This is a genomic window from Streptomyces sp. NPDC058308 (assembly GCF_042880275.1).
Taxonomy (GTDB): Bacteria; Actinomycetota; Actinomycetes; order Streptomycetales; family Streptomycetaceae; genus Streptomyces.
The window spans coordinates 1-106,659 of the sequence record NZ_JBHVZA010000026.1 but is presented as its reverse complement, the minus strand read 5'-3'; the positions used below and the strand labels follow the sequence as shown (position 1 = coordinate 106,659).

Sequence of the window (106,659 nt, the reverse complement as noted above, 5' to 3'; positions counted from 1 at the left end):
CCCGGCCCGGCCCCGGCCCCCGGCCCGGCCCCGGCCCCCGGCCCGGCCCCGGCCCTGGACCCGCCCCGTCCACATCCCGGACCATCCACCAAACCGACTCGCGTCCCCACCCCCCTCCTCCCATACGCTGGTGCCGTGACCCCCGTCGAGCTCTCCCGCACCGTGCTGCGCGCCATGCGCCATGCCGTCGATGCCGGGGAGCTCCGGGGGGATGTCGCGGCCGTCGGTGAGGGGCGCGTGCGGGTCGAGCGGCCGCGGCCCGGGGGGTGTGGGGATTACGCCACGAACCTCGCCCTGCAGATCGCCGGTGCCGCCGGGCGGTCGCCGCGGCAGGTTGCCGAGGTGTTGTCCGCGCGGCTCGTCGTCGAGCCCGGTATCGCCGGGGTGGACATCACCGGGGGCGGGTTCCTCAACATCACGCTCGCGGGGGCGCCCGGCGAAGCGGCCGAGGCGCTCGTGCGCGACGTGCTGGAGCGGGGGCGCTGCTACGGGCACGTCCACCCCGACACCGGGCAGCTCGCCCAGATCCACGTGCCGCACGAGGTCCGGGCCGTCGTCGTCGCCGACAGCGTCCGCCGGATTCTGCGCTCGCAGGGCGTCCTCGTCCGCGTGACCTGCGACACCGCGCCGGATCCTGCCTGGACCAGAGCGGCGGGGGAGGATGGTCTCGGTGTGCGCGTCGACGGGCACGGGCGGCCGCCCGAGCCGCTTCCCACTCTGCGCCCCGTCCCCGCCCCGGCGGACGCCACCCTCCGGCTGGGCCGTGACGCCGCCCGGTGGGCGCTGTTGCATCCCGCCGCCCACGACCACCCCCGCGTCACCCCCGAGCAGGGCGGCGACGCGCACCTCGTGCAGCGGGAGGGCAACCCCCTCTTCCGCGTCCGGTACGCGCACGCCCGCTGCCGGAGCCTCCTGCGCAACGCCGCCGACCTCGGCTTCGACGCCGTCCCCGGCGACGGCGACATCGAAGCGACCGAGCTGCTGCGGCGGATCGAGGCCTATCCCGCAGTCCTCGCCGCCGCGGCGCGCCACCGCGCCCCGGACCGCCTCGCCCGGCACCTCGTGGCCACCGCCGACGAGGTCCTCGCCCTGCAAGGGGCCGTCCTGCCGCTCGGTGACGAGAAACCCTCGGCCGCCCACCGCGCCCGGCTCGCGCTCGCCGAAGCCGCCGGGACGGTGCTTGCCGGTGGCCTGACCCTGCTCGGCATCAGCGCACCCGAACATCTGTGACATCCGTGAGCGAGAAGCGGCGTCCGACGCGACGCGACGAGCGACGTGGGAAGCATGTGCCATTGCGGAAGCATGTGATGCATGTGATGCATGTGGCAGACGCGAATAATGCTACGGATGTGACATACGTGAGAGACGAGACGACAGAGCCATGAGCCGTTCCGCACACCCCGCCGGCCCCCGCCACGCCGACGTGTACCCCGAGGGTCACTACAGCCCGCCGCCCGCCGACCTCAACGCGCTGGACCCCAAGGTGTGGTCCCGCACCGTCACCCGCGCCGCCGACGGCGTCGTCAGCACGGGCGGCATCGCGGTGACCCGGCTCGCCGAGGAGTTCGGCACCCCGGCGTACTTCGTCGACGAGGCCGACTTCCGCGCCCGCTGCCAGGCCTGGCGCGCCGCCTTCGGCGACGACGCCGACGTCTTCTACGCCGGCAAGGCGTTCCTGTCGCGGGCCGTCGTGCGGTGGCTGCACGAGGAGGGGCTCAACCTGGACGTGTGCAGCGCCGGTGAGCTCGCCACCGCCCTCGACGCGGGCATGCCCGCCGAGCGCATCGCCTTCCACGGGAACAACAAGACCCCGGACGAGATCGAGCGGGCCGTGGTGGCCGGTGTCGGGCGCATCGTGCTCGACTCCTTCCAGGAGATCGTGCGCGTCTCGCACATCGCGGAGCGGCACGGCAAGCGCCAGCCCGTGCAGATCCGGGTGACGGTCGGCGTCGAGGCGCACACCCACGAGTTCATCGCCACCGCGCACGAGGACCAGAAGTTCGGGATCGCGCTGGCCGACGGGCAGGCCGCGGAGGCCGTGCGGCGGGCCCTCAAGCTCGACGGGCTCGAACTCATCGGCATCCACAGTCACATCGGATCGCAGATCTTCGACATGGCGGGCTTCGAGGTGTCCGCGCGGCGCGTGGTGCAGCTGCTCGCCGAGGTGCGGGACGAGCACGGCGTGGAGCTGCCCGAGATCGACCTCGGCGGCGGGCTCGGCATCGCGTACACCTCCGACGACGACCCCAGCGAGCCGCACGAGATCGCGAAGGCGCTGAACGAGATCGTCTCGCGCGAGTGCGCGGCCGCGAACCTCCGTACGCCCCGCATCTCCGTCGAGCCGGGGCGCGCCATCGTCGGCCCGACCGCCTTCACCCTCTACGAGGTCGGCACGATCAAGCCCCTCGAAGGGCTGCGGACGTACGTGTCCGTGGACGGCGGCATGTCCGACAACATCCGCACCGCGCTGTACGACGCCGAGTACACCGTCGCCCTCGTCTCCCGCTCCTCCGATGCCGAGCCCGTCCTGGTGCGCGTCGTCGGCAAGCACTGCGAGAGTGGGGACATCGTCGTACGCGATGCTTTCCTTCCGGCCGACCTGGCGCCCGGTGACCTGATCGCCGTGCCCGCGACCGGCGCGTACTGCCGCTCGATGGCGAGCAACTACAACCACGCTCTTCGCCCGCCCGTCGTCGCCGTCAAGGACGGTGCGGCGCGGGTGATCGTCCGGCGCGAGACGGAGGACGATCTCCTGCGTCTCGACGTCGGATAATCAATCGCATAATGAAATAGGCGTCTCATGATCCGGACGATGGACAGAAAGTCCGTTCCGGTGGGTGAGACTGGTCCCACCGTAGATGTAGGAGAAGTGAGGTCGGATGATGCGTACGCGTCCACTGAAGGTGGCGCTGCTGGGCTGTGGGGTCGTCGGCTCAGAGGTGGCGCGCATCATGACGACGCACGCCGACGACCTCACAGCCAGGATCGGCGCCCCGGTGGAGCTCGCCGGGGTCGCCGTCCGCCGCCCCTCGAAGGTGCGTGAGGGAATCGACCCCTCGCTCATCACCACCGACGCGACCGCGCTGGTCAAGCGGGGTGACATTGACGTCATCGTCGAGGTGATCGGCGGCATCGAGCCCGCCAGGACCCTCATCACCACGGCCTTCGAGCACGGTGCGTCGGTCGTCTCCGCGAACAAGGCGCTCATCGCGCGGGACGGCGCCGCGCTGCACGCCGCCGCCGTCGAGCACGGGCGGGATCTGTATTACGAGGCCGCCGTCGCCGGTGCGATCCCGCTGATCCGGCCGCTGCGCGAGTCCCTCGCCGGAGACAAGGTCAACCGCGTCCTCGGCATCGTGAACGGGACGACGAACTTCATCCTCGACGCGATGGACACGACGGGGGCGGGTTATCAGGAGGCCCTCGACGAGGCCACCGCGCTCGGGTATGCCGAGGCCGATCCGACCGCCGATGTGGAAGGGTTCGACGCTGCCGCCAAGGCCGCCATCCTCGCCGGGATCGCGTTCCACACGCGCGTGCGCCTCGACGACGTGTACCGCGAGGGCATGACCGAGGTCACCGCCGCCGACTTCGCGTCCGCCAAACGCATGGGCTGCACCATCAAGCTCCTCGCCATCTGCGAGCGCGCCGCCGACGGCGGGTCCGTCACCGCGCGCGTGCACCCCGCGATGATCCCGCTCAGCCACCCGCTCGCGTCGGTGCGGGAGGCGTACAACGCCGTCTTCGTCGAGGCGGAGGCCGCCGGGCAGCTCATGTTCTACGGGCCCGGCGCGGGCGGCTCGCCCACCGCGTCCGCGGTCCTCGGCGACCTCGTCGCCGTCTGCCGCAACAAGCTCGCCGAGGCCACCGGGCCCGGCGACTCCGCGTACACCCAGCTGCCCGTGGGCTCCATGGGCGAGGTCGTCACGCGCTACCACATCAGCCTCGACGTGGCCGACAAGCCGGGCGTGCTCGCCCAGGTCGCGACGGTCTTCGCCGAGCACGGCGTATCGATCGATACGGTCCGTCAGACGGGCAAGGACGGCGAGGCCTCCCTCGTCGTCGTCACCCACCGCGCGCCCGACGCCGCCCTCACCGGCACCGTCGAGGCGCTGCGCAATCTCGACACCGTGCGTGGTGTCGCCAGCATCATGCGGGTTGAAGGGGAGTAAGCAGCAATGACCCACCAGTGGCGCGGAATCATCGAGGAGTACCGGGACCGTCTTCCGGTCTCCGACACCACGCCGGTCGTGACGCTCCGCGAGGGCGGTACGCCGCTCGTGCCCGCACAGGTGCTCTCCGAGCGCACCGGCTGCGAGGTCCACCTCAAGGTCGAGGGTGCCAACCCCACGGGGTCCTTCAAGGACCGCGGCATGACCATGGCGATCACCAAGGCCAAGGAGGAAGGCGCGAAGGCTGTCATCTGCGCCTCCACCGGCAACACGTCGGCGTCCGCCGCCGCCTACGCCGTACGCGCCGGGATGGTCTGCGCCGTCCTCGTGCCGCAGGGCAAGATCGCGCTCGGCAAGATGGGCCAGGCGCTCGTCTACGGCTCGAAGATCCTCCAGGTCGACGGCAACTTCGACGACTGCTTGAACCTGGCTCGAGCGCTGTCGGAGAACTACCCGGTGGCGCTGGTCAATTCGGTGAACCCGTTCCGCATCGAGGGCCAGAAGACCGCCTCGTTCGAGATCGTCGACGCGCTCGGCGACGCTCCCGACCTCCATGTCCTTCCCGTCGGCAACGCCGGCAACATCACCGCCTACTGGAAGGGCTACAAGGAGTACGCGGCCGACGCGGTGTCGACCCGTACGCCCAGGATGTGGGGCTTCCAGGCCTCCGGCTCCGCGCCCATCGTGCGCGGCGAGGTCGTCAAGGACCCCTCGACGATCGCCACCGCGATTCGCATCGGCAACCCCGCGTCCTGGCAGCACGCGCTCGCCGCGCGCGACGAGTCCGGCGGCCTCATCGACGAGGTGACGGACCGTGAGATCCTGCGCGCCTACAAGCTGTTGGCGTCCCAGGAGGGTGTCTTCGTCGAGCCGGCGTCGGCCGCGTCCGTCGCCGGTCTGCTGAAGGCCGCCGAGCAGGGCAAGGTCGACAAGGGCCAGAGAATCGTCTGCACCGTGACCGGCAACGGCCTCAAGGACCCCGACTGGGCCGTGGCGGGCGCTCCGCAGCCGGTCACCGTCCCGGTTGACGCCGCCGCGGCGGCCGAGCGTCTCGGCCTCGCGTAACCGCGGGCGGAACCCGCAACTCCGTACAGGGGGTGGCACAGGGGGCTTACGACACGCATCGTGCGCCTCCTGTGCGCCCTATGTCGCCACAGAACCTTCCTTCGATAGGCTGTACCGAACCCACCCCGCCGCATATGCCGCGGTGCCGCCGTGGTCAACGGCCTTCGGGTGTTCCGTACATGTGGCACGTACTGAAAAATACGGAGCCTCAAAAAACACGCAGCTCAAGGAGAGTCATCGAGCGATGGCCGGTCCCGCTTTCCGCGCCGCCGCCGTCCGGGTGCGCACCCCCGCCACCAGCGCCAACCTCGGCCCGGGCTTCGACGCCCTGGGCCTGTCGCTGGGGCTGTACGACGACGTGGTCGTCCGGGTGGCCGACTCCGGCCTGAACATCGACATCGCGGGGGAGGGCAGCGACAACCTCCCGCGCGACGAGTCCCACCTGCTCGTACGCTCCCTGCGCACCGCCTTCGATCTGCTCGGCGGACAACCGCGCGGCCTCGAGATCGTCTGCGCCAACCGCATCCCGCACGGGCGCGGCCTCGGCTCGTCCTCCGCCGCCATCTGCGCCGGCATCGTCGCCGCGCGCGCCGTGACGATAGGCGGCGAGGCCAGGCTGGACGACGCCGCGCTGCTCGAACTCGCCACCGAGATCGAGGGCCACCCGGACAACGTCGCCGCCTGTCTGCTCGGCGGTTTCACGCTCTCCTGGATGGACGGGGGGACGGCGCGGGCGATCCGGATGGACCCCGCCGATTCCGTCGTTCCAGTGGTTTTCGTACCGGGAAAGCCCGTGCTCACCGAGACGGCGCGGGGCCTGCTCCCGCGCACCGTCCCGCACGTCGACGCGGCCGCCAACGCGGGCCGCGCCGCCCTGCTCGTCGAGGCCCTGACCAGGCGTCCCGAGCTGCTGCTCGCCGCCACGGAGGACCGTCTGCACCAGGAGTACCGTGCCCCGGCCATGCCGGAGAGCACGGCCCTGGTGGAGCGGCTGCGTGCCGACGGCGTGCCCGCGGTGATCTCCGGCGCGGGCCCCACGGTCCTCGCGCTGGTCGAAGACAGTGCGGCCGACAAGGTCGCACGCCTGGCGGGGGAGGGCTGGGCGGCCAACCGCCTGGCGCTCGACGCCACGGGAGCGAGCGTGCTGCCGCTTGCGCCCTGACGCAGTGAACACAGGGATTTCGGGGTGTCCCGATCCCGAGAGGGGGAATGTTTGTTGGATCCGGTAGTGTTAATCTCAAGTCTGCACCCGACCTCACCATGGCGAGGTGCTTTGTGTCCCCGTCCGGGACAACCATTCTTCCGGGAGCCCCCCAAACTGCTTCGTGCCCCGCACTAAGCGGTCCTGAGCACGCTCCGGAACCGGCGTGACCGAGCCGAGTGGCACCGCACCTCAGTGGCACCGCACCGGGAATCGCCATCACCAATGAATTCTTCCGCCGCGTTGGCGGACCACCGCCCCGGCACGGTCCACAGGAAAGCAAGGACCGACCGCCGGACAGCACAACCGGTCGCCGAGCCAGACAGGCCGACGCCCGCTCCAGGGAAGGACCCTTCGTGAGCGACACCACCGATCTGATGGGCGTGACTGCCGACACGCCCGCCACGGACGCCTCTGCGGCGCCTGCCACCGGTGCTTCGGCCGGGTCCCGGCGGCGCCGCGGCACCGGCCTCGAGGGCATGGTGCTGGCGGAACTGCAGCAGGTCGCATCGGGCCTTGGGATCAAGGGCACCGGGCGCATGCGCAAGAGCCAGCTGATCGAGGTCATCAAGGAGGCGCAGGCAGGGGGCGGGGCCCCGGCGAAGAACGCCGCGGCTTCCGGGGACACCACCGAGACCAAGCCCAAGCGCCGGGCCACCTCGAAGGCCCGCACGGGCGAGGACGCCGCCGAGCCCGCGGGCAAGGCGAGCGCCGACAAGACCGAGGGCGCCAAGGCCGACAAGGCCGCCCAGCAGCAGATCGACATCCCCGGCCAGCCGGCCGGTGGCCCCGCCCGCTCGGGCGAGGCCGACCGCGGCGGCGACGAGCAGCCGGCCGGCGAGCGCCGCCGGCGCCGCGCCATCGCCGAGGCGGGCAGCCCGGAGACGGTCACCGCCGAGGCGAAGGGCGAGTCGAAGGCCGACGCCAAGGGCGACGCGTCCGAGGCCAAGGGCGACAAGGGCGGCGACACCTCCGGCGACAACAGCGCCGAGGGCCGCCGCGAGCGCCGTGACCGGCAGGGCCGCGGCCGTGACCGTGACCGTGACCGCCGCGGCAACAAGGGCGACGACCAGCAGGGCGGCGGTCGTCAGGACAACCGCCAGGAGCGTCAGGACCGCCAGCAGCAGGGCGGCGGCCGGCAGGACCGCCAGGACCGCCAGCGTGACAACGGCCCGCGGGCCGACGAGGACGGGGACGACTTCGAGGGCGGCCGTCGCGGCCGTCGCGGGCGCTACCGCGACCGCCGTGGCCGTCGTGGCCGCGACGAGGGCGGCTTCGGCAACGAGCCGCAGGTCTCCGAGGACGACGTCCTGATCCCCGTCGCGGGAATCCTGGACATCCTCGACAACTACGCGTTCATCCGTACGTCGGGCTACCTCCCCGGTCCCAACGACGTGTACGTCTCCCTCGCCCAGGTCCGCAAGAACGGCCTGCGCAAGGGCGACCACGTCACCGGTGCGGTGCGCCAGCCCAAGGACGGCGAGCGCCGCGAGAAGTTCAACGCGCTCGTCCGCCTGGACTCGCAGAACGGCATGGCGCCCGAATCCGGGCGCGGGCGACCGGAGTTCAGCAAGCTGACGCCCCTTTACCCGCAGGACCGGCTCCGCCTGGAGACCGACCCGGGCGTGCTCACCACCCGCATCATCGACCTCGTCGCGCCCATCGGTAAGGGGCAGCGCGGTCTGATCGTGGCCCCGCCGAAGACCGGCAAGACCATGATCATGCAGGCGATCGCCAACGCGATCACGGTGAACAACCCCGAGTGCCACCTGATGGTCGTCCTCGTCGACGAGCGTCCGGAAGAGGTCACCGACATGCAGCGGTCGGTGAAGGGCGAGGTCATCTCCTCGACCTTCGACCGTCCCGCCGAGGACCACACCACGGTCGCCGAGCTCGCCATCGAGCGCGCCAAGCGTCTGGTGGAGCTGGGCCACGACGTCGTCGTGCTGCTCGACTCGATCACGCGTCTGGGCCGTGCGTACAACCTCGCCGCCCCGGCCTCCGGCCGCATCCTGTCCGGTGGTGTCGACTCGACGGCGCTGTACCCGCCCAAGCGCTTCTTCGGCGCCGCGCGCAACATCGAGGACGGCGGCTCGCTGACCATCCTCGCGACCGCGCTCGTCGACACCGGTTCGCGCATGGACGAGGTCATCTTCGAGGAGTTCAAGGGCACGGGCAACGCCGAGCTCAAGCTCGACCGCAAGCTCGCCGACAAGCGCATCTTCCCGGCGGTGGACGTGGACGCGTCCGGCACCCGTAAGGAAGAGATCCTGCTCGGCAGCGACGAGCTCGCCATCACCTGGAAGCTGCGTCGCGTGCTGCACGCGCTCGACCAGCAGCAGGCGATCGAGCTGCTCCTGGACAAGATGAAGCAGACGAAGTCGAACGCCGAGTTCCTGCTGCAGATCCAGAAGACGACCCCGGCGCCGGGCAACGGCAACGACTAGTCGTCCGCAGCGTCCAAAAGGGCCGCCCCGTCACAGCTGTGACGGGGCGGCCCTTTTGGTGTGCCTGTGGCAGGGCGAGACCTTGGCCACACGGATAAGAGATTCTCACGGTCACGGGCCGTAGCCCGGTGACGGAAAAAGCCGCAGGTGAGGGCTGAATTCGAGGGGCAGGGGTACACGGTGCGTGACCGGTGGTACCCGGGGCGCGCACAGGGCGTTGTGCAACCCTTCAAGCGGATTCGCCGTCTGACAAGTGACGACAGACCGCGCCTGGCCCTGAAAGCAGGGGGTACGACCGACGAGGACTTGAGGAGCGCATGACCGACGAGAGCATGTCCGCGGGCACGGCCGAGGGGAAGCCGCAGCGCTCCCGCGGCGGCGGCGGCCGACGCCGCAAGCCCCGCAAGCGCAGCAAGGCGCTCGTCGTCACGGCATGGACCGCCACCTCGGTGGTCGTCCTCGGGGGAGTGGGCGCGGGCTTCCTGTACTTCAAGCTCAACGGCAACATCAACGGCGTCGACATCAACGCCGCGCTCGGCGACGACCGCCCCCTGGACGTCGACAACGGCTCCCAGGACATCCTCGTCCTCGGCTCCGACTCGCGCTCCGGCGACAACGCCAAGTACGGCAAGGACGAGGGCGCGGCCCGCTCGGACACCGCGATGATCGTGCACGTCTACAAGGGCCACAAGACGGCCAGCGTCGTCTCCATACCCCGCGACACCCTGATATCCCGGCCCTCGTGCAAGACCGACGACGACAGGACCGACCCGGGCGGTCAGCGGCAGATGTTCAACACGGCGTACGAGGTCGGCGGCCCCGCCTGCGCCGTCAAGACCGTCGAGAAGATGTCCGGCATCCGGATGGACCACTACCTCGAGGTCGACTTCACGGGCTTCAAGAAGCTCATCAACACCCTCGGTGGCGTCGACATCACCACGAAGAAGGCCATCCACGACAAGGACAGCCACCTCGACCTGGAAGCCGGCAAGCACTCCCTCACCGGCGAGCAGGCCCTCGGCCTGGTCCGCACCCGGCACGGCGTCGGCGACGGCAGCGACCTCGGCCGCATCCAGCTCCAGCAGGCCTTCATCAAGGCCCTGCTCGACAAGGTCAAGGACGTCGGCGTCTTCAGCAACTGGAAGAAGTCGTACGACCTCGCGAACGACGCGACCAGCGCCATCACCACCGACTCCGACCTGAACGACGTCAAGAGCCTCGCGAGCTTCGCGAGCGGCCTCAAGGGCATCGGCGCGGGCGACATGAAGATGGTCACGCTGCCCGTCCAGTACGACCCCAACGACCTCAACCGCGTGCTTCCCCTGGAGAAGGCCGACCAGGAGGTCTGGGACGCCCTCAGGGCCGACAAGCGGATACCCAAGTCCGCCACCGAGCAGTCGGCGGGCGACAAGGGCGACGCGGGCGACGTGGTCTCCAGCCACTGAGCGGCGGCGCGGGGCCCGTGCGGGCCCGCGGGGAATAGATCGGCAGCTACCCCGGTTTTGGGAGATACGGCCGGTCCTGGCAGACTGGTACGTCGGCCCCGGTTCACGTACGAGCAATCCGCGCGTACGACCCGGCGCCCTCCCGAAACTAGGAGACACCTTGAAGCGCGACATCCACCCCGAGTACGTCGAGACCCAGGTCAGCTGCACCTGTGGCGCCGAGTTCACCACCCACAGCACGATCTCCAGCGGCCGCGTCCGCGCCGAGGTCTGCTCCGAGTGCCACCCGTTCTACACGGGCAAGCAGAAGATCCTCGACACCGGTGGCCGTGTGGCCCGCTTCGAGGCCCGCTTCGGCAAGGCTGCGGCTGCCAAGAAGTAGCGAGCCACTGCGCCGGTCATCGGCCGCCCTCGCGAGGGGGCGGCCGGGACCGGCGCTTTTGCCGTCCCGCAGCCAATTCGCCTAGAACCACCGCGTAGATAACCAGGAGCCCCCGAATGTTCGAGGCGGTCGAGGAACTGATCGGCGAACACGCCGATCTCGAGAAGAAGCTCGCTGACCCGTCGGTCCACGCCGACCAGGCCAACGCGCGCAAGCTGAACAAGCGCTACGCCGAGCTGACCCCGATCGTCACGACGTACCGCTCCTGGAAGCAGACCGGGGACGACATCGAGACCGCGCGCGAGTTCGCGGCCGACGACCCCGACTTCATCGCCGAGGTCAAGGACCTGGAGCGGCAGCGCGAGGAGATCACCGAGAAGCTGCGGCTGCTGCTCGTGCCCCGGGACCCGTCCGACGACAAGGACGTCATCCTGGAGATCAAGGCGGGCGCGGGCGGCGACGAGTCGGCCCTGTTCGCGGGCGACCTCCTGCGCATGTACCTGCGGTACGCGGAGCGCGTCGGCTGGAAGACCGAGATCATCGACGCCACCGAGTCCGAGCTCGGCGGCTACAAGGACGTCCAGGTCGCCGTGAAGACCAAGGGCGGCCAGGGGGCCACGGAGCCCGGCCAGGGCGTCTGGGCGCGGCTGAAGTACGAGGGCGGCGTGCACCGCGTGCAGCGCGTGCCCTCCACCGAGTCCCAGGGCCGCATCCACACCTCCGCCGCCGGTGTCCTGGTGACGCCCGAGGCCGAGGAGATCGACGTCGAGATCCACGCGAACGACCTGCGGATCGACGTCTACCGTTCCTCAGGGCCCGGCGGCCAGTCCGTCAACACCACCGACTCCGCGGTGCGCATCACGCACGTGCCCACCGGAGTGGTCGCTTCCTGCCAGAACGAGAAGAGCCAGCTGCAGAACAAGGAGCAGGCGATGCGTATTCTGCGCTCCAGGCTCCTCGCCGCGGCCCAGGAAGAGGCGGAGAGCAAGGCCGCGGACGCCCGCCGCAGCCAGGTCCGCACCGTCGACCGCTCCGAGAAGATCCGCACGTACAACTTCCCGGAAAACCGGATCTCGGACCACCGCGTCGGCTTCAAGGCGTACAACTTGGACCAGGTGCTCGACGGCGAACTCGACCCGGTCATCCAGGCCTGCGTCGACGCCGACTCCGCAGCCAAGCTCGCCGCCGCGTAAGCCACCCCCCGTACGACCCTTCACGACCCGTCCCGGAGGACCAGCGTGCAGCAACATATTGGGGGGCGACCCCCGAACCCCCGCAGCGTGCTGCTCGCGGAAGTTGCCCAGGCCACCCAGCGCCTCGCCGACGCCGGCGTGCCCTCGCCGCGCAACGACGCGGAGGAGCTCGCCGCCTTCGTGCACGGCGTGAAGCGCGGCGAGCTGCACTCGGTCAAGGACGCCGACTTCGACGCCCGCTACTGGGAGACGGTCGCCCGGCGCGAGGCCCGCGAGCCGCTCCAGCACATCACCGGACACGCCTACTTCCGGTATCTGGAGCTGCAGGTCGGCCCCGGTGTCTTCGTGCCGCGACCGGAGACCGAGTCGGTCGTCGGGTGGGCCATAGACGCCGTCCGCGCCATGGACGTGGTCGAGCCGCTGATCGTCGATCTGTGCACCGGTTCGGGCGCCATCGCCCTCGCGCTCGCCCAGGAGGTCCCGCGCTCGCGGGTGCACGCCGTGGAGCTCTCCGAGGACGCCCTGAAGTGGACGCGCAAGAACGTCGAGGGGTCCAGGGTCAAGCTCTCCCGGGGCGACGCACGTGACGCGCTCCCCGAGCTCGACGGCCAGGTCGACCTCGTCATCTCCAACCCGCCGTACATCCCGCTGACCGAGTGGGAGTATGTCGCCCCGGAAGCCCGCGACTACGACCCGGAACTCGCGCTCTTCTCCGGGGAGGACGGCCTGGAGCTGATCCGCGGCATCGAGCGCACCGCCCACCGGCTCCTGCGCCCCGGCGGGGTCGTCGTCATCGAGCACGCCGACACCCAGGGCGGCCAGGTCCCGTGGATCTTCACGGAGGAGCGGGGCTGGGCCGACGCGGCCGACCATCCCGACCTGAACAACCGCCCGCGCTTCGCGACCGCCCGCAAGGCGATGCCGTGACCCAGACTTCAACTGAGCAGTACGTGTACGAGGAGGCCCGCTAAATGGCACGGCGATACGACACCAACGACGCGACCGACCGTACGACCGGTCTGCGCGAGGCCGCGTCCGCCGTCCGCCGTGGCGAGCTGGTCGTGCTGCCCACCGACACCGTCTACGGCATCGGTGCCGACGCCTTCACCCCGGAGGCGTGCGCCGACCTCCTCGACGCCAAGGGCCGCGGCCGCAACATGCCCACGCCCGTGCTGATCGGCTCGCCGAACACGCTGCACGGCCTGGTCACCGACTTCTCCGAGATGGCCTGGGAGCTCGTCGACGCCTTCTGGCCGGGCGCCCTGACCCTCGTCGCCAAGCAGCAGCCGTCCCTGCAGTGGGACCTCGGCGACACCCGCGGCACGGTCGCCATCCGCATGCCGCTGCACCCCGTCGCCATCGAGCTGCTCACCGAGGTCGGCCCGATGGCCGTCTCCTCCGCCAACCTCACCGGGCACCCCGCCCCCGAGGACTGCGACGCCGCCCAGGAGATGCTCGGCGACTCCGTCTCCGTCTACCTGGACGGCGGCCCGACCCCCGGCATCGTCCCGTCGTCGATCGTCGACGTCACGGGCAAGGTGCCGGTGCTGCTCCGCGCGGGCGCGCTGACCGCGGACGAGCTGCGCAAGGTGGTACCCGACCTCGAGGTGGCGAATTGACAGCCCCTGAGACGGGGCGTGGCATAGCGGGCTTCCCGGGATCCGCGGGCTCCTTCCGCATCCTCCACGTCAGCACCGGCAACGTCTGCCGCTCGCCGATCACCGAGCGGCTGACCCGGCATGCCCTGGCCGACCGCCTCGGCGATCCCCTCACCGGCGGCCTGATCGTGGAGAGCGCGGGCACCTGGGGCCACGAGGGCGCCCCGATGGAGACCAACGCCGAGACGGTCCTCGCCGACTTCGGCGCGGACCCCACCGGCTTCATGGGCCGCGAGCTCCTCGACGACCACGTGATCCGCGCCGACCTGGTCCTGACCGCGACCCGCGACCACCGGGCGCAGGTCATCTCCATGGGGCACTCGGCGGGACTGCGCACGTTCACGCTCAAGGAGTTCACGCGGCTGGTGCGGGCCATAGACCCGACGACGCTGCCGGACCCCGTCGGGAGCGACGTGGTGGAGCGCGCCCGCGCACTGGTACGGGCCGCCGCCGCGCTGCGCGGCTGGCTGCTCGCGCCGAGCGTGGAGGCCGACGAGGTGTACGACCCGTACGGGGCGCCCCTGCCGTTCTTCCGGTCGGTGGGCGACGAGATCAACCAGGCGCTCGACCCCGTGGTGACGGCGCTGACCGGGGTGCCCGCGCACATGTAGCGGCGGGCCCGCGCGGAGCGGCCCGCACGGGCCTACATTGGATCTGAGGTCATCCCCCCCCCCCGCACGGCCCCGGAGCCCACGATGTCGCTCAGCACGGTCAGCACGGTCGGCACCGCACCTACCGCACCCACCACACCCACCGCTTCCGCCGCGTACACGGATCTCGACGGGTTGCGGAGGCAGGACCCCGAGCTCGCCGACGTCCTCATGGGCGAGGTCGCCCGGCAGTCCGACGCGCTCCAGCTGATCGCCGCCGAGAACTTCACCTCGCCCGCCGTGCTGACCGCGCTCGGTTCGCCGCTGGCCAACAAGTACGCCGAGGGCTACCCCGGCGCCCGCCACCACGGCGGCTGCGAACTGGTCGACATCGCCGAGCGGATCGCCGTCGACCGCGCCAAGGCCCTGTTCGGCGCCGAGCACGCCAACGTACAGGCGCACTCCGGGTCCTCCGCCGTCCTCGCCGCGTACGCCGCGCTGCTGCGGCCCGGCGACACGGTCCTGGCGATGGGGCTGCCGGACGGCGGCCACCTCACGCACGGCTCACCCGCGAACTTCTCCGGCCGGTGGTTCGACTTCGTCGGCTACGGAGTGGACCCCGAGAGCGGCCTGATCGACTACGACCAGGTGCACGCCCTCGCCCGCGCGCACCACCCCAAGGCCATCGTGTGCGGCTCGATCTCCTACCCGCGGCACATCGACTACGCGGCCTTCCGCGAGATCGCCGACGACGTGGGCGCCTACCTCATCGCCGACGCGGCGCACCCCATGGGCCTGATCGCCGGGGGAGCGGCGCCCAGCCCGGTGCCGTACGCCGACGTCGTCTGCGCGACCACCCACAAGGTCCTGCGCGGCCCGCGAGGCGGCCTCCTGCTGTGCGGGGCGGACCTCGCGGAACGGATCGACAGAGCCGTGTTCCCGTTCACCCAGGGCGGCGCCCAGATGCACACGATCGCGGCGAAGGCCGTGGCGTTCGGCGAGGCGGCGACACCCGCCTTCACGGCGTACGCCCATCAGGTGGTGGCGAACGCGCGCGTCCTGGCCGAGGAGCTGGCCACCGAGGGCTTCGCGATCGCCACCGGCGGCACCGACACCCATCTGGTTCTGGTGGACCCGACCCCCCTGGGAGTGGACGCACAGACCGCCCGCGGCCGCCTCGCCGCAGCAGGAATCATCCTCGACACCTGCGCCCTGCCACACGCCGGAACCCGCGGCCTACGCCTGGGAACGGCCGCCGTCACCACCCAGGGCATGGCCGGCGTGGAGCTGGCCCGCGTCGCGGCACTGCTCTCCGGCGCGGTGCGCGGGGACGCGAACGTACGGGAAGAGGTGCGTGAACTGGTGGGAAGATTTCCGCCGTACCCGGGCTAGCACGGGGTGGCCGGGTCAGGGACGGACCGGTACTCGTGCAACCATCGTCGCTACCCGGAAGTCCCCAACCGTATGCGCGCAAAGCTAGGGTGTGGGGCTGAGATGGCCAGCGATACCTGTGGGGAAGCCCGTGCGTGAATACCTGCTGACGCTCTGCATCACGGCCGCGGTGACCTACCTGCTGACCGGCCCGGTGCGGAAGTTCGCGATCGTGGCCGGTGCCATGCCGGAGATCCGCGCCCGCGACGTGCACCGGGAGCCCACGCCCCGGCTCGGCGGGATCGCGATGTTCTTCGGTCTCTGCGCGGGTCTGCTGGTCGCCGACCACCTGCCGAACCTGAACACGGTCTTCGAGAACTCCAACGAGCCGCGCGCCCTGCTCTCCGGGGCGGCGCTGATCTGGCTCATCGGTGTCCTGGACGACAAGTTCGAGATCGACGCGCTGATCAAGCTCGGCGGCCAGATGATCGCCGCGGGCGTCATGGTCATGCAGGGCCTGACGATCCTGTGGATCCCGGTGCCTGGCGTCGGCACGGTCTCGCTCACCTCGGGCCAGGGCACCCTGCTGACGGTCGCGCTCGTCGTCATCACCATCAACGCCGTCAACTTCGTCGACGGTCTCGACGGCCTTGCGGCGGGCATGGTCTGCATCGCCTCGGCGGCGTCCTTCATGTACGCCTACCGCATCTGGTACGGCTACGGCATCGAGGCCGCGGCCCCCGCCACGCTCTTCGCCGCCATCCTCATGGGCATGTGCCTGGGCTTCCTGCCGCACAACATGCACCCCGCCCGGATCTTCATGGGCGACTCCGGCTCGATGCTCATCGGTCTCGTCCTCGCGGCGGGCGCGATCTCCGTCACCGGCCAGGTCGACCCGGCCGCGATGAAGCTGAACTTCGGCGGCGGCCGCGATGCCACCCACGCGATGCTGCCGGTCTTCATCCCGCTCCTGATGCCGCTGACGATCATCGCGATCCCCTTCGCCGACCTCGTCCTCGCGATCGTCCGGCGCACCTGGAACGGCAAGTCGCCGTTCGCCGCGGACCGCGGTCACCTCCACCACCGGCTCCTGGAGATCGGGCACTCGCACAGCCGCGCGGTGCTGATCATGTACTTCTGGTCGGGCCTCATCGCCTTCGGCACCGTCGCCTACTCGGTGCACTCGACGAGCATGTGGATCCTGCTGCTCCTCGTGGCGCTGAGCGCGGTGGGCCTCGTCCTGCTCCTGCTCCCGCGCTTCACGCCGCGCACGCCGCGGTGGGCGGAGGCCTTCGTGCCGCCGCGCTACCGCCGTCGCCGTGCGGAGCGCAATGCCGCGGCTGTGACGCACGAGGCGGAACAGGATGCGAGGGAAGCGGAGTCGAAGGATCCCGTCGGTGCCGGTGTCAACGGAGCGACCGCGATCGGCGACCGTTCGCACCTCCCCGAGAGGCGTGAAGCCGGTACGTCACGTTGACGCGCGAGTCGAAAACGCCCCATTACCAGACAAGTTGCCGCCCCACGCGCACAGACGCGCGGATTACCTCTCATGTGTGACAGCGAGCACACTCAGCAGGTAAAGACCTCATCAAATAGTTTGTGATACCGTTCACGAAACCCCGGGATAGAGCCGAAGGACCGTAGTGCGACGGTCCATTGGCCCGAGGGACCCTCTCGACCCGGGTCTACGCTCGTCCATGACGACACCCTGCCCCCATCAGTAAGCGGAGCGCCGCCATGCCGTCTCAAGACACCCGAACTCTCCTTCAATCCGCTGTACCCACAGCTGCCGTCGGCGCGATCGTCGCCGTCGTCAGTGGTGTGGTCGCGGGCGGCAAGGGGGCCGTCGGGGCCGTCGTCGGCACCCTGGTCGTCATCGTCTTCATGGGGCTCGGGATGTTCGTCCTTCAGCGGACGGCCAAATCGCTTCCGCAGTTGTTCCAGGCAATGGGGCTGATGCTCTATGTCGCCCAACTCCTGCTGCTTCTCATCTTTGTGGGCCTGTTCAAGGACACGGATCTGTTCAACCCCAAGGCGTTCGCCCTCGCGCTCGTGATCGCGACCGTCGTGTGGATGATCGGCCAGGCTCGCTCCCATATGAAGGCCAAGATCCTTTACGTCGAGCCCGACTCCGACAACAGCGACAAGCCGGAGAAGTCGGGGTCGTCGCAGTGAAGGGTAGGGGCGGGATAAATGGCCGTTCGAGATCCTGCTATCGTCCGGTGCCAACTGCGGCACTGCGGGCGCGGGCATCTGAGCTGACGCCTGCACGATCGCGAGGCTCGATGCCTGGATGCCGCTCACACTTCCGAAACACCAGTCCGGTGCCGCCCCGCGGCTGCGCGCCGCGCCGACACGACAACGAGGTTGCCGTACCTATGCGTCACGCCGAAGGAGCCCGCGGTGAGTGCTGACCAAACTGAGCTCGCCTTCAACTGGAGCTGTCGGATCATGTCCGACGACGGCTGTGGCTTCCCGGCTCCGGGCCTGCACTCGTTCCTCTTCAAGCCGATCGCCACTGTTGGCGGCATCGAGCTGAACAAGGTGATGCTGCTCGCCCTGCTGACCACGATCGTCGTCGTCACCTTCTTCTACGCGGCCTTCGGCAAGGCCAAGGTGGTTCCGGGCAAGCTCCAGATGATGGGTGAGGCCGGCTACGACTTCGTACGCCGCGGCATCGTCTACGAGACCCTCGGCAAGAAGGAGGGCGAGAAGTACGTCCCCCTGATGGTCTCGCTGTTCTTCTTCATCTGGATCATGAACATCTGGTCCGTGGTTCCGCTTTCGCAGTTCCCGGTCTCGTCGGTCATCGCCTACCCGGCCGTGCTGGCCCTGATCGTCTACCTGATCTGGCTGCCGCTGACCTTCAAGCGCCATGGCTTCGTGGGCGGTTGGAAGAACGTCACCGGTTACGACAACTCGCTCGGTCCGATCAAGTGGCTCGTCTCGTTCATTGAGCTCTTCTCGAACCTGCTCGTGCGTCCCTTCACGCACGCGGTGCGACTGTTCGCCAACATGTTCGCCGGTCACCTGATGCTGGTGATGTTCACCGTCGCCTCCTGGTACCTGCTGAACAGCTACATGATCCCGGCCGCCGGTGTCTCCTTCGTGATGACCGTGGTCATGATCCTCTTCGAGCTTTTCGTGCAGGCCGTCCAGGCGTACGTGTTCGTGCTCCTCGCCTGCTCGTACATTCAGGGCGCTCTCGCCGAACACCACTGAGCAAGCCCTTTTCCAAGCCCCCAGATCGTCCGGTGGCCAACCCCCACCGGCCAGTGAAAGAGAAGGAAGTAACGGCATGTCCGCTGCTCTCGACATGGTCAACCTCGCCGCCGAGAAGGGCCTGCACGGCTCCACCGGTTCGATCGGCTACGGCCTCGCTGCGATCGGCCCCGGCATCGGCGTCGGCATCGTCTTCGGTAACGGCACGCAGGCTCTCGCTCGTCAGCCCGAGGCTGCCGGCCTGATCCGCGCCAACCAGATCCTCGGCTTCGCCTTCTGTGAGGCGCTCGCCCTCATCGGCATCGTTATGCCGTTCGTGTTCGGTAAGTAAGCACTTCTTACTGACACTTTTCGACGAAAGGCACTGATGTGATCGCCAACCTGGTTCAGCTGGCGGCCGAGGAGGAGCAGAACCCGCTCGTCCCGCCGGGTCCTGAGCTGCTCGTCGGCGCCATCGCCTTCGCCATCGTCTTCTTCTTCTTCTGGAAGAAGCTCCTCCCGAACATCAACAAGGTTCTGGAAGAGCGCCGGGAGGCGATCGAAGGCGGTATCGAGAAGGCCGAGGCCGCTCAGACCGAGGCCCAGAGCGTGCTCGAGCAGTACAAGGCTCAGCTCGCCGAGGCCCGGCACGAGGCCGCGCGTCTGCGCCAGGAGGCGCAGGAGCAGGGCGCCCAGCTCATCGCCGAGATGCGGGCCGAGGGCCAGCGTCAGCGCGAGGAGATCGTCGCCGCCGGTCACGCCCAGATCGAGGCAGACCGCAAGGCCGCCGCGCAGTCGCTGCGCCAGGACGTGGGCCAGCTGGCCACCGACCTGGCCGGCAAGCTCGTCGGCGAGTCCCTCGAGGACCACGCCCGGCAGAGCCGCACGATCGACCGCTTCCTCGACGAGCTCGAGGAGAAGGCCGAGGCTGCTCGATGACAGCGCACGGAGCTAGCCGCGAGGCCCTGGCCGCCGCGCGCGAGCGCCTCGACGCGCTGACGGACAGCACCTCGGTCGACGCCGGGCGGCTCGCGGACGAGCTGGCCGCCGTCACGGCGCTGTTCGGCCGCGAGGTCTCGCTGCGTCGGGTCCTGACCGACCCGGCGCAGTCCGGTGAGGCCAAGGCCGAGCTTGCGGGACGCCTGCTGTCCGGCCAGGTGGGCGGCGAGGCCGCCGACCTGGTGGCCGGCATGGTCCGCTCGCGCTGGTCGTCGTCGCGCGACCTGGTGGACGCCCTCGAGGTGCTCGCCAACCTCGCCGACCTGACCGGCGCGCAGAAGACCGGCGCCCTGGACAACGTCGAGGACGAGCTCTTCCGGTTCGGCCGGATCGTCTCGTCCAGCACCGAGCTTCGGTCCGCCCTCACGGACCGCGCCGCGACCGGTACGGCCAAGAGCGAGCTGCTGCGCAGCCTGCTCGGAGGCCGCGCCGAGAACGTCACGGAGCGGCTGATCGAGCGTCTTGTGACCGCGCCGCGTGGACGTAGCCTGGAGGAGGGACTCGAGTCCCTCTCCAAGCTGGCCGCGGACCGTCGCAACCGCATGGTCGCCGTCGTCACTTCCGCTGTTCCGCTCTCGGACCGGCAGAAGGAGCGTCTCGGCGCCGTCCTGGCGAAGGTGTACGGACGCCCGATGCACCTCAACCTCGACGTGGACCCCGGGGTCCTCGGCGGGATCACGGTTCAGGTGGGCGACGAGGTCATCAACGGCAGTGTCGCGGACCGCATCGCGGATGCCGGCCGCCGCGTGGCCGGGCAGTAATCAAACAAGCATGGTCTACGGCCCTAGTTGGGTCGTGCAGAGGATTCACCTCTTTCTTGGGGGGAGTCCCCATCCCCCCAAAGAAACTTCGGGCCCAACAAGGAGAGCAGGGAACCCAGATGGCGGAGCTCACGATCCGGCCGGAGGAGATCCGGGACGCGCTGGAGAACTTTGTCCAGGCGTACAAGCCGGACGCGGCCTCGCGCGAGGAGGTCGGTACGGTCACCGTCGCCGGCGACGGTATTGCCAAGGTCGAGGGTCTTCCCTCGGCGATGGCGAACGAGCTGCTGAAGTTCGAGGACGGGACCCTCGGTCTCGCGCTGAACCTGGAAGAGCGCGAGATCGGTGCCGTCGTCCTCGGCGAGTTCAGCGGTATCGAGGAGGGCCAGCCGGTGCAGCGCACCGGTGAGGTGCTCTCCGTCGCCGTGGGCGAGGGCTACCTCGGCCGCGTCGTCGACCCGCTCGGCACCCCGATCGACGGCCTCGGCGAGATCGAGACCAGCGGACGTCGCGCCCTTGAGCTGCAGGCCCCCACGGTCATGCAGCGCAAGTCGGTGCACGAGCCGATGGAGACCGGCTACAAGGCCGTCGACGCGATGACCCCGATCGGCCGCGGCCAGCGTCAGCTGATCATCGGTGACCGCCAGACGGGCAAGACCGCCCTGGCCGTCGACACGATCATCAACCAGCGCGACAACTGGCGCACGGGCGACGTGAACAAGCAGGTGCGCTGCATCTACGTCGCCATCGGTCAGAAGGGCTCCACCATCGCCTCCGTGCGCGGTGCCCTCGAAGAGGCCGGCGCGCTGGAGTACACGACCATCGTCGCCGCCCCGGCGTCCGACCCGGCGGGCTTCAAGTACCTGGCGCCCTACACCGGTTCGGCCATCGGCCAGCAGTGGATGTACGAGGGCAAGCACGTCCTCATCATCTTCGACGACCTCTCGAAGCAGGCCGACGCCTACCGCGCCGTGTCCCTGCTGCTCCGTCGCCCGCCGGGGCGCGAGGCCTACCCGGGTGACGTCTTCTACCTGCACTCGCGTCTGCTCGAGCGCTGCGCGAAGCTCTCGGACGAGCTGGGCAAGGGCTCGATGACCGGTCTGCCGATCGTCGAGACCAAGGCGAACGACGTGTCGGCGTTCATCCCGACCAACGTCATCTCCATCACCGACGGCCAGTGCTTCCTGGAGTCGGACCTCTTCAACGCCGGTCAGCGCCCCGCGCTGAACGTCGGTATCTCCGTCTCGCGAGTCGGTGGTTCCGCGCAGCACAAGGCGATGAAGCAGGTCTCCGGACGACTCCGCGTGGACCTCGCCCAGTTCCGTGAGCTGGAGGCGTTCGCCGCCTTCGGTTCCGACCTGGACGCCGCGTCGAAGGCGCAGCTCGAGCGCGGTCAGCGCATGGTCGAGCTGCTCAAGCAGCCCCAGTACGAGCCGATGGCCACCGAGGACCAGGTCGTCTCCGTGTGGGCCGGTACCACCGGTCGCATGGACGAGGTGCCGGTGGGCGACATCCGCCGCTTCGAGCGCGAGCTCCTGGAGTACCTGCACCGCAAGGAGCAGGGCCTCATGACCTCCATCAAGGAGGGCGGCAAGATGTCGGACGACACCCTGCAGGCCGTCGGCGACGCCATCGCGGAGTTCAAGAAGCAGTTCGAGACCTCGGACGGGAAGCTTCTCGGCGAGGACGCTCCGGCCGCCGCCGGCAAGTGACGACGGAAGGGACCTGACTCATGGGAGCCCAGCTCCGGGTCTATAAGCGTCGCATCAAATCCGTCACCGCGACCAAGAAGATCACCAAGGCGATGGAGATGATCGCCGCCTCGCGCGTGGTCAAGGCCCAGCGCAAGGTGACGGCGTCCACGCCGTACGCGACCGAGCTCACCCGCGCGGTCACGGCGGTCGGCACGGGCTCGAACACAAAGCACCCGCTGACGACCGAGGCGGAGACGGCGACCCGTTCCGCGGTGCTGCTCCTCACGAGCGACCGCGGACTGGCCGGCGCCTTCAACTCCAACGCCATCAAGGCCGCGGAGCAGCTCACCGAGCGTCTCGAGGCGGAGGGCAAGGAGGTCGACACGTACATCGTCGGCCGCCGCGGTCTGGCCCACTACAACTTCCGCGAGCGCAAGGTCGTGGAGTCGTGGTCGGGCTTCACCGACGAGCCTTCGTACGCGGATGCCAAGAAGGTCGCGGTGCCGCTGATCGAGGCCATCGAGAAGGAGACGGCTGAGGGCGGCGTGGACGAGATCCACATCGTCTACACCGAGTTCATCTCGATGATGACGCAGACGGCCATCGACGGCCGCCTGCTGCCGCTCCGCCTCGACGAGGTCGCGGAGGAGTCGCCCACCAAGGGTGAGATCCTTCCGCTGTACGACTTCGAGCCGTCGGCGGAGGACGTCCTCGACGCCCTGCTGCCGCGGTACGTCGAGAGCCGTATCTACAACGCGATGCTCCAGTCGGCTGCCTCCAAGCACGCCGCCACGCGCCGCGCGATGAAGTCGGCGACCGACAACGCCGGGGATCTGATCAACAGCCTCTCCCGGCTTGCCAACGCGGCCCGCCAGGCCGAAATCACCCAGGAAATCAGCGAGATCGTCGGCGGCACAGCAGCGCTGGCCGACGCGACCGCGGGGAGTGACAAGTAATGACGACCACTGTTGAGACGGCCGTTGCCACGGGCCGCGTCGCCCGGGTGATCGGCCCGGTCGTCGACGTGGAGTTCCCCGTCGACGCGATGCCGGAGATCTACAACGCCCTGCACGTCCAGGTCGACGACCCGGCGACCGAGGGCGCGAAGAAGACGCTGACCCTCGAGGTCGCCCAGCACCTGGGTGACGGCGTGGTCCGCGCGATCTCGATGCAGCCCACCGACGGCCTTGTCCGCCAGGCGCCCGTCACCGACACCGGCAAGGGCATCTCGGTGCCGGTCGGCGACGTGACCAAGGGCCGGGTGTTCAACACCCTCGGTGAGGTCCTGAACGACGACCCGTCCACGGTCGCCGAGGCCGAGCGCTGGACGATCCACCGCAAGGCCCCGGCCTTCGACCAGCTCGAGTCCAAGACCGAGATGTTCGAGACCGGCCTGAAGGTCGTCGACCTTCTCACCCCGTACGTCAAGGGTGGAAAGATCGGTCTGTTCGGTGGTGCCGGTGTCGGCAAGACCGTGCTGATCCAGGAAATGATCGTCCGTGTGGCCAAGCTGCACGACGGTGTCTCCGTCTTCGCCGGTGTCGGCGAGCGCACCCGTGAGGGCAACGACCTCATGGTCGAGATGGAGGAGGCCGGCGTTCTCGACAAGACCGCGCTGGTCTTCGGCCAGATGGACGAGCCGCCGGGCACGCGTCTGCGCGTCGCCCTGGCCGGTCTGACCATGGCGGAGTACTTCCGCGATGTGCAGAAGCAGGACGTGCTGTTCTTCATCGACAACATCTTCCGCTTCACGCAGGCCGGTTCCGAGGTCTCGACCCTGCTCGGCCGCATGCCCTCCGCGGTGGGTTACCAGCCGAACCTGGCCGACGAGATGGGTCTCCTCCAGGAGCGCATCACGTCGACCCGTGGTCACTCGATCACCTCGATGCAGGCGATCTACGTCCCCGCGGACGACCTGACCGACCCGGCTCCGGCCACCACGTTCGCCCACCTCGACGCGACGACGGTGCTCTCCCGTCCGATCTCCGAGAAGGGCATCTACCCGGCCGTGGACCCGCTGGACTCCACGTCCCGCATCCTGGACCCGCGCTACATCGCGCAGGACCACTACAACTGCGCCATGCGTGTCAAGGGGATCCTCCAGAAGTACAAGGACCTCCAGGACATCATCGCGATCCTCGGCATCGACGAGCTCAGCGAGGAAGACAAGCTCGTCGTCGCCCGTGCCCGTCGCGTGGAGCGCTTCCTGTCGCAGAACACGCACGCCGCCAAGCAGTTCACCGGCGTGGACGGCTCGGACGTGTCCCTCGAGGAGTCGATCGCGGCCTTCAACGCGATCTGCGACGGCGAGTACGACCACTTCCCCGAGCAGGCCTTCTTCATGTGCGGTGGTCTCGAGGACCTCAAGAAGAACGCCAAGGAGCTCGGCGTCTCCTGAGCTCAGTAGCTCTTGACGGAGAGGGGCGGGCGCGTCCCGCGGGGGCCGTGTCCCGTCCTTCTCCCTACGCCCACTAGAATTTGACCCAACACCCGGCGAAGCCGCCGGGTGGTGACCCGAGGAGCCACCCTTGGCTGCTGAGCTGCATGTCGAGCTGGTCGCAGCGGACCGCAGTGTCTGGTCCGGTGAGGCCACCCTGGTCGTCGCGCGCACCACGTCCGGCGACATCGGCGTCATGCCCGGTCACCAGCCGCTGCTCGGTGTGCTGGAGTCGGGCCCGGTGACCATTCGTACGAGCGACGGCGGCACTGTCGTCGCCGCTGTCCACGGAGGATTCATCTCCTTCGCGGACGACAAGCTGTCGTTGCTGGCCGAGATCGCGGAGCTGTCCGACGAGATCGACGTCCAGCGTGCGGAGCGGGCGCTGGAGCGCGCGAAGTCGGAGGCCGACGCCTCCGCCGAGCGACGCGCCGACGTCCGACTGCGTGCGGTGGCACCGCGCTGACCCCAGCGCGCGGCGTAACGTGACTCAGCCGCGGCCAGGTCCGGGAAGGTTCCGGACCGGGTCGCGGCTGAGGCAATGCGGGTGCAATGTATTGGTCCGTTGCCGGTCCTTCGACCGGCGGTAGAGGCGAGGAGGTCGGTGCCGATGATCCTCACTCTGCTCGTGTGCGGACTTGCTTTGATCGTGCTGGTGTTGGTGGGGCTCTTCGTCTTCGGACTGCGGCGCCGGCTGATCCAGCGCTCCGGTGGCACCTTCGACTGCAGTCTGCGCTGGGACGCCCCGGAGAAGGGTGACGTTTCCGGCAAGGGCTGGGGGTACGGGGTCGCCCGCTACAACGGTGACCGGGTCGAGTGGTTCCGCGTCTTCTCGTACGCTCCCCGCCCCCGGCGGATCCTGGAGCGCTCGGCCATCGAGGTCGTCGACCGCCGCGCACCGGACGGCGAGGAGGAGCTCGCCCTGCTCTCCGACGCGATCGTCCTTGGCTGCCTGCACCGCGGCGCCCGCCTGGAGCTGGCGATGAGCGAGGACGCGCTGACGGGTTTCCTGGCCTGGCTGGAGGCGGCGCCGCCGGGCCAGCGCGTGAACGTGGCCTAGCCGCAGTCTCCCCAGGGGCGCGGGGAACTGCGCGACCAGCCACGAACAACCCGCAGTCGCGAAACATGAGAAGCCGGGAAGACAGGGGGCGATCCCGTCTTCCCGGCTTCGTTCGTGGAACGGCCCCGAGGACTACTTCAGGCCGTCGTTGATGGCGCTGACCAACTCCCCGTTGGCAGTATCCCCGCTGAACTCCCAGAAGAACGCACCGCCGAGCCCCTGCTGCTTGGCCCAGCCCATCTTCGCGCGGACCGTGGCCGGCGTGTCGTACGACCACCAGTTGCTGCCGCAGTGGGCATACGCGGTCCCGGCCACCGTGCCATTGGACGGGCAGGAGTTCTTGAGGACCTTGTAGTCCTCGATGCCTGCCTCGTACGTCCCGGGCGCCGCGCCGGTAGCCGTGCCGCCCGGCTCCTTCTGGGTGACGCCGGTCCAGCCGCGGCCGTAGAAGCCGATGCCGAGCAGGAGCTTGGCCGAGGGCACGCCCTTGGCCTTCAGCTTGGCGATGGCGGCGGCCGAGTTGAAGCCGTCCTTCGGTATGCCCTGGTAGGACGTGAGCGGGGAGTGCGGGGCCGTCGGGCCCTTGGCGTCCCAGGCGCCGAAGAAGTCGTACGTCATCACGTTGTACCAGTCGGCGTACTGCGAGGCGCCGCCGTAGTCGGCCAGGTCGAGCTTGCCGCCCTCCGAACCGTCGGCCGAGATGGCGGCGGTGACCAGGTTCTTCGAGCCGAACTCGGTGCGGAAGGCCTGCATCATGTTCTTGAAGACGGCCGGGCCGCTGGTGTCGCAGGACAGACCGCAGGCGTTGGGGTACTCCCAGTCCAGGTCGATGCCGTCGAAGACGTCGGCCCAGCGCGGGTCCTCGACCAGGTCGTGACAGGACTTGGCGAAGGCGGCCGGGTTCTTCATGGCGTCGGTGAAGCCGCCGGACCAGGTCCAGCCGCCGAAGGACCAGAGGACCTTGACGTTGGGGTACTTGGCCTTGAGCTTGCGGAGCTGGTTGAAGTTGCCGCGCAGGGGCTGGTCCCAGGTGTCGGCGACGCCGTCGACGCTCTGGTCGGCGGTGTAGGCCTTGTCGATCGCCGCGTAGGAGTCGCCCATGGTGCACTTGCCGCCCTGGACGTTGCCGAAGCTGTAGTTGATGTGCGTGATCTTGTCGGCCGAGCCGGAGGTCGCGATGTTCTTCGCGTGGTAGTTGCGCTGGTAGACGCCCCACTCGGTGAAGTAGCCGAGCTTGACCTTGTCGCCGGGGCCGGGGCCCGGGTCGCCGCCGCCGGTCGTGTGGACCTTGACGGCGGCGCTGGCCGGTCCCGTCTGGTCGGCGGTGTCGCGGGCCTGGACGGTGTACGAGTAGTCGGTGCCCGCGGTCAGGCCGGTGTCGCCGTACGAGGTGCCGGTGACCGTGGCGACCTTGGCGCCGTCGCGCAGGACGTCGTAGTTCTTGACGCCCTTGTCGTCGGTGGCGGCCTTCCAGTCGAGCTTCACCGAGGTGTCGGTGATGCCGGAGGCGGTCGGCGTGCCGGGGGCGCTCGGCGGGTTGTCGCCGGGGACGCTGCCGCCGTCACAGCTCGCGCCGTTCAGCTCGCACTTGGTGGGGGAGCCGGAGCCGGTGCCGTTGAAGCCGAAGGAGACCGAGGCGCCGGGGGCGAGCGTCCCGTTCCAGCCGAGGTTCTTGGCGGTCCAGCGGTTGCCGGAGTTGGTGACGGTGGCGTCCCAGGCGGAGGTCACCTTGGTGCCGGAGGGGAAGTCCCAGGCGACGTTCCAGGAGCTGATGCTGGTGGTGCCGGTGTTCCGAATCGTCCACTTGCCCTCGAAGCCGCTGCCCCAGTCCTGGGTCTTGGCGTAGGTGGCGGTGGCCTCGGGCGCGGCGTCGGGGGCCGCCTCGGCGGAACCGCCGAGGGCGACCAGGGTGGCGAGCGGCAGCAGCAGGGTGGTGAGTCCCGCCACGGCTTTGTGTCTGACTCTGAGCCTTGAGCGTGCGTTGCTGTCTGTGAAGCGCACGAGGTGCTCCTCGGGTTCCGGGGGTCTACGGGGTTGGGACCCTGCGCCGCCCGTGAGCACGTGGACACGTGGGGGTGTGCTCACCGCAGTGCGGTGAGAATAGAAAGGTCTGGACCATCGGTCAAGAGGTCTGAACCATTGGCCGGATCGCGACGGTCTGTCGCCCGGTCTCCGGATCAGACCCCCAACTCCTGCGCCAGTACGGCGGCTTGCACCCGGCTGCGCAGTTCCAGCTTGCCGAGCATCCGGCTGACGTGCGTCTTCACCGTCGCCTCCGCCATGGAGAGGCGGCCGGCGATCTCCGCGTTCGACAGCCCCTCGCCGAGGCACGAGAGGACCTCACGCTCGCGGCGGGTGAGGCAGTCGAGGACGGCGGGATCCGGCGCGTTCTCGTCGTGTACGGCCCTCGTCGGGGCGGCGAACTCGGCGATCAGCCGACGGGTGACCGCCGGTGCGATCATGCCCTCACCGCGCGCGACCGTGCGGACGGCTTCGATGAGGTCCCGCGCCTCGGTGTTCTTCAGGAGGAATCCGCTGGCGCCCGCCCGCAGCGCTCCGAAGACGTACTCGTCGAGGTCGAACGTGGTCAGGACCAGCACGTCCGCGAGGCCCTCGGCGACGACCTGACGCGTCGCCGACACTCCGTCGAGGCGCGGCATCTGCACGTCCATCAGGACCAGGTCGGGGCGGAGTCCGCGGGCGAGCGCGACGGCCGCCTCGCCGTCCGCCGCCTCGCCGACGACCTCGATGTCGGGCGCGCTGCGCAGGATGAGCACGAGTCCCGCGCGCACGGCTGACTGGTCTTCGGCGACTAGCACCCGGATCATTCCTTGGCTCCTTCGTCGGCGGGGTCGACGGGCAGGGTCACGAAGACGTTCCAGACCTTGCCGTCGGGGCTGCTCTCGGGGCCCGACTCGAAGGCGCCGCCGAGCAGTTCGGTGCGTTCGCGCATGCCGACGAGGCCGGCTCCGGAGCCGGGGGCACGGGGCCCGGACGGATCACCGTACGGGCTTGTCACGCGGACCGTCAGGGCGCGGGGTGGCTGGGCGAGGGAGACCGTGACGCGGCCGGCCGAGGCGTGCTTGAGGGCGTTCGTCAGGGACTCCTGCACGATCCGGTACGCCGCGAGCTCCACCGGAGTGGGCAGTTTCGGGCCGTCCTTCGGCCTGGCGTCGTCGAGCGCGACGTCCAGGCCGTCTCTGCGGGCGCCCGCGATCAGGGCGCCGAGGCCGTCGAGGGTGGGCGCGGCGGCGGGTTCGAGGTCGCCGCTCTGGTCGCGCAGGATGCCGATCAGGCGGCGCATCTCGGCGAGCCCCCCGACGCTGTTCTCGCGGATGACGGCGAGCGCGTCCCTGCTGGTCTGCGCGTCGTCCAGGGAGAGCGCGGCCGTGGAGTGGATGGCGATCGCCGAGAGGTGGTTGGCGACCATGTCGTGCAGCTCGCGGGCCATCCTGGCGCGCTCGGCGGAGACGGCCTGGGCGCGGTCCATCTCGGCGAGCAGCGCGGTCTGTTCGGCCCGCAGCTTCGCCGCGGCGGCCGCCTCGCGGTGATTGCGCACGAGCACGCCGGTGGCGGCGGGGGTGAAGGCGACGATGCCGCTGGCCACGCCGATGAGCACGGCCTGCGGGTCCTGCCACCAGGCGAGGAACACGACGGTCAGGGCCACGGTGACGAGGCCCGAGGTGATCGGGATGCGCCGGGCGGCGGCCGGCGTTCCGTAGACGACGGCCGCGTACATGATGTCCGTGAACATCAGGACCGACGCGAGGTTGCCCGCCGTGAACTGGTCGGCGACCAGCGCGAGGACCGCTGTGACCAGGGCGAACTGCGGTCTGGTGCTCCGCAGCAGTTCGAGTCCGGCCAGCACGAAGAGGGGCGGTAGCGCCCAGTGACCGCCCAGCGGCCGGTCGGCCTGCGCGTGCAGTCCCAGCGCCCACAGCGCAAGCCCGCACAGCAGGCTGCCCACGGCGATCTGCACGTCGACGCGTTGCGGGCGGGGGAGGGTCAGGACCATGTGTCCATCCAACACGGCGGGCCGGACCCGCGCCTGATCCTGCGGGAGGAACCGCACGCTACATCGAAGGATGCAGTCCCACTTCGTCACTGGTGACGACGATCATCGGCTGTACGGGCGGGAGCCTTGAGGGGTGAGCGGGACAGCGACCTGGAGGAACGAGCCGTGATCGTCACACTGGTCATCATCTGCGAGGCCGGCTTCTGGGTGCTGCTGGCCGCGGGGCTCGCCCTGCGCTACTGGGCGAAGATGCCGAGGGCGAGCATCGGCGTGCTGCTGTGCGAGCCGCTCCTGGAAGCCGTCCTCTTCGTCGTCACCGCGATCGACCTGAGGAACGGCGCGGAGCCGGACTGGAAGCACGGCCTCGCCGCCGTCTACATCGGCTACTCCGCCGCGCTCGGCCACTACACGGTCAAGTGGGTGGACGTCCGCGTCGCCCACCGTTTCGCGGGCGGCCCGCCCCCGTCGACCCCCAAGTACGGCATGCCCCGCGCCGTCCACGAGTGGCAGCTCGCCGCCCGCTGGATCCTGGCGGCACTGATCGCCATGGCGCTGCTGCAGGGAGCGGTCTGGTACGTCGGCGGCGAAGGCGACGTGGACTCCCTGCGGATGTGGCAGCAGAGGATGCTGTGGGTGATCGGCATCAACGTGATCATCGCGGCGACGTACACGGTCTTCCCGAAGAAGGCGCCGGCGGTACGGGACGACGAGGCGAAGCCGAGCTTCCTGAGCAGGCTCTAGCTCTGGGCCCGGCCGTATTGATCACGAGCGTTGTCAACGCTCGCCGCCCGGCACCCACAGCACATCGCCGACGGCCTTGTTCGCCGTACGGGCGAGGATGAACAGCAGGTCGGACAGCCGGTTGAGATAGGTGGCCGTCAAGGGGTTCATGACCTCCCCGTGCACCTCGAACGCCGCCCACGTGGAGCGCTCGGCCCGCCGCACCACCGTGCACGCCTGGTGCAGCAGCGCCGCGCCCGGTGTGCCGCCCGGCAGGATGAAGCTGCGCAGCTTCTCCAGCTCCTCCAGGAAGCGGTCGCAGTCCGCCTCCAGCTTGTCGATGTAGGACTGCTCGACGCGCAGCGGCGGGTACTTCGGGTCCTCGACGACGGGCGTGGAGAGGTCGGCGCCCACGTCGAAGAGGTCGTTCTGGACCCGGACCAGGACCTTCACCACCTCCGCGTCGAGCTGCCCGAGCGCGATGGCGGTGCCGATGGCCGCGTTGGCCTCGTTGGCGTCGGCGTACGCCGCGATCCGCAGATCGGTCTTGGCGGTGCGGCTCATGTCGCCGAGGGCCGTGGTGCCCTGGTCGCCGGTCCTGGTGTAGATGCGCGTCAGATTGACCATGCGGCCAGCGTAGTTACGCCCCGGCCTTCTGGAAGACACGTGTGCCCACCGTCACGGACAGCACCACGAAGCCGAGCGCCATCAGGACGCCGTACAGCATGGTCGTGGACGCGTACTCGCCGACGTAACCCGCCCGCACCGCGTCGACCAGATAGCGGAACGGCATGAAGTGGGAGAGCACGTCCAGCCAGGTGGGCGCCAGCGCCATCGGCAGCATCAGCCCCGAGAGCAGCATCGAGGGCATGCTCAGCGCGTTGACCGCGGGGCCGAACTCGTGCGGCTTGCCGACCTTCATGGCCAGCGCGTACGAGAGGGCGGAGAGCCCCGCGGCCAGCAGCGCCACGAACGCGAAGCCGATGAGGATGCCGCCGAGCGGCGCCCGCAGCCCCATGAGGAGCGCGGCGAGCACCAGGAGCACCGCCTGGAAGCCGAAGAGCGCCGCGTCGCGCAGGATCCGGCCGAGCAGCAGCGCGAGGCGGCTGACGGGCGTCACCCGCATCCGCTCCACCACGCCGAACTGCTTCTCGATGATGAGCGCGAAGCCGCTGAACGTGGCGCCGAACAGGCCGAGTTGGAGCAGCAGCCCCGGTACGAGCACCTGCCAGGAGTCGCCCTTCGAGCCGAGCGGCAGATCGGTGAGCAGCGGGCCGAAGAAGAGCAGATAGAGCAGGGGCGTGAGGACGCCGAAGAGGATCTGGAACGTGGAGCGCAGGGTCTGCCGGGCGTACCGCCCGAAGATCAGCGCGGTGTCGGAGAGCAGTGCAGGCATGGTGGGGTCCCGGGTGGTGGCGGTCAGACGGCGACGGGGGTCGTGTCCTTGGGGGCGACGGCGCGCCCGGTGATGGCGAGGAAGGTGTCCTGCAGCGTGGCGTCGATCGACCCGCCGTACTGCAGCTTGAGCGCGCTCGGCGTGCCCTCGGCGACCACGACGCCCTTGTCCACGACGACCAGGCGGTCGGAGAGCGCGTCGGCCTCGTCGAGGTAGTGCGTGGTGAGCAGGACCGTCGTGCCGTACTCGTCGCGCAGCTGTCGCACCAGCTGCCACAGGCCTGCCCGGCTGCCCGGGTCGAGGCCGGTGGTCGGCTCGTCGAGGAAGAGCACCTCGGGGCGGTGGGTGAGCCCCATGGCGATGTCGAGCCGCCTGCGCTGGCCGCCGGAGAGGGCGGCACAGGGGCGCTCCATGAGCTCGGTGAGGCCCAGCTCGCGCGCCAGTTCCTCGGCGCGCGCCGCGGCCTGGGTCCTGGTCAGGCGGTAGAGGCGGCCCTGGGTGATCAGTTCTTCGCGGACGGAGATGTTCGGGTCGACGCCGCCGGACTGGGCGACGTACCCGATCTTGTTGCGGACGCCCGCGGGGTCCCTGGCCAGGTCGCAGCCCGCGACGGTGGCGGCGCCGCCGGTGGGCGGGAGCAGTGTGGTGAGCATGCGCAGGGTGGTGGTCTTGCCCGCGCCGTTCGGCCCGAGGAGGCCGAGGATCTCGCCGGGCTCGACGCGCAGGTCGATGCCGCGCACGGCTTCCACGGGGCCGTTCTTGGTCTGGAAGGTCCGGGCGAGGCCGGCGGTGCTGATGATTGCCATGACGACCACAAAAACAGAGTCCATGAAATTTTGCAACGTCACCAAAATTTCATGCCGAGCAAAAGTTGTGACGCGCCAACGACGCCTACGATGAGTGCATGGCTGAAGGGCTCAGAGAGCGCAAGAAGCGGCAGACCAAACAGCGGATCTCGGACATCGCGACCGGACTCTTCCTGGAGCACGGCTTCGTCACCGTGACCATCGCGGAGATCGCGGACGCCGCGGACGTCTCCGTCAACACGGTCTACAACTACTTCCCGGCGAAGGAGGACCTCTTCCTGGACCGGGGCGGCGACGTCGTCGACCGCCTCTCCCGCTATGTGCGCGGCCGCCGCGAGGGGGAGTCGGCCGCCGACGCCGTCCTGCGCGAGCTGCGCGCCGACGTGGAGTCCGTCTCGCCGACCATCGGGCTCTTCCCCGGCTGGGCCGACTTCATGAAGGTCATCACCGAGGCGCACGCCCTGCGCTCCCGGCTCTGGGCGATCCAGCAGGAGGCCCTCGACCACCTCACGAGGACCCTCGCCGAGGAGACCGGGGCCGGAGCGGCCGACCCGCTGCCCGGGCTCGTCGCGGGCCAGCTCTCCTGGGTGCACAGCACGCTCATGGCCTGGATCGGCGACGAGATGTCCAAGCGCCGCGAGCCCGCCGAAGTCTCCCGCGAAGCGCTCGGACTGCTCGACGAGATGGAGGAGCTGCTGAGTGAAAAGGTCCTCAACTACGCGCCACGTGGCGCGTAATCGCGCGTATCAATGTGATGTCCGTCATCTGAGACGTGACGCGTATCTCTTCACCGCCACAGGCGCGCTCACGAACGCTAACGTGCGCCGAAGAGGCATACGTAAACAGCGTGTAAGCCAAGCGTGATAAGCGGTAGGGGAGTCGGAACAGTGGCACGGAAGCTCGCCGTCATCGGAGCCGGACTCATGGGGTCCGGCATCGCTCAGGTCTCCGCCCAGGCGGGCTGGGACGTCGTCCTGCGCGACGTCACCGAGGAGGCGCTGACCCGTGGCACCGACGGGATCAAGGCGTCGTACGACAAGTTCGTGAGCAAGGGCAAGCTCGCGGCCGACGACGCCGAGGCCGCGCTCGCCCGCATCACGACCACCACCGACCTGGACGCCGTCGCCGAGGCGGACATCGTCGTCGAGGCCGTCTTCGAGAAGCTCGAGGTCAAGCACGAGATCTTCCGCACGCTCGACAAGATCGTGCGCGACGACGCCGTGCTCGCCTCCAACACCTCCGCCATCCCGATCACCAAGATCGCGGCCGTGACGGAGCGCCCGGAGCGCGTCGTCGGCGCCCACTTCTTCTCGCCGGTGCCGATGATGCAGCTCTGCGAGCTGGTGCGCGGCTACAAGACCAGTGACGAAACGCTCGCCCGCACCCGGGAGTTCGCCGAGTCCGTCGGCAAGACCTGCATCGTCGTCAACCGCGACGTCGCGGGCTTCGTGACGACCCGTCTGATCTCCGCGCTCGTCGTCGAGGCCGCCAAGCTGTACGAGTCCGGCGTCGCCACCGCCGAGGACATCGACATCGCCTGCAAGCTCGGCTTCGGGCACGCCATGGGGCCGCTCGCCACCGCCGACCTCACCGGCGTCGACATCCTCCTGCACGCCACGAGCAACATCTACACGGAGTCCCAGGACGAGAAGTTCGCGCCGCCGGAGCTGATGCGCCGGATGGTTGACGCCGGTGACATCGGGCGCAAGAGCGGGCAAGGGTTCTACAAGCACTGAACCAGCACTGACGTACGCCGTCTGACGCCCCGTCTGACGCTTCGGCGCCGGACGGGTCACCCCTCGGAGTGAATTCGGTATCGGTTCGCTTACAGACGGCAACTTCCTCGCCCACGTGGCAGTCAGTTGCAGTGACATACGCAGACGCCTTACGTATCGGGCGTCACCGCAGACACAGCACTCTCGGGGAGCGCATATATGCACATCAGGGGCGACCAGGCCCAGCTGGTCGTCGGGGGACGCCTCGACGTACGCAGCGCGGCGGACGCCCGCACGGTCCTGCACTCGGCCGTCGACGACGGCGCCGGCGACCTGGTGCTCGACCTGTCCGAACTCGACTCGTGGGACGCCACGGGACTCGGCGTGATCATGGGCGCCCACCGCCGCGCCGGCCGCTGCGGACGCAGACTCGTCCTGCGCCACGTGCCGCCCCAGATGCAGCGCCTCCTCGTGGCGACCCGACTGCACCGCATCCTCGCCATCGAGGGCGGCATCGGAGTCGAATCGCTCCCCAGAGTCTGACCGGAGAGTCCGACCGGCACCGGCGGGCAGCCGGACCGGCACGGACCGGCACGCCCGGCACCTGCCGGGAACGCCCGAGAGCGCACAATCCTCACGAACCCGTGACGTCTCGGACGGGGCGGTACCCCGCCCTCCCGTAGATACTGAGCAAAGGTCTAGGGTTCGGTCGCCCACCGATATACGGACCCGCACGGGGGCACCGGACCAGAAGCGACAGCGCAGTGTGCACGAAGGCCGGAGGGGGCTCTGCACACCACGCATCTGGGGGGCTAGGACCATGGACCCGATGAACCGGGGACCCGAAGAGTACGGCCAGGACGGCACCGACGACGACGCGGCGCGCCCCGGGCGGCCGCCACGCGACCCCATGACGCCCGACTTCGGCCAGCAGACACCGGCGCTCGCCCGCACCGTCCAGCTCGTCTCGGGCGACTTCCTGGTCACCGTCAACCCCGTCGACGGCAGCGAGATCGAACCCCTCCCGCCCGGGGGCACCTCCCGCTCGAGCGAAGCCGGGAGCGGGGGAGAGCGGCCGGAGCGGCCCGCCAAGCGGTCCGCCGCCGAACGCGCCGAGCTGCGCCGCGCCGCGCTGCCGCCCGTGCCGCCGGGGCCCGCGCTGCCCCGGCTGCCGCTCCTGGAGCGCCAGGAGGAGCGCGAGCGCCTCGCACGCCTCCTCGCGCGCGGCCGCTCCGTACGGCTCACCGGGCCCGCGGGATCGGGGCGCACCGCGCTCCTGAACGCCGTCGCCGACGACTGCGCGGACCTCGCGCCCGACGGCGTCGTCCGCCTCTCCGGCTACCGCAGGACACCCGGAGAGCTGCTCCACGACCTCTTCGCGGCCGTCCACGACGCGCCGCTGCACCGCCCCGATCGCGCCCTGCTGCTCGACCTCGTCCACGACATCGGCGCGGTCGTCGTCCTGGACGACCTGGAGTTCGGCGGCGCCGGACTCGACGAGCTGCTCGACGCCACGCCCGAGTGCGCCTTCCTGATCTCCGCGACACCCGACGTGGCGGCGCCCTCGGCCGACTCCCACCTCGAAGAGGTCTTCCTCGGCGGCCTCGGCCGCGGCGGCGGCCTCGAGCTCCTGGAGCGCGCCGTCGGCCGCGTCCTCGACGACGAGGAGGCCAACTGGGCGGGCGACCTGTGGTTCGAGTCCGAAGGGCTGCCGCTGCGCTTTGTCCAGGCGGGCGCCCTGCTCCGCCAGCGCGACCAGCTGCGCGCCGACCCGCACGCCTTCGAGGAGTTCGGCTACTTCGCGGACACCGCCGGCGACGCGCCCTTCGACGCCGACGGCGCACCGGACGTGCCACTGCCCTCGCTCGCCGACGGAGCCGCGCCCGCCGCCCTGCTCGCCTCGCGGCTCAGCCCGTCCGCCCGCGCCACGCTGACCTTCGCCGTCGCCCTCGGCGGCGAACTGCCGCACCAGGCCCACCTGCCCGCCCTGGTGGGCCACACCCACGCCGACGCCGCCCTCGCCGAGCTGGTGAGCTGCGCCCTGGTCACCCCGGTCGGCGCGCACTACCGCCTCGCCGCCGGGGTGCGCGCCCAGCTGGAGGCCGTCGGGTACGCCGACGACGCGCCCGCCCACGCCCTGGCCGCCGCCCAGCACTACGCCTGGTGGGCCGGGCACCCTTCCGTCACCCCGGAGCGCGTCGCCGCAGAGGCCGACGCCGTGCAGGCCGCGCTCGCCGCCCTGGTCGCCACGGAGAGCGGCGCCGCCGTCCTGCTCGCCCGCACCGCCGCGCCCGCCTTCGCCGGAGGACTCGCCTGGGCCGCCTGGGAGCGCGCCCTGCGATCCGGCCAGGAGGCGGCGCGCAACGCGGGCGAGGTCGCCGAAGAGGCGTACTTCCACCACGAGTTGGGGATCCTCGCGCTCTGCGCGGGGCAGCTCGACCGGGCCCGCGCCGAGCTGGAGGCCTCCATCGGGCTGCGCGGCGCGCTCGCCGACAAGCGCGGCATGATCTCCGGTCGCCGGGCCCTCGCGCTGGTCGCCGACCGCTCGGGCGCCGCGCTGCCCGGCGGCCGCACCGCCGCGGCCGAGGAGGTCCCCGACGCGCGCTACGAGGAGTCGGCGTCGCCCCCCGGCGGCGTCCCCGCCGCCTTCGCGCTGCCCGAACCGCCCGCGGAACCCGACACGCTGGTCACCAGCAAGGTGGCGCCCGCGGCCGCCACCACCGCTTCGGGGCCGGCGCCGAGCCGCCGCTCCATCATCAGCGGCACCCGGCGCAACCTCGTCGCGGCGGGCGCAGGAGCCCTGCTCGCCGCCGTCCTCGGCACCGTCGTCACGCTCGGCGCCACGTCCGACAACGACACGCCCGACGGCGACAAGGTCACCACGGAGCAGTCCGCGAAGGAGGACCACGGCGACGACGGCCTGACCGCCGACAAGCCGCAGAAGGACTCCACGAGCCGCCCCGCCGGCCCGGGCAGGGACGGCGCCACCGGCAGCGCGGGCGCCCCGGCGCCGAGCGACAGCGGCGCGCCCTCCGGCAAGCCGAGCGACAGCGGTGAACCGTCGGACGGGCCGACCGGGCCCACGGGCAAGCCGACCAAGCCGACCGGCAAGCCCACCGAGCCCACGGGCAAGCCGACCGAGCCGTCGGACCCGCCGACCTCGCACGACCCGACGGACCCGCCGACGTCCGACGACCCGACGCCGACGCCGTCCTCGACGCCCCCGAGCGCCGACCCGCCCGCCTCGCCCGACACCTCGAACTCGGCGAGCGACAGCACGATGAGCTCCCCGAGCGGCTCGGGCGGCCCGTCGGCGGCCTGAGAGCCTGTGTCATATCCCCGGCCGGGCGGGCGTCGTCTGGCACGCACTCCCCCACGCCTGAACGGCGCGGGGGGACCCCCATCCGCGTTGCCGAAAAGCCCTAGTAGCTCCTCCCCCAGGCCTTAAGGGCCCGGGGGACCCCCATCGAGGACTTCCCGGCGCCTTGCGATCGCACGCACCAGACGACGCCCGCTGATCCGACCGGGGATATGACACAGGCTCTGAGCGGCCCGCGTACGCGAAGAGGGCCGGGTCCACCAGGACCCGGCCCTCCTTCACGCCCGTACCGGCGTACGCGATGTCAGAACAGCCGGAGCTTGTCGTCCTCGATGCCGCGCAGCGCGTTGTAGTCCAGGACGGCGCAGCCGATGCCGCGGTCCGTGGCGAGAACGCGTGCCTGCGGCTTGATCTCCTGGGCGGCGAAGATGCCCTTGACCGGCGCCAGGTGCGGGTCGCGGTTCAACAGCTCCAGATAGCGGGTGAGTTGCTCGACGCCGTCGATCTCGCCGCGCCGCTTGATCTCGACGGCGACGGTCTGCCCGTCGGCGTCGCGGCAGAGGATGTCCACCGGGCCGATCGCGGTCATGTACTCGCGACGAATGAGTGAATACCCCTCGCCCAGTGTCTCGATCCGGTCGGCGAGCAGCTCCTGAAGGTGTGCTTCCACGCCGTCCTTGATGAGGCCCGGGTCGACGCCCAGCTCGTGCGAGGAGTCGTGCAGGATCTCCTCCATCGTGATGATGAGCTTCTCGCCCGCCTTGTTCACGACGGTCCACACACCGGTGTCGTCCCCTGTCCCCTCCTTCAAGGTGCAGGGCGGCGACATCCAGTTGAGCGGTTTGTAGGCCCTGTCGTCCGCGTGGATGGAGACGCTGCCGTCCGCCTTCACGAGGATCAGGCGGGGGGCCGAGGGGAGGTGGGCGGTGAGCCGGCCCGCGTAGTCCACGGAGCATCGGGCAATGACGAGACGCATGGGGCGCAACGCTACTCGACTCGGGGCGGTGCACGCGATTCGCCCGTCACGCACCCCGGGCCGCCCCCGCCCCGCGCGACTTGTCCGCCGATGAACCCGTTCGATCCTGGCCGGTTATGCGCCCAATCTCCTGGTGCGGTCACCGCGCGGTGCCTACCGTAGAAGCAAGAGGTCGTCATCCGTGCACGCTGCGTAGGCGGACCCCATCCCTGTCCGTAAGCCCCCGCTCCCCGGGGGTGCGAGAGGAGAACCCATGTCGCTCGACGTCTCACCGGCACTGTTGGAACAGGCCGAGCGAGGCGAGGTCGACGAAGCAGAATTCGTCGACTGCGTCCGGACCTCCCTGCCTTACGCATGGGAGATGATCAGCTCCCTGGTGGCCCAGCTGAAGGTCGACGGCGGCGAGTTCGCCGACAACCGGACTCCGCCGCCGGACGAGCAGGCCCGTGGCCAGCTGCTGCGCGCTCTCGCGAGTGACGCGATTCGCGGGGCCCTGCAGCGGCACTTCGGTGTGCGTCTGGCTTTCCAGAACTGCCACCGCGTGGCCGTCTTCCCGCTGGATGCGTCAGTGGACGACCGGCTCGCCCGCTTCACCTCGATCCGCGGCCAGCTGCTCAACCAGTCACCCGAACTCCGGGACTGCTGACGTATGTTGCCGCTGCTCCGGACGCGGGAGGTGTTTCAGTCCGGAGCGGCGGCTCCGCGGTCGACGGCGGATCTCAGCCGAGCTGGGGCAGTACCTCGGCGCCCAGCCTCCGTACGTTCTCCTCGGTGGCCGAGAGGTCGCCCGAGCCCTCCACGAGCAGGGCGAAACGCGTGATGCCGGTGCGCTCCGAGGTGGCGGCGAGCCGGTCGGCGCACACCTGCGGGGTCCCGACGGGGTGCAGCCCGCAGAGCAGTTCGGTGTAGGCCAGCGGGTCCCGCATGGCGCGGTGGCGGCCGTCCACGGTCACATGGGCGTCCAGCCCCTGCTTCAGCCAGCCGGGCATGGCCTTCTGTAACGTCTCCGCGGCCTCCAGACGCCGGTCCGCGATCTGGGCGACGCCCGCGGAGACGTGCGAGGCCGCGGCGATGTCCTCGGGCCCGTGCCCCGCAGCACGTGCGTGCCGATTCCACAAGGCCACCATTTCGGCCTTCTCGTCGTCGCCCACATGCATGCCCAGGAGCATCGGCAGGCAGCGCTGGGCGGCGAGCCGCACACTCGACGGCGAGGTGCAGGCGACGATCACTTCGGGACCGCTGTCGCCCACGCCGTTCAAGGCTTCCTGCGGGCGCGGTACGACGGCCACCTCGCGGAAGGCGAACCGCTCGCCCCGGCTCTCGACCCGGGCCTCGCTCAGCCACTTCAGGAGCAGGTCGAGGGAGTCGGGGAACCCCTTCTCGTACGCCTCCAGGCCGGCCCCGAAGACCTCCAGGTCCACCCACGGGCCGCCGCGTCCGACGCCGAGCGAGAACCGGCCGCCGGACGTCACGTGCAGCAACGCGGCCTGCTCGCCGAGCGCCACGGGGTGCGCGGTCGGGAGTACGCTCACGGCCGTGCCGACGTGGATCCGCCGCGTCCGCCCGAGGAGCAGCGCCGCGAGGGTCACCGCCGAAGGGCACGTGCCGTACGGAACGAAATGGTGCTCGCCGAGCCAGACCGAGTCGAGGCCCGCCTCCTCCGCCACCTCGGCGGACCGCACCGCCCGGTGCAGCGCCTCCCCCTGCCCCTGGCCGGGAAACTGGGCGGCCAGAACAAAACTACCTACACGCATCGAACTCCTGCCTCCTTGGCGCCGACGCAGGCACTCCCCCTACGCGCAACAACGTGTGACACGTGCCAAAGGCACGGCCTGGCGTGAAGATTGTTTGATTTTCCGTGCAGCGGGCGGGCCGGAGGGCACCGGAAGGCGACGGGTACCCCGCGGCGCGGCGCGTAGGCTGGTCACCCTCCTGACCGCCGTACAGCCCGTGAGGTGTTTCGTGTCCCCGCGTCGCAACCGCCCCAAGGGCGCCGGAGAGCCGAGGGCGTCCGCGGACGCGGAGCCGCCGGGCCGCTACGGCGGCTTCCAGAACACCGTCAGCTGGCAGGGCGAGCAGTGGAGCGTGCGGCACGTCGCGGGCGCCAGCGCGGCCGGCAAGCGGTACCGCTGCCCCGGCTGCGACCAGGAGATCCCCTCGGCCCTCGCGCACGTGGTGGCCTGGCCCGAGCACTCGGGCGTGGACGAGCGCAGGCACTGGCACAAGGCGTGCTGGAACGCGAAGGACCGCCGCACCACGCGGGTGCAGCGGTCCCGTAACGCGCCGAGGTACTGACGCCCGTCCGGCCGGCTCCGGCTATACGTCGCGCTTCTCCAGGAGCGCGAACGCGCCCGCGACGGCGGCCGCCGTGATGACGAGGAGCAGCGCCAGCTGCGCGCCGCCGCTGCCACCCGTGTCCTCCGCGCCGAAGATCTTGGCGAGGGCGGTGATGGCGTTGTAGTCGTTCATCTTCTCGCCGAGCGGCTCCGTGCTCTTCCAGATCATCAGGAACCCGGGCAGGATCGCGGGCACCAGGACCACGCCGAGCATCGCCGTGATGGCGCCCGCGGAGTGGCGCAGCATGGAGCCGACGCAGAGCGCGAGGACGCCGAGCAGCGAGACGTACAGGCCACCCTTGAAGACCGTGCCCGCCCACGGCAGGTCGCCCGCCTCCGGGCCGCTGTTCGCGGCCGACCCGGCCAGGCCCACCAACAGGATGGAGCCGGCCGAGACGACGAAGGCGACCACGAAGAAGATCAGGATCTTCGCGGTGAGGACGCGGTGGCGCTGCGGGGACGCGGTGAACGTCGGGCGGATCATGCCCGTGCCGTACTCGGACGAGGTGACGAGGACGCCGAGCGTGATCAGGCAGATCTGGCCGAGCATCAGGCCGAAGAAGGCCGGGACGGTGAACGGCATGTCCGCGTAGTCGGCCGGGTCGGTGTTCGCCACGGCGAGCAGGCCGATGCCGATGACCAGGAGCAGGAAGATGCCCAGCGTCCACATCGTGGAGCGGACCGACTTGATCTTCGTCCACTCGGAGGCGAGGGCGTTGCCGAGGTGGGTCTTCTTGACCGGGATCGGCGAGGTGTAGGCGTTGGCCATCGCCTGCTGCCAGGCGGAGGGCGGCGCGGGGGCGGCGGGCGCGGGGGCCGCGGGGGCGCCCTGCGTCGGAGCGCCTTGCACCGGGGCGCCTTGCACCGGGGCGCCCTGCACCGGGGCGCCTGCCTGTGCGTACGCCTGCTGGGGCTGTGCCTGCGGCTGCGGCTGCTGCTGCGGCGTCGGAGGCGTGGTCATCGCTGGTCCTCGCTGTCGCGCTTGGTCATGTCGGGGGCGGGGGCTGCGGGGGGAGCCGCCGGGGCCTGCTGGGGCGCCGTGGCGTAGGGGTTCGGCGTCCCGGGCGCGCCCTGCGGCTGGGGCATCGCGAAGGGCTGGCCGCCCTGCTGGGGCGGCGGCGGGGCGTACCAGCCGGGCTGGCCCTGGCCGGGCACCGGCACGCCCTGCGGCAGCGCGCCGGGGGGCATGGCGCCGGGCGGCATCTCCTGCTGGAGGCCCGCGCGCTGGTCGACCGTGGAGCGGTAGTCGACGGCACCCTGCGTCATCCGCATGTACGCCTCCTCCAGCGAGGCCTGGTGCGGGGAGAGCTCCCACAGGCGGACGTCCGCGCCGTGCGCGAGGTCGCTGATGCGGGGAAGCGGCAGACCGGTGACGCGCAGCGCGCCGTCCTGCTCGGGCAGTACCTGGCCGCCCGCCTCGGTCAGCAGGGCCGTCAGCTTCTCGCGGTGCTCGGGCTCGCTGTCCGGCGTGCGCACCCGCGCGAAGTCCGCGGAGTTGTGCGAGATGAAGTCCCTGACGCTCATGTCGGCGAGCAGCTGGCCGCGGCCGATGACGATCAGGTGCTCGGCGGTGAGCGCCATCTCGCTCATCAGGTGGGACGACACGAAGACCGTGCGCCCCTCGGCCGCGAGCGACTTCATCAGGTTGCGGACCCAGAGGATGCCCTCGGGGTCGAGGCCATTGACCGGCTCGTCGAAGAGCAGCACCTGCGGGTCGCCGAGGAGCGCCGCGGCGATGCCCAGGCGCTGGCCCATGCCGAGCGAGAAGCCCTTGGAGCGCTTCTTCGCCACGTCCTGCAGCCCCACGACGCCGAGCACCTCGTCGACCCTGCGGGCCGGGATGCCGGAGAGCTGCGCGAGGCAGAGCAGGTGGTTGCGGGCGTGCCGGCCGCCGTGCACGGCCTTGGCGTCGAGCAGCGCACCGACCTGGCGGGGGGCGTTCGGGAGCTTGCGGTACGGATAGCCACCGATCGTCACCTGCCCGGTGGTGGGCGCGTCGAGCCCGAGGATCATGCGCATCGTCGTCGACTTGCCGGAGCCGTTGGGCCCGAGGAAGCCGGTGACGGTACCCGGCCGCACCTGGAAGGAAAGGTTGTACACGGCTGTCTTGGCGCCATAGCGCTTCGTCAGGCCGACTGCCTCGATCATTCTCCGCACCCATCGAATGGTTCAGGACGTCGGGGCACACGCCCCCGTAAGGGTTAGGAGGATAACGGGGAGCTGACGGTTCCAGCCAAGAGCGAGTAAAACGGCCGGGCTCAGCCAGGCGGAACCGGGAGCTCCGTCCACGGCAGCACCCAGCCCTCCTCTGCGAAGAGGAGAGTGCCCCGGGCACGCAGTTCCGGGTCGGCGGCCGCCCGCCGCACCCAGGTCGCCGCGTCGGGCCCGAGCAGTTCGCGCAGCCGCGGCGACGCGTCGAGCAGGGCGTCGAGCAGGACCGCCTGGTCGCCGCCGCCGGGCCGCGGCGCTCCGGTGACCGGGTCGGCGAGGAGGCCGCGCGCGCTGACGTAGACGTACGCCTCGCCGAGCCGCTCGCCGGAGGGCAGGGTCATCCCGTACGCGTCGCCCGGGAGCCGGACCCGCCGGTAGTTGGGGAGTTCCGTGGCGTCGACCGCGGCCAGCTGGGCCCCGTCCAGCCAGGACACGACGAGGGCGGCCCGCGCCTCAGGGGCGCCGTAGGGGGCGGCCGCCACGTACCCGGCGCGGCCGATGTGCGCGGAGCAGCCGATGCCGATGCCGCGCAGCCGCACGGGCACCATCGGCACGGCGCCGGGGATGCCGAGCCGGGTGAGCTTGTGGGAGAGCTGTCCGGGGGAGGCGTTCGAGCCGACGGCGATCACCGGCAGCCGCCCGGCGACGGGCGTCCGGCCGAGGCCGGCGAGGACCTCGTCCAGCGGGCGGTGGGGGCGGCGGCCGCCGCCGACGGTCCACGCGCCGAGCCCGCCCCGCCGCGCCCGGAGCGGCAGCAGCTCGGCACCGGTCAGCAGGGAGGGGACCGTGACCGGGAGGCCGGGGTAGGTGAGGGGCTGCAGGGCGGGCACCCCGTCGAGACCGAGCGCCGCGAGTCCGTGGTCCTGCGCCGTCACACGCCCCCCTGTGGCCCCGCGGCCGTACGTCCTGCGGGACGCTGCCCTCACGCGTCCCTCTTCTTCAGCAGTACGTACCCACCGATCAGCGCCGCCACCACCCACACCGCCATGATCGCGAGACCGCCCCACGGCCCGTACGGGGTGTCGTCGTCGAAGGGCGACTTGACCTGCATGATCTTGCTGCCGGCCTGGTCGGGCAGGAAGCGGCCGATCTTCTTCGTCGCCGATACGTTGCCGAGGATGCTGGAGATCAGGAAGAAGAACGGCATCAGGATGCCGAGGGAGAGCATCGGGCTGCGCAGCATCGCCGCGACGCCCATCGAGAACATCGCGATGAGCGCCATGTAGAGGGCGCCGCCGAGCACCGCGCGCAGCACGCCGGGGTCGCCGAGCCGGGCCTTGTACGGGCCGAGCATCGCCTGCCCCACGAAGAACGTGAGGAAGCTGGTGACCAGGCCCACCGCGAACGCCAGCAGGGTCGCGACGCCGATCTTGCTGAACAGGAACGTGGCGCGCTGCGGCACCGCCGCGAGCGACGTGCGGATCATGCCGGTGCTGTACTCGTTCGAGACGACGAGCACCCCGAACACGATCATCGCGAGCTGGCCGAGGGACATCCCGGCGAAGCTGATGAAGGTCGGGTCGAAGGTCAGCCGGTCCTTGGCGTCCAGACTGTCGTAGTCGTTCTTGGACAGGATGCTGATCAAGGCGCCGAGCGCGACCGTGACGACGACGGCGAGGCCGAGCGTCCAGACGGTCGACGAGACCGAGCGGATCTTGGTCCACTCCGACTTCAGAACCTGCGTCGCGGCCATCGCTCAGACGTCCTTCCGCTGCTGCCAGCCTTCGCCCCAGCCGGTGTCCGCCGGCCCCGCGGCGCTCGGCGGCGGTCCGCCGCGTTCGTGGTCCGCGTGCGCGTGGTACTCCACGGACTCCGCGGTGAGCTGCATGAAGGCTTCCTCGAGCGAGGCCTGCTGGGGGCTCAGTTCATGGAGGACGAGCCCGTGGCCCGCGGCGAGCTCACCGAGCCGCTCGGCGGCCGCCCCGTCCACTTCCAGGGCCCCGTCACCCGCCTCGACGGCGGTGACGCCCGCCTCGTGCAGCACGTCGAGGAGGCGTTCGCGCTGCGGGGAGCGCAGCCTGACGTACGACCGGGAGTTCTGCCGGATGAAGTCGGACATCGACAGATCGGCGAGGAGGCGGCCCTGGCCGATCACGACGAGGTGTTCGGCGGTGAGCGCCATCTCGCTCATCAGGTGCGAGGAGACGAAGACCGTACGGCCCTGTGCGGCAAGGGACTTCATGAGGTTCCGGATCCAGTGGATGCCCTCGGGGTCGAGGCCGTTGACCGGCTCGTCGAACATCAGGATCTCGGGGTCGCCGAGCAGGGCGCCCGCGATGCCCAGGCGCTGGCCCATGCCGAGCGAGAAGCCCTTGGCCTTCTTCTTGGCGACGGCGCTCAGGCCGACGGTGTCGAGGACCTCGCTGACGCGCCCGCGCGGGATGCCGTTGCTCTGCGCGAGGCAGAGCAGATGGTTGAAGGCGCTGCGGCCGCCGTGCATCGCCTTGGCGTCGAGCAGGGCGCCGATGTACTTCAGGGGGTCCTTCAGCTGGGAGTAGTGCCTGCCGTCGATGCGGACGTCACCGGCCGAGGGGTTGTCGAGCCCGAGCAGCATGCGCATGGTCGTGGACTTCCCGGCACCGTTCGGGCCCAGGAAGCCGGTGACCAGGCCGGGGCGCACGGTGAAGGTCAGGTTGTTGACGGCGACCTTCTCGCCGTACCGCTTGGTCAGCCCCTCAAGCTCGATCATGCGGCAACGCTAAAACGTGACAGGGCCCCCTGCCACTGGAGAGCAGGGGGCTCTGGCGCCCCTGTCAGGGGCGCGGGGAACCGCGCGCCCAGCCACAGCCGGTCCGCGGGTCCCGTACTCGCTAGCGGGTCTGCTGCGCCGGGACTCCCCGGGAGACCGGCTCGTCGTCGGCGGGCGTACCGGCGGCGGCCACCGCCGCACCCGTGAGCGTCGCCAGCATCTCGCGCACATTGGTCAGCTGCGCGTTGATGCTGTCCCGGCGGTTGGTGAGCGCCGCGAGCTCGCGCTCGGACTCCGACCGGATGCGGTCCGCCTTGGCGTTCGCGTCGGCCACGATGTCCTCGGCCTGGCGCTGGGCGGTCTCGACGGTCTGCCGGGCGCGGCGCTCCGCGTCCGTGCGCAGCTTCTCCGCCTCCAGACGCAGCTGCTCCGCGCGGTGCTCGATCTCCGCGAGGCGCTTCTCCGCCTTGGCCTGACGGGAGGCCAGGTCACGCTCGGACTGCTCGCGGCGCTTGGCGAGGTTCGTCTCGAAGTCCGCGGCGGCCTGGGCGGCCTTGGCGCGGGTCTCCTCGAAGAGGGCGTCCGCCTCCTCACGCTTGGACTGCGCGTCCTTCTGGGCCTCGGCCCGCAGCGCGTTCGCCTCGCCCTTGGCCTTCTCGACGATCCGGACGCCCTCGTCCTCGGCCTTGGCCTTGCGCTCGGTGGCGAACGACTCGGCGTCGTTGCGCACCTGCTGGGCCGCGGACTCGGCGAGCTCCCTGTGCTGTTCGGCCGCGCGACGGGCCTCTTCGCGCAGGTCCTTCGCCTCCTCCTCGGCGAGGCGGAGGATCTTCTCGACGCGGGCACCGAGACCGGCGTACGACGGCTCGGCGTCGGCGACCTGGGCCTGGGCGTTCTGCGTTTCGAGGTGCAGCTCCTCGATGCGCTTTTCCAGAGCAGTGATACGGGCGAGAGCGCTGTCACGGTCGGAGACGAGCTTGGAGATACGTTCGTCCACCTGAGCGCGGTCGTACCCACGCCGCACAAGCTCGAAGCCGTAGGGGGAAGTGTCGCTCATGGGGTTCCTGTCGAATGAGACCGGTGAGGTGATAGAGGGAATCCTAGGGGTCCAGGCGGCGTGTCATCGAGCAGATGCCCGTTTGATCTGGAGAATGACACCCCTTTTGAGTGGCTAACCGCCAGAGTACTTGCCAGCGACAGGGCCAAAGGTCCTTACAGAGCACGCGAGATGCTCTTTGGCTAGCCCTCCGACTGCTTGCCACCCGAACGTGTCGACCCCGCCGCGGCCCCGGCCTTGACGCCACCGGTTCCGGAGCCGCTGTTGGGCCCGGACTTCGCGCCGCCCGTCGGGGCCTCGAAAGACTCCAACGCCTCCAGCACGTCCTGGACACGGGAGATCTCCGCATTGATGTCCGCGCGGCGCCGGACCAGGACCTCCAGCTCGCGCTTGCCCTCCTCGACCGTCTGCGTGGCCTCCGCCTCCGCCTCGGCCTTGATCCGCTCGGCCTCGCGCGTCAGCGCGGCCTTCTTCGTCTCGGCCTCCTTCAGGAGCGCCTCGGCCTTCTTCACCGCGGAGATACGGACCTTGCTCGCCTCGGAGTTGGCGTCGGCGACCATCTCCTTGGCCTTCGCCTCGGCCTCCGCGAGCTGCTCCTCGGCGGCCTTGACCAGTGCGTCGCAGCGCTCGCCCGCGGACTTCATCGCCTCGGCGGACTCGCGGCGGGCGCGGTCGTGCAATTGCTCGATCTCGGCGGTCAGGCGGTCGCGCTGCTCCTCGGAGCGCTCCCTTATGGCGGTCGCGTCGCGGCGGGCGCCGACGAGCAACTCGTCCGCGTCCGTACGGGACTTCTCCACCAGGGAGTTGCCCTCGATCGTCGCCTCGGCGACCAGCCGCTCGGCCTCCTGGCGGGCCGCGCCCACCATCGTGTCGGCCTGCGCCTCGGCGTCGGTCGTCGCCTTCAACGCCTTCTCCTGGGCGTCGGCGGTCAGCTTCTCGGCCTCGGCCGCCGCCTCAGTGATGAGCTTGTCGACCTGCTCGGCGGCTTCCTGGCGGCGCTTGTTGGCGGCCTGGCGGGCCTCGTCGAGGGTCCGCTCGGCCTCGTCGCGCGCCTCGGACGTGAGCCGCTCGGCCTCCCGGGCCGCGTCCGCCTTGACGCGCTCGGACTCGCCGCGGATCCGCTCGGCGTGCTGCTGCGCGGAGTTGACCGTCTCGGCGGCCTCGGCACGCAGCCGCTCCGCGTCGCCGGAGGCGTCCGAGATGAGCTTCTCGGCCTTCGCCACGGACTCCGCGCGCAGCCGCTCCGCCTCGGCGGCGGTCTCCGCGGTGAGCCGCTCGGCCTCGGCGGTCGATTCGGCACGCAGCCGCTCGGCCTGCTCGGCGGCCTCCGTACGGACGCGCTCGGCCTCCGCGGCCGTGTCGTTCTGCAGCTTCTCGGCCTCGCTGCGGGCCTCGCCGATCAGCTGGTCGGCCTGGCTCGCGGCGTCGCCGCGGATGCGGTTGGCGTCCTCGCGGGCGTCGGCACGCGTGCGGGACGCGTCCTGCTCGGCCTGCGCGATGGTGTCCGATGCCTCCGTGCGCACCCGCTGGGCGTGCTCCGAGGCGTCCGAGCGCATCCGCTCGGCCTCCGCGATGGCCTCCGAAACCGTGCGCTCGGCAAGGGACTTCGCGGCCTCCGAAGCCTCCGCCGCCTCCCGCCGGGTGCGGTTGGCGTCCTCGGTGGCGCGCTCCCGCTCGGCATAGGCATCGGAGCGGACGCGGTCGGCCTCCTCCTGCGCCTCCGTCTTCGTGCGCTCGGCGGCGTGCTCGGCGGCCGAGCGCAGGCCCGTGACCTCTTCCTGCGCCGCCTCGTGCAGGCCGGCCACGGAGTCCCGTACGGACTGGGCGTGCTGCTCGGCGGCCGAGACCGTCTCGCTCGCGCGGCGGTCGGCCTCCTCGACGAGGCGGACCGCCTCGGCCTGCGCCTCCTCCACGCGCTTGCGGGCGGACGCGAGGAGCTCCTCGCTCTGCTCGCGGGCGCGCTCACGCTCCTGATCGGCCTCCGCGCGCGCGGAGCCCAGGGTCTCCTCGGCCTCGCGGCGGCGACGGGCGGCCTCCTCCTGGGCGGCGGACAGCGCCTCGGCGGCCTCCGCGGCGACCCGCTCGGCGGCTGCCGCGGCCTCCGCGCGGACGCGGTCGGCGGTCTCCTGCGCCTCGGTCTTGAGCCGCTCGGCCTCGGCGGCGGCCTCCGAACGCAGGCGTACGGCGATGTTCTCGCCCTCCGCGCGGGCCTGCGAGGCATCGGCGGCCGCCTCCGTGCGCAGCCGCTCCGCCTCGGACTCGGCCTGCGACTGGAGCGTGCGGATCCGCTCGGCGGACTCCATGCGCAGCCGGTCCGTCTCGTCCGTGGCCTCCTTGCGGATGCGCTCGGCCTGCGCGCGGGCGTCGGTCAGCGCCTGCTCGGCGGCGGCCAGACGCTCCTCGGCCTCCGTGTGCAGCCGCGTCAGCTCGTCGGCGGCCTCGGCCTGACGCGCCGCTATGGCCCGCTCGGTCTCCTCGCGCAGCGCCCGCGCGGCCTCCTCGGCCTCGGACTTCGTCGTCTCGGCCTGCTCGGCGGCCTCCTCGCGGTGCCGCTCGGCCTCCTCACGGGTGCGCTCCAGGGTCTCCTCTGCCTGCGTGCGCAGCGCCGTGGCGCGCTCGACGGCCTCGGTGCGGACCCGGTCGCTCTCGGCGGTCGCCGCCGTGCGCAGCTCGTCCGCGTCGGCCTTCGCCTTGGCAAGGAGCTCCTCGGCGGACTTGGCCGCCTCCTCGATCTGCTGGACCGCCTCGCGCCGCGCCTCGCCCCGGATGCGCTCGCCCTCGGCGACCGCGTCGGCCCGCAGCTGCTCGGCCTCGCCGCGCAGCCGGCGCGCCTCCTCCTGCAGCTCGACGGTCTTGGCGCGGTACTCCTTGGTGTCGTCCTTGGCCGCGCCCTTGAGCTCCTCGGCGATGTCGTGCGCCTCGGCACGCAGCCGGTCCGCCTCGGTCTCCGCCTCGGAGCGGATCCGCTCGGCCTCCTCGGTGGCGGCCTTCGTCGTCTCCTTGGCTTCCTTGGAGGCCTTGTCGAGGACCTCCTCGGCGGTCCGCGCGGCCTTCGCGAGCTGGCCCGCGGTCTCCTCGGCGGTGATCGTGCGCGCCTTCTCGGCGGCCTCCGCGATCAGCTTCTCGGCCTGCGCGCGAGCGTCGGCGACCAGCTGTTCGGCCTCGGACCTGGCGGCCTCGGCCTCCTTGGTGGCCTCGCCGACCAGCCGGGCGACCTGCTCCTTGGCGGTGCGCGTGCGCTGTTCGTTGGCGCCTTCCGCGGCCGAGAGCTGCTTGGTGGCGGTCTCCTTGGCCTCGGCGAGCACCTTCTCGGCCTCGCTGCGCGCCTCGCGCAGCGCCGTCTCGGCCTCGGCCATGCGCTGCTCGGCGGCGCGGCTCGCCTCGGCGTTCTGGCGGCGCGCCTGCTCGGACTCGGTCGCCGTGGTGGAGCGCAGCTGCTCGGCGTGGTCGGTGGCCTCCTGGGCCTGCGTGGACGCGGCGTTCAGGAGGCGCTCGGCGTCCGTGCGGGCGCGGCGCAGGATCGCCTCGGCCTCGGCGCGGGCCGCCTCGGCGTCCCCGGCCAGGCGCTGGCGGGCCTCCTCGGCGACGCGGGCGGCCTCCGCGCGGGCGGCGGCGAGGGACTGCTCGGCCTCGGCGCGCGACTCGTCCAGGAGACGGCGGGCCTGCTGTTCGGTACGGGCCCTGAGCTGCTCGGCCCATGCCACGTTCTCGTTGACGTGCGACTCGACGGTCTGCCGGCGCTCGTTCAGCTCCTGGTCGAGCTGCTGGCGCCGCGTCACGGCCTCGGTGTGCAGCTCGGACTGGAGCCTGGCCTGCTGTTCGGCGTGCTCCTGGAGGATGCGCTGGGTCTGCGCCCGGGCGTCCCGCAGCTCGCGCTCGGCGTCGGCGCGCAGCTGTTCGGCCTGGATCTGGGCGTTGCGGAGCAGCTGCTCGGCCTGGTACCCGATGTCCGCGCTGTCGTAGGCAGGACGGGACGCGAGGTTGCGGCGCGCCTCGTGCAGCTTGGCGCGCAACACCTCGACCTGGTAGCCGAGGTCCTCGGCGTGCTGGACGGCCTTCTCCCGCTCGGTCTTCAGCCGGTCCATCTCGGCCTCGAACCGCGACAGACTGTCGGTCTCAGCCCGCGAGTTCTCTTGGCGTTCGTAGCCCCGCACTGCGCGGTCCCATCCTTCCCCAAGCTCTACGAGCAGGGGATACCCCAACCCTGGTCGCAAGTCTCTCCAACGAGCTCCGTCCATCCGCCGAACGGGGCCCCCGGGTGAATGGTGTCAGATCAACAGCGGAGCATGGGCTGCTGCCCCGACGCTCGTCCCCCGAAACCCGGACCCCGGCACTCGGCCGCCCTGAAGTTCGGACGGCCGCCCCTCACCCTACCGGCCCAGATATACGGAGGTCAGTGCTCCGGTGCCTCGGAGGGTGCCGAAGTGACAAGTTCCGTAAGGACTCCGTGGCAGTCCTTGGGGTGCAGGAAGGTGATGCGTGACCCCATGGAGCCGATCCGGGGCTCTTCGTAGAGCACGCGTACGCCCTTGTCCTTGATGGCCGCGGCGTCGCCGTCCACGTCGGCGGTGCCGAAGGCGATGTGGTGGACGCCCTCGCCGTTCTTGGCCAGCCACTTGCCGACCGCGGAGTCGTCGCGGGTCGGCTCAAGGAGCTGGAGGTAGGAGGCGCCTCCGTCGCCGGTGTCGTTGATCTTGAGCATGGCCTCACGCACGCCCTGCTCCTCGTTGACCTCGCTGTGGGTCACCTCGAATCCGTACGTCGCGCGGTAGAACTCGACGGTCTTGTCGAGGTCGAAACAGGCGATCCCGATGTGATCGATTCGCGTCAGCATGCTTCAAGTGCAGCGCTTGACGCAGTGATTACGCAACGTGCGCGCGATCACACCTGCCGCCCGGTGACGGCGGGGGTACTGCTCAGTACATTCAGATAAACCCTCGTTAACTCCTCTCCTCCCAAGGGGTCGTCGCACATGGCAGGAACGACCGGCACCACCTCAGTGATCGTCTCGGGCGCACGAACGCCCATGGGCCGCCTCCTCGGCTCGCTGAAGTCCTTCTCGGGTGCGGACCTGGGGGGTTTCGCGATCAAGGCCGCGCTCGAGCGCGCGGGCATCGGAGGCGACCAGGTCCAGTACGTGATCATGGGCCAGGTGCTCCAGGCCGGGGCAGGGCAGATCCCGGCGCGCCAGGCCGCCGTCAAGGCGGGCATCCCCATGAACGTCCCCGCACTCACCATCAACAAGGTGTGCCTGTCGGGCCTCGACGCCATCGCGCTCGCCGACCAGCTGATCCGCGCCGGCGAGTTCGACATCGTGGTGGCGGGCGGCCAGGAGTCGATGACCAACGCCCCGCACCTGCTCCCCAAGTCCCGCGAGGGCCACAAGTACGGCGCGATCGAAATGATCGACTCCATGGCGTACGACGGCCTGACCGACTCCTTCGACGGCGTCGCGATGGGCGAGTCCACGGAGAAGCACAACACCCGTCTCGGCATCGGCCGCCCCGAGCAGGACGAGGTGGGCGCGCTCTCCCACCGGCGTGCCGCCGCGGCGCAGAAGAACGGCCTGTTCGAGGCCGAGATCACCCCGGTCGAGATCCCGCAGCGCAAGGGCGACCCGGTCCTCTTCGCCCAGGACGAGGGCATCCGCCCGGAGACCACGGCCGAGTCGCTCGGCAAGCTGCGCCCCGCCTTCGGCAAGGACGGCACGATCACGGCCGGCACGGCCTCGCAGATCTCCGACGGCGCGGCCGCGGTCGTGGTCATGTCCAAGGCCAAGGCCGAGGAGCTTGGCCTGGCCTGGATCGCGGAGATCGGCGCCCACGGCAATGTGGCGGGACCCGACAGCTCGCTGCAGTCGCAGCCGTCCAACGCGATCCTGCACGCCCTGAAGAAGGAGGGCCTGCAGGTATCGGACCTCGATCTGATCGAGATCAACGAGGCCTTCGCCGCCGTCGCGGTGCAGTCAATGAAGGACCTCGGCGTGTCCTCGGAAAGGGTGAACGTCAACGGCGGCGCCATTGCCCTGGGTCACCCGATCGGGATGTCCGGTGCCCGTGTCGTGCTGCACCTCGCCCTGGAACTGAGGCGGCGCGGCGGTGGCGTGGGTGCGGCCGCGCTGTGCGGTGGCGGTGGTCAGGGCGATGCCCTGATCGTGAAGGTGGCCAGGGCCTAGCCTCCGCCTGGCCGCCGCAGTGAGTCGTACGTAGTGAACGGAGCTGTGATGCAGGACGTCCCCTCTCTCGTGGCGCAGGCCCGCGAGGGCAGGCCGCGGGCCGTGGCCCGGCTGATCTCACTGGTCGAGGGGGCGTCGCCGCAGCTGCGCGAAGTGATGGCCGCGCTGGCGCCGCTCGCGGGCAACGCGTACGTGGTCGGCCTCACGGGGTCGCCGGGTGTCGGCAAGTCGACATCGACGTCGGCGCTCGTGAGCGCCTACCGGCGGACCGGGAAGCGGGTCGGCGTCCTCGCCGTCGACCCGTCGTCCCCCTTCTCCGGAGGCGCGCTCCTCGGCGACCGGGTGCGGATGTCGGACCACGCGTCCGACCCCGGCGTCTACATCCGCTCCATGGCCACACGCGGCCACCTCGGCGGACTCGCGTGGGCCGCGCCGCAGGCCATCCGCGTCCTGGACGCCGCGGGCTGCGACGTGATCCTCGTCGAGACCGTCGGCGTCGGACAGTCCGAGGTGGAGATCGCCTCGCAGGCGGACACCTCGGCCGTCCTCCTCGCGCCCGGCATGGGCGACGGCATCCAGGCGGCGAAGGCCGGAATCCTGGAGATCGGCGACGTGTACGTCGTCAACAAGGCCGACCGCGACGGCGCCGACGCGACCGCCCGCGAGCTGAACCACATGCTGGGCCTCGGTGAGTCCCGCGGCCCCGGTGACTGGCGCCCGCCCATCGTGAAGACGGTCGCGGCGCGCGGCGAGGGCATCGACGAGGTCGTCGAGGCGCTTGAGAAGCACCGGGCGTGGATGGAGGAGCGGGGCGTCCTCGCGGAGCGCCGGGTCGCCCGCGCCTCCCGCGAGGTCGAGACGATCGCCGTCACGACGCTGCGCGAGCGGATCGGCTCCCTGCACGGCGACCTCAGGCTGTCCGCGCTCGCGGAGCGGATCGTGGCGGGGGAGCTGGACCCGTACACGGCGGCCGACGAACTGGTCGAGGGGCTGACGGAGAGCTAGGGCCCTTCTGGCGGCCCACGGAAAAATAGGGGTGCCGGGGCGGCATCCCGACGGATACTGTGCCCCCGTGTTCCTCCTCTTGGCATAGGGCCCGCCCCGCCCGCGCTCGCCACGTACGACCGTGGCCCACGCGGGACTCCGGTGACCCCTTGTGCCTCTTCGAGTCCAGAGGAACCCTTCCGTGTATCTCGCCGTGCTGCGGGCCCCGCATGCCCTGCGCGCCTTCGCCACCGTCCTGCCCGCCCGTCTCTCGTACGGGACGGTCTCCCTCTCCCTGATGCTGGCGGTCAGGGACGCCTCCGGTTCGTATGCCGTGGCGGGGGCCGTCGCCGCGCTGTTCGGGGCGACCAACGTCCTGCTCTCGCCCGCCCGTGCCGCGCTCGTCGACCGGCACGGGCCGCGCCGCGCGCTCGCGCCGATGGTCTCGCTGTACGCCGCGCTCCTGGCCGCCCTGACCCTCGCGACCTGGCGGCCCGGCACGGCCCCGGTCTGGCTCGGCGTCCTCGCCGCGTGCGCGGGAGCCTGTACGCCACCGCTCGGCCCCGTCATGCGTACCGTGTGGGCCGAACTCCTGGACGGTGACCGGCGGTTGCTGCAGCGCGCGTACAGCCTGGACGGAGTGGCGGAGGAGCTGCTGTTCGTGTCGGGACCGCTGCTCGTGGGGCTGATCGTCCAGGTCGGGCCCGCCGCCGCGGGCATCGCGGTCAGCGCGGCGCTGATCTGGACCGGCACGCTCGCCTTTCTCGCGTCCCCGGCCGTCCAGGGGAGGCGGCGCGGCGAGGCCGTCGGGGGCGGCGGGGGCGGTGGGCGCGCCGCGGGGCGCGGGGCGGCACAGCCCGTCGTCGTCGTGGCCGGGGTCGGCCTCTGCGTGGGCGCCCTCGAACTGCTCTTCGTGGCCTTCGCCGAGCGGGCGGGGCGGCCGGACGCCGTGGTCTGGGTCCTGGCCGCGTTCTCCGCGGGCAGCGCCGTGGGCGGTCTGCTGTACGGCGCCGTGCCCTGGCGCTCGTCGGCCCGGTCCCGGCTGCCCGTGCTCGCCGTGGCCCTCGGCCTGCTCTCGGCCGCGGCGGGGCTCGCGCCGGGGCTGCCCGCCCTGGTCGGGGTGGCGGCCTGCGCCGGACTCTTCGTGGCCCCGGCGCTGACCACCGCCTACCTGATCGCGGACGCGTCCGTGGCCCCGGAGCTGCGCACCCAGGCGGGCGCCTGGGTCAACACGGCGGTGAACGCGGGGCTCTCGGTCGGCGCGGCCGCGATCGGCGCCATGGTGGGCCGAGCCCCGCTGGCCTGGTGTTTCGTGGGGGCCGCGCTCGCCCCCGTCCTGGCGGCCCTCGCCACGCTGCGGAGACCGCGACGCGCCGGGGGCGGCGTCGGTGACGCCGCCCCCGTGGCCGAAGTGGTCGCCGTACGTCAGTCGTCGGAGCCGTCGTCGTCCTGACCGTCGTGGTCGTCGTGGTCCCGGTCGTCGTGGTCGGGCGTGACCTTGCCGGTCTTCAGGTCCACGTTGTACTCGGACTCCGCGCCCTTGGCGCCGGTCGTCTCCACGTTCCAGGCGACCGCCTTGCCGTCGTCGTCCAGGTCCACGGAGGTCACCGTGCCCTTGCCGGCACCGGCCCGCGCGGCGTCCGCGGCGCTGACGGAGGCGCCCTTCAGCGCGGAGTTCACCCGGGCGGCGTCGGCGGCATCGTCACCGTCGTCGTCCTTGTCGACCCAGGAGCCGAGCACCTTGCCGGTGCCGGGGTCGACCTCGACGCTGTGCCAGGTGCTGCCCTTGAGGACGTCGACGTCCCAGACCAGGCCGCCGTCCTCGTCGTCGAGCTCGGCGGAGACGGCGGTGCCCTTGGTGTGGGCGAGGGCTGCCTTGATGGCGTCGGGGGCCGTCACCTTCGCGGCCTTTGCCTCGGCGGTGTTCTCCGCGGCGTCGTCGGCGTCGTCGTGTGCGTTGTCGGAGTCGTCGTCGCGGGCGTCGTCGGAGTCGTTGTCCCGGGCGTTGTCCTTGAGCTGGACGCTCGACGTGCCCGCGGCGCCGTCGTCGTCACCGCCGACCGCGAAGGCGGTGGCGGTGCCGCCTCCGATCAGGGCCGCGGCGGCGACGGTGGCGATCACGATGTTGCGCTTCATGAGGGTCCTCCCGAGGAAGTGGGCGACGCGGGCGGCGGCCGGGGGGCCGCTGCCGTTCGCTTTCGACAGGGACCAATCTGGCCGAGCGATCCTGAACCCACGCTGAAGCCGCCTGAAGAACTCTTCAGCTTCGCTCTGCCACCCTGAACGCATGCGCCCACCCGCCTCCCACCACCGCCCCGCCGGAGGCGCCACGCGCCACACCTACCGACTCCTGATCGTTGAGGACGAAAAGCGGCTCGCCCTGTCGCTCGCCAAGGGCCTGACCGCCGAGGGGTACTCCGTCGACGTCGTCCACGACGGCGTCGACGGACTGCACCGGGCGAGCGAGGGCACGTACGACCTGGTGGTCCTCGACATCATGCTGCCCGGCATGAACGGCTACCGCGTCTGCTCCACGCTGCGCGCGGCCGGCCACGAGGTGCCGATCCTGATGCTCACCGCCAAGGACGGCGAGTACGACGAGGCGGAAGGGCTCGACACGGGCGCCGACGACTACCTCACCAAGCCCTTCTCGTACGTCGTCCTCGTCGCCCGCGTGAAGGCGCTGCTGCGCCGCCGCGGCTCCGCGGGCCCGTCCCCGGTGCACGCCCTCGGCGACCTCAAGGTCGACACGGCCGCCCGCCGTGTCTTCCGCGGCGAGGACGAAGTCACCCTCACGGCAAAGGAGTTCGCGGTCCTGGAGCAGCTGGTCCTGCGGACCGGCGAGGTCGTCTCCAAGGGCGACATCCTGGACCACGTCTGGGACTTCGCGTACGAGGGCGATCCCAACATCGTCGAGGTGTACGTGAGCACGCTGCGGCGCAAGCTCGGCGCGGCCCTGATCAAGACCGTGCGCGGCGCCGGCTACCGCCTGGAGGCCCCGCGATGAGGAAACTGTTCGGCTCCGTACGGGCCAGGGCCACGCTCGGCGCGAGCCTGGTCGTCGCCCTCGCCCTGGTCGCCGCGGGCGCCGCCGTGCTCCTCTCGCTGCGGGCCAACCTCGTCGACCAGGCGGATGCGCGGGCCGATTCCGCCGCCCGCAAGGTCGCCTCACAGCTCGTCGCCGACCGGCCGTACGCCGACCTCGACCTGCCGGACGACGAGGACGAGCCGGTCCAGGTCGTCGACGACGAGGGCAGGCTGGTCGCGGCCGGCGACGACCTGGAGAAGATCAGCGGAACCGGCGTCGACGCGGTCAAGCCCGTCCCCGCCTCCCGGGCGCCGGAGCACGCGGACGCCGAGAGCGGGGAGAGGGGAGAGAAGGCGGAGAAAGGAGACAAGGGGGAGAAGGGGGAGAAGGACGAGAGCGGTGACGACTCCGCCGATGTCGGTGAGGTCGACGACGAGACCAGGTTCACCAACGGCTCCGCCACCGTCGACGGCGAGACCTCCGACTTCCGCTTCGCCGCCGTCGAGGTGAGCACCGGGTCCAGGGGCGACCTCACCGTCTACGCGGGCGGCTCGCTCTCCAGCGAACAGAGCGCGGTCTCCACGGCGTTGACGTCCATGCTGATCGGCTTCCCGCTGCTCCTCGCGGTCGTCGCCGGCGTGACCTGGCTGGTGACGCGCCGCGCTCTGCGCCCGGTGGCGGCGATCACCGCGGAGATGTCCGCGATCACCGCGTCGGAGGACCTGGCGCGCCGCGTGCCCGAGCCGGACACGCACGACGAGATCGCCCGCCTCGCCCGCACCACGAACGAGACGCTCACCGCCCTGCAGACCTCGGTGGAGCGCCAGCGGCGCTTCGTGGCGGACGCCTCGCACGAGCTGCGCAGCCCCATCGCCTCACTGCGCACCCAGCTCGAAGTGGGCGCGGCGCACCCGGAGTTGCTGGATGTGGACGGCGCCGTCGAGGACACCGTGCGGCTCCAGGGGCTCGCCGCGGACCTGCTCCTCCTTGCCCGCCTTGACGCGGGGGAGAAGCCGGGCGGCGCTCGGGCCGACCTGGCAGCCTTCGTCCGCGAGGAGATCTCGCAGCGGACCCGGGACCACGTCGACGTGCACACGGATCTGAAGAGCGTCGAGGTCGCGGGCTCGCGCGGTCAGTTGGCGCGGGTGCTCGGCAATCTGCTGGACAACGCCCAGCGGCACGCGCGCTCCCGCGTCACGGTCACCACCCGGACCGACGGTGCCTGGGCGGTCCTGGAGGTGGCCGATGACGGCAGCGGCGTGCCGGTGAGCGAACGGGAGCGGATCTTCGAGCGGTTCGTACGGCTCGACGACGCGCGCACCCGCGACGAGGGCGGGGCCGGTCTGGGCCTCGCCATCGCGCGGGACGTGGCGGTACGGCACGGCGGCACGCTCGTGGTGCGGGAGGCGCCGTCCGGTGGTGCGCTCTTCGAACTCCGGCTGCCCAGCCCTCAGTCGTCGGCGGATTGAGGGGTGCCGCGGCCGGCCGTGGCGGAGCGGGTCAGGGCTTGCCGCGCTGGGAGCGCAGGTGTTCCGCGATCGGGGTCAGGGCCTTGCGCAGATCCTCGAGTGCTTCGTCGGAGATGAGGTCCACGAAGTGCCGCCGCACGGAGGCGACGTGGTGTGGAGCCACCTTCTGCATGGTCTCCATGCCCTCCTCGGTGAGTACGGTGTAGAGGCCTCGCCGGTCGGACTCGCAGTTCTCACGGCGCACCAGACCCGCGTTCTCCATGCGGGTGATCTGGTGGGACAGGCGGCTCTTGGACTGCAGGGTGGCGGCGGCAAGATCACTCATCCGCATCCGCAGCTCTTCCGATTCGGAGAGATACACGAGAATGTCGTAGTCGTTCATGGTCAGGTTGAACGGCTGAAGGTCCTTTTCGAGCTGATATGTCAGCATCCTGTTGACCTCCACGTGGGTGCGCCATGCGCACTGTTCCTCGTCGGTCAGCCACTGCGGGGCCGTCTCGGTCTCCATGGAATCGATTCTACCTAAGAAGTTGAAAGGTGAACGAATGGTGGGCTGTGACGCGCCTCGCAACCCCTGCCTCTCGGAGGGGCACAGGCGTTCGCCGTCACACTCCGCAGACTACCGCTCACAGCCCGAAGCGACGCTGGAGGTCCCCCAGTTGTCCGGGAAGGCGCGGTGTCCCCGGCTGCTGACCCGGCTGGCCCGGGGCACCCTGTCCGCCGGGCACGCCCGCCTGGTTCGGCACTGCTCCCGCCGCCTGCTCGGGCATGAGTGCCTCCGAGGACTGGAGCAGCACCGTGCCGGCGCCCACGAACTCGAACTGGTGCTCCTCGCCCGAAGTGCCGCCGATGCCGGTCAGCGCTCGCATGCCCCCGATCACTCCGGTGAGATATCCGTGGTCGTAGTGATGGCAGGGTGAAGGGCAGTCCGCCCACCCCACAAGCGCCTGTGGATCAACGCGGATCGGCGGCTCCATGAACACCACCGGGCCGTTCGAAGCGGCGACGAACTTGCCTGTGCCGATGAGCGTCAGAAAGCCCGGAACGATGGATTGCTTCAACGCGAGAGTTGGCTGAAAAGCGAGGAGGTTGCCGGAGCGAATGGTCAGGTTGCCCTCCGTCAGGTCGTACGAATTCACGTCGAAGGCCCGGTCGGCGAGGAGCATCTTGCCCTGGCCGTCCGCCACGACCCAGTCGCTTGCGTGCAGCGGCGAATGGAAACTGGTCCGGACCAGGCGGTCGAGACGGCCGTGCCCGACGCCGTTGAAGTCGATCCGCCCGTAATAGGCGATCATCTTCCCCTTCTGCAGGAACCACTGGCTCGCCTTGAGCTCCACACAGAAGGTGTACGGGTTGACGTTGTCGTCGCTCGGCAGCGTGATGGGGTCGAAGACGGCGGGCGCTCCCGCGGGGGTCGAGACGTGGGGGTTCACAGCTTCTCCTCCGAGGCCTGGACGTACACCGCGCCGTTCCCCGACAGCTCCAGCTGGAAGGCCTCTCCGGAGCCGCGGCCCACCATGTCGCGCCAGCCGAGCGCCGTGGAGAGCTTGTTGCGCACGTCGCCGTGGTGCGCGACATACGCCTGCGGGTCGACGTGGACGGGACGCTGCGGAGTGATCGGCACCTCGATGACGCCGCCGTGCGCCATGACGGCGACCTCGCCGTGGCCCTTCAGAGTCGTGGTGAACAGGCCCTGGCCGCTGACCTGTCCGCGCACCATGCCCATGACGCCGCCCTGCGCGCCCAGGAACATCGTGCCCTGCTGGAGCGTGCCGTCGAAGGCGAGCAGGCGGTCCGCCTCCACATAGAGGGTGTCTCCGGAGAGGCCGATCACCTGGATGTGGTGCCCGCCGTGCCCGAAGAGGACGGTGGCGGCGGGGGTACCTCCCCGGTCATTGAGACCTTGGGGGACCTCGACGGTCATCAGGGGAGTGGCCTCGCCCGCGACCCGGCGGCCGATCATGGAGGCGAGGCCGCCCTGGCCGCCCTGGATGCTGGGGGTGAAGGAGACGTCCCCTTTGTAGGCGAGCATGGCGCCGCGCTGGCTGAAGATCTTGGTGCCCGGCTGCACCGTCGCCTCGACCATCTTCGAATTGATCTCCCTGAACGGCATCTCAGACGTCCCCCGCGATCGTGGTGCGCTCGCTGGGCTGTACGTACACCAGGCCGTCGCCCTCGAAGCGGATCTGGAAGGCCTCGCCGCCGCCCTCGCCCATGAAGGTGCGGAAGGTGACGCCGGACTGGAAGCTCTGGTGGACGTCTCCCTGGTGGGCGATGTACGCCCCCGGGTCGACCATCAAGGGGTACTGCCGGGAGACGCGCAGCACCACCGCGGGCCCGTCGGAGACGATCGCCGCCTGGCCCGTGCCCTCGACGGTCGTCGTGAACAGGCCGTTCCCCTGGGTCGCGCCGCGCAGGCCGGTGAAGCTGGTGCCGGTGCGCAGCCCCGCGTCGGTGCACAGCAGATTGCTCGCCTCGACGTGGAGCTTGTCGCCCCTCAGCTGGACGAGGTTGATCTCCGTGGCCCGGTCGGCGAACCAGCAGGTGCCGTGGCCCTTCACCTCCATCACCGTCATCTGTTCGCCGGTGACGCGGCGGGTCACCATGCCCCTGATCCCCTCGCCGCCCCCGGTCATCTTCTTGAACGCCATCTGGCCGTCATAGGCGACCATCGAGCCGTTCTTCGCCTTCACGGCATCGCCGGTCATGTCGACGGCGAGCACTCTGCTGCCTTGGAGCCGGAATGTAGCCACGAATCGACGGTAGCCGCCGCGTACCCGCCCAGAACAGGGTGAAGGCCCCTGAGCGAACCCCGAGAAGACCCCGATGTCACAATGGGGTCGCTTGTGCGTCCGTTCACAAGATCGGCGCCGCCTGGCCCCGCCTCCTCCCGCCGCCCCACCCACCGAAGGTGACCCGTGGACATCAAGACCGCCTCCGCCCTCCGCCGCCTCCGTCTGGTCTCCGTGCCCGAGGGCATTTCCTGGATCGTGCTGCTGGTCTGCACGATCATCAAGTACACGGTCGCCGAGGGCTTCAACGTCGCCCCGGTGCTCGGCCCGATCCACGGCGTGCTGTTCATCCTGTACGTGATCTTCTGGCTCGACGCGTGGAACCGCACGAAGTGGGACGCGAAGACGGGCGCCCTGTACTTCGCGTTCTCGATCATCCCCGGCGGCGGGTTCATGGCCGAGCGCAGGCTGAAGCGCGAGGCCGAGGCCGCGGTGATCGCCGCGCGCGCCCGTAAGGAAGGGGTCGTGAGCGCATGATCGTCGCCTTCTCCGTGACCCCGCTGGGAGTCGGTGAGGACGTCGGCGAGTACGTCGCCGACGCGGTCCGCGTCGTCCGCGAGTCGGGGCTGCCGAACCGGACCGACGCCATGTTCACGTCCGTCGAGGGTGAGTGGGACGAGGTCATGGACGTCGTCAAGCGAGCCGTCGCCGCGGTCGAGGCGCGGGCCCCGCGCGTCTCCGTCGTCATGAAGGCGGACATCCGCCCCGGCGTGACGGATGGCCTCACCTCCAAGGTCGACACGGTGGAGCGTCACCTCTCCGCGTGAGTCGCCCGCACCTGTAGGTGTCGTCGAAAGCACAGAAAAGCCCCCGCTCCGGCGGGGGCTTTTCTGTGCCCCATGAGCCCCATGACGTGAGCGAGCGGCTTGAACGAGTGACTTGATCGAGTGACTTGAGCGACTGCTCAAACAACTGTATCTTCCCTTTTGAGCAGTCGCTCAAAAGTACGCTGACGTGGGGGTTTACGGTGAGCCTGTACATCGAGGCACGCATGCGCGCCGATCTCGACGACCTCTGGGCCCGCACCCAGGAACCCGACCGGCACCAGCGCTGGGACCTGCGCTTCACCGAGATCGACTACCTGCCGCGCCAGGAGGGGGAGCCCCAGCACTTCCGGTACGCCACGCGCGTGCTGCCCTTCCTGGCCATCGCAGGCACCGGAGTCTCGGCGGGCGAGAAGCGGCGCCCCGACGGCACCCGTACCTCCGCCCTGCGCTTCTCCTCTGAGCACCCCCTCTCCCTCCTCGAAGAGGGCAGCGGCTACTGGCGCTACGTACCGGCGCCGGACGGCGACGGCATCCGCTTCCTCACCGGGTACGACTACCGGCCGCGCTGGGGCGGCTTCGGAAAGGCCGTCGACCGCGTGCTCTTCCGCCCGCTCATGGGCTGGGCGACCGCCTGGTCCTTCGACCGGCTGCGGCTCTGGCTGGAGCGGGACATCACCCCCGAACGCGCCCTGGGGAACGCGGTCGCCGAGGCCACCGCCCGCGTCCTGTGCGTCGTCGCCGCCGTCCTCCTCGCCCCCGTCACCGCCATCGCCGCGGCGGCCCTGATGCTGTTCCTGCCGCCCCTGCCCACGACCCCGGCCGCCCGCCGCTGCCTGCGCACCCCGCCGGAACGCGCCCGTGCCCCCCGCGCCCCCCGCCTCCTCACCACCCTCGACACGGCAGAGGAGCGGCGCTCGTGAAGCGGCACGCCTCGATCTTCCGCACCGTGCTCGGCGCCGACTTCGACCGGCTGCACCCGCAGATCCAGCGCCGCTTCTCCGTGGGCCTCGACAGCGGCGAGGCCTGCACGGGCCGGGGCGTGATGGACCGCGTCTGGCACGGCAGGGGCTTCGTGAAGCCGTTCCTCGCGCTCGGCGGAACCCGCAACATCCTCCTCCCGCGCCAGGGCAGGAACGTCCCCTTCACCATCGAGAACGTGCCGTACACCGACACGTACGGCCGTGAGACGGTGACCTTCGTGCGCACCTTCGACCTGCCCGGCGGCCCCCGCCGCTTCGACGCCCAGATGGTCCTCGGACCCAAGGGCGACCGCGTGCTCGACTACCTCGGCACGCACCAGCACCTCGCCAGCGACCTGCACCTGCGGGCCGAGCCCGACGGCTCGCTCCTGATCCGCTCCGGAGAGCACCGCTTCCGGGAGGGCCCGGTGGACTGCCGCGTCCCCGAGCTGATCGGGGGCGACGCCGAGGTGCGGGAGTCCTACGACGACGCGGCGGGCCTGTTCCGCATCCGGGTGCGGGTCACCAACCGCCGTTTCGGGCCGCTCTTCGGGTACGAGGGGTCCTTCACTGCGACGTACAGCGACGTCCGTGCGTGCGGGGTGCGCCCCGGGCTCAGGCCCGTCCGCGAGGAGGTGCGCGCGTGAGCGCCGCCAAGGACCCGGCCAAGAGCCAGGAGACCCGGACCAAGCTCCTCGAAGGCGCGCTGCGGACGCTCACGGAGCAGGGCATCGCCAAGGCGTCGGCGCGGAACATCGCGGCGGCCGCAGGGGTCAACCAGGCGCTCGTCTTCTACCACTACGGCTCCGTCGACGACCTCCTGGCGGCGGCCTGCCGGCACGGCACGGAACAGCGGGTGTCCCTCTACCGGGAGCGCCTCGCCGAAATCGAATCCTTCGCCGAACTCCTCGCCTTCGGGCGGGAGATGCACGAGCGGGAACGCGAGGCGGGGCATGTCGCCGTCCTCGGCCAGCTCCTGGCCGGGGCGCAGACGCAGCCGCGGCTCGCGGCGGCGACGGCGGCGGGTCTCGCGCTCTGGATCGAGGAGATCGAGAAGGTCCTCACCCGGGTCCTGTCCGCGTCGCCGCTCGGCGAGTTCACGGATCCCGTGGGGCTCGCCCGGGCGCTGGGCGCGTCCTTCGTGGGCATGGAGCTGTACGAGGGGGTCGACCCGGCGGGTACGGAGCGGGCGCTCGCCTCGCTGGAGCAGCTGGCCGTCGTCGTGACGGCGGTCGAGGACCTGGGACCGCTGGCCCAGCGGGCGGTCCGCCACCGGTTGCGCCGTACGCGGCCGTAAGCAGCCTCCAGGAGTGGGCGGCCACATACGGCGGAAGTATGAGCCCTCTCCACAGACCACCCCCCACCGCAACCCAGCCAAAACCCCCCAACCTAAAACCCCTCGCACGGGCGAACCCCGTTCGACACGCCGGGGAAACTCCACTTTTGTGTGGGTATCGGCACGTTCGATACCGGATCACCCAGAACCTGGAGGGCGCTGTGCGGCAGCCGGAGGGCTACGACTACGAAACCCACAGCACGCTCGCCGGACCGCTCACCGAGCCGGACGGCGACGAGGGAACAGGAGGGAACCCCGGACCGTACCGGGTCCGGTACCGCTCGCTGCTGTCCGGCGAACCGCACCGAATACGTGCCGTGCTCCTGATGGCCCTGGCGCCGGTGCTCACCGGCGTCCTGCTGGTCTACCTCGTCTGGCCCACCCACTGGACCGAACGCGAGGGCGCCGACCGCTGGCTGATCGGCCTGGACGCGACGATGCTCGTGGCGATCGGACTGATCGAGCTCTTCATGCTCGTCAACGTCATATCGATCGCCCACGCCACGATGGTCGCGAGGGACCCGGTCCCCGTGTTCCCCGAGGCGGGCACCCGCGTCGCCTTCCTCACCACGTACGTGCCCGGCAAGGAGCCCCTCACCATGGTGCGGGCCACCCTTGAGGGTGCCGTCCGGGTACACCACCCCGGCCCCCTCGACGTATGGCTCCTGGACGAGGGGAACACCCCCGAGGCCAAGGCGCTCTGCGAAGAGCTCGGCGTGCGGCACTTCACGCGGTACGGCATCGCGGAGTGGAACCGCAAGAAGGGCCCGCACAAGGCCCGTACCAAGCACGGCAACTACAACGCCTGGCTCGCGCTGTACCACGCGGAGTACGACTTCTTCGCGTCCGTCGACACGGACCACGTCCCGCTCCCCAACTTCCTTGAGCGGATGATGGGTTACTTCCGCGACCCGGACGTGGCGTTCGTCGTCGGACCGCAGGTCTACGGGAACTACACGACGCCCGTCACCAAGGCGGCCGAGTCCCAGCAGTTCCTCTTCCACGCGCTGATCCAGCGCGCGGGCAACCGCTACCGCGCCCCCATGTTCGTCGGCACGAACAACGTCGTGCGCATCAGCGCGCTCACCCAGGTCGGCGGGCTGCACGACTCGATCACCGAGGACATGGCGACGGGCTTCGAGCTGCACCGCCACCGCAATCCGGCGACCAACCGGCACTGGCGCTCGGTCTACACGCCGGACGTCCTGGCCGTCGGCGAGGGCCCGGCCTCCTGGACGGACTTCTTCACCCAGCAGATGCGCTGGTCGCGCGGCACCTACGAGACGCTGTTCAAGCAGTACTGGAAGGCACCGTTCACGATGCCGCCCGGGCGCCTCTTCTCGTACTCGCTGATGCTCGTGTACTACCCCATGACGGCCGTCAACTGGCTGCTCGGCATCCTCAGTTGTGTCCTGTTCCTGTGGTTCGGGGCCAGCGGTACGCAGGTCGCGGCGTCGGTCTGGCTGATGCTGTACAGCGACGCGGCCGCCCTGCAGATCGGCCTCTACCTCTGGAACCGGCGGCACAACGTGTCCCCGCACGAGCCGGAGGGATCCGGCGGCCTCGCGGGCATGGCGATGTCGGCGCTCTCCGCGCCCATCTACGCCAAGTCGCTCGGCGCGGCCCTCCTGCGCCGCCCCAGCCGCTTCGTGGTCACCCCCAAGGGCGGCGACGCGAGCCCCGACCGGCTCCTCACCTTCCGTATCCACCTCTTCTGGACGGTGGTGCTCGCCGGTTCGCTGGTCGCCTCCTTCGTGCTCGGCCACACGCACGTGGCGATGCGCACCTGGGCGGTCCTCGCGATGGTGATCTCGCTGGCACCGGTCTCGATCTGGGCCTTCTCGCTCGCCAAGGAGCGCAGGGCGGCCCGGCAGGAGCAGGGGACGCAGCGGACGGGGCCGCTGGGCGAGGACGCGGAGGGCGAGCCGGAGCCGGCGTTCGCCACCGGCACGACGACAGGAGGGAACTGACCCATGGCCTACCGCCCCTCGAAGCGCACCAGGAAGACGCTTTTCGGAGTCGGCGCGGGCGCGCTCCTGGTGGGGCTGAACGCTCCCGCCGCGCTCTCCTTCGCCGAGGAGCAGTACTACGACTACAAGATCTCCCGGCCCGGCTACAAGGCGAAGTACGGCTCCTGGAAGCAGGTCGACATCCCCGAGGAGTTCCGGACCAACGCCATCCACGCCGCGCTGCTGCACACCGGCAAGGTGCTGATCGTCGCCGGCTCCGGGAACGAGCAGAAGAAGTTCGACGCGGGGTCGTTCGACACGGTCCTGTGGGATCCGAAGAACGACACGTTCAAGAAGATCGACACTCCGGAGGACTTCTTCTGCTCCGGGCACGCCCAACTCCCCGACGGGCGGCTCCTGGTGGCGGGCGGCACCGCGCGCTACGAACTGCTCGACGGTGAGGTGGAGCGGGCGGGCGGCGGCATGCGGGTGAAGAACGAGAACCCGGACAAGCCGGTGACCCTCAAGAAGGGCACCACGTTCCGCTCACCGTCGGGCGTCGAGTACGTCAGCAAGTTCGACGTCGTCGTGCCCAAGGCCAAGCGGGGCTTCGAGATCACGTACTCCAAGTCCGGTGTGATGCAGCCCTGGAAGACCAAGGTCAAGGCGAGCGAGGCGCGCGTCTTCGTGGAGGCGGTCGAGGGTGGCGCGCAGTCGGTCACCGAGAAGTCGGCGCAGTACGAGATCGAGGGGCTGACCGGCGAGGAGGCCGACAACACCTACGGCATCGCCGAGAAGATCGACATGGAGAAGCAGGACTTCCAGGGCATCAAGGCGGCGTACGAATTCGACCCGAAGGCCGAGAAGTACCTGCCCGTCGACCCGATGAAGAAGGCCCGCTGGTATCCGACCCTGGTCGGTCTGAAGGACGGCAAGGTGCTCGCGGTCTCCGGTCTCGACGACGTCGGCGTGATCGACCCGGGCGACAACGAGATCTACGACCCGAAGACGAAGAAGTGGACGGACGGGCCCAAGCGGTACTTCCCGACGTACCCCGCGCTCTTCCTCACCAAGGGCGGCAAGCTCTTCTACCCGGCGTCGAACGCGGGCTACGGCCCGGCCGAGAAGGGCCGTGAGCCGGGCCTGTGGGACCTGGAGACGAACAAGTTCGAGAAGGTGCCGGGCCTTGAGGACATGGACCAGACCGAGACGTCGGCGTCCATGCTGCTGCCGCCCGCGCAGGACCAGAAGGTGATGATCATGGGTGGCGGGGGAGTGGGCGAGTCGGACAAGGCGACGCGCCGCACCGCCGTGATCGACCTCAAGGAGGAGAACCCGACCTTCAGGACGGGGCCCGAACTCCCGCAGGGCACCCGGTATCTGAACAGCGTGCTCATGCCCGACGACTCGGTCTTCACGTCCAACGGCTCGGGCGACTACCGGGGCCGCAGCGGCAGCAACATCCTCAAGGCGCAGTTCTACGACCCCAAGGCCAACGCCTTCCGCGCCGCCGCCTCGCCCAAGGTGGGCCGCAACTACCACTCCGAGGCGCTGCTGCTGCCCGACGGCCGGGTCGCGACGTTCGGCTCCGACCCGCTCTACGACAACGAGCAGAACACCAAGCTCGGCCACTTCGAGCAGCGCATGGAGATCTTCACGCCCCCCGCGCTGCACAAGGGCGGCCAGGTGCGCCCGGTCCTCGGCGAGGGCCCGGAGCAGCTGGCGGCGGACGGCCGCGCGACGTTTCGGACCGAGCACCCCGAGAACCTCGCGTCGGCCCGGCTGATGCGCCCGAGCGCGGTGACGCACACGACGGACGTCGAGCAGCGTTCGATCGCGCTGGGGCTCAGCAAGGGCAGGGGCACGGTGACGGTGGACGTGCCGCAGGGCGACACGGCGCTGGTCCCGCCGGGCTGGTACATGCTGTTCGTGACGGACAAGGACGGCACGTCGTCCGAGGCGAAGTGGATCCACGTCGGCCTGGAGGACTGACCTCTCCGGCCCGCCGAGGAGGCCTTCCCCGGCCTCCTCGGCGTCGCGCGCCCCTCACGCCTCCTTGGCGTTGCGCGCCAGGCCAAGCGCGTAGTCCGGCCACCACTGCCCGGCGGCCGGGCCGCCCCGGCACGGGCCGTCCGAGTCCCCGGGGCGCTTGATCCACAGGACGGCGTCGAGCAGCGGGTCGCCCGTGCGGTCGGTCGGCCGGGTGCCCAGGCCCCGGCCCGGCGGATTGCACCAGGCGTCCTGGCGGTCGCCCACCAGGGGGCCCTTGCCGTTGCGGCTGGTGTCCATGACGAAGTGCTTGCCGCCGACCGTGGCCGACAGCGTGCGGCCGTACTCCTTGGTCGTCGCGTCGCTCTGGAAGTTGGAGACGTTCAGCGAGAACCCGTCGGCCTGGGCGACGCCCGCCTTCTGCAGCGGCTCGGTGAGCTTGTGGGCGTCGTTGATCCAGCCGGGGTTCCCCGCGTCGAGGTAGACCTTCACCTTCGGCTGCCGCTTGAGCCGCTGGATCGCCTCGGAGAGCAGCTGGTAGCGGTCCGCGTGGTACTCGGCGGGGGTGCAGCCGTCCGCGATGTGCGGGATCGCGTCGGGTTCGAGGACGACCAGGGCGGGCGCGGAGCCGATCGCGTCGGCGAAGGTGTTCACCCAGCCCCGGTACTGGTCGGAGCTGCCCGCGCCGCCCGCGGAGTGCTGGCCGCAGTCGCGGTGCGGGATGTTGTACGCGACGAGCACGGCGGTGCGGCCCTCCTTCGCCGCGCCCTTCGTCGCCTCCTCGATGTCGGGTGCGGGGTCGTCCCCGGCCGGCCATACGGCCATGGGCTGCTCGGAGATGCGCTTGAGCACCGTGGCGTCCTTGGTCCGGCCCTGTCGCTCCCACTGCTCCACCTGGCGTGCGGCGGCGCTGTCGGGGTCGACCCAGAAGGTGCTCGCGGAGGGCCGGGCGGACTCGGAGGCGGGGGCGCGCTCGGCCGCCTCCCGCGTCTTTGGCCCGGAGGCCGATGAGCAGCCCGCCGTGAGCCCGAGGGCGGTGAGGGCCGCGAGTGCCGTGAACGTGCGGAGCGCCGTGGACGTGCGGAGCAGCCGGTGCATCCAGCCCCCTTGGGCGGTGGTGACGGTGACGGTCAGTCAGCCCGGCAATCGTTACATAAAGGGCTATTCAAGCTCTTGTGCCACACCGCCCCCGGCGCCGAGCGCGATACCGAGCGGCGTGCACTCGTAGAACACCCGGTGCCCGTACCGCCGCGACATCAGCAGTCCGGCGCCCCGCAGCGCCGTCAGATGCGCCGACACCGACGACGGCGCGAGCCCGAGCCGGTGCGCCAGACCCGACGTGGTGTCCGGCACGGCGAGCGCGGCGAGCACCCTGGCCCGGCCACGGCCGAGCAGCCGTACGAGCGACTCGGGCGTACGGTCGTCCGGCTCCGCCCAGAGCGCGGCGATGCCGCGCACCGGATAGGCCAGCGTCGGCTGCCACGGGGGTTCGAAGCCGCTGACCACGTCCGGCCAGGTGAAGACGCTCGGGATCAGGACGAGCCCCTGCCCCGAAAGCTCCCGCACGTGCTCGTCGCGCCACTCCACGGTGAGCGTCTCCGCGTCCCACGACAGGCGCCGGTCCAGCTCGGGGAGCACCCCGCCCAGGCCGACCTCCGCGAGCCGCCGCGAGTGATGGGCGACATCTGCCTCAAGGAGCGTGCGCAGACGTGGCCAGTCCGGCTCGACAAGGGCGTGCCAGGCGGCCTCCATGGTGTCCGCGAGCTCCCGCACCGCGCCCGCGGGGTCGGCGAGCAGGGCCCGGCCCCGCGGCGACCGCGCGGCGCCCGGGGTGCAGGCGAGCGCCCGCGCGATGTCGTCCCCGGCGGCCACGGGGTCGGCCGCGCGGACGGCCGCGATCTCCTCCTCGAAGCGGGCGGCGGGACCGATCGGAGGCGGCCCGAGGAAGTCGGGGGAGTGCCCGCGCCGGGGCATCAGGAGCCACAGCGCGGAGAGGTCGAGCCCGCGGCCCGCCGCGCGGATCCGGCGCAGCCAGCGCGGGTGGTAGGCGTGCCGGTCGGGGCGTTTGAGGGTACGGACGGCCTCCTGCGTCTCCCACAGCGGCGACACCGCGAACCGGCAGCGCAGCAGATCGTCCCGGCCGAAGCGCAGATGAAACGGCACGAACCCCCCTCACCGGACCCCCCGCTGGGCCCTCACCGGACCCCCGCCGGGCCCTCACCGGAACCTGGTCGGGCCCTCACCGGCCTCCCGCCGGGCGCCGAAGATTCGCCCGGGCCCGAAACTTTAGGGCAGGACCGTCGCCCGCGTGAGGCTGCGCACATGTCCAGCGCCCGCCCCGCCCCCGCCGCCGAACCCTCCGGCTACGCCCGCGTCTTCGCCGTGCGCGAGTTCCGCGCCGTCTTCGTCGCGCACGCGTTCTCGCTGCTCGGCGTCGTCGTCAGCGAGATCGCCCTGACCGTGCTGGTGTACGGACTCACCGGGTCACCACTGCTCGGCGCGCTCACCTTCGCACTCGGCATGCTGCCGTACCTGGTCGGCGGGACCCTGCTGTCCGGCATCGCCGACCGCTGCCCGCCGCGGCGCGTGCTCGTCGTGTGCGACATGGTCTGCGCCGGGTGCGCGGCCCTCATGGCGCTGCCCGTGACACCCGTCGCCGGACTGCTCGCGCTGCGCTGCCTCATCGCTCTCGTCGCCCCCGTCTTCAACGGCACGCGGACGGCGACCCTCGCCGACGTCCTCGGCGACGGCGACCTGTTCGTGCTCGGCCGTTCCCTGCTGCGGATCGTCTCCCAGAGCTCCCTCCTCGTCGGGTTCGGGCTCGGCGGCGTGCTCCTCACCCTCGTGACGCCGCGCGCCGCCCTCGCGGTCACCGGCGCCACGTTCACGGTGTCGGCGCTGGTCCTGCGGTTCGGGACGCGGCGGCGGCCCGCGCGCGGGAGCGGCGGCGGCGCGCTCGTGCGGTACTCCCTGAGCGGCGCCCGGCAGGTGCTCGGCGACCGGCGGGCGCGGGCCCTGCTGCTGCTCTTCTGGGTGCCGCCCATGTTCATGGTCGCCCCCGAGGCGCTCGCCGCCCCCTACGCGGACGAGATCGGCATCGGTACCGGAGGCGTCGGACTGCTCATGTGCGCCCTGCCGGTGGGCACGGTCGCGGGCGAGCTGTACGCGGGGTCGGCGCTGTCCGCGGCCGCGCGCGCCCGTATCGTGCTGCCGCTCGCCTCGCTGGCCCTGGTGCCGTTCGCCTCGTACGCGTTCACCCCCGGCCTCGTCCCGGCGCTGGTGGCCCTCACGCTCGCCGGGGCCGCCTCGGCGTACACCCTGGGCCTTGACCGCTGGTTCGTCGATGCCGTGCCCGAGGAACTGCGGGGCCGCGCGATGACGGTGCTCACGGCGGGGCTGATGACGGTCCAGGGGGTCGGCATGGCGCTCGCGGGCCTCGCCGCGGAGTTCTGCGCGGTGAGCACGGTCGTCGCGGGCGCGGGGGTGCTCGGCACGGCCTGCTGTCTGCTTCTGGCGCTGGAGGTGCGGCGCACGCGGGAAGGCGCGGCGGACGGCCGCCGGGAACGTACGACCGAATCGCGAGACGGGGCTGACCAGCATGTGACCGACGGGTAAGGTCGATGCCGTGCCGAAGCCGCTCAGCCTCCCCTTCGATCCCATCGCCCGCGCCGACGAGCTCTGGAAGCAGCGCTGGGGGTCGGTGCCGGCCATGGGCGCGATCACCTCGATCATGCGTGCGCACCAGATCCTGCTCGCCGAGGTCGACGCGGTCGTCAAGCCGTACGGACTGACCTTCGCGCGGTACGAGGCGCTGGTCCTGCTCACCTTCTCGCAGGCCGGCGAACTGCCGATGTCGAAGATCGGTGAGCGGCTCATGGTGCATCCGACGTCGGTCACGAACACGGTGGACCGCCTGGTCAGGTCCGGCCTGGTCGACAAGCGCCCGAACCCCAACGACGGCCGCGGCACGCTCGCCTCCATCACGGAGAAGGGCCGCGAGGTCGTCGAGGCCGCGACGCGCGAGCTGATGGCGATGGACTTCGGGCTCGGGGTGTACGACGCGGAGGAGTGCGGGGAGATCTTCGCGATGCTCAGGCCCCTGCGGGTGGCGGCGGAGGACTTCGAGGAGAAGTAGGACGCACGCCTCCCGGCGGGGTGGGGCACGCGTCCCGGCGAGGGCGGGGGCGGGGGCGGGGGCGGCGAAGATCGCGCAAAACGGGCCGTTACGCTCGTAGCCATGAAATCCAGCGTGCTGACCCGCTACCGGGTGATGGCTTACGTCACCGCCGTCATGCTCCTCATCCTGTGCGCCTGCATGGTGGCCAAGTACGGCTTCGAGAAGGGCGAGGGTCTGACCCTGGTGGTCTCCCAGATCCACGGAGTCCTGTACATCATCTACCTGATCTTCGCCTTCGACCTGGGCTCCAAGGCGAAGTGGCCGTTCGGGAAGCTGCTGTGGGTGCTCGTCTCGGGCACCATCCCGACCGCCGCTTTCTTCGTCGAACGCAAGGTCGTCCGTGAGGTGGAGCCGCTGATCGCGGACGGCTCCCCGGCCACGGCCAAGGCCTGACTCCAAACCGCCGCGGACAGGTCCGTGGCGGTTTCCCATCGACTTTTACTAGGACGTCCTAGTAAATTCGGGGGTATGGACGCTGAAGCGATCGAGGAAGGCCGCCGGCGCTGGCAGGCCCGTTACGACAAGGCGCGCAAGCGTGACGCGGACTTCACCACGCTCTCCGGGGACCCGGTCGACCCCGCGTACGGGCCGCGGCCCGGGGACACGTACGAGGGGTTCGAGCGGATCGGCTGGCCCGGTGAGTACCCCTTCACGCGTGGGCTCTACCCGACCGGGTACCGCGGTCGGACCTGGACCATCCGCCAGTTCGCGGGCTTCGGCAACGCCGAGCAGACCAACGAGCGCTACAAGACGATCCTGGCCAACGGCGGCGGCGGCCTCTCGGTCGCCTTCGACATGCCGACCCTCATGGGCCGCGACTCCGACGACGCCCGCTCGCTCGGCGAGGTCGGGCACTGCGGTGTCGCCATCGACTCCGCCGCCGACATGGAGGTCCTCTTCAAGGGCATCCCGCTCGGCGACGTGACGACGTCCATGACGATCAGCGGGCCCGCCGTGCCCGTCTTCTGCATGTACCTCGTCGCGGCCGAGCGGCAGGGCGTCGACCCGGCCGTGCTCAACGGCACGCTCCAGACCGACATCTTCAAGGAGTACATCGCGCAGAAGGAGTGGCTCTTCCAGCCCGAGCCCCACCTGCGCCTCATCGGCGACCTGATGGAGCACTGCGCGCGCGACATCCCCGCGTACAAGCCGCTCTCCGTCTCCGGCTACCACATCCGCGAGGCCGGGGCGACGGCCGCGCAGGAGCTCGCGTACACCCTCGCGGACGGCTTCGGGTACGTGGAACTGGGCCTCTCGCGCGGCCTGGACGTCGACGTCTTCGCGCCGGGCCTCTCCTTCTTCTTCGACGCGCACGTCGACTTCTTCGAGGAGATCGCCAAGTTCCGCGCCGCCCGCCGCATCTGGGCCCGCTGGCTGCGCGACGAGTACGGCGCGCGGACCGACAAGGCGCAGTGGCTGCGCTTCCACACGCAGACCGCCGGTGTCTCGCTCACCGCGCAGCAGCCGTACAACAACGTCGTACGCACCGCGGTGGAGGCGCTCGCGGCCGTGCTCGGCGGCACGAACTCCCTGCACACCAACGCCCTGGACGAGACCCTCGCGCTCCCGAGCGAGCAGGCCGCGGAGATCGCGCTCCGTACGCAGCAGGTGCTGATGGAGGAGACCGGCGTCGCCAACGTCGCGGACCCGCTGGGCGGCTCCTGGTACATCGAGCAGCTCACCGACCGCATCGAGGCCGAGGCCGAGAAGATCTTCGACCAGATCAAGGAGCGGGGGCGCCGGGCCCACCCGGACGGGCAGCACCCGATCGGGCCGATCACCTCGGGCATCCTGCGGGGCATCGAGGACGGCTGGTTCACCGGTGAGATCGCCGAGTCGGCCTTCCAGTACCAGCAGTCCCTGGAGAAGGGTGACAAGCGCGTGGTCGGCGTCAACTGCCACCACGGGTCGGTCACGGGCGACCTGGAGATCCTTCGGGTCAGCCATGAGGTGGAGCGGGAGCAGGTCCGGGATCTCGCGGGGCGCAAGGGGCGGCGGGACGACGCGCGGGTCCGGGCCTCGCTCGACGCGATGCTCGCCGCGGCGCGGGACGGGTCGAACATGATCGCTCCCATGCTGGAGGCGGTGCGGGCCGAGGCGACCCTCGGTGAGATCTGCGGGGTGCTTCGCGATGAGTGGGGGGTTTACGTGGAGCCGCCGGGGTTCTAGGCCCTCGTTCGCCGGCTGCGGGTCGGCGGGGGCCGCTCGCGCAGTTCCCCGCGCCCCTGAGGGGGCTGGCCGTAGGTGTTCTTCTGCGGGCCGTGGGGGCTTGTCGCGCAGTTCCCCGCGCCCTTGGGAGGGGCTGGTGGTGCGTCGTCTTCTGCGGGGCAGCGGGGGTTGCTCGCGCAGTTCCCCGCGCCCCTGGAAGGGTGGCCGTGCGTCGTTGGGTGCGGGGGGAGGGGGTGTTTTCAGGGGCGCGGGGAACTGCGCGAACAAGCCCCGTAGGGGCGCGTAGGGGCGCGGGGAACTGCGCGAGCAACCCCCCACAGCCCCGCAGGCGGGTAGGAAACGGGTGATTCCGCCCACCCCGACGGGCGGCGCGAATTCGTAGGTTTAAGGCCCAGGGGCCAGGGCAGGCGCCCGCCCGGCCACCCACCCCCGTCCCAGGAGTAACCGTGACCTCGTCCGGCCACGCCCGCACCGCCGCCATCGCCATCGGAACCGCCACCGCAACCGTCCTCGGCGCGCTCCTCATGGGCGGTTCCGGCGAGGTGAGCGCGAGCCCGCCGCCCGAGCCGAAGGTGCAGGACGCCTTCGACTCGCTCGGCCCCGAGGTACACGCGGCGAAGCTCTCCGACGGGCGCACGGCGCACTACTCGGACACCGGCAACAAGGACGGAAAGCCCGTCCTCTTCATCGGCGGCACCGGCACCAGCGCCCGGGCCTCCCACATGACGGACTTCTTCCGCACGACGCGCGAGGACCTGGGCCTGCGGCTCATCTCCGTGGAGCGCAACGGCTTCGGCGACACCGACTTCGACAAGAACCTGGGCAAGGCCGACTTCGCGAAGGACGCCCTCGAAGTCCTCGACGGGCTCGGCGTCGACGACGTCTCCGTGATCGCGATATCCGGCGGCGGCCCCTACGCCGCCGAGCTCGCCGCCCGGGCCCCGGAGCGGATCTCGCAGCTCCACCTCGCGGCCGCCCTGCCGCCGTACGGCACGAAGCCCGCCTACTGCGGCCTCTCCGACGACGCGCTCGCCGCCGCCGTGAAGGACCAGATCAAGGACCCGCGCAAGTGGTGGGCCTTCCCCGACGACAGTCCCGTGAAGTCGATCCCGGGCTTCGCCGACACCGCGTACGAGGAGGGGGCGCGCACCTACAACCAGCGCGGTCAGCAGGCCGACCCCGCGCCCCAGGTGCACGAGCAGAAGCTGTACTGCGGCCGCCCCGGCCCCGACCTGTCCGGGCTCGACGCCCCCGTCTACCTCTACGGCGGCAAGAAGGACGCCACCGTGCCGCCCGCCACGCTGAAGACCTGGCAGGACGCGCTGCCGGGCGAGGAGCGGGTGCGCACCTACGCGGACTCCGGGCACGACGTCCAGTACCGGCACTGGGACCAGATCCTGGTCGACCTGGCCGGGCACGGGGACCGCACGGTCGTCTGCAAGGGCGACAAGACCCGCGTCCTGATCGCCCGCGAGGCCGACCGGCTCGTCGCCAAGGGCAAGGCGGAGCTGGGCAGCTGCGCCTGGGCGAAGAAGTGACCTGCCCCTGGCCCAGGGCCTAGCCGACCGGCAGCACGAGGCGGAACAGCGCGCCCCCGCCCGGCGCCCGTTCCGCCGTCAGCTCCGCGCCGTGCGCGTGCGCGATCTGGCGGGCCATCGCGAGACCCAGCCCCGAGCCCGGCAGCGCGCGGGCCTTCTCGGCGCGGTAGAAGCGGTCGAAGACGTACGGCAGGTCCTCCTCCGCGATCCCCGGGCCGTGGTCGCGCACGGTCAGGGCGGTGGCGGTCAGGGAGACTTCCACGGGAGCGCCCGGCGGGCTGAACTTCGCCGCGTTGTCCAGGAGGTTGGTGAGCAGCCGGGACAGCCGCGCCGCCACCCCGGGCACGCAGAGGCCCTCCGCGTCCCGCGCCACCCGCAGCGTGAACGGGACGGCAGGCCAGTGGCCGCGCGCCGCGTCCACCGCGTGCACGGTCAGCGGGGCGAGCCGGACCTCTTCGAGGAGCGGCTGCGGCTCCGCCTCCCTGGCCAGCTCGATCAAGTCGTTGACCAGACCGGTGACTTCGCGCAGCTGACGGCCGAGCGCCCCGGACGCCCGGTCGCGCTGCGCGTCCGTCAACAGGTCGGCCTTGGCGAGCAGTTCGGCGTTCGTGCGCAGCGCGGTCAGCGGCGTACGCAACTCGTGGGAGGCGTCGGCGACCAGCCGGCGGCGGGCCGCGACGGACTCCTCCAGCTCGGCGAGCATCGTGTTGAACGTGGTGGCGAGGCGGGTGACTTCGTCCTCGTGACCCTCGCGGCCCGGCGGACCCGGCGGCAGCTCGATGCGGTGGCGGGCGTCCCGCGTGGCCGCGATGCGCTCGGCGGTGGCGGTGAGCCGGGTGATCGGCGCCAGACCGGTGCGCGAGACCCAGTAGCCGCCCACCGCGGAGAGCAGCACGCCCGCGCCGCCCACCGCCGAGAGCAGCGACGCGGCCTGGCGCACACCGCGCTCCGCGATGTCCGCGCGCAGGGCGACCTGCACGGCCTCGCCCTTGCCGAAGGTGGTGGTGAACATCCGGCCCGGCTTGCCGCCCGGGAGCGTGAAGTTCGCGTAGTACGGGGCGCGCCGGCCGTCCGCGACGGCGCGCGTCGGCTCCGTCACCGGCAGCAGATACGGCTTCGCCGGGTCGGCCGCCCGGTTGGCCGGCACGACCTGCGAACAGGCGGGCGCGCCCAGGAACCGGCACTCGCCCGTCACGACGCCCGGGCCTTCCGCGTGGTGCTGCTGGGCGATGAGCGTCGCCGACTGGGCGAGGTTCTGGTCGAGCTGCTGGTACAGCTTGAAGCGGATCACGAAGAACGCGGCGGCGCACACGCCGATGGCCACCACCGCCACGGCCGCCGCGGCCATCACCGCGAGGCGGGTGCGCAGCGGCCTGCGGCGCCGCCAGCGCGCGCCGAGCCTGCGCCGCGCGCTCACGGGGAGCCCAGCCGGTAGCCGACCCCGTGCACCGTGTGGACGAGCCGCGGCTCACCGCCCGACTCCAGTTTCCGGCGCAGATAACCCACGTATACGGCGAGGGAGTTGGAGTCGGGGCCGAAGTCCCGTCCCCACACCGCCTGCTGGATCAGCTCGCGCGGCAGGACCTGGCCCGCGTTGCGCAGGAGCAGTTCGAGCAGGACGGCCTCCGTGCGGCTGAACTCCACCCGGCGCTCCCCGCGACGGCCGGTGCGCGTCGCGGGATCCAGGGCGAGATCGCCGTACGCGAGGTCGTCGCCGTCGGCCGCGGCGCGCTCCGGTGTCGCACGCCGCAGCAGGGCCCGCACCCGCGCCACCAGCTCGTCGAGGGCGAACGGCTTGACCAGGTAGTCGTCGGCGCCCGCGTCCAGACCGTCGACGCGCTCGCTCACCGAGTCCAGGGCCGTCAGCACGAGGACCGGCGTGCGGTCGCCCGCCGCGCGCAGCTGACGGCAGACCGCGAGGCCGTCCATGACCGGCATCAGGACGTCGAGGACCACCAGGTCCGGCTGCCAGCGGGCGACCGCCGTCAGCGCGCGATGGCCGTCGGCCGCGCCCCGCACATGGTGACCCTCGACCGTCAGGGCGTCCTCGACGGCGGCCCGCACCTCGGGGTCGTCGTCGACGACGAGGATCCGGTGCCGTGCCGCGTCGCCCGCGCCCGGCGGGCCGCCCTTGCTGGTCACGCTCGTGAAGCTCATGGACCAAAGGTGCCAAACGCGGCTCTTAAAACCCTCTTAGACCCCCGAGTGAAGCTCCAGTGCCATGCGAACCACTCACTCCGACCGCGCCGCCGCCGCGGGCCGCACCGGTCTCTCCGTCGTGATCGGCGCGGGCGGCACCGGTGGGCACATCTACCCGGGCCTCGCCCTCGCCGACGCGCTGCGCCGGGCCGTGCCCGGCGCCGTGATCTCCTTCGTCGGCACCGAGCGGGGCCTGGAGACCCGGCTGATACCGGACGCCGGATACCGCCTCCACACCGTCGACATGATCCCCTTCGACCCGTCGCTCGGCGCCCGCCGCTATCTGCTCCCCGCCGCACTGATGAAGTCCGGCGCCCAGTGCCGGGCCATCCTGCGCGAGCAGGGCGCACAGGTCGCCGTCGGCATGGGTGGCTACCCCAGCGCCCCCGTCATCGTCGGGGCACGCATGGCGGGGCTCCCGAGCCTCATCCACGAGTCCAACGCGGTGCCGGGCCGCGCCAACCGGTTCGCGGCGCGGCTCACCCCGAACATCGCGGTCGCCTTCGACCGCAGCCGCGCCCACCTGCCGGGCGGCGAGCGCGCGCACACGACCGGGATGCCGATCGCCGCGCCGCTCGCCGCGCTCGACCGGGCCGCGCTGCGCGACGAGGCCCGGCGCACCCTGGGCGTGCCCGCCGGGGCCCGGCTGATCCTCTTCAACGGCGGCAGCCTCGGCGCGGCCCGCCTCACGGCGGCGGCGGTCGGCCTCGCGGCGCGCTGGCGGGAGCGGCGCGACGTACACCTCCTCGTCAAGACCGGCCCCGCGGCCCTGGACGAGACGCGGGCCCGGCTCGCCGCCGAGGGCGGTGACGCGGTCGCCCGCGCCGTCCCCTATCTCGACCGCATGGACCTCGCCTACGCCGCCGCCGACCTCGTCGTCTGCCGCGCGGGCTCGGCGACGGTCGCCGAACTGGCCGCCACCGGCGTCCCCGCCGTCCTCGTGCCCTACCCGCACGCGCCCGGCGACCACCAGACCCACAACGCCCGGGTCCTCTCCGACGCCGGCGCGGGCGTCCTGCTGCCCGACGCGGAGACCACCGCCGACCGGCTCGTACACCTGCTCGGCCCGCTGCTCGCGGACCCGGTACGGCTCGCCGCGATGAGCGGCGCCGCCGACCCCGGCCCGCACGCCCGCGCCGCCGACCTGCTCGCCGAGCGGGTCCTCGAACTCGCCCACGTCACCCCTCACCTGGAGTACGCATGAACACGTCCACCACCGGCTTCTCCTGGCAGGACCGCACCGTCCTCGTCACCGGCGCCGAAGGCTTCATCGGCTCGACGCTCGTCGACCTGCTCCTCGAAGCGGGGGCGAAGGTCCGCGCCTTCGTGCACTACAAGCCGTACGCGGAGAAGGGGCACCTCGCGCACCTCCTCGGTGACCCGCGGGTCGAGATGGTCGCCGGGGACGTGCGGGACGCGGGGCGCGTGGCGGACGCGGTCGACGGCTGCGACACGGTCTTCCACCTCGCCGCGCTGATCGGCATCCCCTACTCGTACGACTCTCCGGGCGCGTACGTCCAGACGAACGTCGTCGGCACGGAGAACGTCGCCGAGGCGTGCCGGCGGCACTCCGTGCGGCGCCTCGTCCACACCTCCACCAGCGAGGTGTACGGGACCGCGCTGACGGCACCGATCGCCGAGACGCACCCGCTGCAGCCGCAGTCGCCCTACTCCGCCTCGAAGATCGGCGCCGACATGATGGCGCTCTCCCACTGGCACGCCTTCGAGCTGCCGGTGACGGTGGTCCGGCCCTTCAACACGTACGGACCCCGGCAGTCCGCGCGCGCCGTCATCCCCGCGATCCTGGCCCAGCTGCACGCCGGCGCCCGGGAGATCAAGCTGGGCTCCCTGACGCCCACGCGGGACTTCACGTACGTCACGGACACGGCGCGCGGGTTCATGGCGATGGCCGTGTGCGACCGGGCGCTCGGCCACGCGGTGAACCTCGGCGTGGGCCGGGAGATCTCCATCGGCGACCTCGCGCGGGAGCTGATCGCCGCGTCCGGGCGGGAGGCCTCGGTGGTCGTCGATCCGGCGCGGCTTCGCCCTTCGGGGAGCGAGGTGGAGCGGCTTCTGTCGGACAACTCCCGGGCGCGGGAGTGGGCGGGCTGGGTTCCGGAGGTCTCCCTCATGGAGGGGCTCAAGCACACGTCGGCCTGGGTCGCCGAGAACCTGCACCTGTTCGCGCCCGAGCGCTATCAGGTCTGAGTTCCGGCCGCGGGTCGTGGGGGCTGGTCGCGCGGTTCCCCGCGCCCCTGACCCAGGTGTGCCTCTGTTACCCGCTCAGGACTGTGCGGCTGCCGCCGCCAAGCCTCCCAGGAGCAGCAGCGTGAACCGTCGCGCCCACTCCTCGTCCACCGGTTCCGCGCTGACCAGGGCGCGGTGGACCACCGCGCCGGCGATCACGTCGAAGATGAGGTCGGCGGTGCGGGCGGCGGAGGCGGGGTCGGGTTCGGGGGGAAGTTCGCCGCGGGCCTGGGCTCGTTCGCGGCCCGCGAGGACCAGGCGTTTCTGGCGGTCGACGATGGAGGAGCGGATGCGGTTCCGCAGCGGCTCGTCCGTCGTGGACTCGGCGACCACCGCCATCAGCGCCGTCTTCGTCTCGGGGCGCCCGAGCAGCACCGCGAACTGCAGGACGACGCCTTCGATGTCGGCGGCGAGGCTGCCCCGGTCGGGCAGCTCCAGTTCGTCGAAGAGCTCCGCCACCGCGTCCACGACGAGCTCGCTCTTGCCCGCCCAGCGCCGGTAGAGCGTGGTCTTCGCGACGCCTGCCCGCGTGGCGACGGCGCCGAGCGTCAGCTTGGACCAGCCGAGTTCGACGAGGCCCTGCCGGGTCGCCTCCAGGATCGCGGCGTCGGCGGTCGCGCTGCGCGGGCGGCCGCCGGTGCGGGTGGCAGGAGTGGTGCGGCTCTGCATGCCCGCGACCATACCGGTCAGTACGTGCCGACTCGGGGTGCCGAGTGAGCGAGATCACCGCGGGCCCCGTTCCGCGCCCGGGACGGGGCAGTTACGCTACGACTCGTAGCGAAAGCTTGTGAGCGCGGCCGGAAGCCGAACGGCCAAGGGTGCACCGCGCCGCCCACGAGCCAGGAGCCACGAGCGACAACCACGCAGCACGACCACCGGCCCGGGGTGGGGACCCCGAGCCAACCGACGGTCCTCCTCGGGACCTTGGACCCTGCCTCCTGTGGCCCCGCAATCCGGCGGGGGGTCACGGACGGGCACGGTTCCCGCACGGCTTGGGGGAGGATGTACTCATGCAGCCACGGAACATGTCCATGAGCGGAGTCGTCGACCTCGCCGCCGTGAAGGCGGCCCAGGAGGCCAAGGCGAAGGCGGAGCAGGCGCGCGCCGAAGCGGCCCGGCAGGGCGGGGGCGCGGCGGGCGCCGCGATCTCCCCGGCCTCCCTCGTCATCGACGTCGATGAGGCGGGCTTCGAGCGCGAGGTCCTGCAGCGCTCCACCGAGGTCCCGGTCGTCATCGATTTCTGGGCCGAGTGGTGCGAGCCGTGCAAGCAGCTGAGCCCCCTTCTCGAGCGGCTCACGCAGGAATACAACGGCCGTTTCCTCCTTGCCAAGATCGATGTCGACGCGAACCAGATGCTGATGCAGCAGTTCGGGGTCCAGGGGATCCCGGCTGTCTTCGCGGTGGTGGCGGGCCAGGCCCTGCCCCTCTTCCAGGGCGCCGCCCCGGAGGCGCAGATCCGTCAGACCCTGGACCAGCTCATCCAGGTCGGCGAGGAGCGCTTCGGCCTGACGGGCCTGGTGGTCGACGCCGGTGCCGATGACGAGCAGGCCCCCGCACCGGCCGAGGTGCCGGCCGGACCTTACGACGCCCTCCTCGAAGCGGCCGTACGGGCGCTGGACGCGGGCGATCTCGCCGGTGCCGTACAGGCGTACAAGAACGTGCTCAGTGACGATCCGGCCAACACCGAGGCCAAGCTCGGCCTCGCCCAGGCCGAACTGCTCCGGCGCGTCCAGGGCCTCGACCCGCAGGCGGTCCGCAAGGACGCCGCCGACCGTCCCGCGGACGTGCAGGCCCAGATCACCGCCGCCGACCTGGATCTGGTGGGCGGTCACGTCGAGGACGCCTTCGGGCGGCTCATCGACGCGGTGCGACGCTCGGTGGGCGACGACCGGGACGCCGCGCGGGTGCGACTGCTCGAACTCTTCGAGGTGGTGGGCGCGGACGATCCGCGTGTGACGGCGGCGCGCACGGCGCTCGCCCGGGTGCTCTTCTGACCGCACGCCGACCGTCCGGCCGGTTCCGTCCACCGGCCCTCGGGCTGACCAGTCCCTAAACGCCGGGGCTTGTGATGCCGGAGTGAAAAGTCTGTTCCCAGGACGCACAGCGGCCGCACTTTGCCAAAACTTGGCAATTGCGGCCGCTGTTACTTGGAGTAAGGGAATCCCTTCCTTCTGGGCGCATTCGCCCGCTCATGCCCCGTTCTGCTCCTGGCCGTTGAGCCACCGTCCGTGGCCGACCGATACCGCGCGGTCGCGCTTCGGTTATCCGGCCGTTACTAGCGAGTAACGAACCCCCTTGTGCGGGGGCCGAGAATGCACCACGATCGGCGACGCTCGGTCCGATAACCCGCAGCCCGACAGCCAATCGGGAGCGGGGTTTCTGGGTCCCCACCGAGTAGGCCGGTGACGCCGTCGCCGGTCTTGGACAGGGGGGTCTCTGCCGGTACCGGCAGGGCCTGTCCGCGAGGTCGTGCGTGATGCGTCAGGCGCGACCAGTGGTTGTCGCTCGGGGGTGATCGCCGGTGATGAGTGGTGCGGTTGCGTGCCTCCGATGCGGGCGCTCTCCTTCCCGAGGACGTAGCACTTCTCCCATCCCTGCCCGGCTGAGCCGCCCGAACGGGAGCAGTCAGGGCCGGAGATGTACGTCCGAGAAGGAGGAAAGTCATGGAGTCCGTGGCTCGTGGCGGAACCAGATGGAAGCGGTTCGCCGTGGTCATGGTGCCGAGCGTCGCGGCGACTGCCGCGATAGGCGTCGCCCTGTCCCAGGGTGCGCTCGCGGCATCGTTCAGTGTGTCCGGTCAGCAGTTCAAGGTGACTGCTAAGGAGCTCAACGGCAAGGGGTTCGTCCAGTACGGAGCCCTTGACAGCGGCAAGTCGGGTCACCACCCGGTAGCCGTCGTCGGTCTCGAATCGGCGACGATCACCAATCTCTGCCAGTCGGTGGTCGTGCCGGTCCCGGTCTTCGGCGATGTGTCGATGACCCTCAAGGCCGGTGGCGAGGGTGGTCCGAAGGTACAGGCCAAGAAGCTCTACATCGACGCCGATGACCTGAAGGCCAACGCGACCTTCCACAAGGTCGACATCGGCGTCTCGGTCGACCAGACCACCAAGGGCCCTGGTCCGGCGAAGGGCGACAAGTACGCCCCGGACTCGTTCGCGCAGCAGGCGGAGTCGGTGAAGTTCACCGATGTCAAGCAGCGTGCGTGGGCGACCACCGCCGGCACCTTCAAGCTCTCTGGCCTGGGCATGTCGGTCAAGAAGGGCAAGCACGAGTGCTACTAGGGCAGTTGATGCCCTAGCGGGCCGCGGCCAGGCGGCCCGGTGCGTACTCGGTGCGCACTCGGTGCGATGAGAACGGCCGGGCGCGGGGGCGCGACGGCATCTGACGGAGCCGTCCCCGTGCCCGACACCGCACGACACACAGAACCAACGCCATTCCCGAGGAGCTGTACGACATGAGCGCCGAAGCGCAAGTGGGACTGGGCGACAAGCTCGGCCGGATGCGCCTTCGTTTCCGAGGGTGGCGCGGTCAGCGCCCGTTCTGGGGTGGTCTGCTGACACTTCTCGGCGGCATCCCGATCATGTATTTCCCGTACGCGAACCTCACGCTCGGCACGATGACGATCCGGATGGCGACCACCGCCGGCGCCGGATCGCTGATCATCGGCGTGCTGTTGGTCGTGCTCGGCCTGACCATGTGGTTCCAGCCGCACTCCCGTGTCTTCGCGGGTGTCGCGGCGATTCTGCTCGCCTTGGTCTCCCTGGTGGTCTCCAACTTCGGCGGCTTCGTCATCGGCTTCCTGCTCGCCCTGATCGGCGGCGCCCTCGGCGTCTCCTGGGCCCACGCGAAGCCTGCCGGTGAGCCCGCGGGACGCAAGGCCGGAGAGTCCGGCGGCCCCGACGGGGCCCTCGGGTCGCCCGCCGCGGCCGGCGCGGGTGGGGTGAGCGGCGAACAGGACGATCTGTCAGGAACGAGCCCGACGAACGGGACGAACGGGAGGCACCGTGCCGGCTGACGAGGTGCACCACGAGGGCTTCGCGGGGGAGCCCCGTGCGAGAACCGGGCCGCGCCACGCGGCACCCAGGAAGCCGCTGCTGACCCGGCTGCAGGTTCCCGCGGGCAAGGCGATCGCCATCGCCGCGATGCCCACCGCCGTGCTCATGGGCATGGGCCTGACCCCGACGCTCGCGCAGGCCAAGCCGGGTGTCCCGGACAACCCCTTCCAGGACGGCCCGTGTGTCACGGCGCCGGACAAGGACGCCGAGAGCGACGCGGAGAAGGACGCCGCGGCCAAGGCGAAGGAAGAGGCGGCCGAGAAAGCGGCCAAGGACGCCAAGGGCGCCAAGGATGCGGACGAGGCCAAGGGGACGGGCGGGAAGGACGAGGCGAAGAAGGACGACGCCGGGAAGCCGAACCCGCCGACCTCGCCCTCCTCGGACGACAAGGCGGACCAGGGCGACAAGGCGGACCCGGACGACAAGGCCGGTCCCACCGAGCCGTCCACCGGTGAGAAGGACGGCGCCGAGGAGTCCGGGAAGACTCCGGAGCCCACCGAGACCAAGAACCCCTGGGACCCGCTGGGCGTGGGCGACGCCCTCAAGGACGTCTTCACGCCCGACAAGGACGAGGACGCAGCCAAGGACGAGGGCGAGAAGGAGCCCGAGTCCCCGGCGCGGTCCGGCTCGACGTCCGACGAGGACGGTGCCAAGTCCGGTTCCGGGAGCACCAAGTCCCCCGAGGACGCGCTGAAGGACACCACCGGCAAGGTCACCAAGCCGGTCGACGACACCGTCGGCAAGCTCGGGGACGGCGTCAAGGACGGTCTCAAGGACGGCAAGGACACCGCCGACGACGAGGCCGACAAGCTCAAGGACAAGGCCGACAAGCTCAAGGAAGCGGCCGAGAAGGCAGCGAAGGACGCGGCGAAGGACAAGGCCGAGGACCCGATGGCGCCGGACGAGAACGGCAAGAAGCCGTTCCCGTGCGTGGTCGAGAAGAAGGTCGACGGAGACGCCGAGAAGACGCCCTCGCCCATCCCGAACCAGCCGTGGAACCTGGAAGCCAGCTCGCTCACCCTCAAGGGCGCCGACTACCAGGGCGTCGTGAACCTGACGATGCCCAACGGCCGGAGCAAGCAGGCCCTGAAGTACGTCGTCCAGAACACCGACATCGGCGACCTGCACCAGATCGTCGAGGGACCGGCCGGCAAGAAGTACCACGTCGAGGCGGCCAAGGGCACCACGTCCACCATCCGGGGCGGGGAGACCACGATGTACACCGAGCGGATCTCGGGCAAGCTGTTCGGGCTCATCCCGATCACCTTCGACCCCGAGCACCCGCCGCCGCTGAACATCCCGCTGATCTACTTCACGGACGTGAAGGTGCAGCAGGCGGGTCAGTTCGGCGGGAACCTGACGATTCCCGGACTGCACCAGTCGATCACCGACTGAACCGCCCGCACGACAGACGCCGAGGGCGCCCCCTTTCGCAAGGGGGCGCCCTCGGCGCGTGCGCGGGACGGGCCTCGGCCCGGCCCTCAGCCGTCAGCTGTCAGTCGCGGCCGCCGCCGCCCAGGTGGTGGACCCGCACCATGTTGGTGGTGCCGGGGACGCCGGGGGGCGAGCCCGCCGTGATGACGACCGTGTCACCGTCGTTGAAGCGCTTCAGCTTGATCAGCTCGGCGTCGACGAGCTCGACCATCGCGTCGGTGTTGTCGACGTGCGGCACGACGTAGGTGTCCACGCCCCAGCTCAGCGCGAGCTGGTTGCGGATGGCCTCGTCCGTGGTGAAGGCCAGGATCGGCTGGGCCGCGCGGTAGCGGGAGAGCCGGCGGGCCGTGTCACCGGACTGCGTGAAGGCGACCAGCGCCTCGCCGCCGAGGAAGTCCGCGATCTCGCACGCGGCACGGGCCACCGAACCACCCTGCGTACGCGGCTTCTTGCCGGGCACGAGCGGCTGCAGGCCCTTGGAGAGGAGCTCCTCCTCGGCCGCGGTGACGATCTTCGACATCGTCTTGACGGTCTCGATCGGGTACGCGCCGACGCTGGACTCGGCGGACAGCATGACCGCGTCCGCGCCGTCCAGGATCGCGTTGGCGACGTCGGACGCCTCGGCGCGCGTGGGGCGCGAGTTGGTGATCATCGATTCCATCATCTGGGTCGCGACGATCACCGGCTTGGCGTTGCGGCGGCACATCTCCACGAGGCGCTTCTGCACCATCGGGACCTTTTCGAGCGGGTACTCGACGGCCAGGTCGCCACGGGCCACCATCACGGCGTCGAACGCCGCGACGACGCCCTCCATGTTGGCGACGGCCTGCGGCTTCTCCACCTTGGCGATGACGGGGACCCGGCGGCCCTCCTCGTCCATCACCTTGTGGACGTCCTTGACGTCGCTCGCGTCGCGCACGAAGGACAGGGCGACCATGTCGCAGCCCATCTTCAGGGCGAAGCGCAGGTCGTCGACGTCCTTCTCGGAGAGCGCGGGCACGTTCACGGCCGCGCCGGGCAGGTTGATGCCCTTGTGGTCGGAGATGACGCCGCCCTCGACGACGATCGTCTTGACGCGCGGTCCTTCCACCTCGACGACGCGCAGCTCGACGTTGCCGTCGTTGATCAGGATCTGGTCGCCCTTGGAGACGTCGCCCGGCAAGCCCTTGTAGGTGGTGCCGCAGATCGACTTGTCGCCCGGGACGTCCTCGGTGGTGATGGTGAACTCGTCACCGCGCACCAGCTCGACGGGGCCCTCGGCGAAGGTCTCCAGACGGATCTTGGGGCCCTGCAGGTCGGCGAGGACACCGATGGCGCGGCCGGTCTTCGCGGCGGCCGCACGGACGCGGTCGTACCGCCCCTGGTGCTCGGCGTGCGTGCCGTGGCTGAAGTTGAATCGGGCCACGTTCATGCCGGCCTCGATCAGCGAGACGAGCTGCTCTTCGGAGTCGACGGCGGGGCCCAGCGTGCAGACGATTTTGGAACGGCGCATGGGGCGATCCTATCGGTTTGTTTCGCTACGGAATATTCCGTCTGGTGGAATCTACAAATGGGCGGAAGTCCGCTCAGGCGTTGCGGTCGGCGACCAGCGCATACGTCTGCGCGGCGATCTCCAATTCTTCGTCGGTCGGCACCACGGCGACAGCGACGCGCGCGTACTCCGGCGAAATGAGCCGGGCTTCGTCGGAACGTACGGAATTGAGCGCACCGTCGACCGCGAGCCCCAGCTCCTCCAGGCCCTGCACCGCCGCCTCCCGCACCGGGGCGGCGTTCTCGCCCACGCCCGCCGTGAAAGCGACCGCGTCGACCCGGCCGAGAACCGCGTAATAGGCACCGATGTACTTCTTCAGACGGTGGACGTAAATGTCGAAGGCGAGCGCGGCCTCTTCGTCGCCTTCGTCGACCCGGCGCCTGATCTCCCGCATGTCATTGTCGCCGCAGAGCCCGATCAGGCCGCTCTTCTTGTTGAGCAGCACGTCGATCTCGTCGATGGACATTTTTCCGACCCGGGCCAGATGGAAGATGACCGCCGGGTCCAGGTCACCGGAGCGGGTACCCATCACGAGCCCCTCCAGTGGCGTGAGCCCCATCGAGGTGTCGACGCACTTCCCGCCCCGCACCGCGCTCGCCGAGGCGCCGTTGCCCAGGTGCAGCACGATGACGTTGACGTCCTCGGGGGCCTTGCCCAGCAGCTTCGCCGTCCTGCGCGAGACGTACGCGTGGGACGTGCCGTGGAAGCCGTAGCGCCGCACGCGGTGCTCGTCGGCGGTCTTCACGTCGATCGCGTAGCGCGCCGCGGCCTCCGGCATCGTCGTGTGGAAGGCGGTGTCGAAGACGGCGACCTGCGGCAGGTCGGGGCGCAGGGCCCGGGCGGTGCGGATGCCGGTGATGTTGGCCGGGTTGTGCAGCGGGGCCACCGGGACGAGCCGCTCGATCTCCGCGAGCACCTCGTCGGTGATCACGGTCGGCGCGGTGAACTTCAGGCCGCCGTGCACCACCCGGTGGCCGATCGCGGCCAGTTCGGGGGAGTCGAGGCCGAGCCCGTCCGCCGTCAGCTCATGGGCGACGGCCCGCAGCGCCGCCTCGTGGTCGGCGATCGGCTCCTCGCGCTCCCGGGGCTCGGCGCCGCCGCCGGCCAGCGGGGTGTGCTTGAGCCGCGAGGTCTCCTCGCCGATCCGCTCGACCAGGCCGACGGCGAGGCGCGAGCTGTCGCGCATGTCGAGCAGCTGGTACTTCACCGACGAGGAGCCGGAGTTGAGGACGAGTACGCGAGTGGCGGTCACTGAGGGAGGCGCTTTCTGTGTGGGGGGGGATCAGGCGGTGGGGGTCTCGGCCCGGGACTGGGCCTGGGACTGGATCGCCGTGATGGCGACGGTGTTGACGATGTCCTGGACGAGCGCGCCGCGGGACAGGTCGTTGACCGGCTTGCGCAGGCCCTGCAGGACCGGGCCGACGGCGATCGCGCCGGCCGAGCGCTGCACGGCCTTGTAGGTGTTGTTGCCGGTGTTCAGGTCCGGGAAGATCAGCACGCTGGCCTGGCCCGCGACGTCCGAGCCGGGCAGCTTGGTGGCCGCGACGGAGGGCTCCACGGCGGCGTCGTACTGGATCGGCCCCTCGATCTTCAGGTCGGAGCGCTGCTCGCGCACCAGCTCGGTGGCCTCGCGCACCTTGTCGACGTCGGCGCCCGAGCCGGACGTACCCGTCGAGTACGAGAGCATCGCGATCCGCGGCTCGACCCCGAACTGCCGGGCGGTGGCGGCCGCCTGGACGGCGATGTCCGCGAGCTGCGCGGCGTTCGGGTCCGGGTTGACCGCGCAGTCGCCGTACACGAGCACCTTGTCGGCGAGGCACATGAAGAACACCGACGAGACGATCGAGGCGTCGGGCTTGGTCTTGATGATCTCGAAGGCGGGCCGGATGGTCGCGGCGGTGGAGTGCACGGAGCCCGACACCATGCCGTCGGCGAGGCCCTCCTGGACCATCAGCGTGCCGAAGTAGTTCACGTCCGCCACCACGTCGTGCGCGAGCTCGACGGTGACGCCCTTGTGCGAGCGCAGCTCCGCGTACTTGGCGGCGAAACGGTCCCGCAGCTCGGAGGTCTGCGGGTCGATGAGCTCGGAGTCGGCGAGGTCCACGCCGAGGTCGGCGGCCTTCTTGCGGATCTGCTCGACCGGGCCGAGCAGGGTGAGGTCGCAGACGCCGCGGCGCAGGAGCACGTCGGCGGCGCGCAGCACCCGCTCCTCGGTGCCCTCGGGCAGCACGACGCGGCGCCGGTCGGCGCGGGCCTGCTCCAGGAGCTTGTGCTCGAACATCATCGGCGTGAGGCGGTCGGAGCTCGGCGCCGAGACGCGCTTGAGCAGATCCGCGGTGTCGACGTACCGCTCGAAGAGGCCGAGGGCGGTCTCCGCCTTGCGGGGCGTCGCCGCGTTCAGCTTGCCCTCAAGGGCGAAGAGCTCGGCCGCCGTGGGGAAGGAGCCGCCGGAGACCGCGACCACCGGGGTGCCGGGCGCGAGGCGGTCGGCGAGGGTGAGGATCTCCTGGCCGGGCTGCTCGTTCAGGGTCAGCAGGACGCCCGCGATGGGCGGCGTACCGGCGCTGTGCGCGGCGAGCGAGCCCACCACCAGGTCGGCGCGGTCGCCGGGGGTGACCACCAGGCAGCCCGGCGTCAGGGCGTTCAGGAAGTTCGGCAGCATGGCGCCGCCGAAGACGAAGTCCAGGGCGTCGCGCGCGAGCCCGGAGTCGTCGCCGAGCAGCACGCGGCCGCCCAGGGCGTGGGTGATCTGCGCGACCGTCGGCGCGGAGAGCGCGGCCTCGTCGGGCAGTACGTAGCAGGGCACGGGCAGGCGGGCCTCAAGCCGCTCGTGGATCTCGTCGCGGTCGGCCGGGGCCACCCGGTTGGTGATCATCGCGAGGACGTCGCAGCCGAGCGAGTCGTACGCGCGGTAGGCGTTCCGCGTCTCGGCGCGCACCGACTCGGCAGTCTGGTTCTTGCCGCCGACCACGGGGAGCACGGAGGCGCCGAACTCGTTGGCCAGGCGGGCGTTGAGCGAGAGCTCGTCGGGGAGCTGGGTGGCGGCGAAATCCGTGCCGAGGACGAGGACGACTTCATAGTCCCTCGCGACCCGGTGGAACCGGTCGACGAGCCGGGAGACCAGTTCGTCGGTGCCCTGCTCCGCCTGGAGCGCCGACGCCTCGTGGTAGTCCATGCCGTACACGGTCGTCGCGTCCTGCGAGAGGCGGTAGCGCGCCCGCAGCAGGTCGAAGAGGCGGTCGGGACCGTCGTGGACGAGTGGCCGGAAGACCCCGACCCGGTCGACCTGGCGGGTGAGGAGCTCCATGACTCCCAGTTCGACGACCTGGCGACCGTCGCCCCGGTCGATCCCGGTCACGTACACGCTGCGCGTCACGCGTGCTCCCCTTCTTCGCTTCCGTCGCTGTCCGCGGGCCCGGCACGGTTGCCGGGTGAGCTGGACAAATGGCCCGATATCGCGGCTGTGCCCTCTTGACAATACCTCTGCGGCTGGATAGGCCGCCCGCCGGACGAAAGGCCCGACGGAGGCGGTACCAAGGTCCCTGCCCGCCTCTCGGACAGACATCCGTCGCACATCCGTGAGCGGCGACCCCCTGGTGGCCGTGGAACAATCGGATCGGCTCACAAGTACCAGCAGCGAGCAGGAGACACAGCGCGATGCGTATCGGAATTCTCACCGCGGGCGGCGACTGCCCCGGCCTCAACGCAGTGATCCGGTCGGTCGTGCACCGCGCCGTGACGCATTACGGCGACGAGGTCATCGGCTTCGAGGACGGCTACGCGGGCCTGCTCGACGGGCGCTACCGCCCCCTCGACCTGAACGCCGTGAGCGGCATTCTGGCCCGGGGCGGCACCATCCTCGGCTCGTCCCGCCTGGAGCGCGCCCGCTTCCGCGCGGCCTGCGAGGACGCCAAGGAACTCATCGAGAAGAGCGGCTTCGACGCGCTCATCCCGATCGGCGGCGAGGGCACCCTGACGGCGGCCCGCATGCTGTCCGACGCGGGCGTGCCGGTCGTCGGCGTCCCCAAGACGATCGACAACGACATCTCCTCCACGGACCGCACCTTCGGCTTCGACACGGCGGTCGGCGTGGCCACCGAGGCGATGGACCGCCTCAAGACCACCGCCGAGTCCCACCAGCGCGTGATGGTGGTGGAGGTCATGGGCCGCCACGCGGGCTGGATCGCCCTGGAGTCCGGCATGGCCGGCGGCGCGCACGGCATCTGCCTGCCGGAACGCCCCTTCGACCCCGCCGATCTGGTCGCCCTCGTCGAGGAGCGCTTCTCGCGCGGCAAGAAGTTCGCGGTGATCTGCGTCGCCGAGGGCGCGCACCCGCAGGACGGCACGATGAACTACGGCAAGGGCGCGATCGACCAGTTCGGCCACGAGCGCTTCCAGGGCATCGGCACGGCCCTGGCCTACGAGCTGGAGGCCCGCCTCGGCAAGGAGGCCAAGCCGGTCATCCTCGGCCACGTCCAGCGCGGCGGCACCCCCACCGCGTACGACCGCGTCCTCGCGACCCGCTTCGGCTGGCACGCGGTCGAGGCGGTGCACCGCGGGGAGTACGGCAGGATGACGGCGCTGCGCGGCACGGACATCACGATGGTGCCGCTCGCGGAGGCGGTCACGGAGCTGAAGACGGTTCCGAAGGACCGCATGGACGAGGCGGAGTCGGTCTTCTAGACCGGGCCTCCGCGACGGTCCCCGCTCGCGAGGCGGGCGGGGACCTCAGCCCCGCCCGCCCCGGACCAGCGACCAGAAGTGTTCGAGGATCCGGTCCAGGAAGTCCCGGCCGGCCTCCCCGGACGCGTCGGAGCTCGCCCCGCCGCCCCAGCTCAGCGTGCGCGTCATCCGGGACTGGTAGTCGTCGTGCATCTGCCGCAGCACGTCCTCGACGTGCCGCTTCTCCACCGGCAGCAGTTTGGCCACCGGCCGCACGTACCCCTGCCACCGGGTCGTGACGGCGCTGCGAAGCAGCTCGGCGAGCGCGTCGGCCCGTCCCGTGACGGTGACGAAGTCGGCGGGGGAGAGCGCCAGGGTCCGGGCGAGGGCGGCGGACTGCCGTTCGTTGCCGCGCCAGGTACCGGTCTCCTCCATGCGCAGATACGACTGGATCTCCACGCCCGACTCCCGCGCGACGTCCTCCGGGGCGAGCCCCCGCGTGAGCCGGTGCTCGCGCAGGGTCCGCGCGGCCCCCATCAGATCCCCCGGCGAGCACCACAGCGTGGCGGCGAGCGCGGTGAGCTCGGCGGAGGTCGGCGCGGCGAGCCCGCGCTCCCAGGCGGCGATGGTGTCGGCGGTGACGTACGTGAGCCCGTAACTGGCTCGCATCCCGTAAGCGACATGCCCGTGGGCCATCCCGAGCGCCTCCCGCAGGCGCCGGGCGGCGGGGAAGTCGAAGGGGGGCGTCGGCTGGTGCGGCGGTTGGCTCGATTGCACGGGCACACCGTAGGCGCCTGCGGGGGTGGTGACTACGGTGTGTTTCTACGAGGTTGCGGATTGGTGGGAAGGTACGGCTGCCGAAACGGCGGCGCGTGCGCCCCGGCAGCCGCTGCGCAGGCGGGGATTCAAAGGCAGGCTCTCAGCGGTTGACGGACTGGACCTCCTCCACCACCACGTCCTGCTCCGCGCCGAACTCGCCGTCAGGCAGGGGCTTTTCACCGTTCACGCCCGTGCCCGTCCAGTGGATCTTCCACGTCACCGTGGCCTTCAGCGGGTACGAGCCGTCGCCCGAGGAGCGCAGGTACTTCACGCCGCAGGGCGGGGTCTTTGTGGCCTTGCCTCTGGCGTAGGGCGTGCCGATCCTGTCGCCGACGAGGTCGCAGACGCCGTTCGCGGGATACGTCTCCGCGTCCGCGGTGCCGGGGTCGATCTTGAGGGAGACGGGTTCGGCGGTCGTCGTCGCCTCGATGCCGAGGACGTCGACCCTGGCCGTGACCGACACCGGCTTGAACTCCGCGCCGTCCAGCCAGGCCCAGGTGGGCAGGTTCACCTTGGTCGCGGCCTCGGGGGCCAGCTTCACCTCGGTGCCGGGGACGCGGATCCTGGCGTACGCGAGTTTCGCCAGGATCTCCGGGTCGAGGGCGGGGATACCGGCGGGCGGCGGGTCGCCCTTGTCGACCCAGAAGGTGTCCTTGGTGCACTTGTCCCAGCCGGGCGGGTAGGACTTGTCGGGGAACGCGGTCCACCAGTAGCCCTTGCCGGCCTTGTCGAGGTTGAAGTTCTTGTACGGTTCGCCCTCGACGTACCGCTTGCGCTGCTCCAGGTCCCACTGGGCGCCCGTGGAGTCGACCGACCAGACCGCCTCGCGCTCCTTCTTGAACTGGGCCGGGGTGTAGGTGGGGCCGTACCAGCAGGGCGGCGGGCTGTAGTCGCCGGTGGGGGCGATGGGCCCGGCCTTGGGGCCGGTTCCGTTCTTCGAGTCGTCGTACCTGATGCCGCCCGCGGTGGCCGTCAGCGAGCCGTCGCCGCCGTTCTCGGTGGGGCCCGCGGCGTCGCCGTTCGCGGTGCCGCCGTGGCCGGTCCGCGCGGACGCGGGCCCCGAAAGGAGCAGCGCCGCGGACATCGCCACGGCCCCCGCGGCTACGAGTGACTTCCTTCTCATGGCTGGCATGTGTCGTTCCCCCGGTCGGATGTGGTCGTCTCGGTGATCCAGACGCCCTGTTGGTTCGCGCGCAGTCGGCTGCTGTAGAGCACGAAGTCGTCCTTGGACGGCGCCGACGCCCCGGCGGTCTTCCCCGTCTTCAGGCTCTTGTTGTGTGCCTTGCGCTGGTCCTCGCAGTAGACGAGGCCCGCCGTTTTGCCGCCCGTGACGTCCACCCGGGCGTTGAAGTACCGCTTGATGCCGGTGATCCGGTCCTGGTGGTCGACGTACTCCTGCACGAACCTCTGGCTGCCGGCCGCCGCCTCGCCCTCGGCGTAGAAGCGGTATGCCTTGTGCAGCGGTGCCTGCTCCGCGATGGCCAGGTCGACGGCCTTCAGGTACTGCTCGGTGTCGGCGAGCACCGCGTCCTTGTTCTTGTCGCCCGTCCTGGACCACTCGAACCTGTACGTCAGGTCCGAAGGAAGCTCGATCTCCGGCCGGTTGGCGACGTCCTGCGCGGGCTTGTCCGCGGGGGAAGCCTTTTTTCAGCCCTTCACGGCCCCGCCCAGCGCGAATCCGCCGCCGAGCTTCCGCGAGATCAGGACGTACAGGAGGATCACCGGGGTCGAGTAGAGGATGGAGAACGCGGCGAGCTGGCCGTAGACCACGGTTCCCTTGTTGCCGAAGAAGTCGTTGATGCTGACCGACGCGGGCATCTGTTCCGGGGTGAGCAGCAGCATGAAGGGGACGAAGAAGTTGCCCCACATCATGACGAAGGAGAAGACCGTCACCACGGCCACGCCCGGCCCCATCAAGGGGAGGACGATCCGCAGGAGGGACTGGAAGGACGAGGCGCCGTCGGTCCACGCCGCCTCCTCCAGCTCCTTGGGGACGCCGTCCATGAAGTTCTTCATCAGCCAGATGGCGAACGGGAGTTGGGACGCTGCGAAGAAGAAGATCGTGCCCTGCATCGTGTCGATCAGGTCGACCTGGACGAAGAGGGCGTAGACGGGGACCATGATCGCGGTGATCGGCAGGCTCGTCGCGAAGAGGATCGTCAGCATGAAGGGGCGGTTCAGGCGGGAGCGGTAGCGCGAGAGCGGGTACGCGGCGAGGGCCGCGCAGACCACCGTGAGCAGCGTGCCGCCGCCGCACAGCAGGAGGCTGTTGAGGAGCGGGGTGAAGGTGATCTCGGGGGTGAGCACCTGGTCGTAGTTGTCGAGGGTGAGGCCGTCGGGGACGCGCACCCTGAGGTCCGCCTTCGGGTCGAAGGAGGACAGGACCACCCAGGCCAGGGGAAGCACGAACGCCGCGGCCACGACCAGCAGACCCGCGTCGGCCGCGAGCCGGTGCTTGGTGCGCCGCGACCGGAGCGTGCTCGAAGTCGCCCCGCTCGCAGACATCTTGACGGCCACTCAGACCTCCGTGCGCAGCAGGCGCAGGTAGACGAGGGAGAAGAGGGAGCCGACCAGGAGGAGCAGCAGGGCCACGGCGGTGCCGTAGCCGATCATGCTCTTCTGGAAGGCCTGCTCGTACATGAAGAGCGGGAGCGTCTGGCTGTCGTTGCCCGGGCCGCCGCGCGTCATCACCCAGATCAGCCCGAAGACGGAGAGCGTCTGGAGGGTGTTGAGCATGAGGTTGGTGCCGATCGAGCGGCGGATCATGGGCAGCGTGATGTGCCACATCTTCCGCCAGCCGCTCGCGCCGTCGACCTCCGCGGCCTCGGTGATCTCCTTGGGGATCTCGTTCAGGGCGGCGGAGTAGACGAGCATCGAGAAGGCCGTGCCCCGCCAGACGTTCGCGAACGACACCGCCAGGATCGGCAGGGTGAACATCCAGTTCTGGGACGGGAGATGGAGGGCGTCGAGGACCGCGTTCAGGGTGCCCTCGCGGCGGAAGAAGGCGTAGAGCAGGAAGCCCGCGACGACTTCGGGCAGGACCCAGGCCGTGACGACGATCGCGCCGGTGAGGGTGCGGACCGGCTTGGACGCGCGCTGCATGAGGGAGGCGAGGGCCAGGCCCAGGGTGTTCTGGCCGATGAGGGAGGAGAGGACCGTGAAGACGAGGGTGAGCCAGACCGCGTTGAGGAACCGCTCGTCGCCGAACGCCTCACGGAAGTTGTCGAACCCCACGAAGCTCGACTCGGCCTGCCCGGTGAGCTGGAGGTCGGTGAACGCGATGTACGCGCAGTAGCCGATCGGGCCCGCGAGGAAGAGGACGAGCAGGATGACGGCGGGGGAGACGGGCAGGGCGCGGAGCAGGCCCCGGCGGACGCGGACCCGGGCGGCGTCCGGCGGGGAGGCGGCCGGGCGGCCCGGCGACGTCTTGGCGACGCCGTCGGGGCCCGCGGAGGATGCGGTGGTCACGTGGGGGCACTCACTCTCTGGTCGCGACGGCGGTGACCGGCAGTGGCGCGGGCGGCGGGGTGTGCGGGGGCTCCGGCGGTGGCACGAGCCGGTCCACCAGCTCGACCGCGGCCAGGGAGGTCAGGCCGAGGTACGGCGGCCGGAGCAGCCGCCCGGGGTGTGACACGTGCGCCGCTACCGCTCGACGACCTCGCCGTCCGTCGCCGAATCGACCTCCTTCGCGTAGCCGTTCGCCGCGTCCTTCACCGAGCCGTCGCCCGTCGTCACCGTCTCCATCGCCTCCTGGATCGCCGTGGAGACCTTCGGGTACGCGGGGTACGCGGGCCGGTAGTGCGTCGAGGTCACCAGGTCGGTGAAGAACTTGATGCCGGGCTGCGCCTTCACGTACGCCGGATCGGCCGCCACGTCCTTGCGGACCGCGATCCCCGAGTTGGCGATGTACCACTTCTTGGCGTTGGCCTTCGTCTGCATCGTCTCGATGAACTTGAAGGCCAGCTCGGGGTTGTCCGCCTTGGCCGGGACCGACCAGGTCCAGCCGCCCGACATGCTCACCTTGCCGGGCGCCTGGCCGTGTTGCGTCGGCATGGCGGCCAGGCCCAGCTTCCGGGACCACTCGGGCCACTCGTGACCCGCGCCCTTGCCCCAGTCCTGCGGCAGCCACGAGCCGTCGAGGTTGATCGCCAGCTTGCCCTCGGGCAGCAGCTCACCGCGTACGCGGGTGGGGAAGTTGGGGTCGAGGGCGTCCGAGACGTCCGGTCCGAGCTTCTCCTCGTAGACGGTCTCCACGAACTTCAGGGAGTCCTCGAACCCCTTGCCGCCCGTGATCCACTTCTTCGACTCCGGGTCGTAGAGCGGGTTCTCGCCCGTGCCGTACGCGAGCATCTCGAAGCCCTGCATCGTCGCCGCCTCGCCCGCGGGCTTGCCGGTGTAGACGTTGAGCGGAGTGACGTCCGGGACCTTCTTCTTGACCGTGCGGGCCGCGTCGAGAACCTCGTCCCAGGTCTTCGGCTGCCAGTTCGCGGGCAGGCCCGCCTTCTTGAAGATGGCCTTGTCGAACCAGAGACCGCGGGTGTCCGTCCCGTCCGGCACGCCGTACGTCTTGCCGTCGGCCGCCTTCGCCGCCGTCTTCGCCGTGTCGATGAACTGGTCCCAGTCCCGCCACTTGTCCAGGTAGGGATCGAGCGGCTTCAGATACCCGCTGGTGATGTCCGAGTTGATGAGGAACGTGTCCTCGTAGACCAGGTCGGGCGCGGTCTTCGGGGAGCGCATCATCTGCTGCAGCTTGGTGTAGTACTCGGAGTCCGGCGCCTTGATCGGCACCAGCTTGACCTTCTTGCCGGGGTTCTCCTTCTCGAACTGCTTCCTGATGCCTTCGAGGTAGGTGTCCATGACCTTGATCTTGTTGTCCGTGGACTGCTTGAAGGAGACCTTCACGGTGTCGGGGTCGTCGCCGGAGCCGCCGCCGCACGCGGTGAGGGTCCCGGCGGCGAGCAGGGCGGAGGCGGTGAGGAGCAGGGGGGTGGTGGTGGGGCGCACGGGCACGACCTCCTACTGGCCGACGCGGCTGGGTCGCCACGCGGGGTGCAACGGGGTACGACGCGGGTTGCCCGGTGAACGTACGGGCGTGCTCGGAGCAAGGTCAATCCCCCTGCGGGGGCTGTGAATTGATGCTTTTCATCAACGTGACAACGTTGTTGTCGGGCGCACGCCGATGAGGCACCCGGGGTGGGAAAGGGGACGCCTGCCGGGGCTCAGTCGCCCGCGGCGAGCCAGCGGTAGACCAGTTCGGGGCGGCCGACATGGCCGTACTGAGGACTGCGGGCGGCCCGCGCCGTGTCGACCAGGTGCTCCAGGTAGCGGCGCGCGGTGATGCGGGACAGGCCCGCCGACTGAGCCGCCGCGGTGGCGGTGAGGCCTTCGGGGGCGGCGCGCAGGGTGTGGATGACGCGTTCGAGGGTCGGCCCGCTGAGCCCCTTCGGCAGTGCGGCGGGGCCCGGCGCGCGCAGGGTGGCGAGCGCGCGGTCCACCTCGTCCTGGCCGGTGGCCTCGCCGTCGGCGGCGGCGGTGCGGAACTCCGCGTAGCGGGTGAGGCGGTCGCGGAGGGTGGCGAAGGTGAAGGGCTTCAGGACGTACTGGACGACGCCGAGGGAGACGCCCTCGCGGACGACCGCCAGGTCACGGGCCGACGTCACCGCGATCACGTCCGTGGGGTGCCCCGCCGCGCGCAGGGACCGGGCCAGCTGGAGGCCGTGGCCGTCGGGGAGGTGCAGGTCCAGGAGGATCAGGTCGACCGGAGTGCGCTCCAGGACGCGGCGGGCCTCGGCGGCGGAGTGGGCGGGGCGCCCGATGGCCTCGAAACCGGGGACGCGGTTCACGTAGAGGACGTGGGCGTCGGCCGCGACGGGGTCGTCCTCGACTACGAGTACGCGGATCACCGGTCGCCTCCCTGATCGCTTCTGTCACCCGGGGTGGGGCCGGTGCGAGACGCGGGTGTCCTCAGGGTCACCTCGAACTCCGCTCCGCCCTCCGCGGATTCCCGGACCACCAGTGTGCCGCCGTTGCGGGTGACCGTCTGGTGGACCAGGGCCAGGCCGAGGCCCCGGCCCGTCGGCGCCTTCGTCGACCAGCCGCGTTCGAAGACCGAGCGGCGTTGCGCGGGGTCGACGCCAGGACCCGTGTCCGCGACGCGCAGGAGCAGGCCCGATTCGTCGGCCCGCGCCGTCACGGTGACCCGGGCCACGTGGGAGCCCTGCGCCGCGTCGACCGCGTTGTCGATGAGGTTGCCGAGGACCGTCACCAGGTCGCGGGCGGAGAGGGCCTCCGGGAGCATGCCGTCGTCGATGCTGCTGTCGGCCGAGACGACCAGCTCCACGCCGTGTTCGTTCGCCTGCGCCGCCTTGCCGAGCAGCAGGGCCGCGAGGACGGGCTCGTGGACGGCGGCGACGACCTGGTCGGTCAGCGCCTGGGCCAGTTCCAGTTCGGCGGTGGCGAAGTCGACGGCCTCGTCCGCGCGGCCGAGCTCGATCAGGGACACCACCGTGTGGAGGCGGTTCGCCGCCTCGTGGGCCTGCGAGCGCAGCGCCCGCGTGAAGCCGCGCTCGGAGTCCAGCTCCCCGGCGAGCGCCTGGAGTTCGGTGTGGTCGCGCAGGGTGACCACCGTGCCGCGGCGCTCGCCGCCCGTCACGGGGGAGGTGTTGACGACGACCACGCGGTCGGCGGTCAGGTGCAGCTCGTCGACCCGCGGCTCCGTGGCGAGCAGCGCACCCGTCAGCGGGGCGGGGAGTCCGAGCTCGGCGACGTTGCGGCCGATGACCGGGCCGCCCGGGACGCCGAGCAGTTCGCGGCCGCCGTCGTTGATGAGCGCGATCCGCCGCTGTCCGTCCAGCATGAGGAGCCCCTCGCGCACCGCGTGCAGCGCCGCCTCGTGGTAGTCGTGCATGCGGCTCAGCTCGCCGGCGTTCATGCCGTGGGTGCTGCGGCGCAGGCGCGCGTTGATGACGTACGTACCGATGCCGCCGAGTACGAGGGCCGCCGCCGCGACACCGAGCAGCGCGACGAGCTGGCCGCGGGCCTTCGCGGTGATCTCCTCGACGGTGATCCCGGCGCTCACCAGCCCGACGACGCGACCGCCGGAGCCCGCCTCGGAGCCGGAGCCGGAGGCCGCCCGGATCGGGGTGACCACCCGTACCGAAGGGCCCAGTGTCCCCGTGTACGTCTCCGTGAAGGTCCGGCCGCGGAGCGCGGCCGCGCGGTGGCCGAGGAAGCGCTCGCCGATGCGCCGCTCGTCCGGATGGGTCCAGCGGATGCCGCGCGGGTCCATGATCGTGACGAAGTCGACGCCCGTGTCGCGCTGCACCCGCGCCGCGTACGGCTGGAGCTCCTTCGACGGGTCGCTGCCGCGGATCGCCTCCCGTACCGAGGGGGAGTCCGCGACGGCGCGTGCCGCCGCCGTCGCCTGCCGGCGCGCGCCCTCCTCGGCCTGGTGCTTGTCGCTCAGGTACGTGAAGAGTGCGCACCCGGCGACCACCACCGTGACCAGCACGATCTGCATCGCGAAGAGCTGGCCCGCCAGGCTGCGCGGCAGCCGGCGCGGGCGGCCGGGAGGGGTGCGGGACATGGTGCCAGTCTGCCTCGTCGTACACGTGGTCGTATAAGTGCGAACTAAATGAACGCAAGGGTGACCGCCCTCACAGACCGGGAGATAGTCACCGGGATCGCCCGGGACGGGAGCCGATCACCCAGGACGTGAGCCGAGCACGCAGAGCGTGGGCCGCGTCCGCAGGGCGCGAGCCGCACGCACAGGACGTGAGCCGCACGCACCGCAGGCACCACAACGCCGACGTCGTCGTTCAAGGAGGGCCCCGTGACCACCACGGCCGACCCACAAGCGCAGCCCGCAGCCAAGCGGGACCGCACGCATTACCTCTACATCGCCGTGATCGGCGCCGTGCTGCTCGGCATCGCCGTCGGCTTCATCTGGCCGGACTTCGCCAAGGACCTGAAGCCGGTCGGCTCCGGCTTCGTCGATCTGATCAAGATGATGATCTCGCCGATCATCTTCTGCACGATCGTTCTCGGCGTCGGTTCGGTGCGCAAGGCAGCCAAGGTCGGCAAGGTCGGCGGGCTCGCGCTCGGCTACTTCATGGCGATGTCCGTGGTCGCGCTCGCCATCGGGCTCGTCGTCGGCAACATCCTGCACCCGGGTTCGGGCATGGACATCACCGAGTCCGAGAAGGGCGCGGGCCACGAGGCCGCCGACAAGGCGGACAAGGGTCTCGTCGACTTCGTGATCGGCATCATCCCCAAGACCTTCGTCTCCGCCTTCACCCAGGGCGAGGTCCTCCAGACGCTGCTCGTCGCGCTGCTCGTGGGCTTCGCGCTGCAGGCCATGGGCAGCTCCGGCGAGCCGGTGCTGCGGGGCATCGGGCACATCCAGAAGCTGGTCTTCCGGGTTCTCGGCATGATCATGTGGGCGGCCCCGGTCGGCGCGTTCGGCGCGATGGCGGCCGTCATCGGCGAGACGGGCGTCGACGCGCTCAAGGCGCTCGCCACGATCATGATCGGGTTCTACGTCACCTGCGTGCTGTTCATCGTGGTGGTGCTCGGCACGCTGGTACGGGTGGTGACCGGGGTCAACCTCTTCAAGCTGCTCAAGTACCTGGGCCGCGAGTTCCTGCTCATTCTCTCCACCTCCTCCTCCGAGTCCGCGCTGCCGCGGCTCATCGCGAAGATGGAGCACCTGGGGGTCAGCAGGCCGGTCGTCGGCATCACGGTTCCGACGGGCTACTCCTTCAACCTCGACGGCACCATGATCTACCTGACCATGTCCTCGCTCTTCATCGCCGACGCGATGCACCAGCCGCTGGGCATCGGCGAGCAGATCTCGCTGCTGCTCTTCATGATGATCGCGTCGAAGGGCGCGGCGGGCGTCTCCGGTTCGGGCATCGCGGTCCTCGCGAGCGGCCTCCAGTCGCACAAGCCCGCGCTGGTCGACGGGGTCGGCCTGATCATCGGCGTCGACCGCTTCATGAGCGAGGCGCGCGCCCTCACCAACTTCGCGGGCAACGCGGTCGCCACGCTGCTGATCGGCACGTGGACCAAGGAGGTCGACAAGGACCGCGTCACGGCGGTCCTGGCCGGGCAACTGCCTTTCGACGAACGTACGTTGGTGGATGACGATCACGAGACCGCTGGGCCCTCCGGGGCGGGCGAGGCGGACGCGGGCGACGCGGACGCCGTGCCGGAGCCGCGTGATGAGGGCGGCAAGGAGCCGGTGAAGGTGTAGTAGAAGGTGTAGTAGTCGTCACCGTATCCGCGAGAGGGGTGGGGGTGCCGATTCCGGCGCCCCTGCCCCTTTCCTCTTCTTCTCGCCCTTTTTCTTCTCGCCCTTTCGCCGGCGACGGCGATCCGTGAAATCCCTGCGGCCGGGCTTCTCGTCTTGGTGTGATCAGGACATGACGATCTCGATGCCCACCCGCTGGCCGGAGTGCGGGCGCGTGGGGTGCGGTGGGGAAGTGGTGCGCCGGGGCGAGTGCCTGGCGCACCTGGACGCGGACGCGCGGAAGGCCTACTTCGAGGGCTTGCGTCCTGGCGATGACGTGGGCCACCGGGGTACGAGCTTCGACGCCGAGCTCCTGGGCGCCCTGAAAGCGGCCGTGTACGACCCGGAGAGCCGGAGTCCCCGGTTCGGGTGGGCGCGCTTCGTCGGGGCGACGTTCACGGATGAGGCCCGCTTCACCGGGGTCACGTTCACCTCCGATGCCTCGTTCGAGGAGGCCCGTTTCTCCGGGGACGCCTACTTCGACGGGGCGGAGTTCTACGGGACCGCTCTTTTCTCGGGCTCGAAATTCACCGGAGCAGGTGTGTTCACCGCTGCACAGTTCTGGGGGCGCGCGGAATTCGAGGCGGCCTGGTTCGCGCAGAGAGCCCTGTGGGGAAGGGTGGCATTCCGTACATACGTCCGCTTCGATCATTCCCGATTCGACGGGAACGTATCTTTTCACCAGGCGAGAATGGGCGACGCCGCATTCCGTGAAGCCGTCTTCACCGGAAAAGCAGTGTGCCTGTCGGTGACGCAGATTCGGAGTCTCTCCTTCAAGGGCAGCGTCTGCGCCCCGCGGCTGGACCTGGAAGGAGCGGTGATCAGCGGGGACTGCCTGCTGACAGACGCCGAGCTCGGGCGAGGCATATCGCTGCGAGGTACCTCGGTCAAGGGGCGGGTGGAAATGGAAGACCTGATGCTCTCGGACCGGGCCGAGGACTTTCTGTCCGTCACCCTGGTGCCACGAGAGAGAGCTCACGTATTGGGTGAGCACGAAGAGGGAGATCTGGGGCTGGACCGAATCCGTTCCGCCAGGCCCCGCCTCACCCCTCTCCTGCGAGTGTGGGGAAATGAATTCCGCGGTCACGTACTGATCCACCGCCACCCGGCAGGCCGGAAGTCAGCCGCGCAGGACCGCCGGGACGCGTACCTGTCGCGGCGCAAACGGCGCCGGACGGATGCCGCCCTCGTCGCGGCCCTCGCGGCATTTTCGGTACTCGCCTTCTTCGTCACCCACGAGATCACCGCGGGCATTCTGGACGTGCACGCAGGCCTCCAGTTCGAGCCGTCCGAGACGGGCCAGATCATCACGGCGGTGAGCGGAATGGTCCTGGCGATCGGCACGGGCGGCGCCGCCGTGGTCAAGGCCATCGCCCTGCTGATTCACGCGAGAGCCGACATCCTGCGCGCCAGGGCGGGGCTCCCGCCGGCGGAGAGCGCGTCGGGAGCGGAGGCGGGGGACCCCCCTCCGGGTGAGGCGGAGTCGCCCTCGCTCTGAGTTCGCCCTCGCTCTGAGTGCGGCCTCACTCTGAGTGTGGCCTCACTCCGGGTTCGGCGTCGCTCCGGGTTCGCCCTCGCCCCGAGTTCTGCTCCCGCCCCGCGTTACGGCAAAGCCGCAATGATCTCCCGCGCCCGTTCCGCCGGAACCCCCGCCGACATGAGTGCCGTCGACGCGGCGGCCCGGCCCGCGTCCTGTGGGGCGAGGAGGCCGTCGTTGACGGCCTCCATCAGGCCGAAGAGCTGTTGCTCGTGGACATAGGCGAGGGCGGCGGGTGGCAGGGGCGAGGTGAACGCGCCCTGGGCCAGCCCGTGGCGGAGGACGTCCACGCACTCCGCGCGGACCGGGGCGAGGCGCTGTCTGATGCCCTCCATCGCGACGCTGCGCTGGGCGAGGGCGATGAGCAGGCGGTAGCCGTCGGCGATCTCCCAGACGGCGACCATCGAGTGGGCGAGCGATTCGGCGGGGTCGTCCGACCGTGCGCGCCCGGAGGCGTGGGCCGCGGCGACCGCCTCCGCCGCGCCGTCGATGAGCGCGCCGATCAGCGCCTCCCGGCTGGGGAAGTGCCCGTACACCGTCCTGCGCACGACGCCCGCGGCGCGCGCGATCTGGTCCATGGAAGCGTCCGGATCGCGCAGCAGCTCGGCGAGGGCCACCTCCAGGATGCGGCGGCGGTTGGCGTCGGCTCGGCTCATGGGCTCCATTGTGCACGCGGGCCTCGCGGGGGGTTTCCGGGCTTCGGCCGAGGGCGGCTCCGTCGTCTCTGCCCTGTTTTGCACGGCGGTGCGCAATGGCGTAAGTTGCACAGTCGTGTGTAATTGCACAGTGCTGTGCAAGGTGATGCTGTGCAAGGTCACCGGGAAGCAGGAACGTACATGGAGCATGGAAGGGTGAGGCTTCGGTGGCTCTCGTCATGAAGCAACCGGTCGAGGAGATGAAGCAGCCGTACGCGCGGCGCTGGTGGGCCCTGGGCGTGCTGTGCCTGAGTCTGCTGATCATCGTGATGGCGAACACGGCGCTGACCGTCGCCGCCCCCGACATGACCAAGGATCTCGGACTCTCCAGCTCCGACCTGCAGTGGGTCATCGACGGCTACACCGTCCCGTACGCCGCGCTGATGCTGCTGCTCGGTGCGATCGGCGACAAGTACAGCCGGCGCGGCGCGCTCGTGCTCGGCCTCGTCGTGTTCGGCGCGGGCTCGGTCGCGGGCTCGCTCGTCGACAGCTCGGGCGGGGTCATCGCGGCCCGCGCGGTGATGGGCTTCGGCGCGGCGATGATCATGCCGGCCACGCTGTCGCTGCTCGCCGCGACGTTCCCGCGTGCGGAGCGGGCCAAGGCCATCGTCCTGTGGACCGCCACCGCGGGTCTCGCCATCGCCGCGGGGCCGCTGGTCGCCGGCGCGCTCCTGGAGAACCACGGCTGGGCGTCGACCTTCCTGATCAACGTGCCCGTCGCCATCGTCGCGCTCGTCGGCGCGTTCGTGCTCATCCCGCCGTCCAAGGCCGGGCACAGCAACCGGATCGACTACGTCGGCGGCGCGCTCTCCGTCGTCTGGACCGGCGCGCTGGTCTACATGATCATCCAGGGCCCGCACTTCGGCTGGGACGCCAAGGCCGTCTCGGCGGCGGTCGTCGCGGGCCTCGGCCTGCTCGCCTTCGTGGCCTGGGAGCTGCGCCACCCGCACCCGATCCTGAACGTCCGCCGCTTCCTCGACCGCCGCTTCGCCGGCTCGAACCTCGCGGTGGCGCTCTTCTTCCTCGCGGTCTTCGGCGCGTTCTACTACCTCACGCAGCACCTGCAGTTCGTGCTCGGCTACAACCCGCTGGAGACGGGCGTGCGCATGCTGCCGCTCGCGGGCGCGGTCTTCGTCGGGTCGGCCCTCACGGGGTACCTGACCCCGCGCATCGGCATGAAGATCACGGTGTCGGCGGGCATGGTCGCGGGCACCGTGGCGCTCGCGCTGCTCACGCGGGTGGACTCCGGTTCCTCGTACGGGGACTTCGTGGCCCCGCTGATCATCCTCGGCCTGGCGATCGGCCTCGCGCTCTCGCCCTGCACCGACGCCATCATGGGCGCGTTCCCCGAGTCCGAACTCGGCGTCGGCGGCGCGGTCAACGACACCTCCCTGGAGCTCGGCGGCTCGCTCGGCATCGCCATCCTCGGCTCGGTGCTCGCCAGTTCGTACTCCTCGAAGCTGGCGGACGCGGCCGGGGCCTCCGGGACGAAGCTGCCGCCCGGCACGCTGGACACCGCGCAGGACTCGGTCGGCGCGGGCTACGCGGTGGCGCAGGGCATCGGCGAGAAGGCGCAGGCGGCGGCCGAGAAGGCGGCCCACGCGAGCTCGCAGCAGCAGGCGGCGCAGCTCAAGGGCCAGGCCGACCAACTCGCGCAGGGCGCGGGCAAGATGGCGGACGCGGTCGGCTCCGCGTTCTCGGACGCGGTGGCCCACACCAGCCTGGTCGGCGCGGGGATCCTCGGCGTTGGAACGGTGCTGGTCGCGGTGCTGCTGCCGCGCAAGGGCCGCACCGAGCCCGCGGGCGGCACCGAATCGACGTCGGGCGCCGGATCGGCCGCCGACGGCGCGAAGGGGACGCGCGAGCGGCAGCCGCAGCGCTGACCCGGACACCGCGCTGACCCGGACACCGCGAAAGGTCGGGCCGCCCCTCAGGGGGCGGCC

The 106,659-nt window shown here is 70.8% G+C and carries 97 protein-coding genes; 58 read left to right on the top strand and 39 right to left on the bottom strand.

Annotated features, from left to right (window positions below; all coding sequences use genetic code 11):
- Window positions 1-135 precede the first annotated feature (135 nt).
- The 24 genes from nrtL (at window position 136) to ACFVYL_RS29750 (ending at window position 25,676) form a co-directional block, all read left to right on the top strand.
- The gene (nrtL, locus tag ACFVYL_RS29865) at window positions 136-1,230 is read left to right on the top strand and encodes an ArgS-related anticodon-binding protein NrtL (RefSeq protein ID WP_389721367.1); all 1,095 of its coding nucleotides are present in this window, start codon (window positions 136-138) and stop codon (window positions 1,228-1,230) included.
- Between the two features lie 151 nt (window positions 1,231-1,381).
- On the top strand, window positions 1,382-2,773 hold the full coding sequence (gene lysA, locus ACFVYL_RS29860) for a diaminopimelate decarboxylase (RefSeq protein WP_389721365.1): 1,392 nt from the start codon (window positions 1,382-1,384) through the stop codon (window positions 2,771-2,773).
- A gap of 109 nt (window positions 2,774-2,882) precedes the next feature.
- Window positions 2,883-4,172: a homoserine dehydrogenase gene (locus ACFVYL_RS29855; RefSeq protein WP_389721379.1), complete on the top strand. Its 1,290-nt coding sequence runs from the start codon at window positions 2,883-2,885 to the stop codon at window positions 4,170-4,172.
- 6 nt (window positions 4,173-4,178) lie between these two features.
- Window positions 4,179-5,237 (top strand): threonine synthase, encoded by a 1,059-nt coding sequence (thrC, locus tag ACFVYL_RS29850; RefSeq protein WP_389721363.1) that lies wholly within the window; start codon window positions 4,179-4,181, stop codon window positions 5,235-5,237.
- 244 nt (window positions 5,238-5,481) lie between these two features.
- Complete coding sequence (gene thrB / locus ACFVYL_RS29845; protein WP_389721361.1) at window positions 5,482-6,399, top strand: homoserine kinase; 918 nt, start codon at window positions 5,482-5,484, stop codon at window positions 6,397-6,399.
- Window positions 6,400-6,794: 395 nt separating this feature from the next.
- Window positions 6,795-8,885: a transcription termination factor Rho gene (rho, locus tag ACFVYL_RS29840; protein ID WP_389721359.1), complete on the top strand. Its 2,091-nt coding sequence runs from the start codon at window positions 6,795-6,797 to the stop codon at window positions 8,883-8,885.
- A 317-nt stretch (window positions 8,886-9,202) separates the two neighbouring features.
- Window positions 9,203-10,330, top strand: coding sequence for an LCP family protein (locus ACFVYL_RS29835; RefSeq protein ID WP_389721357.1), 1,128 nt, complete (start codon window positions 9,203-9,205; stop codon window positions 10,328-10,330).
- 160 nt (window positions 10,331-10,490) lie between these two features.
- Complete coding sequence (gene rpmE, locus ACFVYL_RS29830) at window positions 10,491-10,712, top strand: 50S ribosomal protein L31 (protein WP_389721355.1); 222 nt, start codon at window positions 10,491-10,493, stop codon at window positions 10,710-10,712.
- A gap of 116 nt (window positions 10,713-10,828) precedes the next feature.
- Window positions 10,829-11,905, top strand: coding sequence for a peptide chain release factor 1 (gene prfA / locus ACFVYL_RS29825; RefSeq protein ID WP_389721353.1), 1,077 nt, complete (start codon window positions 10,829-10,831; stop codon window positions 11,903-11,905).
- A gap of 45 nt (window positions 11,906-11,950) precedes the next feature.
- Window positions 11,951-12,832, top strand: a complete 882-nt coding sequence (gene prmC, locus ACFVYL_RS29820) for a peptide chain release factor N(5)-glutamine methyltransferase (protein ID WP_389721351.1) — start codon at window positions 11,951-11,953, stop codon at window positions 12,830-12,832.
- Between the two features lie 44 nt (window positions 12,833-12,876).
- Window positions 12,877-13,524 (top strand): L-threonylcarbamoyladenylate synthase, encoded by a 648-nt coding sequence (locus ACFVYL_RS29815; protein WP_389721349.1) that lies wholly within the window; start codon window positions 12,877-12,879, stop codon window positions 13,522-13,524.
- Window positions 13,521-14,174, top strand: coding sequence for a protein-tyrosine-phosphatase (locus ACFVYL_RS29810; protein WP_389721347.1), 654 nt, complete (start codon window positions 13,521-13,523; stop codon window positions 14,172-14,174). Before ACFVYL_RS29815 ends, ACFVYL_RS29810 begins: the two co-directional genes overlap by 4 nt.
- 84 nt (window positions 14,175-14,258) lie before the next feature.
- Window positions 14,259-15,545, top strand: coding sequence for a serine hydroxymethyltransferase (glyA, locus tag ACFVYL_RS29805; protein ID WP_389721346.1), 1,287 nt, complete (start codon window positions 14,259-14,261; stop codon window positions 15,543-15,545).
- A 130-nt stretch (window positions 15,546-15,675) separates the two neighbouring features.
- Complete coding sequence (locus tag ACFVYL_RS29800; protein WP_389721344.1) at window positions 15,676-17,001, top strand: MraY family glycosyltransferase; 1,326 nt, start codon at window positions 15,676-15,678, stop codon at window positions 16,999-17,001.
- 260 nt (window positions 17,002-17,261) lie between these two features.
- Window positions 17,262-17,699, top strand: coding sequence for a hypothetical protein (locus tag ACFVYL_RS29795; RefSeq protein WP_389721342.1), 438 nt, complete (start codon window positions 17,262-17,264; stop codon window positions 17,697-17,699).
- Window positions 17,700-17,975: 276 nt separating this feature from the next.
- Window positions 17,976-18,746: a F0F1 ATP synthase subunit A gene (gene atpB, locus ACFVYL_RS29790; protein WP_389721377.1), complete on the top strand. Its 771-nt coding sequence runs from the start codon at window positions 17,976-17,978 to the stop codon at window positions 18,744-18,746.
- Window positions 18,747-18,822: 76 nt separating this feature from the next.
- Window positions 18,823-19,077, top strand: a complete 255-nt coding sequence (atpE, locus tag ACFVYL_RS29785) for an ATP synthase F0 subunit C (RefSeq protein ID WP_389721340.1) — start codon at window positions 18,823-18,825, stop codon at window positions 19,075-19,077.
- Window positions 19,078-19,115: 38 nt separating this feature from the next.
- Window positions 19,116-19,664, top strand: a complete 549-nt coding sequence (locus ACFVYL_RS29780; RefSeq protein ID WP_389721338.1) for a F0F1 ATP synthase subunit B — start codon at window positions 19,116-19,118, stop codon at window positions 19,662-19,664.
- The gene (locus tag ACFVYL_RS29775; RefSeq protein WP_389721336.1) at window positions 19,661-20,485 is read left to right on the top strand and encodes a F0F1 ATP synthase subunit delta; all 825 of its coding nucleotides are present in this window, start codon (window positions 19,661-19,663) and stop codon (window positions 20,483-20,485) included. Before ACFVYL_RS29780 ends, ACFVYL_RS29775 begins: the two co-directional genes overlap by 4 nt.
- Before the next feature lie 119 nt (window positions 20,486-20,604).
- Window positions 20,605-22,197 (top strand): F0F1 ATP synthase subunit alpha, encoded by a 1,593-nt coding sequence (gene atpA / locus ACFVYL_RS29770; RefSeq protein ID WP_389721334.1) that lies wholly within the window; start codon window positions 20,605-20,607, stop codon window positions 22,195-22,197.
- A 20-nt stretch (window positions 22,198-22,217) separates the two neighbouring features.
- Entirely contained in the window at window positions 22,218-23,135 is a 918-nt protein-coding gene (locus ACFVYL_RS29765; protein ID WP_389721332.1) for a F0F1 ATP synthase subunit gamma, read from the top strand.
- Complete coding sequence (atpD, locus tag ACFVYL_RS29760) at window positions 23,135-24,577, top strand: F0F1 ATP synthase subunit beta (protein ID WP_389721330.1); 1,443 nt, start codon at window positions 23,135-23,137, stop codon at window positions 24,575-24,577. The genes ACFVYL_RS29765 and atpD overlap by 1 nt, the downstream gene beginning before the upstream one ends.
- A 130-nt stretch (window positions 24,578-24,707) precedes the next feature.
- Entirely contained in the window at window positions 24,708-25,082 is a 375-nt protein-coding gene (locus ACFVYL_RS29755; RefSeq protein WP_389721328.1) for a F0F1 ATP synthase subunit epsilon, read from the top strand.
- Window positions 25,083-25,226: 144 nt separating this feature from the next.
- Window positions 25,227-25,676, top strand: a complete 450-nt coding sequence (locus ACFVYL_RS29750; protein WP_389721326.1) for a DUF2550 domain-containing protein — start codon at window positions 25,227-25,229, stop codon at window positions 25,674-25,676.
- Between the two features lie 132 nt (window positions 25,677-25,808).
- Here ACFVYL_RS29750 and ACFVYL_RS29745 read toward each other — a convergent pair whose 3' ends face one another.
- From ACFVYL_RS29745 to ACFVYL_RS29735, 3 genes are all read right to left on the bottom strand, one after another.
- Window positions 25,809-27,623: a glycosyl hydrolase family 18 protein gene (locus ACFVYL_RS29745; RefSeq protein WP_389721324.1), complete on the bottom strand. Its 1,815-nt coding sequence runs from the start codon at window positions 27,621-27,623 to the stop codon at window positions 25,809-25,811.
- Between the two features lie 230 nt (window positions 27,624-27,853).
- Window positions 27,854-28,504, bottom strand: a complete 651-nt coding sequence (locus tag ACFVYL_RS29740; RefSeq protein WP_389721322.1) for a response regulator — start codon at window positions 28,502-28,504, stop codon at window positions 27,854-27,856.
- Window positions 28,501-29,691 carry a sensor histidine kinase gene (locus tag ACFVYL_RS29735; protein ID WP_389721320.1) on the bottom strand — a complete coding sequence of 397 codons (1,191 nt, stop codon included), beginning with the start codon at window positions 29,689-29,691 and terminating at the stop codon, window positions 28,501-28,503. The genes ACFVYL_RS29740 and ACFVYL_RS29735 overlap by 4 nt, the downstream gene beginning before the upstream one ends.
- 165 nt (window positions 29,692-29,856) lie before the next feature.
- Between ACFVYL_RS29735 and ACFVYL_RS29730 the strand changes: the two genes are divergently transcribed.
- Window positions 29,857-30,432 (top strand): hypothetical protein, encoded by a 576-nt coding sequence (locus ACFVYL_RS29730; RefSeq protein WP_389721318.1) that lies wholly within the window; start codon window positions 29,857-29,859, stop codon window positions 30,430-30,432.
- Between the two features lie 33 nt (window positions 30,433-30,465).
- Here ACFVYL_RS29730 and ACFVYL_RS29725 read toward each other — a convergent pair whose 3' ends face one another.
- Genes ACFVYL_RS29725 through ACFVYL_RS29715 form a run of 3 tightly spaced genes read right to left on the bottom strand, consistent with a single transcriptional unit; the run spans window position 30,466 to window position 32,613 of the window.
- Complete coding sequence (locus tag ACFVYL_RS29725) at window positions 30,466-31,038, bottom strand: cob(I)yrinic acid a,c-diamide adenosyltransferase (RefSeq protein WP_389721316.1); 573 nt, start codon at window positions 31,036-31,038, stop codon at window positions 30,466-30,468.
- Between the two features lie 13 nt (window positions 31,039-31,051).
- Window positions 31,052-31,807: an ABC transporter permease gene (locus tag ACFVYL_RS29720; protein ID WP_389721314.1), complete on the bottom strand. Its 756-nt coding sequence runs from the start codon at window positions 31,805-31,807 to the stop codon at window positions 31,052-31,054.
- Between the two features lie 23 nt (window positions 31,808-31,830).
- Window positions 31,831-32,613, bottom strand: a complete 783-nt coding sequence (locus tag ACFVYL_RS29715) for an ATP-binding cassette domain-containing protein (protein WP_389721312.1) — start codon at window positions 32,611-32,613, stop codon at window positions 31,831-31,833.
- Window positions 32,614-32,711: 98 nt separating this feature from the next.
- Between ACFVYL_RS29715 and ACFVYL_RS29710 the strand changes: the two genes are divergently transcribed.
- The 4 genes from ACFVYL_RS29710 (at window position 32,712) to ACFVYL_RS29695 (ending at window position 37,650) form a co-directional block, all read left to right on the top strand.
- Window positions 32,712-33,350 carry a TetR/AcrR family transcriptional regulator gene (locus tag ACFVYL_RS29710; RefSeq protein ID WP_389721310.1) on the top strand — a complete coding sequence of 213 codons (639 nt, stop codon included), beginning with the start codon at window positions 32,712-32,714 and terminating at the stop codon, window positions 33,348-33,350.
- A 150-nt stretch (window positions 33,351-33,500) separates the two neighbouring features.
- Window positions 33,501-34,349 carry a 3-hydroxyacyl-CoA dehydrogenase family protein gene (locus ACFVYL_RS29705; RefSeq protein ID WP_389721308.1) on the top strand — a complete coding sequence of 283 codons (849 nt, stop codon included), beginning with the start codon at window positions 33,501-33,503 and terminating at the stop codon, window positions 34,347-34,349.
- A gap of 198 nt (window positions 34,350-34,547) precedes the next feature.
- Window positions 34,548-34,871, top strand: a complete 324-nt coding sequence (locus ACFVYL_RS29700; RefSeq protein WP_055696792.1) for an STAS domain-containing protein — start codon at window positions 34,548-34,550, stop codon at window positions 34,869-34,871.
- Between the two features lie 277 nt (window positions 34,872-35,148).
- Window positions 35,149-37,650, top strand: coding sequence for an ATP-binding protein (locus ACFVYL_RS29695; protein WP_389721306.1), 2,502 nt, complete (start codon window positions 35,149-35,151; stop codon window positions 37,648-37,650).
- Window positions 37,651-37,951: 301 nt separating this feature from the next.
- Here ACFVYL_RS29695 and nucS read toward each other — a convergent pair whose 3' ends face one another.
- Window positions 37,952-38,623, bottom strand: coding sequence for an endonuclease NucS (gene nucS, locus ACFVYL_RS29690; protein WP_361722504.1), 672 nt, complete (start codon window positions 38,621-38,623; stop codon window positions 37,952-37,954).
- A gap of 253 nt (window positions 38,624-38,876) precedes the next feature.
- Here nucS and ACFVYL_RS29685 point away from each other — a divergent pair, with 253 nt between their 5' ends.
- On the top strand, window positions 38,877-39,269 hold the full coding sequence (locus ACFVYL_RS29685) for an SCO5389 family protein (RefSeq protein ID WP_389721304.1): 393 nt from the start codon (window positions 38,877-38,879) through the stop codon (window positions 39,267-39,269).
- Between the two features lie 73 nt (window positions 39,270-39,342).
- On the opposite strand, the gene ACFVYL_RS29680 is transcribed toward ACFVYL_RS29685, so the two are convergent.
- Window positions 39,343-40,377, bottom strand: a complete 1,035-nt coding sequence (locus ACFVYL_RS29680) for an LLM class flavin-dependent oxidoreductase (RefSeq protein ID WP_389721302.1) — start codon at window positions 40,375-40,377, stop codon at window positions 39,343-39,345.
- Window positions 40,378-40,585: 208 nt separating this feature from the next.
- Here ACFVYL_RS29680 and ACFVYL_RS29675 point away from each other — a divergent pair, with 208 nt between their 5' ends.
- On the top strand, window positions 40,586-40,918 hold the full coding sequence (locus ACFVYL_RS29675; RefSeq protein ID WP_389721300.1) for an ATP/GTP-binding protein: 333 nt from the start codon (window positions 40,586-40,588) through the stop codon (window positions 40,916-40,918).
- A 21-nt stretch (window positions 40,919-40,939) separates the two neighbouring features.
- Here the strand turns inward: ACFVYL_RS29675 and ACFVYL_RS29670 are convergent, their stop codons facing one another.
- From ACFVYL_RS29670 to mce, 8 genes are all read right to left on the bottom strand, one after another.
- Window positions 40,940-41,728: an ABC transporter permease gene (locus tag ACFVYL_RS29670; RefSeq protein WP_389721375.1), complete on the bottom strand. Its 789-nt coding sequence runs from the start codon at window positions 41,726-41,728 to the stop codon at window positions 40,940-40,942.
- Window positions 41,729-41,916: 188 nt separating this feature from the next.
- Entirely contained in the window at window positions 41,917-43,107 is a 1,191-nt protein-coding gene (locus ACFVYL_RS29665; protein WP_389721298.1) for an ABC transporter ATP-binding protein, read from the bottom strand.
- A 110-nt stretch (window positions 43,108-43,217) separates the two neighbouring features.
- Entirely contained in the window at window positions 43,218-44,045 is an 828-nt protein-coding gene (locus ACFVYL_RS29660) for a hypothetical protein (protein ID WP_389721296.1), read from the bottom strand.
- Window positions 44,046-44,092: 47 nt separating this feature from the next.
- Window positions 44,093-44,863, bottom strand: a complete 771-nt coding sequence (locus ACFVYL_RS29655) for an ABC transporter permease (RefSeq protein WP_389721294.1) — start codon at window positions 44,861-44,863, stop codon at window positions 44,093-44,095.
- A gap of 3 nt (window positions 44,864-44,866) precedes the next feature.
- Window positions 44,867-45,859, bottom strand: a complete 993-nt coding sequence (locus ACFVYL_RS29650) for an ATP-binding cassette domain-containing protein (RefSeq protein ID WP_389721292.1) — start codon at window positions 45,857-45,859, stop codon at window positions 44,867-44,869.
- 121 nt (window positions 45,860-45,980) lie between these two features.
- Window positions 45,981-46,916, bottom strand: coding sequence for a cellulose-binding protein (locus tag ACFVYL_RS29645; RefSeq protein ID WP_362364906.1), 936 nt, complete (start codon window positions 46,914-46,916; stop codon window positions 45,981-45,983).
- A 182-nt stretch (window positions 46,917-47,098) separates the two neighbouring features.
- Window positions 47,099-51,070 carry a polarized growth protein Scy gene (gene scy / locus ACFVYL_RS29640; RefSeq protein ID WP_389721291.1) on the bottom strand — a complete coding sequence of 1,324 codons (3,972 nt, stop codon included), beginning with the start codon at window positions 51,068-51,070 and terminating at the stop codon, window positions 47,099-47,101.
- A gap of 239 nt (window positions 51,071-51,309) precedes the next feature.
- The gene (gene mce / locus ACFVYL_RS29635) at window positions 51,310-51,750 is read right to left on the bottom strand and encodes a methylmalonyl-CoA epimerase (RefSeq protein WP_389721289.1); all 441 of its coding nucleotides are present in this window, start codon (window positions 51,748-51,750) and stop codon (window positions 51,310-51,312) included.
- 138 nt (window positions 51,751-51,888) lie between these two features.
- On the opposite strand from mce, the gene ACFVYL_RS29630 reads away from it, so the two are divergent.
- The 3 genes from ACFVYL_RS29630 to ACFVYL_RS29620 all read left to right on the top strand — a co-directional run bounded on the left by ACFVYL_RS29630 (window position 51,889) and on the right by ACFVYL_RS29620 (window position 55,528).
- On the top strand, window positions 51,889-53,091 hold the full coding sequence (locus tag ACFVYL_RS29630) for an acetyl-CoA C-acetyltransferase (protein WP_389721287.1): 1,203 nt from the start codon (window positions 51,889-51,891) through the stop codon (window positions 53,089-53,091).
- A 48-nt stretch (window positions 53,092-53,139) separates the two neighbouring features.
- Window positions 53,140-54,096 carry a methylmalonyl Co-A mutase-associated GTPase MeaB gene (meaB, locus tag ACFVYL_RS29625; protein ID WP_389721286.1) on the top strand — a complete coding sequence of 319 codons (957 nt, stop codon included), beginning with the start codon at window positions 53,140-53,142 and terminating at the stop codon, window positions 54,094-54,096.
- A gap of 193 nt (window positions 54,097-54,289) precedes the next feature.
- Window positions 54,290-55,528: an MFS transporter gene (locus ACFVYL_RS29620; RefSeq protein WP_389721373.1), complete on the top strand. Its 1,239-nt coding sequence runs from the start codon at window positions 54,290-54,292 to the stop codon at window positions 55,526-55,528.
- On the opposite strand, the gene ACFVYL_RS29615 is transcribed toward ACFVYL_RS29620, so the two are convergent.
- Window positions 55,501-56,211, bottom strand: coding sequence for a PepSY domain-containing protein (locus ACFVYL_RS29615; protein WP_389721284.1), 711 nt, complete (start codon window positions 56,209-56,211; stop codon window positions 55,501-55,503). The genes ACFVYL_RS29620 and ACFVYL_RS29615 overlap by 28 nt on opposite strands.
- A 151-nt stretch (window positions 56,212-56,362) precedes the next feature.
- Here ACFVYL_RS29615 and ACFVYL_RS29610 point away from each other — a divergent pair, with 151 nt between their 5' ends.
- Entirely contained in the window at window positions 56,363-57,082 is a 720-nt protein-coding gene (locus ACFVYL_RS29610; RefSeq protein WP_389721283.1) for a response regulator transcription factor, read from the top strand.
- Complete coding sequence (locus ACFVYL_RS29605; protein ID WP_389721281.1) at window positions 57,079-58,572, top strand: sensor histidine kinase; 1,494 nt, start codon at window positions 57,079-57,081, stop codon at window positions 58,570-58,572. Before ACFVYL_RS29610 ends, ACFVYL_RS29605 begins: the two co-directional genes overlap by 4 nt.
- Before the next feature lie 31 nt (window positions 58,573-58,603).
- Here the strand turns inward: ACFVYL_RS29605 and ACFVYL_RS29600 are convergent, their stop codons facing one another.
- The 4 genes from ACFVYL_RS29600 to ACFVYL_RS29585 form a co-directional block, all read right to left on the bottom strand.
- The gene (locus tag ACFVYL_RS29600; protein WP_389721279.1) at window positions 58,604-59,080 is read right to left on the bottom strand and encodes a MarR family winged helix-turn-helix transcriptional regulator; all 477 of its coding nucleotides are present in this window, start codon (window positions 59,078-59,080) and stop codon (window positions 58,604-58,606) included.
- A gap of 118 nt (window positions 59,081-59,198) precedes the next feature.
- Window positions 59,199-60,005, bottom strand: a complete 807-nt coding sequence (locus ACFVYL_RS29595) for an AIM24 family protein (RefSeq protein WP_389721277.1) — start codon at window positions 60,003-60,005, stop codon at window positions 59,199-59,201.
- Window positions 60,002-60,685, bottom strand: coding sequence for an AIM24 family protein (locus ACFVYL_RS29590; RefSeq protein WP_389721275.1), 684 nt, complete (start codon window positions 60,683-60,685; stop codon window positions 60,002-60,004). The genes ACFVYL_RS29595 and ACFVYL_RS29590 overlap by 4 nt, the downstream gene beginning before the upstream one ends.
- Before the next feature lies 1 nt (window position 60,686).
- Window positions 60,687-61,325, bottom strand: a complete 639-nt coding sequence (locus tag ACFVYL_RS29585; protein ID WP_389721273.1) for an AIM24 family protein — start codon at window positions 61,323-61,325, stop codon at window positions 60,687-60,689.
- A 165-nt stretch (window positions 61,326-61,490) separates the two neighbouring features.
- Here ACFVYL_RS29585 and ACFVYL_RS29580 point away from each other — a divergent pair, with 165 nt between their 5' ends.
- The 7 genes from ACFVYL_RS29580 to ACFVYL_RS29550 all read left to right on the top strand — a co-directional run bounded on the left by ACFVYL_RS29580 (window position 61,491) and on the right by ACFVYL_RS29550 (window position 68,367).
- Window positions 61,491-61,841, top strand: a complete 351-nt coding sequence (locus ACFVYL_RS29580; protein ID WP_389721271.1) for a DUF3817 domain-containing protein — start codon at window positions 61,491-61,493, stop codon at window positions 61,839-61,841.
- Complete coding sequence (locus ACFVYL_RS29575) at window positions 61,838-62,131, top strand: MTH1187 family thiamine-binding protein (RefSeq protein WP_389721269.1); 294 nt, start codon at window positions 61,838-61,840, stop codon at window positions 62,129-62,131. The genes ACFVYL_RS29580 and ACFVYL_RS29575 overlap by 4 nt, the downstream gene beginning before the upstream one ends.
- Window positions 62,132-62,331: 200 nt before the next feature.
- Window positions 62,332-63,051 (top strand): hypothetical protein, encoded by a 720-nt coding sequence (locus ACFVYL_RS29570; RefSeq protein ID WP_389721267.1) that lies wholly within the window; start codon window positions 62,332-62,334, stop codon window positions 63,049-63,051.
- Complete coding sequence (locus tag ACFVYL_RS29565) at window positions 63,048-63,737, top strand: DUF4166 domain-containing protein (protein WP_389721265.1); 690 nt, start codon at window positions 63,048-63,050, stop codon at window positions 63,735-63,737. The genes ACFVYL_RS29570 and ACFVYL_RS29565 overlap by 4 nt, the downstream gene beginning before the upstream one ends.
- Complete coding sequence (locus ACFVYL_RS29560; RefSeq protein ID WP_389721263.1) at window positions 63,734-64,387, top strand: TetR family transcriptional regulator; 654 nt, start codon at window positions 63,734-63,736, stop codon at window positions 64,385-64,387. The genes ACFVYL_RS29565 and ACFVYL_RS29560 overlap by 4 nt, the downstream gene beginning before the upstream one ends.
- Window positions 64,388-64,587: 200 nt before the next feature.
- On the top strand, window positions 64,588-66,396 hold the full coding sequence (locus ACFVYL_RS29555; protein WP_389721261.1) for a glycosyltransferase family 2 protein: 1,809 nt from the start codon (window positions 64,588-64,590) through the stop codon (window positions 66,394-66,396).
- A gap of 3 nt (window positions 66,397-66,399) precedes the next feature.
- Window positions 66,400-68,367, top strand: a complete 1,968-nt coding sequence (locus ACFVYL_RS29550) for a galactose oxidase-like domain-containing protein (protein ID WP_389721259.1) — start codon at window positions 66,400-66,402, stop codon at window positions 68,365-68,367.
- A 54-nt stretch (window positions 68,368-68,421) separates the two neighbouring features.
- Here ACFVYL_RS29550 and ACFVYL_RS29545 read toward each other — a convergent pair whose 3' ends face one another.
- Both ACFVYL_RS29545 and ACFVYL_RS29540 read right to left on the bottom strand, forming a co-directional pair.
- Window positions 68,422-69,462, bottom strand: coding sequence for a glycoside hydrolase family 6 protein (locus ACFVYL_RS29545; RefSeq protein ID WP_389721257.1), 1,041 nt, complete (start codon window positions 69,460-69,462; stop codon window positions 68,422-68,424).
- Window positions 69,463-69,525: 63 nt separating this feature from the next.
- Window positions 69,526-70,527: a DUF5937 family protein gene (locus ACFVYL_RS29540; RefSeq protein ID WP_389721255.1), complete on the bottom strand. Its 1,002-nt coding sequence runs from the start codon at window positions 70,525-70,527 to the stop codon at window positions 69,526-69,528.
- Window positions 70,528-70,686: 159 nt separating this feature from the next.
- Here ACFVYL_RS29540 and ACFVYL_RS29535 point away from each other — a divergent pair, with 159 nt between their 5' ends.
- The 5 genes from ACFVYL_RS29535 to ACFVYL_RS29515 all read left to right on the top strand — a co-directional run bounded on the left by ACFVYL_RS29535 (window position 70,687) and on the right by ACFVYL_RS29515 (window position 76,248).
- The gene (locus ACFVYL_RS29535) at window positions 70,687-71,979 is read left to right on the top strand and encodes an MFS transporter (protein WP_389721253.1); all 1,293 of its coding nucleotides are present in this window, start codon (window positions 70,687-70,689) and stop codon (window positions 71,977-71,979) included.
- Between the two features lie 10 nt (window positions 71,980-71,989).
- Window positions 71,990-72,499 carry a MarR family winged helix-turn-helix transcriptional regulator gene (locus tag ACFVYL_RS29530; protein ID WP_389721251.1) on the top strand — a complete coding sequence of 170 codons (510 nt, stop codon included), beginning with the start codon at window positions 71,990-71,992 and terminating at the stop codon, window positions 72,497-72,499.
- Between the two features lie 102 nt (window positions 72,500-72,601).
- A complete protein-coding gene (locus ACFVYL_RS29525; protein ID WP_389721249.1) occupies window positions 72,602-72,934 on the top strand; it encodes a DUF3817 domain-containing protein in 333 nt (110 codons plus the stop codon).
- Between the two features lie 75 nt (window positions 72,935-73,009).
- Window positions 73,010-74,710 (top strand): methylmalonyl-CoA mutase, encoded by a 1,701-nt coding sequence (locus ACFVYL_RS29520; protein ID WP_389721247.1) that lies wholly within the window; start codon window positions 73,010-73,012, stop codon window positions 74,708-74,710.
- A 446-nt stretch (window positions 74,711-75,156) separates the two neighbouring features.
- The gene (locus ACFVYL_RS29515; protein WP_389721245.1) at window positions 75,157-76,248 is read left to right on the top strand and encodes an alpha/beta fold hydrolase; all 1,092 of its coding nucleotides are present in this window, start codon (window positions 75,157-75,159) and stop codon (window positions 76,246-76,248) included.
- A 19-nt stretch (window positions 76,249-76,267) separates the two neighbouring features.
- Here the strand turns inward: ACFVYL_RS29515 and ACFVYL_RS29510 are convergent, their stop codons facing one another.
- Entirely contained in the window at window positions 76,268-77,665 is a 1,398-nt protein-coding gene (locus tag ACFVYL_RS29510) for a sensor histidine kinase (protein WP_389721243.1), read from the bottom strand.
- Window positions 77,662-78,405, bottom strand: a complete 744-nt coding sequence (locus tag ACFVYL_RS29505) for a response regulator transcription factor (RefSeq protein ID WP_389721241.1) — start codon at window positions 78,403-78,405, stop codon at window positions 77,662-77,664. The genes ACFVYL_RS29510 and ACFVYL_RS29505 overlap by 4 nt, the downstream gene beginning before the upstream one ends.
- Before the next feature lie 64 nt (window positions 78,406-78,469).
- On the opposite strand from ACFVYL_RS29505, the gene ACFVYL_RS29500 reads away from it, so the two are divergent.
- Window positions 78,470-79,651, top strand: a complete 1,182-nt coding sequence (locus ACFVYL_RS29500) for a glycosyltransferase (RefSeq protein WP_389721239.1) — start codon at window positions 78,470-78,472, stop codon at window positions 79,649-79,651.
- Window positions 79,648-80,655 (top strand): SDR family NAD(P)-dependent oxidoreductase, encoded by a 1,008-nt coding sequence (locus tag ACFVYL_RS29495; protein WP_389721237.1) that lies wholly within the window; start codon window positions 79,648-79,650, stop codon window positions 80,653-80,655. Before ACFVYL_RS29500 ends, ACFVYL_RS29495 begins: the two co-directional genes overlap by 4 nt.
- 75 nt (window positions 80,656-80,730) lie before the next feature.
- Here the strand turns inward: ACFVYL_RS29495 and ACFVYL_RS29490 are convergent, their stop codons facing one another.
- On the bottom strand, window positions 80,731-81,363 hold the full coding sequence (locus tag ACFVYL_RS29490; RefSeq protein WP_389721235.1) for a TetR/AcrR family transcriptional regulator: 633 nt from the start codon (window positions 81,361-81,363) through the stop codon (window positions 80,731-80,733).
- A gap of 341 nt (window positions 81,364-81,704) precedes the next feature.
- Here ACFVYL_RS29490 and ACFVYL_RS29485 point away from each other — a divergent pair, with 341 nt between their 5' ends.
- The 4 genes from ACFVYL_RS29485 to ACFVYL_RS29470 all read left to right on the top strand — a co-directional run bounded on the left by ACFVYL_RS29485 (window position 81,705) and on the right by ACFVYL_RS29470 (window position 86,144).
- The gene (locus ACFVYL_RS29485) at window positions 81,705-82,688 is read left to right on the top strand and encodes a tetratricopeptide repeat protein (protein ID WP_389721233.1); all 984 of its coding nucleotides are present in this window, start codon (window positions 81,705-81,707) and stop codon (window positions 82,686-82,688) included.
- Window positions 82,689-83,357: 669 nt separating this feature from the next.
- Window positions 83,358-83,975, top strand: coding sequence for a DUF6230 family protein (locus ACFVYL_RS29480; RefSeq protein ID WP_355802687.1), 618 nt, complete (start codon window positions 83,358-83,360; stop codon window positions 83,973-83,975).
- A gap of 173 nt (window positions 83,976-84,148) precedes the next feature.
- A complete protein-coding gene (locus ACFVYL_RS29475; RefSeq protein ID WP_389721231.1) occupies window positions 84,149-84,709 on the top strand; it encodes a DUF6114 domain-containing protein in 561 nt (186 codons plus the stop codon).
- A complete protein-coding gene (locus ACFVYL_RS29470; protein WP_389721229.1) occupies window positions 84,699-86,144 on the top strand; it encodes a hypothetical protein in 1,446 nt (481 codons plus the stop codon). Before ACFVYL_RS29475 ends, ACFVYL_RS29470 begins: the two co-directional genes overlap by 11 nt.
- 100 nt (window positions 86,145-86,244) lie before the next feature.
- Here ACFVYL_RS29470 and pyk read toward each other — a convergent pair whose 3' ends face one another.
- The 3 genes from pyk to pta form a co-directional block, all read right to left on the bottom strand.
- On the bottom strand, window positions 86,245-87,675 hold the full coding sequence (pyk, locus tag ACFVYL_RS29465) for a pyruvate kinase (protein WP_389721227.1): 1,431 nt from the start codon (window positions 87,673-87,675) through the stop codon (window positions 86,245-86,247).
- A gap of 73 nt (window positions 87,676-87,748) precedes the next feature.
- A complete protein-coding gene (locus ACFVYL_RS29460) occupies window positions 87,749-88,966 on the bottom strand; it encodes an acetate kinase (RefSeq protein WP_389721225.1) in 1,218 nt (405 codons plus the stop codon).
- Window positions 88,967-88,996: 30 nt separating this feature from the next.
- On the bottom strand, window positions 88,997-91,090 hold the full coding sequence (gene pta / locus ACFVYL_RS29455; protein ID WP_389721223.1) for a phosphate acetyltransferase: 2,094 nt from the start codon (window positions 91,088-91,090) through the stop codon (window positions 88,997-88,999).
- A gap of 281 nt (window positions 91,091-91,371) precedes the next feature.
- Here pta and ACFVYL_RS29450 point away from each other — a divergent pair, with 281 nt between their 5' ends.
- Complete coding sequence (locus ACFVYL_RS29450; RefSeq protein WP_389721221.1) at window positions 91,372-92,397, top strand: ATP-dependent 6-phosphofructokinase; 1,026 nt, start codon at window positions 91,372-91,374, stop codon at window positions 92,395-92,397.
- A 45-nt stretch (window positions 92,398-92,442) separates the two neighbouring features.
- Here the strand turns inward: ACFVYL_RS29450 and ACFVYL_RS29445 are convergent, their stop codons facing one another.
- The 9 genes from ACFVYL_RS29445 to ACFVYL_RS29405 all read right to left on the bottom strand — a co-directional run bounded on the left by ACFVYL_RS29445 (window position 92,443) and on the right by ACFVYL_RS29405 (window position 100,780).
- Window positions 92,443-93,072: a helix-turn-helix domain-containing protein gene (locus tag ACFVYL_RS29445; RefSeq protein ID WP_389721371.1), complete on the bottom strand. Its 630-nt coding sequence runs from the start codon at window positions 93,070-93,072 to the stop codon at window positions 92,443-92,445.
- A 223-nt stretch (window positions 93,073-93,295) separates the two neighbouring features.
- Complete coding sequence (locus tag ACFVYL_RS29440; RefSeq protein ID WP_389721219.1) at window positions 93,296-94,327, bottom strand: hypothetical protein; 1,032 nt, start codon at window positions 94,325-94,327, stop codon at window positions 93,296-93,298.
- On the bottom strand, window positions 94,315-94,719 hold the full coding sequence (locus tag ACFVYL_RS29435) for a hypothetical protein (protein ID WP_389721217.1): 405 nt from the start codon (window positions 94,717-94,719) through the stop codon (window positions 94,315-94,317). Before ACFVYL_RS29435 ends, ACFVYL_RS29440 begins: the two co-directional genes overlap by 13 nt.
- Before the next feature lie 123 nt (window positions 94,720-94,842).
- Window positions 94,843-95,700 carry a carbohydrate ABC transporter permease gene (locus ACFVYL_RS29430; protein WP_389721369.1) on the bottom strand — a complete coding sequence of 286 codons (858 nt, stop codon included), beginning with the start codon at window positions 95,698-95,700 and terminating at the stop codon, window positions 94,843-94,845.
- 12 nt (window positions 95,701-95,712) lie between these two features.
- Window positions 95,713-96,663: a carbohydrate ABC transporter permease gene (locus tag ACFVYL_RS29425; RefSeq protein WP_389721215.1), complete on the bottom strand. Its 951-nt coding sequence runs from the start codon at window positions 96,661-96,663 to the stop codon at window positions 95,713-95,715.
- A gap of 10 nt (window positions 96,664-96,673) precedes the next feature.
- Window positions 96,674-96,829 carry a hypothetical protein gene (locus ACFVYL_RS29420; RefSeq protein ID WP_389721213.1) on the bottom strand — a complete coding sequence of 52 codons (156 nt, stop codon included), beginning with the start codon at window positions 96,827-96,829 and terminating at the stop codon, window positions 96,674-96,676.
- Window positions 96,830-96,837: 8 nt separating this feature from the next.
- On the bottom strand, window positions 96,838-98,205 hold the full coding sequence (locus ACFVYL_RS29415) for an extracellular solute-binding protein (RefSeq protein ID WP_389721211.1): 1,368 nt from the start codon (window positions 98,203-98,205) through the stop codon (window positions 96,838-96,840).
- Window positions 98,206-98,414: 209 nt separating this feature from the next.
- Complete coding sequence (locus ACFVYL_RS29410; protein ID WP_389721209.1) at window positions 98,415-99,098, bottom strand: response regulator; 684 nt, start codon at window positions 99,096-99,098, stop codon at window positions 98,415-98,417.
- Window positions 99,095-100,780 (bottom strand): ATP-binding protein, encoded by a 1,686-nt coding sequence (locus ACFVYL_RS29405; RefSeq protein WP_389721207.1) that lies wholly within the window; start codon window positions 100,778-100,780, stop codon window positions 99,095-99,097. Before ACFVYL_RS29405 ends, ACFVYL_RS29410 begins: the two co-directional genes overlap by 4 nt.
- Window positions 100,781-101,026: 246 nt before the next feature.
- On the opposite strand from ACFVYL_RS29405, the gene ACFVYL_RS29400 reads away from it, so the two are divergent.
- A complete protein-coding gene (locus ACFVYL_RS29400; protein ID WP_389721205.1) occupies window positions 101,027-102,448 on the top strand; it encodes a cation:dicarboxylate symporter family transporter in 1,422 nt (473 codons plus the stop codon).
- A 370-nt stretch (window positions 102,449-102,818) separates the two neighbouring features.
- Window positions 102,819-103,982, top strand: coding sequence for a pentapeptide repeat-containing protein (locus ACFVYL_RS29395; protein ID WP_389721203.1), 1,164 nt, complete (start codon window positions 102,819-102,821; stop codon window positions 103,980-103,982).
- 104 nt (window positions 103,983-104,086) lie between these two features.
- Here the strand turns inward: ACFVYL_RS29395 and ACFVYL_RS29390 are convergent, their stop codons facing one another.
- Complete coding sequence (locus ACFVYL_RS29390) at window positions 104,087-104,686, bottom strand: TetR/AcrR family transcriptional regulator (RefSeq protein WP_389721201.1); 600 nt, start codon at window positions 104,684-104,686, stop codon at window positions 104,087-104,089.
- 197 nt (window positions 104,687-104,883) lie between these two features.
- Between ACFVYL_RS29390 and ACFVYL_RS29385 the strand changes: the two genes are divergently transcribed.
- Complete coding sequence (locus ACFVYL_RS29385) at window positions 104,884-106,599, top strand: MFS transporter (protein WP_389721199.1); 1,716 nt, start codon at window positions 104,884-104,886, stop codon at window positions 106,597-106,599.
- The last annotated feature ends 60 nt before the right edge of the window (window positions 106,600-106,659 follow it).

Excerpts from the sequence above, each read along its gene's own strand:
- ACFVYL_RS29715 (WP_389721312.1), bottom strand. The coding sequence starts at position 32,613 with ATGGCAATCATCAGCACCGCCGGCCTCGCCCGGACCTTCCAGACCAAG.
- ACFVYL_RS29700 (WP_055696792.1), top strand. The coding sequence starts at position 34,548 with ATGCACATCAGGGGCGACCAGGCCCAGCTGGTCGTCGGGGGACGCCTC.
- prfA (WP_389721353.1), top strand. The coding sequence starts at position 10,829 with ATGTTCGAGGCGGTCGAGGAACTGATCGGCGAACACGCCGATCTCGAG.
- lysA (WP_389721365.1), top strand. The coding sequence starts at position 1,382 with ATGAGCCGTTCCGCACACCCCGCCGGCCCCCGCCACGCCGACGTGTAC.
- ACFVYL_RS29735 (WP_389721320.1), bottom strand. The coding sequence starts at position 29,691 with ATGGTCCTGACCCTCCCCCGCCCGCAACGCGTCGACGTGCAGATCGCC.
- ACFVYL_RS29445 (WP_389721371.1), bottom strand. The coding sequence starts at position 93,072 with ATGGCCCACGGGCATGTCGCTTACGGGATGCGAGCCAGTTACGGGCTC.
- ACFVYL_RS29495 (WP_389721237.1), top strand. The coding sequence starts at position 79,648 with ATGAACACGTCCACCACCGGCTTCTCCTGGCAGGACCGCACCGTCCTC.
- ACFVYL_RS29650 (WP_389721292.1), bottom strand. The coding sequence starts at position 45,859 with ATGATCGAGCTTGAGGGGCTGACCAAGCGGTACGGCGAGAAGGTCGCC.
- ACFVYL_RS29575 (WP_389721269.1), top strand. The coding sequence starts at position 61,838 with ATGATCGTCGCCTTCTCCGTGACCCCGCTGGGAGTCGGTGAGGACGTC.
- ACFVYL_RS29765 (WP_389721332.1), top strand. The coding sequence starts at position 22,218 with ATGGGAGCCCAGCTCCGGGTCTATAAGCGTCGCATCAAATCCGTCACC.
- ACFVYL_RS29695 (WP_389721306.1), top strand. The coding sequence starts at position 35,149 with ATGGACCCGATGAACCGGGGACCCGAAGAGTACGGCCAGGACGGCACC.
- ACFVYL_RS29740 (WP_389721322.1), bottom strand. The coding sequence starts at position 28,504 with ATGATCCGGGTGCTAGTCGCCGAAGACCAGTCAGCCGTGCGCGCGGGA.
- ACFVYL_RS29545 (WP_389721257.1), bottom strand. The coding sequence starts at position 69,462 with ATGCACCGGCTGCTCCGCACGTCCACGGCGCTCCGCACGTTCACGGCA.
- ACFVYL_RS29485 (WP_389721233.1), top strand. The coding sequence starts at position 81,705 with ATGCAGCCACGGAACATGTCCATGAGCGGAGTCGTCGACCTCGCCGCC.
- ACFVYL_RS29550 (WP_389721259.1), top strand. The coding sequence starts at position 66,400 with ATGGCCTACCGCCCCTCGAAGCGCACCAGGAAGACGCTTTTCGGAGTC.
- ACFVYL_RS29750 (WP_389721326.1), top strand. The coding sequence starts at position 25,227 with ATGATCCTCACTCTGCTCGTGTGCGGACTTGCTTTGATCGTGCTGGTG.
- ACFVYL_RS29535 (WP_389721253.1), top strand. The coding sequence starts at position 70,687 with ATGTCCAGCGCCCGCCCCGCCCCCGCCGCCGAACCCTCCGGCTACGCC.
- nucS (WP_361722504.1), bottom strand. The coding sequence starts at position 38,623 with ATGCGTCTCGTCATTGCCCGATGCTCCGTGGACTACGCGGGCCGGCTC.
- atpD (WP_389721330.1), top strand. The coding sequence starts at position 23,135 with ATGACGACCACTGTTGAGACGGCCGTTGCCACGGGCCGCGTCGCCCGG.
- ACFVYL_RS29670 (WP_389721375.1), bottom strand. The coding sequence starts at position 41,728 with ATGGCCAACGCCTACACCTCGCCGATCCCGGTCAAGAAGACCCACCTC.
- ACFVYL_RS29725 (WP_389721316.1), bottom strand. The coding sequence starts at position 31,038 with ATGGTCAATCTGACGCGCATCTACACCAGGACCGGCGACCAGGGCACC.
- mce (WP_389721289.1), bottom strand. The coding sequence starts at position 51,750 with ATGCTGACGCGAATCGATCACATCGGGATCGCCTGTTTCGACCTCGAC.
- ACFVYL_RS29430 (WP_389721369.1), bottom strand. The coding sequence starts at position 95,700 with ATGTCTGCGAGCGGGGCGACTTCGAGCACGCTCCGGTCGCGGCGCACC.
- ACFVYL_RS29645 (WP_362364906.1), bottom strand. The coding sequence starts at position 46,916 with ATGAGCGACACTTCCCCCTACGGCTTCGAGCTTGTGCGGCGTGGGTAC.
- atpE (WP_389721340.1), top strand. The coding sequence starts at position 18,823 with ATGTCCGCTGCTCTCGACATGGTCAACCTCGCCGCCGAGAAGGGCCTG.
- ACFVYL_RS29405 (WP_389721207.1), bottom strand. The coding sequence starts at position 100,780 with ATGTCCCGCACCCCTCCCGGCCGCCCGCGCCGGCTGCCGCGCAGCCTG.
- glyA (WP_389721346.1), top strand. The coding sequence starts at position 14,259 with ATGTCGCTCAGCACGGTCAGCACGGTCGGCACCGCACCTACCGCACCC.
- thrB (WP_389721361.1), top strand. The coding sequence starts at position 5,482 with ATGGCCGGTCCCGCTTTCCGCGCCGCCGCCGTCCGGGTGCGCACCCCC.
- ACFVYL_RS29440 (WP_389721219.1), bottom strand. The coding sequence starts at position 94,327 with ATGCCAGCCATGAGAAGGAAGTCACTCGTAGCCGCGGGGGCCGTGGCG.
- ACFVYL_RS29710 (WP_389721310.1), top strand. The coding sequence starts at position 32,712 with ATGGCTGAAGGGCTCAGAGAGCGCAAGAAGCGGCAGACCAAACAGCGG.
- ACFVYL_RS29520 (WP_389721247.1), top strand. The coding sequence starts at position 73,010 with ATGGACGCTGAAGCGATCGAGGAAGGCCGCCGGCGCTGGCAGGCCCGT.
- ACFVYL_RS29685 (WP_389721304.1), top strand. The coding sequence starts at position 38,877 with ATGTCGCTCGACGTCTCACCGGCACTGTTGGAACAGGCCGAGCGAGGC.
- ACFVYL_RS29590 (WP_389721275.1), bottom strand. The coding sequence starts at position 60,685 with ATGCCGTTCAGGGAGATCAATTCGAAGATGGTCGAGGCGACGGTGCAG.
- ACFVYL_RS29450 (WP_389721221.1), top strand. The coding sequence starts at position 91,372 with ATGCGTATCGGAATTCTCACCGCGGGCGGCGACTGCCCCGGCCTCAAC.
- ACFVYL_RS29480 (WP_355802687.1), top strand. The coding sequence starts at position 83,358 with ATGGAGTCCGTGGCTCGTGGCGGAACCAGATGGAAGCGGTTCGCCGTG.
- ACFVYL_RS29505 (WP_389721241.1), bottom strand. The coding sequence starts at position 78,405 with ATGAGCTTCACGAGCGTGACCAGCAAGGGCGGCCCGCCGGGCGCGGGC.
- ACFVYL_RS29500 (WP_389721239.1), top strand. The coding sequence starts at position 78,470 with ATGCGAACCACTCACTCCGACCGCGCCGCCGCCGCGGGCCGCACCGGT.
- ACFVYL_RS29610 (WP_389721283.1), top strand. The coding sequence starts at position 56,363 with ATGCGCCCACCCGCCTCCCACCACCGCCCCGCCGGAGGCGCCACGCGC.
- ACFVYL_RS29490 (WP_389721235.1), bottom strand. The coding sequence starts at position 81,363 with ATGCAGAGCCGCACCACTCCTGCCACCCGCACCGGCGGCCGCCCGCGC.
- ACFVYL_RS29665 (WP_389721298.1), bottom strand. The coding sequence starts at position 43,107 with ATGATCGAGGCAGTCGGCCTGACGAAGCGCTATGGCGCCAAGACAGCC.
- ACFVYL_RS29795 (WP_389721342.1), top strand. The coding sequence starts at position 17,262 with ATGCCGTCTCAAGACACCCGAACTCTCCTTCAATCCGCTGTACCCACA.
- ACFVYL_RS29605 (WP_389721281.1), top strand. The coding sequence starts at position 57,079 with ATGAGGAAACTGTTCGGCTCCGTACGGGCCAGGGCCACGCTCGGCGCG.
- ACFVYL_RS29775 (WP_389721336.1), top strand. The coding sequence starts at position 19,661 with ATGACAGCGCACGGAGCTAGCCGCGAGGCCCTGGCCGCCGCGCGCGAG.
- pyk (WP_389721227.1), bottom strand. The coding sequence starts at position 87,675 with ATGCGCCGTTCCAAAATCGTCTGCACGCTGGGCCCCGCCGTCGACTCC.
- ACFVYL_RS29720 (WP_389721314.1), bottom strand. The coding sequence starts at position 31,807 with ATGCCTGCACTGCTCTCCGACACCGCGCTGATCTTCGGGCGGTACGCC.
- ACFVYL_RS29475 (WP_389721231.1), top strand. The coding sequence starts at position 84,149 with ATGAGCGCCGAAGCGCAAGTGGGACTGGGCGACAAGCTCGGCCGGATG.
- ACFVYL_RS29655 (WP_389721294.1), bottom strand. The coding sequence starts at position 44,863 with ATGGCCGCGACGCAGGTTCTGAAGTCGGAGTGGACCAAGATCCGCTCG.
- thrC (WP_389721363.1), top strand. The coding sequence starts at position 4,179 with ATGACCCACCAGTGGCGCGGAATCATCGAGGAGTACCGGGACCGTCTT.
- ACFVYL_RS29855 (WP_389721379.1), top strand. The coding sequence starts at position 2,883 with ATGCGTACGCGTCCACTGAAGGTGGCGCTGCTGGGCTGTGGGGTCGTC.
- meaB (WP_389721286.1), top strand. The coding sequence starts at position 53,140 with ATGCAGGACGTCCCCTCTCTCGTGGCGCAGGCCCGCGAGGGCAGGCCG.
- atpB (WP_389721377.1), top strand. The coding sequence starts at position 17,976 with ATGTCCGACGACGGCTGTGGCTTCCCGGCTCCGGGCCTGCACTCGTTC.
- ACFVYL_RS29525 (WP_389721249.1), top strand. The coding sequence starts at position 72,602 with ATGAAATCCAGCGTGCTGACCCGCTACCGGGTGATGGCTTACGTCACC.
- ACFVYL_RS29680 (WP_389721302.1), bottom strand. The coding sequence starts at position 40,377 with ATGCGTGTAGGTAGTTTTGTTCTGGCCGCCCAGTTTCCCGGCCAGGGG.
- ACFVYL_RS29390 (WP_389721201.1), bottom strand. The coding sequence starts at position 104,686 with ATGGAGCCCATGAGCCGAGCCGACGCCAACCGCCGCCGCATCCTGGAG.
- ACFVYL_RS29630 (WP_389721287.1), top strand. The coding sequence starts at position 51,889 with ATGGCAGGAACGACCGGCACCACCTCAGTGATCGTCTCGGGCGCACGA.
- ACFVYL_RS29835 (WP_389721357.1), top strand. The coding sequence starts at position 9,203 with ATGACCGACGAGAGCATGTCCGCGGGCACGGCCGAGGGGAAGCCGCAG.
- atpA (WP_389721334.1), top strand. The coding sequence starts at position 20,605 with ATGGCGGAGCTCACGATCCGGCCGGAGGAGATCCGGGACGCGCTGGAG.
- ACFVYL_RS29615 (WP_389721284.1), bottom strand. The coding sequence starts at position 56,211 with ATGAAGCGCAACATCGTGATCGCCACCGTCGCCGCCGCGGCCCTGATC.
- ACFVYL_RS29600 (WP_389721279.1), bottom strand. The coding sequence starts at position 59,080 with ATGGAGACCGAGACGGCCCCGCAGTGGCTGACCGACGAGGAACAGTGC.
- ACFVYL_RS29815 (WP_389721349.1), top strand. The coding sequence starts at position 12,877 with ATGGCACGGCGATACGACACCAACGACGCGACCGACCGTACGACCGGT.